The 115,080-nt window shown below is 69.1% G+C and carries 102 protein-coding genes and 1 pseudogene (2 of these 103 only partly in view); 35 read left to right on the top strand and 68 right to left on the bottom strand.

Annotation, left to right across the window (positions count from 1 at the left end):
• Positions 1-571, top strand: partial view of an MFS transporter gene (locus ACFYRH_RS31805; protein WP_387783050.1) — the 3' end only. The gene continues 878 nt to the left of window position 1, outside the view; the window shows 571 of its 1,449 coding nt (coding positions 879-1,449); the start codon falls outside the window, past its left edge; the stop codon is at positions 569-571.
• Here the strand turns inward: ACFYRH_RS31805 and ACFYRH_RS31800 are convergent.
• From ACFYRH_RS31800 to ACFYRH_RS31790, 3 genes are all read right to left on the bottom strand, one after another.
• Positions 534-1,313 carry a pentapeptide repeat-containing protein gene (locus tag ACFYRH_RS31800; RefSeq protein ID WP_387783048.1) on the bottom strand — a complete coding sequence of 260 codons (780 nt, stop codon included), beginning with the start codon at positions 1,311-1,313 and terminating at the stop codon, positions 534-536. The genes ACFYRH_RS31805 and ACFYRH_RS31800 overlap by 38 nt on opposite strands.
• Positions 1,297-2,418 (bottom strand): peptide chain release factor 2, encoded by a 1,122-nt coding sequence (gene prfB, locus ACFYRH_RS31795; RefSeq protein ID WP_387783046.1) that lies wholly within the window; start codon positions 2,416-2,418, stop codon positions 1,297-1,299. The genes ACFYRH_RS31800 and prfB overlap by 17 nt, the downstream gene beginning before the upstream one ends.
• Positions 2,419-2,600: 182 nt before the next feature.
• Complete coding sequence (locus ACFYRH_RS31790) at positions 2,601-3,209, bottom strand: TetR/AcrR family transcriptional regulator (RefSeq protein ID WP_387783044.1); 609 nt, start codon at positions 3,207-3,209, stop codon at positions 2,601-2,603.
• 69 nt (positions 3,210-3,278) lie between these two features.
• Here ACFYRH_RS31790 and ACFYRH_RS31785 point away from each other — a divergent pair, with 69 nt between their 5' ends.
• Together ACFYRH_RS31785 and ACFYRH_RS31780 are read left to right on the top strand one after the other, a co-directional pair.
• On the top strand, positions 3,279-4,079 hold the full coding sequence (locus ACFYRH_RS31785; RefSeq protein WP_387783042.1) for an SDR family oxidoreductase: 801 nt from the start codon (positions 3,279-3,281) through the stop codon (positions 4,077-4,079).
• 575 nt (positions 4,080-4,654) lie between these two features.
• Entirely contained in the window at positions 4,655-4,831 is a 177-nt protein-coding gene (locus ACFYRH_RS31780) for a hypothetical protein (RefSeq protein ID WP_387783040.1), read from the top strand.
• Positions 4,832-4,954: 123 nt separating this feature from the next.
• Here ACFYRH_RS31780 and ACFYRH_RS31775 read toward each other — a convergent pair whose 3' ends face one another.
• From ACFYRH_RS31775 to ACFYRH_RS31730, 10 genes are all read right to left on the bottom strand, one after another.
• A complete protein-coding gene (locus ACFYRH_RS31775) occupies positions 4,955-5,398 on the bottom strand; it encodes a pilus assembly protein TadG-related protein (protein ID WP_387783038.1) in 444 nt (147 codons plus the stop codon).
• The gene (locus ACFYRH_RS31770; protein ID WP_387783036.1) at positions 5,395-5,844 is read right to left on the bottom strand and encodes a hypothetical protein; all 450 of its coding nucleotides are present in this window, start codon (positions 5,842-5,844) and stop codon (positions 5,395-5,397) included. The genes ACFYRH_RS31775 and ACFYRH_RS31770 overlap by 4 nt, the downstream gene beginning before the upstream one ends.
• A complete protein-coding gene (locus ACFYRH_RS31765; RefSeq protein ID WP_387783034.1) occupies positions 5,841-6,227 on the bottom strand; it encodes a TadE/TadG family type IV pilus assembly protein in 387 nt (128 codons plus the stop codon). The genes ACFYRH_RS31770 and ACFYRH_RS31765 overlap by 4 nt, the downstream gene beginning before the upstream one ends.
• Positions 6,228-6,425, bottom strand: coding sequence for a hypothetical protein (locus tag ACFYRH_RS31760; RefSeq protein WP_387783032.1), 198 nt, complete (start codon positions 6,423-6,425; stop codon positions 6,228-6,230).
• Between the two features lie 14 nt (positions 6,426-6,439).
• Positions 6,440-7,378: a type II secretion system F family protein gene (locus ACFYRH_RS31755; RefSeq protein WP_387783030.1), complete on the bottom strand. Its 939-nt coding sequence runs from the start codon at positions 7,376-7,378 to the stop codon at positions 6,440-6,442.
• Positions 7,375-8,235 (bottom strand): type II secretion system F family protein, encoded by an 861-nt coding sequence (locus tag ACFYRH_RS31750; protein WP_387783028.1) that lies wholly within the window; start codon positions 8,233-8,235, stop codon positions 7,375-7,377. Before ACFYRH_RS31750 ends, ACFYRH_RS31755 begins: the two co-directional genes overlap by 4 nt.
• Positions 8,235-9,512, bottom strand: a complete 1,278-nt coding sequence (locus ACFYRH_RS31745) for a CpaF family protein (protein ID WP_387783026.1) — start codon at positions 9,510-9,512, stop codon at positions 8,235-8,237. Before ACFYRH_RS31745 ends, ACFYRH_RS31750 begins: the two co-directional genes overlap by 1 nt.
• Positions 9,513-9,738: 226 nt before the next feature.
• Positions 9,739-10,482, bottom strand: coding sequence for a GntR family transcriptional regulator (locus ACFYRH_RS31740; RefSeq protein ID WP_387783024.1), 744 nt, complete (start codon positions 10,480-10,482; stop codon positions 9,739-9,741).
• 66 nt (positions 10,483-10,548) lie between these two features.
• Positions 10,549-11,583, bottom strand: coding sequence for a Gfo/Idh/MocA family oxidoreductase (locus ACFYRH_RS31735; RefSeq protein WP_387783022.1), 1,035 nt, complete (start codon positions 11,581-11,583; stop codon positions 10,549-10,551).
• A 65-nt stretch (positions 11,584-11,648) separates the two neighbouring features.
• The gene (locus ACFYRH_RS31730; protein ID WP_387783020.1) at positions 11,649-12,362 is read right to left on the bottom strand and encodes a helix-turn-helix transcriptional regulator; all 714 of its coding nucleotides are present in this window, start codon (positions 12,360-12,362) and stop codon (positions 11,649-11,651) included.
• Positions 12,363-12,434: 72 nt separating this feature from the next.
• Between ACFYRH_RS31730 and ACFYRH_RS31725 the strand changes: the two genes are divergently transcribed.
• The 3 genes from ACFYRH_RS31725 to ACFYRH_RS31715 all read left to right on the top strand — a co-directional run bounded on the left by ACFYRH_RS31725 (position 12,435) and on the right by ACFYRH_RS31715 (position 16,348).
• The gene (locus ACFYRH_RS31725) at positions 12,435-13,946 is read left to right on the top strand and encodes an FAD-dependent oxidoreductase (protein WP_387783018.1); all 1,512 of its coding nucleotides are present in this window, start codon (positions 12,435-12,437) and stop codon (positions 13,944-13,946) included.
• A gap of 68 nt (positions 13,947-14,014) precedes the next feature.
• Positions 14,015-15,163, top strand: coding sequence for a phytanoyl-CoA dioxygenase family protein (locus ACFYRH_RS31720; RefSeq protein ID WP_387783016.1), 1,149 nt, complete (start codon positions 14,015-14,017; stop codon positions 15,161-15,163).
• Between the two features lie 183 nt (positions 15,164-15,346).
• Positions 15,347-16,348 (top strand): Gfo/Idh/MocA family protein, encoded by a 1,002-nt coding sequence (locus ACFYRH_RS31715; protein WP_387783014.1) that lies wholly within the window; start codon positions 15,347-15,349, stop codon positions 16,346-16,348.
• Here ACFYRH_RS31715 and ACFYRH_RS31710 read toward each other — a convergent pair.
• The gene (locus ACFYRH_RS31710; RefSeq protein WP_387783012.1) at positions 16,303-17,046 is read right to left on the bottom strand and encodes a hypothetical protein; all 744 of its coding nucleotides are present in this window, start codon (positions 17,044-17,046) and stop codon (positions 16,303-16,305) included. The two genes, ACFYRH_RS31715 and ACFYRH_RS31710, sit on opposite strands and share 46 nt — an antisense overlap.
• Positions 17,047-17,122: 76 nt before the next feature.
• Here ACFYRH_RS31710 and ACFYRH_RS31705 point away from each other — a divergent pair, with 76 nt between their 5' ends.
• Complete coding sequence (locus tag ACFYRH_RS31705; RefSeq protein ID WP_387783010.1) at positions 17,123-18,001, top strand: LysR family transcriptional regulator; 879 nt, start codon at positions 17,123-17,125, stop codon at positions 17,999-18,001.
• Here ACFYRH_RS31705 and ACFYRH_RS31700 read toward each other — a convergent pair.
• From ACFYRH_RS31700 to ACFYRH_RS31640, 13 genes are all read right to left on the bottom strand, one after another.
• Positions 17,987-19,135: a hypothetical protein gene (locus ACFYRH_RS31700; protein WP_387783008.1), complete on the bottom strand. Its 1,149-nt coding sequence runs from the start codon at positions 19,133-19,135 to the stop codon at positions 17,987-17,989. The genes ACFYRH_RS31705 and ACFYRH_RS31700 overlap by 15 nt on opposite strands.
• A 157-nt stretch (positions 19,136-19,292) precedes the next feature.
• Entirely contained in the window at positions 19,293-20,792 is a 1,500-nt protein-coding gene (locus ACFYRH_RS31695) for a CoA-acylating methylmalonate-semialdehyde dehydrogenase (protein WP_387783006.1), read from the bottom strand.
• Positions 20,793-20,853: 61 nt separating this feature from the next.
• On the bottom strand, positions 20,854-21,879 hold the full coding sequence (locus ACFYRH_RS31690) for a Gfo/Idh/MocA family protein (protein WP_387783004.1): 1,026 nt from the start codon (positions 21,877-21,879) through the stop codon (positions 20,854-20,856).
• The gene (locus ACFYRH_RS31685) at positions 21,876-22,736 is read right to left on the bottom strand and encodes an ATP-binding cassette domain-containing protein (protein WP_387783002.1); all 861 of its coding nucleotides are present in this window, start codon (positions 22,734-22,736) and stop codon (positions 21,876-21,878) included. Before ACFYRH_RS31685 ends, ACFYRH_RS31690 begins: the two co-directional genes overlap by 4 nt.
• Complete coding sequence (locus tag ACFYRH_RS31680) at positions 22,733-23,779, bottom strand: ABC transporter permease (protein WP_387783000.1); 1,047 nt, start codon at positions 23,777-23,779, stop codon at positions 22,733-22,735. The genes ACFYRH_RS31685 and ACFYRH_RS31680 overlap by 4 nt, the downstream gene beginning before the upstream one ends.
• Before the next feature lie 9 nt (positions 23,780-23,788).
• The gene (locus ACFYRH_RS31675) at positions 23,789-24,784 is read right to left on the bottom strand and encodes a sugar ABC transporter substrate-binding protein (RefSeq protein WP_387782998.1); all 996 of its coding nucleotides are present in this window, start codon (positions 24,782-24,784) and stop codon (positions 23,789-23,791) included.
• Positions 24,785-24,862: 78 nt separating this feature from the next.
• Positions 24,863-25,756 (bottom strand): TIM barrel protein, encoded by an 894-nt coding sequence (locus ACFYRH_RS31670; RefSeq protein WP_387782996.1) that lies wholly within the window; start codon positions 25,754-25,756, stop codon positions 24,863-24,865.
• Positions 25,756-27,669, bottom strand: a complete 1,914-nt coding sequence (gene iolD, locus ACFYRH_RS31665; protein WP_387782994.1) for a 3D-(3,5/4)-trihydroxycyclohexane-1,2-dione acylhydrolase (decyclizing) — start codon at positions 27,667-27,669, stop codon at positions 25,756-25,758. Before iolD ends, ACFYRH_RS31670 begins: the two co-directional genes overlap by 1 nt.
• Positions 27,666-28,577, bottom strand: a complete 912-nt coding sequence (iolB, locus tag ACFYRH_RS31660) for a 5-deoxy-glucuronate isomerase (RefSeq protein ID WP_387782992.1) — start codon at positions 28,575-28,577, stop codon at positions 27,666-27,668. Before iolB ends, iolD begins: the two co-directional genes overlap by 4 nt.
• Positions 28,574-29,452, bottom strand: coding sequence for a deoxyribose-phosphate aldolase (locus ACFYRH_RS31655; RefSeq protein WP_387783954.1), 879 nt, complete (start codon positions 29,450-29,452; stop codon positions 28,574-28,576). Before ACFYRH_RS31655 ends, iolB begins: the two co-directional genes overlap by 4 nt.
• 971 nt (positions 29,453-30,423) lie before the next feature.
• A complete protein-coding gene (gene iolC / locus ACFYRH_RS31650) occupies positions 30,424-31,380 on the bottom strand; it encodes a 5-dehydro-2-deoxygluconokinase (RefSeq protein ID WP_387782990.1) in 957 nt (318 codons plus the stop codon).
• Positions 31,380-32,261: a sugar phosphate isomerase/epimerase family protein gene (locus ACFYRH_RS31645; RefSeq protein WP_387782988.1), complete on the bottom strand. Its 882-nt coding sequence runs from the start codon at positions 32,259-32,261 to the stop codon at positions 31,380-31,382. The genes iolC and ACFYRH_RS31645 overlap by 1 nt, the downstream gene beginning before the upstream one ends.
• A gap of 46 nt (positions 32,262-32,307) precedes the next feature.
• Entirely contained in the window at positions 32,308-33,306 is a 999-nt protein-coding gene (locus tag ACFYRH_RS31640) for a Gfo/Idh/MocA family oxidoreductase (RefSeq protein WP_387782986.1), read from the bottom strand.
• Between the two features lie 126 nt (positions 33,307-33,432).
• Here ACFYRH_RS31640 and ACFYRH_RS31635 point away from each other — a divergent pair, with 126 nt between their 5' ends.
• Positions 33,433-34,170, top strand: coding sequence for a GntR family transcriptional regulator (locus tag ACFYRH_RS31635; protein WP_387782984.1), 738 nt, complete (start codon positions 33,433-33,435; stop codon positions 34,168-34,170).
• Between the two features lie 15 nt (positions 34,171-34,185).
• Here the strand turns inward: ACFYRH_RS31635 and ACFYRH_RS31630 are convergent, their stop codons facing one another.
• The 5 genes from ACFYRH_RS31630 to ACFYRH_RS31610 form a co-directional block, all read right to left on the bottom strand.
• Positions 34,186-39,048, bottom strand: coding sequence for an NAD-glutamate dehydrogenase (locus tag ACFYRH_RS31630; protein WP_387782982.1), 4,863 nt, complete (start codon positions 39,046-39,048; stop codon positions 34,186-34,188).
• Positions 39,049-39,163: 115 nt separating this feature from the next.
• Positions 39,164-39,361 carry a ferredoxin gene (locus ACFYRH_RS31625; RefSeq protein ID WP_387782980.1) on the bottom strand — a complete coding sequence of 66 codons (198 nt, stop codon included), beginning with the start codon at positions 39,359-39,361 and terminating at the stop codon, positions 39,164-39,166.
• Entirely contained in the window at positions 39,358-40,467 is a 1,110-nt protein-coding gene (locus ACFYRH_RS31620) for an NADH-ubiquinone oxidoreductase-F iron-sulfur binding region domain-containing protein (protein WP_387782978.1), read from the bottom strand. Before ACFYRH_RS31620 ends, ACFYRH_RS31625 begins: the two co-directional genes overlap by 4 nt.
• A gap of 86 nt (positions 40,468-40,553) precedes the next feature.
• On the bottom strand, positions 40,554-41,105 hold the full coding sequence (locus tag ACFYRH_RS31615) for a hypothetical protein (RefSeq protein ID WP_387782976.1): 552 nt from the start codon (positions 41,103-41,105) through the stop codon (positions 40,554-40,556).
• On the bottom strand, positions 41,105-42,013 hold the full coding sequence (locus tag ACFYRH_RS31610) for an FAD:protein FMN transferase (RefSeq protein WP_387782974.1): 909 nt from the start codon (positions 42,011-42,013) through the stop codon (positions 41,105-41,107). Before ACFYRH_RS31610 ends, ACFYRH_RS31615 begins: the two co-directional genes overlap by 1 nt.
• 33 nt (positions 42,014-42,046) lie before the next feature.
• Between ACFYRH_RS31610 and ACFYRH_RS31605 the strand changes: the two genes are divergently transcribed.
• The gene (locus ACFYRH_RS31605; protein ID WP_387782972.1) at positions 42,047-42,304 is read left to right on the top strand and encodes a hypothetical protein; all 258 of its coding nucleotides are present in this window, start codon (positions 42,047-42,049) and stop codon (positions 42,302-42,304) included.
• Positions 42,305-42,422: 118 nt separating this feature from the next.
• On the opposite strand, the gene ACFYRH_RS31600 is transcribed toward ACFYRH_RS31605, so the two are convergent.
• From ACFYRH_RS31600 to ACFYRH_RS31585, 4 genes are all read right to left on the bottom strand, one after another.
• Positions 42,423-42,914, bottom strand: a complete 492-nt coding sequence (locus tag ACFYRH_RS31600) for a MarR family winged helix-turn-helix transcriptional regulator (protein ID WP_387782970.1) — start codon at positions 42,912-42,914, stop codon at positions 42,423-42,425.
• Between the two features lie 198 nt (positions 42,915-43,112).
• Positions 43,113-43,412, bottom strand: a complete 300-nt coding sequence (locus ACFYRH_RS31595) for a hypothetical protein (RefSeq protein WP_387782968.1) — start codon at positions 43,410-43,412, stop codon at positions 43,113-43,115.
• Between the two features lie 342 nt (positions 43,413-43,754).
• Positions 43,755-44,096 (bottom strand): immunity 8 family protein, encoded by a 342-nt coding sequence (locus ACFYRH_RS31590; RefSeq protein WP_387782966.1) that lies wholly within the window; start codon positions 44,094-44,096, stop codon positions 43,755-43,757.
• 8 nt (positions 44,097-44,104) lie between these two features.
• Positions 44,105-44,452 (bottom strand): hypothetical protein, encoded by a 348-nt coding sequence (locus ACFYRH_RS31585; protein ID WP_387782964.1) that lies wholly within the window; start codon positions 44,450-44,452, stop codon positions 44,105-44,107.
• Between the two features lie 539 nt (positions 44,453-44,991).
• On the opposite strand from ACFYRH_RS31585, the pseudogene ACFYRH_RS31580 reads away from it, so the two are divergent.
• A pseudogene (locus tag ACFYRH_RS31580) lies at positions 44,992-45,507 on the top strand (DUF308 domain-containing protein); the annotation flags it as partial.
• A gap of 24 nt (positions 45,508-45,531) precedes the next feature.
• A complete protein-coding gene (locus ACFYRH_RS31575; protein ID WP_387783952.1) occupies positions 45,532-46,776 on the top strand; it encodes a lipase family protein in 1,245 nt (414 codons plus the stop codon).
• Positions 46,777-46,789: 13 nt separating this feature from the next.
• Here ACFYRH_RS31575 and ACFYRH_RS31570 read toward each other — a convergent pair whose 3' ends face one another.
• The gene (locus tag ACFYRH_RS31570) at positions 46,790-47,737 is read right to left on the bottom strand and encodes a hypothetical protein (RefSeq protein ID WP_387782962.1); all 948 of its coding nucleotides are present in this window, start codon (positions 47,735-47,737) and stop codon (positions 46,790-46,792) included.
• Complete coding sequence (locus ACFYRH_RS31565) at positions 47,734-52,458, bottom strand: hypothetical protein (RefSeq protein WP_387782960.1); 4,725 nt, start codon at positions 52,456-52,458, stop codon at positions 47,734-47,736. The genes ACFYRH_RS31570 and ACFYRH_RS31565 overlap by 4 nt, the downstream gene beginning before the upstream one ends.
• A gap of 177 nt (positions 52,459-52,635) precedes the next feature.
• On the opposite strand from ACFYRH_RS31565, the gene ACFYRH_RS31560 reads away from it, so the two are divergent.
• From ACFYRH_RS31560 to ACFYRH_RS31535, 6 genes are all read left to right on the top strand, one after another.
• Complete coding sequence (locus tag ACFYRH_RS31560; RefSeq protein WP_387782958.1) at positions 52,636-54,981, top strand: LuxR C-terminal-related transcriptional regulator; 2,346 nt, start codon at positions 52,636-52,638, stop codon at positions 54,979-54,981.
• Between the two features lie 121 nt (positions 54,982-55,102).
• Positions 55,103-56,542 carry a cytochrome ubiquinol oxidase subunit I gene (locus tag ACFYRH_RS31555; protein WP_387782956.1) on the top strand — a complete coding sequence of 480 codons (1,440 nt, stop codon included), beginning with the start codon at positions 55,103-55,105 and terminating at the stop codon, positions 56,540-56,542.
• Positions 56,539-57,582: a cytochrome d ubiquinol oxidase subunit II gene (locus ACFYRH_RS31550; RefSeq protein WP_387782954.1), complete on the top strand. Its 1,044-nt coding sequence runs from the start codon at positions 56,539-56,541 to the stop codon at positions 57,580-57,582. Before ACFYRH_RS31555 ends, ACFYRH_RS31550 begins: the two co-directional genes overlap by 4 nt.
• A 94-nt stretch (positions 57,583-57,676) precedes the next feature.
• Entirely contained in the window at positions 57,677-59,536 is a 1,860-nt protein-coding gene (locus tag ACFYRH_RS31545) for a glycoside hydrolase family 15 protein (RefSeq protein ID WP_387782952.1), read from the top strand.
• Entirely contained in the window at positions 59,533-60,876 is a 1,344-nt protein-coding gene (locus ACFYRH_RS31540; protein ID WP_387782950.1) for an NAD(P)/FAD-dependent oxidoreductase, read from the top strand. The genes ACFYRH_RS31545 and ACFYRH_RS31540 overlap by 4 nt, the downstream gene beginning before the upstream one ends.
• A 10-nt stretch (positions 60,877-60,886) precedes the next feature.
• Complete coding sequence (locus ACFYRH_RS31535; protein ID WP_387782948.1) at positions 60,887-62,440, top strand: GMC family oxidoreductase; 1,554 nt, start codon at positions 60,887-60,889, stop codon at positions 62,438-62,440.
• Between the two features lie 13 nt (positions 62,441-62,453).
• On the opposite strand, the gene ACFYRH_RS31530 is transcribed toward ACFYRH_RS31535, so the two are convergent.
• The 4 genes from ACFYRH_RS31530 to ACFYRH_RS31515 form a co-directional block, all read right to left on the bottom strand.
• Positions 62,454-64,580 carry a LuxR C-terminal-related transcriptional regulator gene (locus ACFYRH_RS31530; RefSeq protein WP_387782946.1) on the bottom strand — a complete coding sequence of 709 codons (2,127 nt, stop codon included), beginning with the start codon at positions 64,578-64,580 and terminating at the stop codon, positions 62,454-62,456.
• 197 nt (positions 64,581-64,777) lie between these two features.
• A complete protein-coding gene (zwf, locus tag ACFYRH_RS31525) occupies positions 64,778-66,181 on the bottom strand; it encodes a glucose-6-phosphate dehydrogenase (RefSeq protein WP_387782944.1) in 1,404 nt (467 codons plus the stop codon).
• 18 nt (positions 66,182-66,199) lie between these two features.
• Complete coding sequence (locus ACFYRH_RS31520) at positions 66,200-66,496, bottom strand: hypothetical protein (RefSeq protein ID WP_387782942.1); 297 nt, start codon at positions 66,494-66,496, stop codon at positions 66,200-66,202.
• Between the two features lie 180 nt (positions 66,497-66,676).
• The gene (locus ACFYRH_RS31515; protein ID WP_387782940.1) at positions 66,677-67,219 is read right to left on the bottom strand and encodes a hypothetical protein; all 543 of its coding nucleotides are present in this window, start codon (positions 67,217-67,219) and stop codon (positions 66,677-66,679) included.
• 143 nt (positions 67,220-67,362) lie between these two features.
• On the opposite strand from ACFYRH_RS31515, the gene ACFYRH_RS31510 reads away from it, so the two are divergent.
• Entirely contained in the window at positions 67,363-68,907 is a 1,545-nt protein-coding gene (locus ACFYRH_RS31510) for a serine hydrolase domain-containing protein (protein WP_387782938.1), read from the top strand.
• Positions 68,908-68,939: 32 nt separating this feature from the next.
• Here ACFYRH_RS31510 and ACFYRH_RS31505 read toward each other — a convergent pair whose 3' ends face one another.
• On the bottom strand, positions 68,940-69,644 hold the full coding sequence (locus ACFYRH_RS31505; RefSeq protein WP_387782936.1) for an SDR family NAD(P)-dependent oxidoreductase: 705 nt from the start codon (positions 69,642-69,644) through the stop codon (positions 68,940-68,942).
• 79 nt (positions 69,645-69,723) lie between these two features.
• Here ACFYRH_RS31505 and ACFYRH_RS31500 point away from each other — a divergent pair, with 79 nt between their 5' ends.
• A complete protein-coding gene (locus tag ACFYRH_RS31500) occupies positions 69,724-70,083 on the top strand; it encodes a winged helix-turn-helix transcriptional regulator (RefSeq protein ID WP_387782934.1) in 360 nt (119 codons plus the stop codon).
• On the opposite strand, the gene ACFYRH_RS31495 is transcribed toward ACFYRH_RS31500, so the two are convergent.
• The 4 genes from ACFYRH_RS31495 to ACFYRH_RS31480 all read right to left on the bottom strand — a co-directional run bounded on the left by ACFYRH_RS31495 (position 70,080) and on the right by ACFYRH_RS31480 (position 73,637).
• Positions 70,080-71,069 carry a B12-binding domain-containing protein gene (locus tag ACFYRH_RS31495; RefSeq protein ID WP_387782932.1) on the bottom strand — a complete coding sequence of 330 codons (990 nt, stop codon included), beginning with the start codon at positions 71,067-71,069 and terminating at the stop codon, positions 70,080-70,082. The two genes, ACFYRH_RS31500 and ACFYRH_RS31495, sit on opposite strands and share 4 nt — an antisense overlap.
• A complete protein-coding gene (locus ACFYRH_RS31490) occupies positions 71,066-72,385 on the bottom strand; it encodes a PP2C family protein-serine/threonine phosphatase (protein WP_387782930.1) in 1,320 nt (439 codons plus the stop codon). Before ACFYRH_RS31490 ends, ACFYRH_RS31495 begins: the two co-directional genes overlap by 4 nt.
• The gene (locus ACFYRH_RS31485; protein ID WP_387782928.1) at positions 72,382-72,777 is read right to left on the bottom strand and encodes an STAS domain-containing protein; all 396 of its coding nucleotides are present in this window, start codon (positions 72,775-72,777) and stop codon (positions 72,382-72,384) included. The genes ACFYRH_RS31490 and ACFYRH_RS31485 overlap by 4 nt, the downstream gene beginning before the upstream one ends.
• 173 nt (positions 72,778-72,950) lie before the next feature.
• Positions 72,951-73,637 (bottom strand): GAF and ANTAR domain-containing protein, encoded by a 687-nt coding sequence (locus tag ACFYRH_RS31480; protein ID WP_387782926.1) that lies wholly within the window; start codon positions 73,635-73,637, stop codon positions 72,951-72,953.
• Between the two features lie 195 nt (positions 73,638-73,832).
• Between ACFYRH_RS31480 and ACFYRH_RS31475 the strand changes: the two genes are divergently transcribed.
• Positions 73,833-74,519 (top strand): GAF and ANTAR domain-containing protein, encoded by a 687-nt coding sequence (locus ACFYRH_RS31475; protein WP_387782924.1) that lies wholly within the window; start codon positions 73,833-73,835, stop codon positions 74,517-74,519.
• 6 nt (positions 74,520-74,525) lie between these two features.
• On the opposite strand, the gene ACFYRH_RS31470 is transcribed toward ACFYRH_RS31475, so the two are convergent.
• From ACFYRH_RS31470 to ACFYRH_RS31460, 3 genes are read right to left on the bottom strand one after another with little or no spacing between them, the layout of a single operon-like run.
• Positions 74,526-75,491 carry a family 43 glycosylhydrolase gene (locus tag ACFYRH_RS31470; RefSeq protein ID WP_387782922.1) on the bottom strand — a complete coding sequence of 322 codons (966 nt, stop codon included), beginning with the start codon at positions 75,489-75,491 and terminating at the stop codon, positions 74,526-74,528.
• 55 nt (positions 75,492-75,546) lie between these two features.
• A complete protein-coding gene (locus tag ACFYRH_RS31465) occupies positions 75,547-76,932 on the bottom strand; it encodes a GH32 C-terminal domain-containing protein (RefSeq protein ID WP_387782920.1) in 1,386 nt (461 codons plus the stop codon).
• Positions 76,929-77,990, bottom strand: a complete 1,062-nt coding sequence (locus tag ACFYRH_RS31460; RefSeq protein ID WP_387782918.1) for a LacI family DNA-binding transcriptional regulator — start codon at positions 77,988-77,990, stop codon at positions 76,929-76,931. Before ACFYRH_RS31460 ends, ACFYRH_RS31465 begins: the two co-directional genes overlap by 4 nt.
• Positions 77,991-78,140: 150 nt before the next feature.
• On the opposite strand from ACFYRH_RS31460, the gene ACFYRH_RS31455 reads away from it, so the two are divergent.
• The 4 genes from ACFYRH_RS31455 to ACFYRH_RS31440 are packed head-to-tail and all read left to right on the top strand — an operon-like array spanning position 78,141 to position 82,625.
• Positions 78,141-79,547, top strand: coding sequence for an ABC transporter substrate-binding protein (locus ACFYRH_RS31455; protein WP_387782916.1), 1,407 nt, complete (start codon positions 78,141-78,143; stop codon positions 79,545-79,547).
• Positions 79,547-80,479: a carbohydrate ABC transporter permease gene (locus tag ACFYRH_RS31450; RefSeq protein WP_387782914.1), complete on the top strand. Its 933-nt coding sequence runs from the start codon at positions 79,547-79,549 to the stop codon at positions 80,477-80,479. The genes ACFYRH_RS31455 and ACFYRH_RS31450 overlap by 1 nt, the downstream gene beginning before the upstream one ends.
• The gene (locus tag ACFYRH_RS31445) at positions 80,476-81,300 is read left to right on the top strand and encodes a carbohydrate ABC transporter permease (RefSeq protein WP_387782912.1); all 825 of its coding nucleotides are present in this window, start codon (positions 80,476-80,478) and stop codon (positions 81,298-81,300) included. Before ACFYRH_RS31450 ends, ACFYRH_RS31445 begins: the two co-directional genes overlap by 4 nt.
• Positions 81,297-82,625, top strand: coding sequence for a glycoside hydrolase family 32 protein (locus ACFYRH_RS31440; protein ID WP_387782910.1), 1,329 nt, complete (start codon positions 81,297-81,299; stop codon positions 82,623-82,625). Before ACFYRH_RS31445 ends, ACFYRH_RS31440 begins: the two co-directional genes overlap by 4 nt.
• 97 nt (positions 82,626-82,722) lie before the next feature.
• Here ACFYRH_RS31440 and ACFYRH_RS31435 read toward each other — a convergent pair whose 3' ends face one another.
• A complete protein-coding gene (locus tag ACFYRH_RS31435; RefSeq protein ID WP_387782908.1) occupies positions 82,723-83,679 on the bottom strand; it encodes a hypothetical protein in 957 nt (318 codons plus the stop codon).
• Positions 83,680-83,934: 255 nt separating this feature from the next.
• Between ACFYRH_RS31435 and ACFYRH_RS31430 the strand changes: the two genes are divergently transcribed.
• Positions 83,935-84,522 (top strand): dihydrofolate reductase family protein, encoded by a 588-nt coding sequence (locus ACFYRH_RS31430; RefSeq protein ID WP_387782906.1) that lies wholly within the window; start codon positions 83,935-83,937, stop codon positions 84,520-84,522.
• A 50-nt stretch (positions 84,523-84,572) separates the two neighbouring features.
• Here ACFYRH_RS31430 and ACFYRH_RS31425 read toward each other — a convergent pair whose 3' ends face one another.
• The 4 genes from ACFYRH_RS31425 to ACFYRH_RS31410 form a co-directional block, all read right to left on the bottom strand.
• Positions 84,573-90,383 (bottom strand): hypothetical protein, encoded by a 5,811-nt coding sequence (locus tag ACFYRH_RS31425; protein ID WP_387782904.1) that lies wholly within the window; start codon positions 90,381-90,383, stop codon positions 84,573-84,575.
• 1,294 nt (positions 90,384-91,677) lie between these two features.
• Positions 91,678-91,878 (bottom strand): CoA-transferase, encoded by a 201-nt coding sequence (locus ACFYRH_RS31420; RefSeq protein ID WP_387782902.1) that lies wholly within the window; start codon positions 91,876-91,878, stop codon positions 91,678-91,680.
• Between the two features lie 20 nt (positions 91,879-91,898).
• A complete protein-coding gene (locus tag ACFYRH_RS31415) occupies positions 91,899-92,669 on the bottom strand; it encodes a CoA transferase subunit A (protein WP_387782900.1) in 771 nt (256 codons plus the stop codon).
• A complete protein-coding gene (locus tag ACFYRH_RS31410) occupies positions 92,666-92,944 on the bottom strand; it encodes a hypothetical protein (protein WP_387782898.1) in 279 nt (92 codons plus the stop codon). The genes ACFYRH_RS31415 and ACFYRH_RS31410 overlap by 4 nt, the downstream gene beginning before the upstream one ends.
• Before the next feature lie 454 nt (positions 92,945-93,398).
• Between ACFYRH_RS31410 and ACFYRH_RS31405 the strand changes: the two genes are divergently transcribed.
• Both ACFYRH_RS31405 and catC read left to right on the top strand, forming a co-directional pair.
• Positions 93,399-94,280, top strand: coding sequence for a LysR substrate-binding domain-containing protein (locus ACFYRH_RS31405; protein ID WP_387782896.1), 882 nt, complete (start codon positions 93,399-93,401; stop codon positions 94,278-94,280).
• Positions 94,281-94,402: 122 nt separating this feature from the next.
• Positions 94,403-94,678: a muconolactone Delta-isomerase gene (catC, locus tag ACFYRH_RS31400; RefSeq protein WP_387782894.1), complete on the top strand. Its 276-nt coding sequence runs from the start codon at positions 94,403-94,405 to the stop codon at positions 94,676-94,678.
• Here the strand turns inward: catC and ACFYRH_RS31395 are convergent.
• The 4 genes from ACFYRH_RS31395 to ACFYRH_RS31380 all read right to left on the bottom strand — a co-directional run bounded on the left by ACFYRH_RS31395 (position 94,644) and on the right by ACFYRH_RS31380 (position 98,854).
• Positions 94,644-95,969, bottom strand: coding sequence for a sensor histidine kinase (locus tag ACFYRH_RS31395; RefSeq protein ID WP_387782892.1), 1,326 nt, complete (start codon positions 95,967-95,969; stop codon positions 94,644-94,646). The two genes, catC and ACFYRH_RS31395, sit on opposite strands and share 35 nt — an antisense overlap.
• A 2-nt stretch (positions 95,970-95,971) precedes the next feature.
• Positions 95,972-96,658, bottom strand: coding sequence for a response regulator transcription factor (locus ACFYRH_RS31390; protein ID WP_387782890.1), 687 nt, complete (start codon positions 96,656-96,658; stop codon positions 95,972-95,974).
• Between the two features lie 276 nt (positions 96,659-96,934).
• The gene (locus ACFYRH_RS31385; RefSeq protein ID WP_387782888.1) at positions 96,935-97,546 is read right to left on the bottom strand and encodes a hypothetical protein; all 612 of its coding nucleotides are present in this window, start codon (positions 97,544-97,546) and stop codon (positions 96,935-96,937) included.
• 486 nt (positions 97,547-98,032) lie between these two features.
• A complete protein-coding gene (locus ACFYRH_RS31380) occupies positions 98,033-98,854 on the bottom strand; it encodes a tryptophan 2,3-dioxygenase (RefSeq protein WP_387782886.1) in 822 nt (273 codons plus the stop codon).
• Positions 98,855-98,937: 83 nt separating this feature from the next.
• Between ACFYRH_RS31380 and ACFYRH_RS31375 the strand changes: the two genes are divergently transcribed.
• The 5 genes from ACFYRH_RS31375 (at position 98,938) to ACFYRH_RS31355 (ending at position 103,284) form a co-directional block, all read left to right on the top strand.
• A complete protein-coding gene (locus tag ACFYRH_RS31375; RefSeq protein ID WP_387782884.1) occupies positions 98,938-99,453 on the top strand; it encodes a hypothetical protein in 516 nt (171 codons plus the stop codon).
• Positions 99,454-99,528: 75 nt separating this feature from the next.
• On the top strand, positions 99,529-101,007 hold the full coding sequence (locus ACFYRH_RS31370) for a glycoside hydrolase family 76 protein (protein WP_387782882.1): 1,479 nt from the start codon (positions 99,529-99,531) through the stop codon (positions 101,005-101,007).
• An 18-nt stretch (positions 101,008-101,025) separates the two neighbouring features.
• Positions 101,026-102,450, top strand: coding sequence for a hypothetical protein (locus tag ACFYRH_RS31365; protein ID WP_387782880.1), 1,425 nt, complete (start codon positions 101,026-101,028; stop codon positions 102,448-102,450).
• Positions 102,451-102,499: 49 nt separating this feature from the next.
• On the top strand, positions 102,500-102,991 hold the full coding sequence (locus ACFYRH_RS31360) for a DUF2505 domain-containing protein (RefSeq protein WP_387782878.1): 492 nt from the start codon (positions 102,500-102,502) through the stop codon (positions 102,989-102,991).
• A 77-nt stretch (positions 102,992-103,068) separates the two neighbouring features.
• Complete coding sequence (locus ACFYRH_RS31355) at positions 103,069-103,284, top strand: hypothetical protein (protein ID WP_387782876.1); 216 nt, start codon at positions 103,069-103,071, stop codon at positions 103,282-103,284.
• 202 nt (positions 103,285-103,486) lie between these two features.
• Here the strand turns inward: ACFYRH_RS31355 and pruA are convergent, their stop codons facing one another.
• The 5 genes from pruA to ACFYRH_RS31330 form a co-directional block, all read right to left on the bottom strand.
• A complete protein-coding gene (gene pruA, locus ACFYRH_RS31350; RefSeq protein ID WP_387782874.1) occupies positions 103,487-105,115 on the bottom strand; it encodes an L-glutamate gamma-semialdehyde dehydrogenase in 1,629 nt (542 codons plus the stop codon).
• Between the two features lie 154 nt (positions 105,116-105,269).
• Positions 105,270-105,740, bottom strand: coding sequence for a VOC family protein (locus tag ACFYRH_RS31345; RefSeq protein ID WP_387782872.1), 471 nt, complete (start codon positions 105,738-105,740; stop codon positions 105,270-105,272).
• 21 nt (positions 105,741-105,761) lie between these two features.
• Positions 105,762-106,700, bottom strand: a complete 939-nt coding sequence (locus ACFYRH_RS31340) for a Ku protein (protein WP_387782870.1) — start codon at positions 106,698-106,700, stop codon at positions 105,762-105,764.
• Between the two features lie 5 nt (positions 106,701-106,705).
• Positions 106,706-107,254 (bottom strand): DUF6912 family protein, encoded by a 549-nt coding sequence (locus ACFYRH_RS31335; protein ID WP_387782868.1) that lies wholly within the window; start codon positions 107,252-107,254, stop codon positions 106,706-106,708.
• Entirely contained in the window at positions 107,251-108,732 is a 1,482-nt protein-coding gene (locus ACFYRH_RS31330; RefSeq protein WP_387782866.1) for a wax ester/triacylglycerol synthase family O-acyltransferase, read from the bottom strand. Before ACFYRH_RS31330 ends, ACFYRH_RS31335 begins: the two co-directional genes overlap by 4 nt.
• A 332-nt stretch (positions 108,733-109,064) precedes the next feature.
• On the opposite strand from ACFYRH_RS31330, the gene ACFYRH_RS31325 reads away from it, so the two are divergent.
• From ACFYRH_RS31325 to ACFYRH_RS31315, 3 genes are all read left to right on the top strand, one after another.
• Positions 109,065-109,553 (top strand): cupredoxin domain-containing protein, encoded by a 489-nt coding sequence (locus ACFYRH_RS31325; protein ID WP_387782864.1) that lies wholly within the window; start codon positions 109,065-109,067, stop codon positions 109,551-109,553.
• Positions 109,554-109,674: 121 nt separating this feature from the next.
• Positions 109,675-111,003, top strand: coding sequence for a hypothetical protein (locus tag ACFYRH_RS31320; protein ID WP_387782862.1), 1,329 nt, complete (start codon positions 109,675-109,677; stop codon positions 111,001-111,003).
• Complete coding sequence (locus ACFYRH_RS31315; protein ID WP_387782860.1) at positions 111,003-111,746, top strand: nucleotidyltransferase domain-containing protein; 744 nt, start codon at positions 111,003-111,005, stop codon at positions 111,744-111,746. The genes ACFYRH_RS31320 and ACFYRH_RS31315 overlap by 1 nt, the downstream gene beginning before the upstream one ends.
• Here ACFYRH_RS31315 and ACFYRH_RS31310 read toward each other — a convergent pair.
• The 4 genes from ACFYRH_RS31310 to ACFYRH_RS31295 form a co-directional block, all read right to left on the bottom strand.
• The gene (locus ACFYRH_RS31310; RefSeq protein ID WP_387782858.1) at positions 111,706-112,938 is read right to left on the bottom strand and encodes a glycosyltransferase 87 family protein; all 1,233 of its coding nucleotides are present in this window, start codon (positions 112,936-112,938) and stop codon (positions 111,706-111,708) included. The genes ACFYRH_RS31315 and ACFYRH_RS31310 overlap by 41 nt on opposite strands.
• A gap of 2 nt (positions 112,939-112,940) precedes the next feature.
• The gene (locus ACFYRH_RS31305) at positions 112,941-113,612 is read right to left on the bottom strand and encodes an HAD family hydrolase (protein WP_387782856.1); all 672 of its coding nucleotides are present in this window, start codon (positions 113,610-113,612) and stop codon (positions 112,941-112,943) included.
• 88 nt (positions 113,613-113,700) lie between these two features.
• Positions 113,701-114,495: a DUF4097 domain-containing protein gene (locus ACFYRH_RS31300; RefSeq protein ID WP_387782854.1), complete on the bottom strand. Its 795-nt coding sequence runs from the start codon at positions 114,493-114,495 to the stop codon at positions 113,701-113,703.
• 122 nt (positions 114,496-114,617) lie between these two features.
• Positions 114,618-115,080: the 3' end of a CpaE family protein gene (locus tag ACFYRH_RS31295; RefSeq protein WP_387782852.1), read on the bottom strand. It continues 812 nt past the right edge of the window; the window shows 463 of its 1,275 coding nt (coding positions 813-1,275); its start codon lies off the right edge, out of view — the gene reads right to left on this strand; it ends in the stop codon at positions 114,618-114,620.

Below are 115,080 nucleotides of genomic sequence, written 5' to 3'. Positions count from 1 at the left end.
GGCGGTCGCGTTCTTCACCACCTTCGGCGGCTTCATGTTCGTCTTCGCGCTCGCGACGCAGGGCGAGGCCCACATGTCCCCACTGGAAGGCGGTCTGAGCCTGCTCCCGATGGCCGTGGGCTTCCTGATCACCTCGATCTACGGCCCCCGGTTGCAGATCCGGTACGGCGCCGGCCTGATCGTGCGCGGCTGGATCATCCAGGCCGTCGGGTACGCCGCGCTGGCCGCCGTGGGTCTGACGATCTGGCCGGATGTAGACCCGTGGCGGCTGGCAATTCCGATGCTGATCGCGGGCTTCGGGTCCGGGCTGGTGATGGTGCCGCTGATCGGCGTCGTACTCAGCCAGGTACCGCCGGCGCAGGCCGGACTGGGTAGCGGGATCCTGCTGACCAGCCAACAGACCTGTCTCGCTCTAGGCGCGGCCACGGTCGGCACGGCGTACCTGTCGCTGGTCGGTACCAGCTGGGGTCACGGCAAGGCCATGGCAGTTGTCGCTCTCGCGATCACCGCGATCTCATTGCTGATGACGCCGGTCACGCACCAGCTGCGGACCAGTGGGCGGGGCGCGTGACCGCCTTCGGGAGTCTGGTGGCGTGATCGCCGCGCGCGGCGTTGACCTGAGCCTGGGTGAGGAACAGTGCACCCGTCAGGTCGGCGCCGCGCAGATCGGCGTCCCGTAGGTCGGCGCCGATCAGGTCCGCCTGGCGGAGGTCGGCCTGGCGGAGGTCGGCACCGATGAGGTACGCGCCGCGGAGATTCGCCTTGGCCAGGTCAGCGCCGCGCAGACGCGCCCCGATCAGGTCGGCGCCGCGGCGTTCCTTCTTCTTGGGTTGCTTGCCGCGGACGTGCCGGCTGGTCGCGAGCAGCAGTTCGTTGACGACCGCCCGCTCGGCCATCACGTCGACGGTGGCGAGGTCCGGCGTACGGCTGACTGCCTCGACGCGGTCGATCGCGGGCTGAACGTCCTCGTTGAGTTCAAGGGCTTCCGTCAGGTACCAGAGCAGTTCGTGGAGCTGGCGGAGGATCGGGAGGGCGGCGAACATCTCCCGGCCGTCCTGCTCCCGCCAACTGGCACCCGCGCGCCGCGAGATCTCCTGGCCGGCGCCGAAACAGTCGTAGACCGTGCAGCCCGGGAAACCCTTGGCGCGCAGCTTGGTGTGGATCGTGCAGCGGAAGTCGTCGTCGAGGTTCGGGCAGGCTTCGCCGGCGGACTTGTCGATCGCGAAGTCCGCCGACCTGCTGAAGGTCAGCGCGACGCAGCACAGGCCGAAGCAGTGAGCGCAGTCGGCCTTCAGGTCAGTTCTGCTCGGCAACCGTCTGGCCGGTGCGGCGCCAGCGGATGCCGGCCTCGATGAACTCGTCGATCTCACCGTCGAACACACCCGACGTGTTCCCGGACTCGTACTGCGTCCGCAGGTCCTTCACCATCTGGTACGGGTGCAGCACGTAGGAGCGCATCTGGTCGCCCCAGGAACCGGCGACGTCACCGCGCAGCGCGTCCAGCTGGGCCCGCTCCTCGGCCTTCTTCAGCGCGAGCAGCTTGGCCTTCAGGATGACCATCGCGCTCGCCTTGTTCTGCAGCTGGGACTTCTCGTTCTGGCAGGAGACCACGGTCCCGGTCGGGATGTGCGTGATCCGGACCGCGGAGTCGGTGGTGTTGACGCTCTGCCCACCCGGACCGGACGACCGGTACACGTCGATCCGCAGCTCTTCTTCCGGTACGTCGATCTCGTCGGTCTGCTCGAGCACCGGGACCACCTCGACCGCGGCGAACGACGTCTGCCGGCGGCCCTGGTTGTCGAAGGGCGAGATCCGGACCAGCCGGTGCGTGCCCGACTCGACACTCAGCGTGCCGTACGCGTACGGCGCCTTGACCGCGAACGTGGTCGACTTGATCCCGGCCTCTTCGGCGTACGACGTGTCGTAGACCTCGGTCGGGTAGCCGTGCCGTTCGGCGTACCGCAGGTACATCCGCTGCAGCATCTCGGCGAAGTCCGCGGCGTCGACACCGCCCGCGCCGGAACGGATCGTCACCAGCGCCTCGCGCTCGTCGTACTCACCCGACAGCAGGGTGCGGACCTCGAGGGACTGGATCGCCTTGGCGACCGAACCCAGCTCCTTCTCCGCCTCGGCCAGGCTGTCCGCGTCGTTCTCCTCGCGGCCCAGCTCGACCAGCACGCCGAGGTCGTCGAGCCGGCTGCGCAGGTTCGTCACCCGCTCCACGTCGGCCTGCAGACTGGACAGCCGCGACGTCACCTTCTGCGCGTTCGCCTGGTCGTCCCAGAGATCGGGCGCAGCGACCTGCTCGCCGAGCTCGGCGATCTCCTTGCGCAGCGCAGGGAGATCCAGCACTTTCTCGATCGAGGTCATCGTCGCGTCGAGCTGTTTCAGCTCCGCGTCAAAATCCAGTCCAGCCACAACTAAGCAGCTTAGCTTAGAGGGTGGCTGGGGGTCCTGCGCCGTAGCGAGCAGGTGCTCGGCGGAGTGCCTCGGCGAGCTGGAGCGAAGGGGTCGATGTGGTTTCATCGTTCCCTTCGCTCCAGCTCGTCGAGGTGCCCGCCGAGTGCCGCGCAGTAGGCGCAGGACCCCCAGCCACCCTCTTAAAGTCCACGACGAAGAACGGCGAAGACTTGGGTGATCGCCTGCTCGAGCTCGGTTTGGGCTTGGGCGAGCTCGTCGGGCGTCGCGTCGTCGGGCAGAACGGTCATCAGGCGTTCCTCGAGCACCTTCTGCGCGGCGGCGTACAGGGCGGCGGTCAGGCGGTTGCGGAGATGGTCCGGCGAGCGCTCGTCCAGGGCCTCGGTGAGCGAGGTCTCCAGCTCGTCGGCCGTCAGGCGACGCCGCGCGAGCAGCGCCGGGCTGCCTTCGATCGTGCGCACGAACTGCTTCCACGTCGCCAGATGACCGACCTCGAGCCGCTCCCGCGTCACCGCCAGGTACTGCGCTTCCAGCACATCCACCGGATCCGCACCCGGCGGTGCCTCCCGGATCGCCCGCGCCGGCCCTCGCCACCAGCCCGACTCGTCGAAGAACAGATCCTCCTTCGCCGGGAAGTGGTTGAACACCGTCTGTACGGCGACATCGGCCGCCCGGGCCACCTCGGCGACGGTCACCGCGTCGAAGCCGCGCTCGAGGAACAGGTTCGTGGCCACGTCCGAGATGGCCTGCCGCGTCTGCTGCTTCTTGCGCTCCCGCCGCCCGATCTCCATTGCCACACCGTAGAGCATCTGCTTTACTGATTCCATTCTTGTAGTCACTACATTTTTGGAGCACATCCAATGACGATTCTCGTCTCCGGCGGCCGCGGCGCGATCGCCCGCGCCGTCGCCGCCGGCCTGACCGCGGCCGGCCAGGACGTCCGCGTCGCCAGCCGCGAACCCTCCGCACTCCGCACCGCCGTCGTCTACGACCCGGCCGACCCGGCGCCGGCGCTCGACGGCGTCACCCAGGTCTTCCTGTACTCCGACGCACGGTCCGCACCCGCCTTCGTCGCCGCGGCCGAGGCAGCCGGGGTCAAGCAGGTCGTGCTGTTGTCGTCGCTGTCATCGCTCGGTGGTCCCGAAGACCCGCACGCGAAAGCCGAGCAGGTGATCGCGAACGCGTCGTACGCGACGACTCGGCTGCAGCCCGGGGCGTTCATGAGCAACGCGAAGTACCGGGCGCATCAGGTCCGCGCGACGGGTCAGATCCGGCTGCCGTACCTCGACGCCGAGGAGGCGCCGATCCACGAGCTCGACATCGCCGACGCGGCACTCCGGGTCCTCCTCGACGGCCCGGGCAACGGGCACGACGGTCGCGGCTATCCGTTGACCGGCCCGGAGTCGATGACGCGTCGGCGCCAGATCGAGCAGATCACCGAGGTCACCGGCGTACCGATCGAAGCCGTCGACCTCACCCCGGACGAGGCCCGCGCCGAGATGGGCCTGCGCGACGAAGGCCAACGCGAGACCCTCCTCGCCTACTGGGCTTCCCGTGTCGGCACCCCGGCCCCGATCGAGCCCGGCGTGGAACTCCTCACCGGCCACACCGGCCGCCCCTTCACCACCTGGCTGACCGACAACCCCACCCTCTTCACGTAACCCCCCGGTCCCGCGCCAGCCCGCCCCGACCCTCACCGAGGCTCGCCGAGGGTCGCCGCGGCTCGCCGCCCCACGCCGGTCCCCGCTACCAACCGGGACCCTGAACACCTACCGGTTACTGAGCACCAGCAATAACCCGTGCCCAGTCACCAGTGCCTGTGCCCAGACCCCACGACCACCCCCGTGAACGGCAGTCCCTCCACGGAGCGATCCCCACAAACCACCCCACCGTCAGAGCACCCAACTGACGGAGCACCCACCCCGCGACACACCCGCCGCACGAGCACCCACCCCGCGACACACCCACCGCACGAGCACCCACCCCGCGACACACCCACCGCACGAGCACCCGCCCGCCGGCGCACCGGCAGGAGGAGTACCTGCAGGCGGCACCGGCTCTTGGCGGCTCGGCGCACCGCGCCGACTTCGGAGCCCGAACACACCTCCTGGTCGGTGAGCACAAGCAATAACCTCTCCACACCCACCACGACCTGTTCCCAGTCCCGGCGCATGTTCGCGCGCCCGGTGCCCCGGGCGGGTGCCGGTGTGCTGAGCGGGTTCCGAGCGTGCCGAGCGTGGCCCAGGGTGCTGGTGGCGGTGCGGTGGCGGCGATGCAGGTGTTCGGCTCAACTGCCGCGGTCCAGCACGGAGGTACGGCGGAGAGTCCAGCGCGCAGGTACGGCGCACGGGTCCAGCGCGTCGGCGCCGCGTGGGAGCAGCGCGTGGGGGCGCCGCGTGAAGGCGCCGCGTGAAGGCGCCGCGTGAAGGCGCCGCGTGAAGGCGGCGCGTGAAGGCGGCGCGGGGGTCTGGGTGGGTACGGCGGGATGTCGCGGGGGTGGTGCGTTGCGTCGGCGGTGCCGTGGTTGGGGGTCGGGTCAGCGGATGGGGACGATGGCGGCTGATTCGGACTGTACGTCGGCCGTGGTGGGGAAGCCGGGGGGTGAGAACGGGAGGTCGGCGATGGAGGTGAGGTGGACGGTGACCGTGGTGCCTTCGACGTCGACCGACCAGTCGAGCGCGTCGAATCTGTTGCTTGCGGCAACTTGGTTCAGGTAGTCCGCGGTGAGTTGCCGCGCCTGCTCGGGATCGATCGCGGCGTTACCTCCCGAGCCGGGCTGCGCGTAGACGGCGGCGAGACCGTTGGCGGCCGCGAGGACCGCGCCGTCAGCGGTGGCGTCCAGGTCGCGACGGACCAGGAACGCCTTGGAGATGTCGGTGACCACCACGACCATCAGCAGGATCACCACCATGAACCCGATGATCAGCACGGTCATCTGCCCGTCCTCACCACGCCGACGTCCCCAGCGTGACTCGCTCATCCGTTGCCCTTGGCCTGGCGGTAGTCGCCGTAGGCCTCGGTGTGGGAGGCGCTGATGTTGATCGCGGGCGGCTCGCCGCCGAGAGCGTCGGGGATCAGCGGCAGCCGCACCTTCGTGTCGAGAGTGACGGTCACGGTCGAGCCGGGCTGCAGGCAGGCCGGGTCGCAGCTGATGGTGAGTTCGTCGGTGCTGAGGTCCATCCCCTGGTCCTGCATCGCCAGCTTCGCGGCCTCGAACGCGCGCGCCCGGGCCTGGTCCTCGGACATCCCGTCCGGCACGATGACAAAGGCTCGCCCGGCCGCGCGGGTCGCCGCGGTCGCGCCGTACGACGCCCGCTGGACGTCGAAGACGCCGAGCATCATGTAGACCAGCGGGACCATCAGCAGGATCGCCAGCCAGGAGAACTCCACGACGGCGCTACCGCGCTCGTCCCGGCGGCGCTTCACTCGCCGGTCTCCTTCACGGCATGCCCCTCGACGGAGAACGAGATCCCCGGACCCCACAGCCCGAGCGGCGGCATGTGGGCGTGTACGGCGACCTCGACGCCGGGCTGCCCGTCGATGTCGGTCTCCGACGACGACACCGAGTCGATCAACTGGTCGGTGACCACGCCGCGCAGCAACTCCCGGGTGCGTGCCTCGCCGTCGGCCGGTGCCCGGTTCAGCACGGCCGCGTAGTGCGCTCCCTCGGAGGCGGCGGCGGTCAGGGTGTTGCGCACGTACAGGAGCAGGCCGACCTGGAGGATGCCGAGGAACAGCGGCACCAGGATCGTCGAGACCAGGACGAAGTCGACAACGGCCGATCCCCGCTCGTCACGGGCTCGCGGCATCTACTTGTTGGAGACCGACGACAGCGCGCTCTTCAGCATGTCGACCAGCTGATCCTTGGCGAGCGTCCAGATCGCGACGACCAGGCCGGCCGTCATCACGGTGATCAGCACCCAGCCGGGGACGTCGCCGCGCTCGGTCCGTGCCGGACGTGGCTTCAGCAGCAACGTCAGGTACAACCTCGTCAGGTACAGGGACATGACCTCTCCTCAGTTCATCCGGCGATCAGCCGGATTCCGACAGCGCCGGGGTAGAAGGCGAACGCGATGGTCACCGGCAGGACCAGGAAGATCACCGGGACCATCATGGCGACCTCGCGACGCGCCCCGGACTCGATCAGTTCGCGGCGCCCCGCTTCGCGGATGTCGCCGGCCTGCGCCCGCAGGACGTCGGCCAGTGGCGTACCGCGTTCCAGCGCCACCGCCAGCCCGTCCGCGAAGCGCGAGAGCGCCAGCAATCCGGTGCGGTCCGCGAGCGCGTCGAGCGCGCGGACCAGCGTTTCTCCCGCCCTGGTCTCCGCCAGGACTCGTTTGAGTTCGTCCGCCAGCTCACCGCGGCAGGCGCGCGTGACCCGGTCCAGCGCGGACGCTGGGCCTTCACCTGCCGCGACCGACAGCGCCAGCAACTCCGCCACGGTCGGCAGTTCCGCGAGCAGCCGGCGTTCACGACGGCGTACCTGCGAGGTCAGATAGGTGTCGCGGCCGAGGACTCCGAGAACGCCGAGCACACCGCAGAACACGAGCAACCCGACCGGGTTGCCGAGGCCGAAGGCGACCGAGACGATCGAGATCACCAGACCGCCACCGAACGCGAGCGTGCCCCACAGCAGCTGCTCGATCCGGAACTCCTCGACCGTCCGGTCCATGCCCGCGCGCTGCAGCCGGCGGCGGATCGTGTTCGCCCCGCCGAGGATCCGCTCCAGCCGTTGCGCGGCCGAGCGCAGCGACGGCCCGAACAGCCGCAGGATCGCGTAGAACGGCGACCGCGAGTCCACCACGCCGACGAACACGTCCGGTGCGCCGAGATCCCGCAGGTACGGCGAGATGCGCTCGTCGACCGTCGGTTTCCGCAGGAACGGCAACCGCAGTACGACGATCAGCAGGCCGGCCCCGAGCAGCGCGCCGAGGAAACCACCGACCAGGAACGGGTTCATCGCAGCACCCGCTCCGGCTCGGGGAGCCGGCCGATCCGCAGCATCAACCGGTACGCGATCACGCAGAGGATCGCGCCGGCGCCGATGATCACCGCGCCCATCGGCGAGTTGTACCGCTGGATCACGTCGCCCTGGAAGGACAGCAACGCCAGCACCAGCCACGGCGCCGCGACCGCGACCCGGGCACCGTTGACCGACCAGGACTGCCGGGACTCGAGCTCGGATCTGGTCCGCGCGTCGTCGCGCAGGAACGTCGACAGCGAGCGCAGCAGCCGGCCGAGGTCTCCACCACCGACCTCGCGCGCGATCCGCAGCGCCTCGACCACGCGGTCGCCGACCGGGTCGGCCAGCCGCGCCTTCAACCGGTCCAGCGACTCGGCGAACCGGCCGGTCGACGCGTAGTCGGCACCGAACCGGCGGAACGGCTCCCGCAACGGCAACGGCCCACGTTCACCGACCTGGGCCAAGGCCTCGGACAACGACAGCCCTGCACGGACCGCCGACGCGACGTTGTCCACCACGTCCGGCCAGAGCTCACGGAACTCGGCCAGCCGCCGCCGAGCCCGCGCCCGCACCAGCGCGATCGGCATCCAGCCCGCCATCAGCCCGAAGACCAGTCCGACCGGCAGCGCCTGTGACACCAGGAACATCAGCAGGAAGCCGGCCACGCCGGTGAGCACGCAGGCTCCGATGAACGCGCCGGGCGTCAGGCCCTCGATACCCGCGCCCGCGAGCAGTTCACGACTCTTCCCGCGCAGCCATCCGTCGGAGTCCGTCGTGGCCTCGGACGGCGCCACGAACGTCGCGATGATCAGCAGCACGCCGATCCCGAAGAACATCCCGATCAGCAGACCCATCAGCCGTTCCCCCGCGGCAACTCGGTGAGCAGCCCGGCCACGTTGTACCCGGCCTGCTGGAACCGCTCCGGATGCGGCAGGTGCCCCTCGGCGCGGCGAAGGTACCCGTCGTAGGTCCCGAACAGTGTCTCGGTCTCGATCGCCTGCTCCTCGACCCGCCCGGTGACCGCCACGACCTCGCGGACCCGCCGGTGCCCGTCGGCGGCGATCCCGAGGTGTACGACGATGTCGACGCAGCCGGCCACGGTCGGCAGCACGAACCGGGAGCCGATGTTCTCACCGGCCAGCAGCGGCAGCGTGCACATCTTGGTCAGCGCCTCGCGGGCCGAGTTGGCGTGGATCGTGCACATGCCGGGGAGGCCGCTGTTGAGCGCCAGCAGCAGGTCGAGGCACTCCTCGCCGCGCACCTCGCCGACGATCACCCGGGACGGCCGCATCCGCAGCGATTCCTTGACCAGGTCGCGCAGCCGCACCTCACCGGTGCCCTCCAGACCGGCCTGGCGGGTCTGCATCGACACCCAGTCGGGGATCGGCAGCTTGATCTCGAAGACCTCTTCGCAGCTGATCACCCGCTCGCTGCCGGGGATCGAACCGGCCAGCGCGTTCAGCATCGTGGTCTTGCCGGCCTGCGTGCCGCCGGAGACCAGGACATTGAGGCCGACGGCAACGGATGCCTCCAGCACCGCGGCCGCGTGCGGCGTCAGGGACCCGAGCTGAACCAGGTCACTGAGCCGGGTCGCGCGGACGGTGAACTTGCGGATGTTGATCGCCGCGTACCGCTGCGTGATGCCGCCGAGCACGATGTGCACGCGGCTGCCGTCCGGCAGCCGGGCGTCGGTGAACGGCTGCGAGACGTCGATCCGGCGGCCGGTGGTCTTCAGCATCCGCTCGACCAGGTCGGCTACCTCCTCCTCGGTCAGCACCGTGGTGGTCAGCTCGTGCCGGCCCTCGCGGGCGATGAACACCCGGCTCGGCTCGTTGATCCAGATCTCCTCGACGGAAGGGTCGTCGAGGTAGCGCTGCAGCGGACCGAAACCGGCCACCCGGTCGTGCACCTCGCGGCTGACCGCTTCCAGGTCACCGATCGGCGGTACGACGCCGGTCAGGCTGCGCTCGTCGTACTCCCGGACGACGACCGCGACGATCGCGTTCACGGCGGCGGGATCGCGGAGCGGGTCGATACCTTCGCGGCGGACGACGTCACGGACCTGGGCATCGATCAGCTCGATGGCACCGTCCCAACCCGAGCGGTGCGCGTCGAGTCTGTCCGCTGTCATCGATCTCCCCGTGTGTGTCCCGTCTGGCGACCCTGCGGTCACCATGCGCGACCATCCTTTCAACTCCTGCGCACCCGACGCCACTCGTGGTGGCTGCCCTGTGGACAACCGTGACAAGCCGATGGCTCACTCACCGTATCCGTCGGTTCACGAGGCGGTCCAGAAAATTGCAGGTTGTTGCAATTCCGCAAGTAACCCGAGCTGGTTGCCCGGGGCACCCAGGACGCTAGCGGTGGACCAGGGTGTGTTCGAACGAGTAGCGGCTGGCGCGGTAGAGGTGAGAGCCGTACTCGACGGGCTGGCCGTGGTCGTCGTACGTGATGCGGGTGATCGCGAGGAGTGGTGAGCCCGGCTCCTCCGCCAGCAGGCGGGCGTGGTCCGGGCTGGCCGGGATGGCGGAGATGGTCTGGTGTGCCACCTTCAGCCGGACGCCCTCGGCCCGGAGCAGCTCGTAGAGTCCGCGCTCGGCCAGTGTCGTCGGGTCGGTCTCCAGGATCTCGGGTGGCAGCCAGTTACGCATCAGGGCGAGCGGCTCACCGTCCGCACGCCGGAGCCGCTCCAGACGCAGTACCCGGTCACCCTGTTCGCACTGCAGCGCGGAGGCTACCTCTGCGCCGGCGGGCGAGACACCGAAGCGCAGTACGTCGGTCTGCGGCTTCCGGTGCGCCGCGGTCAGGTCGTCGTACAGACTGGTCAGTTCGAGCGAGCGGCGTACCTGGCCGGAGTTGCCGACCACCTGGGTGCCCACGCCGCGCTTGCGGACCAGCAGGCCCTGGTCGACGAGTCGCGCGATCGCCTGGCGGACGGTCGGCCGGCTCAGCCCGTACGCCTCGGCCAGGTCGACCTCGTTGCTCAGCCGGGACCCGACCGGCAGTTCGCCGCCCTGGATGGCCGCCTCCAGCTGCTGCGCCAGCTGCACGTGCAACGGCGTACGGCTGTTCCGATCAACCTGGACCTGGACGGTGCTCATGGGCACATCCTGAGGGCTGGACCGGCTTCCGTCGACCCACCAACCGGATTTGATCACAGGTACGCCTTATCGGACGTCCTCGACCCGCACTGGCCGGTGCTCCTCGTACGACGCCATTGCGGCCAGCGCGACCTGCAGTGCCTTCCGCGCATCCTGACCAGTCACCGGCGGTACGCCGTTCGTTCGGACGACGTCGACGAAGTCGGTGAGCTCCTGCACGTAGGCGTCGTGGAACATCTCCTCGTCACTCCGCAGCGTCTGCTGGTGCAACCCGTTCGCGGTGTAGTGCACCAGCGCACTGCTCGCCAGCTGTCCGGCCTCGACCATCCCTTCGCTGCCGAACACCTCACCGCGCACGTCGTACCCGTAGTACGACGAGAAGTTCGCCTCCGCTGTCGCGATCGCACCGTTGTCGAAGGTGATCACCACGACCGCGGTGTCGAGCAGACCGCGCTCCTTGTAGTCCGGTGCGACCAGAGCGTCCGCAGTCGTGTAGACCTCGACCGGACGGGCACCCGGGTTCAGCCAGAGCAGCGTGTCGAAGTCGTGGATCAACGTCTCCCGGAAGATCGTCCACTGCGGAATCCGATCGGCGTAGCGCAAGCCCCAAGGCCCGCCGGGGTCACGCGTGATCGACCGCACCAGTCGCGGCGTACCGATCCCACCGTCCTGGATCACCTGCTGCGCCGCGGCAAAGTCCCTGGCGAACCGCCGGTTGAAGCCGACCTGGAATGGGACGCCGGCGCGCTCGGTGGCATCGATCGCCCGGTCCATCTCCGCCAATGTCAGCGACGCCGGCTTCTCGCACCAGACCGCTTTGCCCGCCTCCGCCGCCCGCACGATCAGTTCCGAGTGCGCGATCGCGAGCGACGTGATCAGCACGCCGTCGATCCCGGGATCCTTCAGCAGCTCGTCGACGTCCGGCGTCGCCGCGCCGTACCGGGCCGCAAGCCGGACGGCCGCCTCGGGCCGGGTGTCGGCGACCGCCGCCAGCTCGGCGCCCGGCACGTGCCGGGCGAGGTTCCCGGCATGCATCGTGCCGATCCGGCCGGCCCCGATCAGTCCCAGCCGCACCACCGGCAGCCCATGGTCAGTGCGCATCGACAAACCCCTTCGACAGTAGGAACACCATGCCCGAGCTCATGGTCCGAGCGACTACTCACGACCTAGACCCGACTGGTACGCCGGTACTCCGACGGCGACTGGCCGGTCTGGCTACTGAACACCCTGCTCAAATAGAACGCGCTGCGGTAGCCCGTCTGCTCCGCGATCACCCGCAAGGTGCTGTCAGTCTCGGTCAGCAACTCACGCGCTTTGTGCAACCTCAGATCGCGAAGATAAGCGACCGGAGTGACACCATGGACGGCTCGGAAGCGGCGGGACAGCTGCGACGGGCTGATACCGAGCTCAGCGGCCACCTGCCCCAGTGACAGACCTGGCGACGTGCAGTGCTCGTCGAGGTACGTCGTCGCGCTCTGGACCAACCGATCTCGCGGGGACCGAGTGCGGGCGCGGAGCAGCATCAGAACGAGGTCCGTCACGACATGGGTCGCGATCGGCGCGGTGGCGGTCTCGAGCAGCGCGAGGTTGCCACGCAGCCGATCGCGGTCGGGAAGCCGGGTACCGCCGGTTGGTGGCGCCAGCTCCGTGGTGAAGCGGGCGTGGAAGAACGAGGTCCCGGTGCGCATCCGGCGGTGCAGAGTGCCCGCGGGTGGACAGACGACGATGTCGCCGAACCTGGCGGTGCCGTGCCGCTCACCGACCCGGTAGTCGAAGGCGCCGCTGATCGGAAGCAGGAGACACCAGGTGTCATAGGTGTCGTACGCGAGGGCGAACTGGAGCCGGTGCGGCGCGACTAAGTAGCCGTCCAACTCGAGCATGGCAAAAAAGTATATGTCGACACTGACAACCGCTATGTCCTGAGGCATGACACACCCAGCAGAGTGCATGCCATGGTCGATGTCTGTGTGTACGGCGGAACCGCGGCGGGCTGTGTCGCGGCGGTGACCGCACAGCAAGAAGGCGCCTCGGTGGTCCTCGTGGAGCCGAGTCGGTGGCTCGGCGGAATGCTGAGCGCGGGGATCAAGCCGGCGCAGGACTGCCCGCTCCCGGCGGCTACCGGTGGTCTGACACGCGACGCGGTCTTCGGCTTCGCCCAGCAGCCACACAACGCGTTCTACGAGTGGGTGACCGCAGCCGGCGTCGAGGTGATCTTCGAACGCCGGGTGCGTTCGGTGCAGCGCACCGGCAACCACATCACGTCGCTGCAACTCGAGACCTCACCACCAGACCAATGGGGCGTACCGCTGCCGGCCGCCGCCGCCGTCCTCGCCCAGGAGATCCAAGCGAAGGTCTTCATCGACGCGTCGTACGAAGGCGACCTGATGGCGCACGCCGGCGTCCCTTACCGCACCGGACGCGAATCGCAGGCAGCCTTCGGAGAAGACGTCGCGGGCGTGCAGCCGGTCACGAACTGGACCCCGATCGATCCGTACGTCGTCCCAGGCGACAGCACCAGCGGACTGCTGCCGCACGTCGAGGAGGATCACGGACTGGCGCTCGGTGCGGCCGATGACTACACGCAGGCCTACAACTACCGCTTCTACGTGACCACCGACCCAGACCGCCGCGCCGAGCTCACCCCGCCTGACAACTACTCCCCTGCCGACTACGAGCTGGTACGCCGCTACATCGCCCACCTCGGCGCCCAAGACCTGACCGGCATCTTCCCCGGTTGGCTCAACTCCGGCGAGTACAACTACCAGCGGGCCTCTCTGGTCACCAACGCTCCACTCGGCCTGAGCCGCGCGTACCAGGACGGCAACTGGGACGATCGCTCGCGCATCTGGCGTCAGCACCTCGACTACCTCCGCGGGCTCCACCACTTCCTGTCCACCCACCCGGACGTACCAGCGGACTTCCGCGCGGAGACGGCGGCGTACGGACTCGACAAGAGCGTGTTCCCGGACACCGATGGCTGGCCGCCGCAGCTTTACATCCGGGTGTGCCGACGACTGGCCGGGCAGTACACGATCACCCATGCAGACGTGATCAACCGGACCGAACCGTCGGACAGCGTCGGTCTGGCCCTCTTCGGCGTCGACGTCTATCCGGTACGTCGAATCGCCCGCCGCAACGCATCAGGTCAGCCGGGCGTCGCCACCGAAGGAGACATGTTCATCGGCGGCCATCTGGGCACCGGCCGGCCCTATCCGGTCCCGTACCGAGCCATCACCCCGCTGCAGAGCGACTGCGGAAACCTCCTCGTCCCGGTCTGCCTCTCCGCCACCCACATCGGGTACGCCGCGACGCGGATGGAGCCGGTCTTCTGCGTACTCGCGGAGTCGGCCGCAGTGGCCGCGGTGCAGTCGCTGCGCGCGCAGAACGACGTACAGGAGGTGGACGTCGACAAGCTGCAGGACCGGCTGGTCGACCGTGGGCAGGTGCTCAGCTGGGCAGGTTGAACAGGTGCAGGTTGCTCAGGTCTCAGCAGGACTCCAATCTGGAACTGTCCACCGAGAGGAGCCATCCCATGTGGCTGAACCCCGCCGACGTCCGGCTCGACGACCTGCTGACCGTCCTCAAGGACCGGACCGAGCCCACCGACTACCCGACCGCCACCACGATCGAGCAGCAGGTCCCGGTGTACGACGCAGCCCGGGCGCGCACCGCCGTACCCCGGGACCTGCAGGCCGAGTTCGTCCGGGCCTTCGCCGACGGTCCCGGGATCCTGGTCCTGAAAGGTGCCTTTAGCAACGACGTGGTCGACGCCGCGACCGCCGCCTTCCAGCGGATGATCGCGGAGCAGCACCGCTCCGGTGTCGCGGCCGGCGACCACTTCGCGAGACCGGGCGCGAACGACCGGGTCTGGAACGCCCTCGAGAAACTCGCGGTCGACGCGCCCGAGGTGTTCGTGGCGTACTACGCGAACGATCTGCTCGCGCTCGTGTCCGCGGCCTGGCTCGGACCGGCGTACCAGGTCACCTCGCAGGTGAACGTGGTGAATCCCGGCGGCGAGGGGCAGACGGCGCACCGGGACTACCACCTGGGGTTCCAGTCGGACGAGGTGGCGGCGCAGTACCCCGAGCATGTGCATCGGCTGTCGCCCGTGCTGACGCTGCAGGGGGCGGTCGCTCACTGCGACATGCCGGTGGAGTCCGGGCCGACGCTGTACCTGCCGCACTCGCAGAAGTACAGCCTGGGCTACCTCGCCTATCGCCGGCCGGAGTTCCAGGCGTATTTCGTCGAGAACCACGTGCAACTGCCGCTCGAGAAGGGCGACGCGGTGTTCTTCAACCCGGCGCTGTTCCACGCCGCCGGGAGCAACCGCTCGGCCGGCATCCTGCGGATGGCGAACCTGCTGCAGGTCTCCTCGGCGTTCGGCCGTGCGATGGAGAGCATCGACCGGGCGCGGATGATCGAAGCCGTCTATCCCGTACTCCGCGACCTCGCCGATCCGGCCGCCGTCGAGAACGTGATCGCGGCGACGGCCGAGGGGTACGCGTTCCCGACCAACCTGGACCGCGACCAGCCGATCGACGGTCTCGCACCGCGGACCCAGGCGGACCTCGTGCGGCTCGCGGTCACCGGGCAATGGGGTCCGGACCAGTTGCACCAGGCCCTCATCAGGCACGGCGAGCGACGACGGACCCACGACGATGGCGACGCTGGGGACGCGTGAACGTTCGGTGAACGGCGTCCGGATCACGGGCAGCCGCTGTCGGGCCTGTGGGGTCGTCAGGCAGGATGGCGCGTTCGCCGTCGGAACGGGCAGCTACCCTTACCGGCGGAAACACGCCCCTTGGACGAACCGCCGCACCGGATCCACCCAGGATCCGCACGGCCGACCCTCGAAGGAGAAGGCATGGAACCGCTGCGGATCGGTGTCCTCGGTGCCGCCCGGATCTCCGGACGCGCGATCGTGGAACCGGCCAGGCTGACCGGCGCCCGGCTGGTCGCCGTCGCCGCCCGGGACACCGGACGGGCCGAGGCCTTCGCCGCCGAGCACGGGGTCGAACGGGTCCATGCGTCGTACCAGGACCTGATCGACGATCCCGAGATCGAAGCCGTCTACAACCCGCTGGCCAACGGCCTGCACGCACCGTGGAACCTGCGGGCACTTGCCGCCGGCAAGCATGTGCTGACCGAGAAGCCGTCGGCCAGCAACGCCACCGAGGCCGCCGCGGTGCGGGACGCCGTGCACGCGTCCGGCCTGGTCTTCATGGAGGCGTTCCACTACGCGTACCACCCGGTGATGCGCCGGCTGCAGGAGCTGGTCGCGAAGGGTGAGCTCGGCGACCTCCAGCACGTCGAGGCGACGATGGTGATGCCACCGCCGCCGGACGAGGACCCGCGCTGGTCGCTGCCGCTCGCCGGGGGCGCCGTGATGGACGTCGGTTGTTACGCCCTGCACGCGCAGCGGATGTTCGGGCAGTACGCCGGTGGCGCTCCGAAGCTGATCGGTGCGCGGGCCGGCGAGCGCAAGCGGATGCCGGGCGTGGACGAGTGGCTGAACGCCGACCTCGAGTTCCCGTGCGGCGCGACCGGCGCGGTGCGGACCAGTATGGCCGCCGAGAACGTCGAGTTCAGCCTGAAGGTGGTGGGCAGCCGCGGCGAGGCGTTCGCACCGTTCTACGTGCTGCCGCAGAACGACGACCAGGTGACCGTCACGACCAAGGAGGACACCTGGGTCGAGCACCTCGGCACGCGGACGTCGTACACGTATCAGCTGGAGGCGTTCGCCGGCGCGATCCGCAACGGCTCGCCGGTGCTGACCGACGTCGACGACGCGCTGGCCACGATGGAACTCATCGACGCCTGCTACGTCGCCGCCGGCCTGACCCCGCGCCCGGTCTCGACGATCTGACCCTGCCGACCGGCGGCCGCGTGCGCGAACGCCTGCACGAACGGGTGCGGACGCGCGCCGTCGCCGGCCAACTCGGGCTGGAACAGCGTGGCCAGGAAGAACGGGTGCTCGGGGAGCTCCGCGATGCGGGGGTCGCCCGCGTCGTCGTACCCGCTGAACACCATGCCATGATCGCGCAGCAGGTCCAGCCGGCTGCTGTCCAGGCCGTAGGAGCAGTGGTACCGCTCCATCGAGCGTTCACTGCCGAGCAGCGCGGCCGCAAGGGTGCCGGGCGTCACCTGGATCGCGCCTTCGTGCCCGTCGAGTGAGCACTGCAGCGGCACGATCAGCAGGTCGTCCGCATCCGGCGTCGTCTCGCCGTGCTGTACGTCGCCCGCGCCGCAGACGTCACGGGCGAACTCGAGCATCGCGTGCTGGAACCCCGCACACGTGCCGAGGAACGGGATGCCGCGCTCGCGGGCGATCCGGATTGCCGTGATCGCGCCGGCCTCGCTGCGGTACGGGCTGCCGGGCAGCAACCAGATCCCGTCGAAGCCGTCGAGTGCGTCGTCGACGTCCGCGGTCGGGACCCAGTAGACGTCGAGTTCGAGCTGGTCACGTTCTTCGAGCCGGGCCAGCAGACCGGGGATCCGCGCGTGCGAGCGAACGTGCGGCGAGCGGTCACCGACCAGGGCGAGGCGTCCGGAGTAGGCGTTCATGGGTCAATCCTCGGCCGGAGGTCCGCATCAGCGCCAACGATGATCTCTGCATCCTGGATCAGAGATACTGATGCCCGTGGAACCGCACCTGTTGAGGACGTTCGTCACCGTCGCCGACTGCGGATCGTTCTCCGCGGCGGCCGAGCAGCTCGGCTACACCCAGTCCGCCGTCTCGCAGCACATCGCCGCCCTGGAGAGCGACCTCGGTACGCCGCTCCTCCACCGGCGCCCCGTGGCGCCGACAGCGTCGGGCGAGCGCCTGCTCGAACACGCCGGCCCGATCCTGCTCCGCCTCGAGGCGGCCCGCGCCGATGTCCGTCGTACCGTCGCCGGGCCACCGAGCGTGCTCGCCCTGGCCGCCGCACCGCTGGCGGCGGACCGCCTGGCGACCGCACTGGTCGCGGTACGTCGATCGCACCCGGGCACCGAGGTCTCGTTGACAGTGTGTGGTCGTGAGCAGGTGGTCGAGGCGGTGGCGACCGGCGAGTTCGCGCTCGGGCTGGTCGACGGGATCGCGGCGCCGAGCGATCCGCTGCGGCTCTCGGACGCCGTCCGGCTGCGGACGAGCCCGATCGCGCACGACGACCTGGTAGTGGCCCTCCCCAACGATCATCCGCTCGCGCACCGCCGCGGTCTGTCCCTCGACGACCTCACGGACGCGCGATGGATCGACGCGCCCGATGCCGCCGTACCGCTCGCTTCGCTGCGAGCCGCGACCAGGGCGGGAGGTCTCCGTCCAGCGCTCACTTGCAGCGGTACGGATGTCCACACTTTGCTCGCGCTGGTCGCGGCAGGGCACGGCCTCGCGGTGTTGCCGCAGTCGATCGGTGCTCCGGGCGTCACCGGCGTTCCGCTGACTGCGCCGCGGCTGGTGCATCGGATCGAGCTCCTGCACGGTCTCCTGTCCGAGCCGGCAGCCGCGGCGTTGGCCGCCGTACTGTCAGATCGCGAGTAGGTCCTCCAGGGCCTGCCGGGTCAGCGGCCGGTCGAGTACGCCGACGGCTTCGCGCTCGGCGAAGTCAGCGTGGTCGGGATCCTCGGGGTCGACGGCTTCGCAGATCGAGTTGTACGTCCAGTTCAGCCAGCCCGTCACTCCGACGCCGAACGAGGAGAGGTCCAGCTTGGGCCACTCGCGCTGCTCGGCGTACCCCTCGCGGAATGCCGCCATCGCCTTCGGGTTGATCGACGGACGCAGTACCCACTGTGTCAGGCCGGAGCCCAGTTCGAGCTCGGGCGTCAGCGCGCCGGCGAAGTCCCACTCCATCACGACCAGCTCGCCGTCGCGGCTCTGCCGGACGTGGGTCGAGATCAGGTTGCGGTTGCACAGGCTCAACCGGCCGGGCACGTCGGGCTCGATCGTGTGCAGGTCGAGGAAGGTCGGCAGGAGCGCGTCCAGCCGTTCAGCCCACGGCTTGCCGGCGGCGCGCGCACGATCACGCAACCGGTACCAGTCGGCCTCGGTATGCCGCTGCGTGAGATACCAGTGCATCGGTTCGTCGCTCGGGAGCTCCAACGCGTGCAGCATCCCGTACGTCGCTCCTGCGCGCCGGGCCACCGCGATGGACACCGGAAGCGCCGGCTCAGGTCCCACCTCGAGCCACTCGTGGACGCGCCAGTTCGCGCCCTGGACCGACTCGATGAACCGTCCGCCTGGGCTCCGCACACCGACCGGTGCCCGCACGCCGGCGGCGACCGCTGCGTCGCGGAGGCTGGCGCCGAGTTCTGCCTGGTCGTTGGTGATCCAGTCGAACACCGTGACCGCCAGCCAGCGGCCGCGGTCGGTCTTCAGGTCCCAGCACCGGCCCATCGCGGTGAACTTCACGGCCTTCGGCGGGGCGACCGCGGCACCGAGACCGAACGCCGCGGCCAGCGCCTCCGCGAGTCCGTCGGGTGCGGCCGGCGGGACGGCGGCCCGGCGCTCGACCTCGGCCTTCAACGCCGGCCAGTCCCGCAATCCGTACTCACCGGCCAACGCCCGCTGCGCCTCCGCCAGCGAGGCCTCCGGCCTGGTCTCCCGCAGTACGGCCAGCAGGTCCTTGGCTTCCTTGCGCAGGAACTCGATCGTCGGCCGATCCGGCAGCAGCTTCATGACGCGTCCTCTCCGGCCCGGACTCGCACGGGCAGGCAGAGAGTGAAACGTGAGGTGGCTTCCAGCCTTCCGGCGAGTCTCGACGCGTCCTCACGACGCCCTCAGAAGTTACCTCAGGAGGCAGCCCGGACGGAAGCGGCGCGCCTCCCAGGATGCGTCAGTCGTGGGTGGGGAAGCCGAGGTTGATGCCGCCGTGCGACGGGTCCAGCCAGCGGGACGTGACGACCTTGCCGCGGGTGAAGAAGTGCACCCCTTCGGTGCCATGGGCGTGCGTGTCACCGAACAGCGAGTTCTTCCAGCCGCCGAACGAGTAGTACGCCATCGGGACCGGAATCGGCACGTTGATGCCGACCATCCCGACCTCGACCTCGTTCTGGAACCGCCGCGCCGCGCCGCCGTCGTTGGTGAAGATCGCCGTACCGTTGCCGTACGGGTTGGAGTTCACCAGGTCGAGCGCCGCGTCGTACGACGCCGTTCGGAGGACGGACAGCACCGGGCCGAAGATCTCGTCGGTGTAGATCGACATCTCCGGCGTCACCTTGTCGAACAACGTCGGGCCGAGCCAGAACCCGTCCTCGCCGCCGTCGAAGTCGCCTTCCCGTCCGTCGACGACCAGGTCCGCGCCTTCCTCGACGCCCGCGGCGACGTACCCGGCGACCTTGTCGCGGTGCTGGCCGGTGACAAGCGGACCCATGTCGCAGCCGCGGGTCCCGTCGCCGGTCCGCAGTTTGCCCATCCGCTCCTTGATCTTGGCGATCAGTTCGTCCGCGATCGGCTCGACCGCGACCAGGGCGGAGATCGCCATACAGCGCTCACCGGCCGAGCCGAAGCCGGCGTTCACCGCGGCGTCGGCGGCCAGGTCCAGGTCCGCGTCCGGCAGCACGATCATGTGGTTCTTCGCGCCGCCGAGGGCCTGCACCCGCTTGCCGTTCCTGGTGCCGTTCTCGTAGACATAGCGAGCGATCGGTGTCGACCCGACGAACGAGACCGACTTGATGTCGGGGTGCTCGAGCAGCCGGTCGACCGCCTCCTTGTCGCCGTGCACGACGTTCACCACGCCGTCCGGCAGGCCGGCCTCCTTCCACAGCTCGGCCATCGCGTTCGCCGCCGACGGGTCCTTCTCGGACGGCTTGATCACCACGCTGTTGCCACAGGCAACGGCGATCGGGACGAACCACATCGGCACCATGGCCGGGAAGTTGAACGGCGAGATCACCGCGCAGACGCCGAGCGGCTGGCGGATCGAGTACACGTCGACCTTGGTCGAGACGCCCTCGCTGTAGCCGCCCTTGAGCAGCTGCGGGATGCCGCAGGCGAACTCGATCACCTCGAGCCCGCGGGTCACCTCGCCGAGCGCGTCGGACAGCACCTTGCCGTGTTCGGCGGTGATGATCGCCGCGATCCGTTCCTTGTCCCGGTTCACCAGCTCGCGGTACGCGAACAGCACCTGGGCACGCTTGGTCAGCGACGTCTGCGCCCAGCTCCGGGACGCCTCGTGGGCGACCTTGACCACCTCGTCGACGGTGGCCGCCGAGGCGAGGTCGAGCTCGCCGGTGACCGCCCCCGTCGCCGGGTTGTAGACGTTGCTGGTCCGCTCGGCCACGCCGGTCCACGGGCTGCCACCGACGAGGTGGGTGATGCGCTTGATCTCAGTCACGTTGCTTCCTCACTGCACGGGTCGGAACACACTGCTTGCATCCGGGCTGTCATCAGCACTGTCATCCGAGGACGGTGCCGCGGTCGGCGATCACCACCTCGGCAGGGCGACCGGTCTGCAGGGACTCGAGGCCGGCTTCACAGACGGCCGCGGCAGCGTAGCCGTCCCACGCACTCGGCCCGTCGATCTCACCGCGCACGGTGGCGTCGACCCAGCGCTGCACCTCGATGTCGTAGGCCTGTTCGAAACGCACCCTGAAGTCGGCCGGCATCGCGCCGCCCCACTGGCCACCGGCCCTGGTCAGTACGCCGGAGCCGAGACCGATCGTCGCGCTGCCGCGCTCGGCCACCGCTTCACAGCGGACCTCGTACCCGACCTGGAAGTTCACGAAAACCTCGACGTCGGCCATCGCACCGTTCGCCAGCTCGAACACCGCCAGCTGCGGATCGAGGACGCCGTCGCCGACCAGGCTCGTCGGTTTCGGGGTGTGCACGGTGATCCGGGTGATCTCCGCGCCGAAGAGCCACCGCGCGACGTCGACCTCGTGCACCATGGAGTCGCGAACGATCATCTCGCTGCGGAACGCCGGCGCGACCGACTTGTTGCGGTGCACGTTGTGAAGCAGCAACGGCCGCCCGAGCTCACCGGAGTCGAGCAGCTCCTTGAGAGCCGCGTACTCCGGATCGAACCGGCGCATGAACCCGACCTGGATCAGCTGCCGTCCGCCCTTGTGCTCGGCCTCGACGACCTCCAGCGCGGACGCCGCGTCCATCGTCAACGGCTTCTCGCACAGCACCGGCTTCCCCTGCTCCAGGCAGGCGAACAGCTGCTCGGCGTGGGCGAACCCCGGTGAGGCCAGAATCACCGCGTCGACGTCGTCGGCGGCGATCAGGTCCAACGGGTCGTCGACCACCCGGATGCCGGGCGACTCCACCGGGGCCAGCCTCGCGGCCAGTGCCTCGGCCCGTCCACGGTCGGCATCACAGACCGCGACCAGCCGCGCGCCCGCCGTCCTGCGTACGACGCGCTCGGCATGGTCGGCGCCCATGACACCGACGCCGACCACCCCGACCCGCAGATCGGTCATGGCTGTTCCTCCCGCTCGTCTCCGGTGTTCACGACCTTCTCGGGATTGATGTCCCGCAGCTCGTGGCTCAGCGCCTCCAGCTCGGACCCGCCGGCCATCTCGGTGGTCAGCTGCTCGAGCGTGATCTCCGACCGGTGCGTGTCCAGGGCGACACGGCCGAGCTTCAGTACGACGAAGTGGTTGCCGACCAGGTACGCGTGGTGCGGGTTGTGGGTGATGAAGACGACGCCGATGCCGGCGTCGCGCGCCTTCACGACGTACTTCAGCACCACACCGGACTGGTTCACCCCGAGTGCGGCCGTCGGCTCGTCGAGGATCAGCACCTTGGCGCCGAAGTGGATCGCCCGCGCGATCGCCACGCACTGCCGCTGACCGCCCGACAGCTTCCCGACCGGCTGCTCGAGGTCGGGGATCGAGATCCCCATCTTGGTCAGCTCGTCCTGCGCGATCCGCTTCATCTTCGCCGCGTCGAGCTGCCGGAACGGGCCCTTGGTGATCTCGTTGCCCAGGAAGAAGTTGCGCCACACCGACATCAGCGGTGCCAGCGCGAGGTCCTGGTAGACAGTCGCGATCCCGCTGTCCAGCGACTCGCGCGGCGAGGAGAAGTGCCGGTCCTCGCCGTTCACCGACATCCGGCCGGAGGTGTAGTCGTGCAGCCCGGCGATGATCTTGATCAACGTCGACTTGCCGGCACCGTTGTCGCCCAGCACGCAGGTGATCTCGCCCTGCCGGACCGACAGCGACACCCCGCGCAGCGCGTGGATGTTGCCGTAGCTCTTGCCGACGGCGTCGAGCAGCACGATCGGCGCGTTGGGACCGGCCGCCGCTTCGTCCGCGAACGACTTCGAGATGGTCATCGCGCCTCCGCCCGCTTCTTCACGACCAGGTTGACGATGGTTGCGAGCAGCAACATCGCCCCCAGGAAGGCCTTGAACCAGTCCGGGTTCCAGCCGGCGTACACGACGCCCAGCTGGACCATCCCGAAGATCAGCGCGCCCACCGCGGCGCCCACCACCGAGCCGTAGCCGCCGGTGAGCAGGCAGCCGCCGACGACCGCCGCGATGATGTACAGGAACTCCTTGCCGACGCCCTCGCCGGACTGCACCACGCCGTTCTGCACGAACAGCAACTGCATGCCGGTGAACCACGCGAAGAACCCGACCGTCATGAACAACCCGATCTTCACCTTCTTGACCGGTACGCCGACCGCACGCGCGGCCGCCGCGTCGCCGCCGACCGCGAAGATCCAGTTGCCGATCTGCGTCTTCTGCAGGACCCAGGCCGCGATCGCGACGAAGACGATCCACCAGACCACGATGATCTTGACGGTCACGCCACCGATCTTGAACTCCGAGGCGAAGATCGCCTTGGCCGCGTTGAAACCGTCCATGTCACTGATCGAGTTCGAGGCGACCGCGCCGGAGGCCAACCGGGTGACCGCGATGTTCAGGCCCTGCAGGATGAAGAACGTTCCCAGCGTCACCAGGAAGCTGGGCAGGCCGGTGCGCATCAGCAACCAGCCGTTGAACAGCCCGATCGCCAGCGAGAGCGCGAGGGCGACCACGACGCCGACCCAGACGTTCAGGCTGAACTGGTAGGAGAAGAGGCCCGCGGTCAGGCCGGAGGTCGTCACCGCGACCCCGGCCGACAGGTCGAACTCGCCGCCGATCATCAGCAGCGACACCGGCACCGCCATCACTCCGATCAGCGCGGCCTGGTACAGGATCGTGCCGGTGTTGTTGATGTCGCGGAACGGTGGTGCGGTGATCAGGAAGAACACCAGGATGACCGCGGCGCCGACGAGCGACCCGATCTCCGGCCGGCTCAGCAGCCGGGCCCCCAGCGACCGGGCCGAGACGCGATCGTCGGCCGAGGCGGGTGAAGTGATGGTCGATGCCATGGCGCTACCTCAGCGGGTCCCGTTCTCGGCGAACTTCAGCACCGTCGCGATGTTCGACTTGTCGATGAACGCCGGTCCGGTCAGGGTCGCCTCGCCACCGCCGATCGTGTTGCCGTTGGTCTTGTAGAGCCAGATCGAGTCGATCGCCAGGTAGCCCTGAAGGTACGGCTGCTGGTCGACGGCGAACTGCACGGTGCCGTCCTGGACCGCCTTCGCCATCTCCTTGCTCATGTCGAAGCTGCCGACCTTCGCCGCGGAACCGGCGTCCTTGACCGCCTGCACCGCGGTGAGCGCGATGCCCGCGTTCAGCGCGACGACGTAGTCCGCGGTCTTGTCCTGCTGGAGCTTCGACGTCAGCGTGGCCTGGGTTCCCGGCTGGTCGGTGCCGTTGACGTTGACGTTCTCGACGTTGCCGAACTTGTCCTTGATGCCCTGGCAGCGCGCCTCGAGGCTGACGTTGCCCTGCTCGTGGATGACACAGAGGACCTTCTTCGCCCCGAGCTGCTTGAGCTTCTCACCGGTCGCCTGACCGGCGATCCGCTCGTCCTGACCGAAGTACCCGATCGCTCCGGTCGTCTTCCACTGGTCGAGGCCACCGTTCAGAACGGAGACCGGGATGCCGGCCGCCACCGCCTTCTTGACGTTCGGGATCACCGCGTCGGGCTTGTTGAGTGTCACCGCGATCCCGTCGACCTTGGAGTCGATCGCGGTCTGCACGAGGTTGGCCTGTGCGGCTCCGTCCGGGTCGGCGGAGTACTGCAGCTCGATGTTGTCCTTCTTCGCGGCCGCCTCGGCGCCGCGGCGGACGATGTCCCAGAAGGTGTCCCCCGGACCCGAGTGCGTGATCATCGCGACCTTCATCCGCGGAGTGTCGGCGACGTTGCCCGCGCTGTCGCCGGAACTCTGCTCCTTCTGCTTGCCGCCGGAGGAGCTGCATGCGGCCAGCGCCGCGGCGAGTGCGACCGCCGCGACCCCGGCGATCGCCTTCTTCTGCCACCGAATCATGACTTGCCACCTTTCGGGTGAACCGCGGTCACTCCGCGGCATTGCATGGGACCAGAGAGTGTCACACTCCCGTGGCCGTCATCTCGATTCGCCACCCCCATGGGATCGCAGATACGCCAACGTCCGCTGTGCGATCGGCAGCGGGACGTCGGGCGCGCACGGATACATGTCCTGCTCGACGATCGCGAACACGTCCACATCCAGCGCCGCGAGCGCCGCCAGCACCGGTGGAAGCTCTGGTACGCCGTGCGGCGGCTCGCACATGACACCCCGGCGCACCGCCTCGTCGATGCTCAGCCCCTCGGCCTCCACCTGGGACACGATCGCCGGATCGACCTGCTTGAGATGGACGTAGCCGATGCGCTCGGGGTACTTCCGGATCAGCTCCAGGTTGTCGCCGCCGCAATAGCTGATGTGGCCGGTGTCGAGACACAGGTTCACCGCGGCGCTGTCGGTCTCCTCGAGGAAGCGCTCGACCGTGTCCTGCGTGTCCACATGACCGTCGGCGTGCGGGTGGTACTGCGTCCGCAGGCCGAACTCCGACAGCAGCCGCCGGCCCAGCTCGGTCACTGCCGCACCATGCCTCGCCTGGGCGTCGTGGTCCAGGCGCTCCTCGAGGATCTCGCCGTTGTCACCGCGCCACATGGACGGCATCACGACAAGATGCTCGGCGCCCATCGCCGCCGTCAGCTCGGCGGTCCGGGCGACGTCGCGCCAGGTCTGCTCCCAGCCGTCGGTCCGGTGCAGTTGCTCGAAGGTCGTACCGGCCGTCATCGTCAGACCACGCTGGTCCAGCTCGTCCTTGAGCCGGACCGGATCGGTCGGCAGGTAGCCGTACGGGCCGAGCTCGATCCGGGTGTACCCGGCCGCGGCCGCCTCGTCGAGGAACCGCGACCACGGCGTCTGCAGCGGGTCGTCGGCGAACCAGACTCCCCACGAGTCGGGCGCCGTACCGATGCTGACCTGGCCCATCAGCTGTCCCCCTCGGCGGGAGCCAGGTACGGACGCTGGGTCTTCTTGCTCTCCTCGTACGCCGCCGAGGCGGCGCGTGTGGACTGCAGCTCGGACACCTCACTGACCGGGACGTCCCACCAGGACTCGCTGTCCGGCCCACCGATCAGCGGGTCGGTGCTGACGTGGATCGCGATCGGGCCGTCGGCCGCCTTCGCCGTCCGGATCGCCTTCTCCAGCTCGGGCCGGCTGTGCACGTCGATGACCTCGAGCCCGAAGCTGCGCATGTTGGCGGCCAGGTCGATCGGCAACTGCTCCCCGTCCAGCCGTCCGTCGCCGGTCCGCCTGCGGTACGCCGTACCGAACCGTTGGGAGCCGAGGGACTCCGAGAGTGCGCCGATCGACGCGAAGCCGTGGTTCTGCACCAGCACCACGATGATCTTGATGTTCTCCTGAACGGCCGTGGCCAGCTCACTCGACATCATCAGGTACGACCCGTCGCCGACGAGGACGAACACGTCGCGGTCCGGCGCGGCGAGGCGGACCCCGAGACCGCCGGCGATCTCGTATCCCATGCAGGAGTAGCCATACTCGACGTGGTATCCCTTCGGGTCGCGCGTGCGCCACAGTTTGTGGAGCTCACCCGGCATCGAGCCGGCCGCGCAGACAACCACATCAGAAGGCTCCGACAATTCGTTGACGGCACCGATCACCTCGCCCTGGGTCAGCAGGCCTTCGGCGAGCTTGTCCGTCACCTCCGCGGGCGGGTTGAAAGTTGCGTCCACAGTTCCGTTCCAGTTCCTTGCGAGTTCCTGTGCTCGCGACGTGTACTGGTCCCCGACAGACCAACTGCCGAGTGCGGATCCCAACGAAACAAGGGCTTCCCGTGCGTCGGCGACGATCGGGAGGCCGGCATGTTTACCACCGTCGAAACGCGCCACGTTGAGGTTGAGGAACCGCACCCGCGGGTCCTGGAAGGCAGTCCGCGAGGCGGTCGTGAAGTCGCTGTAGCGGGTGCCGATCCCGATCACGACGTCGGCCGCGCGAGCCAGCTCGTTGGCCGCTGTGGTCCCGGTCGAGCCGACGGCACCGACCGATCGTGGGTGATCGAAGCGCAACGATCCCTTACCTGCTTGGGTTTCCGCCACCGGAATGCCCGTGCGTTCGGCGAACTCGCGGAGCGCATCCTCCGCGCCGGAGTAGTGCACACCGCCACCGGCGACGATCAACGGGCGCTCCGCGGACCGTAGGAGCTCGGCTGCCCGTTCGACGACCGATGCCTCGGGCAACGGTCGGGAGACGTGCCAGGTGCGCTCGGCGAACAGCTCGTCCGGCCAGTCGTAGGACTCGGCCTGGACGTCCTGCGGCAGCGCCAGGGTCACCGCACCGGTCTCGACCGGGTCGGTCAGAACGCGCATCGCGTTCATCAGGGCCGAAGGCAACTGCTCCGGCCGCCAGATGCGGTCGAAGTACTTCGACACCGGGCGGAACGCGTCGTTGACCGAGATGTCACCGGCGCCGAAGCTCTCCAGCTCCTGCAACACCGGTGTCGCGACGCGCGTCGCGAACACATCAGAAGGGAGGATCAACACCGGCAGCCGGTTGACGGTTGCGAGGGCTGCCCCGGTCACCATGTTGGTCGAGCCCGGGCCGACGCTTGCCGTGCAGGCGTAGGTCTGGAGCCGGTCACGAGTGCGGGCGAAAGCCGCCGCGGTGTGCACCATGGCCTGCTCGTTGCGGGACAGGATGTACGGCAGCGCCTTCGGGTCCTCGAGTTCGGACTGCAGCAACGCCTGGCCGACGCCGGCCACGTTGCCGTGCCCGAAGATGCCCAGGCAGCCGGCGATCAACCGTTGCCGGTCCCCGTCCCGCTCCGAGTACTGGACGCTCAGGAATCGCACCAGGGCCTGCGCGACCGTGAGACGCACCGTCATGACTCATCTCCTCCGAAAGGTTCAGCATGTCCGAGTGGCAGACGGGGATCGATGTGCTCGCTGTCCCACAACTGCCGGACCCACGCGTGCTGTGGGTCGTCCGTGATCAGCCACTGCCGCTCGGTCCCGGGGCCGGCCATCACGTTCAGGTAGTACATGTCGTAGCCGGGCGGCGCCATCGCCGGCCCGTGCCAGCCGTGCGGGACGAGCACCAGGTCGCCGCTGCGAACCTCCGCCAGGACGTCGATCGGGCGGTTGTCGGTGCCGTACACACGCTGGTAGCCGATCGGGTCGTTGCCCTTGACACTTTCCGGGGCGTCGTCGGACAGCTGCAGCTCGAAGTAGTAGATCTCCTCGAGCTCGCTCTCCTTCCCCGGCTTGTGCTCGTCATGCTTGTGCGGCGGGTACGACGACCAGTTGCCGGCCGGCGTGATCACCTCGCAGGCGATGATCGAGTCCGCGTCGAGAACTCCCGGCGTACCGAAGTTGCGGACCTGGCGGGACGCGACACCGGCGCCCCGCAGCTCGGTCTCCACCTCGTCGACCGCGATCCGCCGGAACGGGAAGTCGCTGGCGACCTTGGCGTTCGGGAACGCGATCCGGGCACCGCCGTGACTGATCACCGCGAACGTCGTACCGCGCGGGACGTAGGCGAGGTCGGTGGCGCCGGCGAAGACGTCCGCACGGCCGCCGAGCGGGACGCTCTGCCCGTCGACGATCACCTCGGCCGAGCCGCTGAGCGGGAGGACGAGGTACTCGCAGTCGCCGGTGTCGATCTCGACCGACTGCCCGGGGAGCAGCGTGCGGATCGCCAGGCCGGTGTGATGCCAGTCGGCCTCGCCGGGGCGCACCATCAGCTCGAATCCGTCGTGCGCGGTAGTCCCCGCGGGCCGGAACCACTCGGTCATGCGGCACCTCCGTGGACGAGTGTCGCGGCATGGTCGACAGCGGCGGCCACGTCACCGTCGGGCGGGAAGAGCAACGCGCGGCCGACCACCAGCCCACGCACCGACGGGAGGCTGAGCGCCTTGCCCCAGGACGCGTACGTCGCTTCCGGGGCGACTGTCGGGTCACCGCCGAGCAGGAGGGTCGGGAGGGTCGTCGCCTCCATCACACGCTCCAGTTCGTCGACGACCGGGAGCTTCAGCCAGGTGTACGCGCTGGTCGCACCGAGGGCGGAGGCGATGTGGATCGACTTGATCACCGAGTCCGGGTCGAGCAGGTTCGTCACCCGGCCGTCCTCGGCGCGGGTCGACCAGAACGGTTCGACCATCGCCATCAGCTTGTGCTCGGCGAGACCGGTGACGGCGGCGGCGCTGGATTCCAGGGTCGCGACCGTGCCGGGGTCGCCGAGGTCGATGCGGGTCAGCATCTTGCCGCCGTCGAGGCGGCGGGCGGCGATCTCGTCGGCGGTGCGGTACGCGGTGAAGCGGTCGTCGACCTCGAAGGTCGCGCCTTGGAGACCGCCGCGGTTCATCGAGCCGATGACGACCTTGCCCTCGAGCGCGCCGAGCAGCAGGAGGTCTTCCAGGATGTCCGGGGTCGCGAGCACGCCGTCGACGCCGGGTCGTTCGAGGGCTGTCATCAGGCGGCCGATCAGCGCCGGTCGGCTGGCCATCGCCATCCGGTCGCCGCGGACGCCGAGCGCACCACGGGCCGGGTGGTCGGCCGCGACGATCAACAACCGCCCGTCGTCACCGACCAGCGAACGGGTACGCCGCCGCTGCCAGGCCTCCGCCAACCGCTCAGGATGCCGGACCCGAATCTCAGTCAGCTCAGCCAGCCGCTCCCCATACTCCTGCCACGCCGAACCTCCCAACCGCCCACCACCCGGTTCCTCAGCCACCTCCCACCGAAGCTGCCCCGCCGCCAGCCCACCAGGCTGCTCAACGGGCTGCTCAACGGGTTGGCCAGTCGGCGGATCAACAGCCTGCTCATCCGCTTGCCCGACCGGCGCGTCCACCACCTGCTCGGCAACCTGCTCGCCCACCTGTGTTGGCTGATCCGCCCAATGCCCAGGAAGAGAGGTGGATGATTGCTCGCCCCCCTGCCCCTCCAACCAATCCGCCGCCGGAGCAGCCGACTGCTCCACCCGCTCCCGCTCCGAATGAGCCTCCGCCGGGACTGCCGGCTGCTCGCCGTGCTGCCCGTCCGACTGAGCCACGGCCGGAGCGACCTTCTGCTCAGCCCGCTGCCCCTCCGGCTGAGCCGTCGACGGGGCGGCTGGGGGCTCGGGCCACCGGCCCTCCGGCTGCGGCGTGGGTGGGTGCTCGGGGCGTCGCTCGGTCGGCGGACCGGCCGGGGCGGCGGGTGGTTGGTCGGGTGGGAGTTGGAGGTTTGCGATGACTGTGGTTTGGCCGTCGGGTGCTGGCTGGGGTACGGCGGCCTCGACTGTTACGTCCTCGTCGTCAGGTGGTGCCGAGGGGCGGATGTGGGATGGGCCGCTCGGGGTCTTCGGGATCCGGTGGCCCTCGGCCGGGGTCCGCTGTGCGACGACTGTCAGGTCGTCGGCGTTCGAGCGTGCCGCGACCGTCGGTTCGCTCGCGTCCGGGCGGCGCGTGGCGACGGTCGGGTCGTTCGCGTCCGGGCGGCGCGTGGCGACGGTGGGGTCGTTCGCGTCCGGGCGGCGGGTGACGACGGTCGGGTCGTTCGGGCCCGGGGTGAAGACGGTGGCTTCGTCGTCGGGGGTGGTTGCGGGCCGCTGGATCGGGATCGGGCGCGCGTCTTCGCGGTACGGCTCCTGGTCAGGTCTGTTCATGCTTGGTCACCCATGTGGGAGAGGACTTCGGTGGTCGTGGGCATGGCGGTGGAACACTCCAGGCGGGAGGCGACGATCGCGCCGGCGACGTTCGCGAACCGGATGGCCTTCTCCAGCGGCCACCCGGACAGCAACCCGTGGCACAACGCCCCGCCGAAACCGTCGCCGGCACCCAGCCCGTTGACGACCTCGACCGGGTACGGCGGGACCTCGACCCGCTCGTCCCGGGTCCGCGCCAGCGTGCCGCGCGGACCCTGTTTGACGACGGCGAGCTCCAGCCCGCGGTCCAGCAGCGCCTGCGCCGCCTTGTCCGGGTCGGTCTCGCCGACCGCCACCTCACACTCCTCACGGTTGCCGACAGCAACCGTGCAGTACTCCAGCGCCCGGCTGACCTGCTCGTGCGCCTCGCTCGGATCGGCCCAGAACATCGGCCGGTAGTCCAGGTCCAGGACCGTGATCGCCGCCCCTGACCGACCCCGCCGTCCCCGGGCTTCCCAGGCCGCGAAGTGCGCCGACCGCGACGGTTCCGCGGACAACCCGGTGACCGTCGACCAGTAGATCCGCGCGTCCCGGATCGCCTCCAGGTCGAGCTCCCCGGGATTGATCACCAGATCCGGCGCCTTCGGGAACCGGTAGAAGTACAGCGGGAAGTTGTCCGGCGGGAAGATCTCGCAGAACGTGATCGGCGTCGGCAGCCCGTCCACCGGCGTCACGAACCGGTCGTCGACACCGAGCTCACCGAGCGTCCGGTGGATGAACGTCCCGAACGGGTCGTTCCCGGTCCGGCTGATCACCGCCGACTTCCGCCCGTGCCGCGCCGCCGCGACCGCGACGTTCGTCGCGCTACCGCCGAGGAACTTCCCGAACGACTCCACGTCCTCCAGGTGCGTCCCGGCCTGCAGCGGGTACAGGTCGACCCCGATCCGCCCGATCGTCAGTACGTCGTCCACCATCAGACCCGGCCCGCAATCTCCCGCAGGTGCGCGATACTCGCCCGGACATCGACCACCGGCCCTTCGCCGGTCGGCCGCTGCGGCAGGATCGTGTCCTGCTCGAGCACGTACCAACCGTCGTACCCGGCTTCTTCGAGGGTCGCGACGATCAGCGTGATGTCGATGTCACCGGCGCCCAGCGGCCGGTACATCCCTTGCCGTACGGCGTCCGTGTAGCTGACCTCACCCGCTTGGACGCGCGCGGCCCACGCGGCGTCCACGTCCTTCAGGTGCGTGTGCCGGACCCGGCCGGTGTGCTTGACCACGAGCGCGACCGGGTCGACGCCGCCGATCAGCAGGTGCCCGGTGTCGACGGTGAGGCCGATCGACGAGCCGTTCAGGATGTGCTCGACGTCCTCGGCGTTCTCCACCATCGTGCCGACGTGCGGGTGGATCGTCGCCAGCACGCCTCGCGCGGCGGCGAGCTCGGCGAGCTTGTCCAGGTTCGCGAGCAGCGTGCTCCAGCCCGTCTCGTCGAGCACGGGACGGTCGTCGTACCCGTCCTGGCCGGTGGCCGCGGCGAGGACCAGCGTGGTGGCGCCGGCCGCGACGAAGCCGTCGAGCGCCGTCGTGACCTCGGGCGCCGGGTCGTACGCCGGGTCGTGCAGGACGACCGGGACGAACCCGCCGACCGCCCGCAGGCCCACGTCCGCGAGGGTCTTCGCCTTCTCGGCGGGGTCCTCGGGGAGGAAACCGTCCGGACCGAACTCGGTCGCGGCCAGGCCGGCGTCCCGCATCTCGGCCAGCACCGTTTCGGGGTCGAACTGCCAGCCCCACCCCGGAACCTCGCACACGCCCCAGGAGATCGGGGCGCCGGCGATACGGTCCACCAGCTCGGTCATCGGCAGTTCTCCTCTGTTCTGGGTTCGGATGGTCTGGGTTCGGACATCAGGCGATCTCTTCCAGCGTGACAACTCGGCCCTCGCGGCGCGAGAGTTCGCACGCATCTGCCGTCCGGAACGCCTGGTAGGCGTCGCGGACGGTGCACGGCACCTCACGGTTGCCTGCCACAACTTCGGTGAACGCGGCCAGCTCGGCGACGTACGCCGGGCGGAACCGGTCCATGAACGTCGCATGCGGCGGACCGCCCGGGAAGGTCACGCCCTCCTCGGCGGACCGCAACGCGGTGTGCTCGTCGAGCCCGACCGCGACCGATCCGAGACTGCCGAGTACCTCCATCCGCACGTCGTGCCCGGCCGCGTTGTACCGGGTGCCGCTGACCGAGACGAAGGTGCCGTCGTCGAGCGTCAGCAGGGCGGCTGCCGCGTCCACGTCGCCGTACTCGCCGAAGAATGCCTCGCCGCGGTTCGCGCCGGTGGCGAACACGCTGACCACCTCGCGGCCGGTGACGAACCGGATGATGTCGAAATCGTGCACCGTGCAGTCCCGGAAGAACCCGCCGCTGGTCGGGATGTACTCGGCCGGCGGCGGGAACGCGTCGTTGGTGTTCGCCCGGATGTGATGGATGAACCCGAGCTCGCCGGACCGGACCTGCGCCGCGGCCGTCTGGTACCCGCGGTCGAAGCGGCGCTGGAAGCCGATGTGCACCGGTACGCCGGAGTTCTCCACCAGCTCGACGACGCGCTTGGTCTCGGCCAGGTCGATCGCCACCGGCTTCTCGCAGAACGTCGGGATGCCGGCCGCGAGTGCGGCCTCGATCAGCGCGGCGTGCGCCGACGTGGCAGCGGCGATCACGAACCCGTCCGGCCGGCCCGCCAGCAGCGTGTCGACGTCGGCCGCGAACTCCAGGCCGAGATCCTTCGCGACCAGTTCCGCGCGGCCCGGGTCCGCGTCGGCGACGACCACCTGTTCCACCGCCGGCAAACCCTTGAGCGTGGCGGCGTGGAACGCCCCGATCCGCCCGGCCCCGACCAACCCGATCCGCATTCCGGTCACCCTTCTGCTCGTTGCGTAGCGTCGTCAGCTTTCCGGGCGGGCGGCAGGGGTGTCAATATTTTGTTAACACATTTTCACGTCGAGACATACATACCTGCACCATGTAACATCCCGGCCATGGTTGCCCTTCCGGTCAGTATCGATCGGACCAGCCCGGTGCCGCTCTATCACCAACTGGCCGAGCAATTGACGTCTGCCATCACCGACGGCTCACTGCGCCCGGGCGACCCGTTCGAGAACGAGATCGCCATGTCGGACCGGCTCGGCCTGTCCCGGCCGACGGTCCGGCGGGCGATCTCCGAGCTGGTCAACCAGGGCCTGCTGGTCCGCCGGCGCGGCATCGGCACCACCGTCGCGAACCAGATGGTGCACCGCAAGGCCGAGCTGACCAGCCTCTACGAGGACCTCGCCCGCGAGGGCCGGGCGCCACGTACGGAGGTCCTGTCGCTGGACTGCGAGGCCCACGACGACCGTGCCGCCACGGTGCTCGAACTGCCGGCCGGCACCCCGCTGGTCTCGATCGTCCGGCTCCGGTACGCCGACGACGTACCGCTCGCGATCATGCGCAACTGGCTGCCTCCGGCCCTCAACGACCTGACCCTCGAGCAACTCACCACGAACGGCCTGTACTCCGTCCTGCGCGCCCGCGGGATCCGCCCGACGGTCGCCCGCCAGCGCATCGGCGCCCGCAACGCGACCGCCGAGGAACGCCGTACCCTGCACATGTCCAAGGCCGAACCGCTGGTCACGATGACCCGCTCCGCCTACGCCGCCGACGGCTCCCCGGTCGAATACGGCAACCACTGCTACCGCGCCGACCAGTACTCCGTCGACGTCGTAGTGTCGGAACGCTGAAGTGCCAGCCGCAACCTAAGCCTGGTTGGCGATCAGCGTCCTGACCAGGCGGAGGCCGACCGAGAGGTGGGCGAGCTCTGGGCCTTCGGTCTCGACGATCTCGTCCAGCATGGTGGCCGCGCGGGCCAGGGCCGTGGCGTTGCGGTCCTGCCAGGCGATGACCCGGTCCTCGGGCTCGGCCGAGGCGTCGGTGCTCGCCAGGACCTGACGGGTCAGGCGGGCGTGTACGGCGTGCAGGTCGTCGCGCAGCGCGGCGCGGGCCATCGTCTGCCAGCGGTCCGTCCGCGGCAGGCCGATGATCCGCTCCAGGAAACGGCCCAGCTGCAGCCGCTCGCCGAGCGCGAAGTGCACCTTGGCGACCTCGAGGATGTCGATGTCGTCGCGAGACGCGGTCTCCACGATCCCGAGCCCCGCGTACGCCGGCGGCAGCACCGCGATCCGGGTGGCGAAGTCGTCCCCGACTCCCCGCTGCACCAGGGCCTCGCGACGCTGTTCGAACAGCGCCAGCTCGCGACCCCGCAGTACCTCGGGAAGCGCCGTCGTGAGCTTGGCGATGCCAGGCCCGAAGAACTCGATCAGCTCCTCGATGTCGACCGGTGGCCGCCGGTTGCTGACCAGCCAGCGGGTCGCGCGCTCCACCAGCGTCCGGGTCTCCAGCCGCATGTGCGACTGCGTGTCGGCGTGGACGATGTTGTCCAGCTCGGCGTTGCGCGACAGCAGCTCCGGCTGCGCGAAGATCCGGGACGCCGCGAGGTTCGCCCGGACGACATCCTCGACCGTCCCGCCGGTCTCCAGCGAGAGCCGGTGGTACGCCGTGATGCCGGACGTGTTGACGAATTCGTTGACGACCTGCGTGGTGATGATCTCCCGGCGCAGCTGGTGGCTCTGCACCTGGTCGGGGAACCGCTCCTGGATCGCCTTCGGGAAGTAGCTGGCCAGTTTGTGGGCGAGGAAGGCGTCGTCGGGCAGCGACGTCTTCAGCAGCTCGGCCTCCAGCACGATCTTCGTGTACGCGATCAGCACCGAGAGCTCCGGCGAGGTCAGCCCGCGCCCCTCGGCCTTGCGCCGCTTGAACTCGCTGACACTCGGCAGGAACTCCAGCTCGCGATCGAGCAGGCCCTGCTTCTCGAGGCGCCGCACCCAGTCCTGGTGGACGTGCAGCAGCGCCGGCGCCTGCGCGGTCGCGTTCGCCAGCGCGATGTTCTGCCGGTAGTTGCTCTTCAGCACCAGGGTGCCGACCTCGTCGGTCATCGACGCGATGATGTCGTTGCGCTGCTTCTCGGTCAGGTCGCCGTCCGCGACCACCGTGTCCAGCAGGATCTTGATGTTCACCTCGTGGTCGGAGGTGTCCACGCCGGCCACGTTGTCGATGAAGTCGGTGTTGATCCGGCCGCCGGCCGCGGCGTACTCGATCCGGCCGAGCTGGGTGAATCCGAGGTTGCCGCCCTCACCGACCGCGCGGGCGCGCAATTCGGCGCCGTTGATCCGGATCGGGTCGTTGGCCTTGTCGCCGACGTCCGCGTTCGACTCGGCGGCCGACTTCACGTAGGTGCCGATGCCGCCGTTCCAGAACAGGTCGACCGGTGCCTTCAGGATCGCGTTCATCAGCTCGGCAGGCGTCAGCGTCGGCGCGCCGCTCTCGATACCGAGCGCCGTCCGCACCTCGGCGGAGATCGGGATCGCCTTGTCGGTCCGCGGGAACACACCGCCGCCGGCGGAGATCAGCGACGCGTCGTAGTCCGCCCAGGACGACCGCGGCAGCTCGAACAGCCGCCGCCGCTCGGCGAACGACCTGGCCGCGTCCGGCGCCGGGTCCAGGAAGATGTGCCGGTGGTCGAACGCGGCGACCAGCCGGATGTGCTCGGACAGCAGCATCCCGTTGCCGAACACGTCGCCGGACATGTCACCGACGCCGACGACGGTGAAGTCCTCGCGCTGGCAGTCGTGGCCCATCTCGCGGAAGTGCCGCTTGACCGACTCCCAGGCGCCGCGGGCGGTGATCCCCATCGCCTTGTGGTCGTACCCGACCGAGCCGCCGGACGCGAACGCGTCCCCGAGCCAGAAGCCGTACTCCTTCGCGACACCGTTCGCGATGTCCGAGAACGTCGCCGTACCCTTGTCCGCGGCAACGACCAGATAGGCGTCGTCACCGTCGTACCGGACCACGTCCCGCGGCGGAACGAGGTCACCGGCAACGATGTTGTCGGTGATGTCCAGCAGCCCCGAGATGAACGTCTTGTACGACGCGATGCCCTCGGCCAGCCACGCGTCCCGGTCCACCGACGGATCGGGCAGCTGCTTGGCGTAGAACCCGCCCTTGGCGCCGACCGGCACGATCACCGAGTTCTTCACCATCTGCGCCTTCACCAGGCCGAGCACCTCGGTCCGGAAGTCCTCGCGGCGGTCCGACCAGCGCAGCCCACCGCGGGCGACCGCGCCGAACCGCAGATGCACACCTTCGACCCGTGGCGAGTACACGAAGATCTCGTACGCCGGCCGTGGCTGCGGCAGCTCCGGGATCGCCTTCGGCTCCAGCTTCAGCGAGATGTACGACCGCGGCTGCCCGTCGGGGCCCGGCTGGAAGTAGTTGGTCCGCAGCGTCGCCTTCATCACGGTCAGGTACGACCGCAGGATCCGGTCCTCGTCCAGGCTCCGCACCGTGTCCAGCGCGGCCAGGATCTCCTTCTCCAACTGGTCCGTGCGCATCACGCGCTCCGGGTCGTCCGCTGGGCCGCGCGCCGGGTCGAAGCAGTTCTCGAACAGCTGGACCAGGAGGCCGGCGACGTCGACGTGGTTCAGGAACGTGTTCTCGATGTAGGACTGGCTGAACGGCGTGCCGCCCTGGCGGATGTAGCGCTGGTACGCGCGCAGGATCGAGACCTGCCGCCAGCTGAGGCTGCCGCGGAGCACCAGTGCGTTCAGGTTGTCGGACTCCGCCCGTCCGTCCCAGACCGCCCGGAACGTGTCGGAGAACAGGGTGCGCAGCTCCTCGCGCTCCTCGGCGTCCTCCGGTGCCTTCAGGCCGAAGTCGTAGATGTAGGCCATCGTGCCGTCGTCGCAGCGGATCTCGTACGGGCGTTCGTCGATCACCTCGACGCCCATCGCGGTGAGGTGCGGCAGTACCTGCGAGAGCGACAGCGCCGATCCGGTCCGGAAGACCTTGAACCGGCGCTCGCCTTCCCACTCCTCCTCGATCGGGCTGTAGAGCGACATCGCCAGTCCGTTGTCGGCCGGCAGCCCCTCGAGCACGTGCACGTCGTTGACCGCGACGCGCGCGTCGAAGTCCTCCTTGTACGCCTCCGGGAACGCCTGCGCGTACCGGCGGGACAGCTTGGCCACCGCGCCGTCCCCGCCCTGCGCGTGCAGAGCGGCGTTGAAGTCGTCCTCCCAGGCCCGGGTCGCCTCGATGACCTGCTGTTCGAGCAGGTCGGCGTCGTACTCCCCGACCGTCTCACCCTGCTTCATCCGGACCACGAAATGCACCCGAGCCAGCACCGACTCGGTGACGTAGGCGGCGTACGTGACCGACTCGGCGCCGATGGCGTCCTTCAGGATCTGCTGCATCTTCAACCGGACCGCGGTGGTGTAACGGTCGCGCGGCAGGTAGACCAGGCAGGACAGATACCGGTTGTAGACGTCACGGCGTACGAACAGCTTGACGGCGCGCCGCTCCTGGAGGTGCAGCACCGACTGCACGATCGGCAGCAGGTCCTCCACCGGCGCCTGCAGCAGCTCGTCGCGCGGGTACGTCTCCAGTACGTCGAGCAAGCCCTTGCCACTGTGGCTGTTCGGGTCGAAGCCGGTCTGACGGAACAGCTCCAGCGCCTTGCGCCGCAGTACCGGCACCTGCATGACGCTCTCGGTGTACGCCGTCGACGAGAGCAGCCCGATGAAGCGGCACTCCCGGACCGGGTTGCCGTCCGCGTCGAACTGCTTGATCCCGACATAGTCGAGGTACGTCGACCTGTGCACCGTGGACCGGGAGTTCGCCTTGGTCAGGATCAGCAGCTTCCGCTCCTGGGCCTTGGCGCTCACCTCCGGCGGCAGCTTGCCCGAACCCGGCTTCGGGTCCGGCCGGAGGATGCCCAGCCCGGTCCCGGGCCGGCCGCGCAGGATGCCCTGCGCACCCTCCATGGTGAAGTCGTACTCGCGGTAGCCGAGGAAGGTGAAGTGCTCGTCGGCGAGCCACTCCAGCAGCTCCCGGGCCTCCTCCACCTCGCTGTCGGGGACCGGGAGGTCGGCGGCGTCCAGGCCGGCCGCGATGCTGACCGCCTTCTCGTGCATCTTCGGCCAGTCCTCGACCGCCTCGCGGACGTCGTTCAGCACCTTCTGCAGGTCCTGCTCGAGGGCGCGGTGCTCGGCGACGTCCGCGATCCGCTCGATCTCCAGGTGCATCCAGCTCTCACGCACCAGGTCGTGCCCGTCCGCGGTGGCGCTGTCGTCGAGCACCTCCTGCAGCGTGCCGGCCATGTCCCGGCGGACGACGAACTGCGGGTGGATGAGGAGCTGGAGCTCGAGGTTGCGGTCGGTGATCGCCATCGACGCGCTGTCGACCAGGAACGGCATGTCGTCGATCACGATCTCGACCACCGTCCGGCCGCTCGCGGACCAGCCGTGCTCCTCCAGCGTCGGGGTGAAGACGTGTACCTTCGCGGTCCCCTGCGGGCGGGACATCGCGGACCGGTAGTGGTGCCGCGCGGCACCCAGGCAGTCGTTCGGCTGACGCTCGGCGACGTCCTCGGCGGCGACATGCCGGTAGTACTGCTCCAGGAACGTCCGCAGCTTGCCCGGGTCGACCAATTTGTCGTGCCCATGAGTTCCCGCGGCCACCGCTTTCGCGAGCACATCTGCCTTCTGGACGTCCAGCTTGCTCTGCATTCCCCACCGTCTCCACACGTGACGTCGGCGTCGCTCGCGCCGGACCGCACGACATTGTGCGGTCACTCAGAGATTAGTCCACCACTGTCACTGGTGTGGTGTCGGGACGGAGCTGTCAGCGTTTGGTGAGGCGGAGTGCAAGTGCCGGGCAGGCGAGGACCGCGCGACGCGCGTCCGGGAGCTCACCGGTGGTGATTTCGCGGCCACGCAGAACCGGGAATCCCCACTCGTCCAGAACGACGTCGTCGGGCAGCAGGCCGGCACACAGCCCGTGCCTGTCGCACCGGGTCCAGTCGATCTCCAGCTTGCTCATCGCGTACCTCCCAGCACACCCAGCACCGGCCGGCCGCATCCCTGACCGCTCAGATGCCGGTGGATGTCGTCGTCCAGCACCTCGAGTGCGGACATCAGGAACCTCGCGGTTCCGTCGGGGTGGGCGCAGGCTCCGCGCCCGGGAACCAGTCCGAGGTGCCGCCGGGCGTCGTGCCAGCCCTGCGGGTCACCGACGGTGAGTCTGGCGAAGTCGTCGACCAACGCTGCGAGACCGAACACACACGGCCCGCACTGCCCGGCCGACTGGCTTGCCAGCCACTGGGCGACCTGGGTGACCTCACCGAGCGGGCAGGTCCGCGATCCGAGCGCTACGACGATTCCGGCGGACGCCTCCGGGCGCTGCAGCGTCAGACCGTCGGTCTCCGACAGCCAGCGGCCGTGGTAGCCGCCGAGTAGGACGGGCCCGGCTTCCGCACCGGCGTACTGCAGGACTGTGTCGAGTGGCACACCGGTGGGCGTCTCGATCACGCCAGGTCGCCGTACGGCGCCGTCGATCGTCAGGAGCTGTGTACCCGGCTCGCTGATCAGACCGGTGCTGCTGAAGCCACGGGACCCCAGACGCGCGAGTACGGCGAGCTGCGCGAAGGTCTCCACGTTGGACAGGAAGGTCGGCCGCTGGTGGTAGCCCTTGCGCGTCGGCAGCACTCTGCGGCCGGGTGGTACCGCAGTACCGCCCTGCAACCCGCTGAGCACTGCGCGGGCTTCACCCGCGACGAAACGGCCCGGAGTGTTTCGTACTTCGATCGCGACGCGGTCGTCACGCTCCACGAGGGCTTCGCGCACCGATGTGGCCGCGGCTGGGTCGTGTACGGCGATCAGTACGTGCGGCGCGCGCAGTGCGCGGGCGAGATCGACTGCGGCGTCCAGGATGAGATGGGGCGACCGGGTGAGGAGAAGGCGGTCCTTGCGGCTGAGTGGCTCGCTCTCTGAACCGTTGACCACCACTGCCTCGACACCACGCGCTGGGAGGTCCTGCAACTTCAGTGCAACCGGGAAGGCGGCACCACCGCGGCCCCTGAGTCCTACGGCTTCGGCGAGCTTCGTGTAGTCGTCGCGGGTCAGCTTCGGTTGGCTGCCGTGAGTCAACAGATGACGCTGGAGGTCCAGCCGCCCTTGATCAAGCCCAGCCAACACTCTGGCCTCACCGATGACTCTTGTCTCTTCCACCGTGATCATTGGGTTCTCCAGCCGCGGGTGAGTTTGGGGGTTGCGTTGAGCCGGTAAGCAGCCGCAGTGGCAACGGCAGTCAGACACCCGAGCGTGATCGCGACCATCCACGGGGTACCGCGATCGGTGCCGGCCAGCAGCGCGTGCCCGATGGACAGGAGCCATCCGACCGACGCGGCGATGTGCAGCTTGCGCCAGTACTTCGTGAACCTCGCGGAGACCGCCAGCCGGCCGCGCGACGCTCCGACGAGGGACGCCAGCACCAGGCTGTAGAGAGCGAGCACACCGACGACCATCGCGAACGGCCGGTAGCCGGACGCGAACGGCCACACCAGAACGAGCGGACTGATGCTCACGTAGCTGTCGGCGATGACTGCGATGATGTGGGTCGCCAGCAGAACCAGTCCGGTCACGGCGGCCGAGCGGTGCACGTACTGCAGCCCGAACCGAGTCGCCGGCCGCCGGATGCTCGGCATCACGATCCCGAGGACGGCCGACAGCGTGAACATGACCATCGTGACCACGCCGGCCGCGCGAGCGAGGTACCAGATCGTCATCAGGCCGCCCTGCTCGCTGCGGGCCAGCCCGACAACTCGGTAACCTCGCCGTCCGTGCCGATCAGGCGGGCGGGGTGGCCGGCCAACTTGAGCCGACCGAGCGAGGCCTCCCCGGTGGCGACCAGCGCAGTACTGAAGGTGTTCGCCCGTACGGCGGTCGGCGCCCAGACGGAGGCCGTCCGGTACGGGCCTGCGGCGGGCTGACCGGTGCGCGGATCGATCACGTGGTGGCCGTAGCCCGTCGGGGTCTGCCAGCGCCGTACCGTGCGGGTCGACGTGGTGAGGCCGCCGTGCGCCAGGGTGACGAGGACACCGGGATCACCGGCCCGCTCGGCGACCGTGATCACCCACGGCTCCTTCGGTGCGCCCGCCGCGCGGAGGTCACCGCCGATCTCGACCAGGACAGCGCAGCCGTACCGCTTGGCGAGCATGTTCGCGGCGCGGTCCGCGGTCCACGCCTTCGCGGTCGCACCGAGATCGAGCGCGCAGTCCTCGGGTACGCCGAGCAGCGCGAGCTTGCGGTTGAGGCGGACCTCCTGCCAGCCCGCGACCGGTTTCGGATCGAGCGGGGCCTGCGGGAAGCGTCGCCGTACCGTCTCGATGTCCGCGTCGTACCCCGCGGCGACCACCGCCGGGCCGACGGTCGGGTCGACGGCGCCGCCGCTCATCTGGGCCGCGACCAGACTGACGTCGACGAGATCGACGAGCAGCCTCGACACCGGTACGAGGGCACCGGCGCGGGTGTTCACGACCGACAGCTCGGAGTCGGGGCGGAAGCGGCTGGCGGCCTTGTCGACCCGGTCCATCAGCACCTTGAGCTCACCGCACGCCGCCCCGAGTACGGCTGGGTCGTCGACGGTCAGGCGGACCGTGCAGCTCCACGCGGTCCACGTCCGCGAGACGCTCATGACCCGTTGCTCCCGCCCTGTGAGGTGGAGCCGGTGCTCGCCGATCCGAGACCGCTGCCATTGTCGCTGGAGCTGGAACCGGAACTCGAGTTGCGGTTACTGTCGTCGCCGGAGCTGTTCGAGGTGGCCGTCGTACCGGTGCTGCCGCCCGAGTGCTTGGCCGAGACGACCGCGACCGAGATCCCGGTCGCGCCGACGCCGAGCACGGCTGTGGCGATCGCGGCCGCGGAGGCCCGGTGCAGCCAGCGCCTGGGGGTGGAGTGGGAATCATCTGTGGTGACCATGCCGTAAGCCTCGTTCGAGGCCCGTCAGCCGCACTCCAAGAGAAGATCAAGCCACCGTCAAGTTCTGCTGAGAGGTTCGTGAGAGCGGTCCTCAGGCCGCTCCCCTGCTCAGGCTCCACCCCTGCTCACGCCGTGCCGCGGACCTCCGGCGGGCAGTCCGTCGCGCAGTGCTTGCCGATCGTCGCGACGATCTCGTCGGACACCTCGCCGAGCACCCCGAGCCGCTCCGGCCCGAACACGTCCACGAAGAACTCCCGGACCCGGGCCGCGTGCGCCGGCGCGCACTCCTTGATCGCGGCCAGTCCCTCCTCGGTGATCACGATCTCCGGGTAGCGCGCGTCGCAGGCCTCCTTGCGGATCAGCCCGCGCTTCTCCATCCGGGTCAGGTGGTGCGAGAGCCGGCTCTTCTCCCACTGCGTGGACCGGCCGAGCTCGAACGCGCGCATCCGGCCGGACTCCGACTCGGACAGGTTGACCAGGATCTCGAAGTCCGACCCGGACAGGCCGAACTCCCGCTGCAGATGCCGCTCCAGGTGCGTCTCCAGCGTCCGTTTCATCAGCAGGTAGCTCCGCCACGCCTGCTGCTCACCCTCATCGAGCCACGGTCCTTTGCTCACGCCACCCATCGTACCCGCCGGGGTTGACACATCAACTCAAGCTTCCGAGGAGTTTTCTGCGTAGCTATCGCGCCGGCCGGCCCCCCAACACACAGTGACCCTCGGCGGTCATCTCGAAGCACCTGAGTACTTCACCGATGGTCCAATGCGCCGGATTCCTCGCCGCACGCTCAATCGCTCCAGGCAACCCATGTCCGATTATCTTACGACCGTCAATCCGACCGCTCGCATTAGTTCAGCAAGCCACACCAGGCCATACGACGTGACGCTGGCCGGATCCGAAGCGATTGCATCGATTCGCTCCAAACATTCACTCAACTGCCCGATAGTGAGATCCGACGGCTCATGAATGACGTCGTACAACTGCTCCGTAGGAATCGCCCAGTAGTAATCCTTATCGACCGATACCACTTCACCTTCCAACTCCCGAGCATGCGCGAGCAATACTTGCGCAACCGATTCCAACACAGCGATCGGAATTTGTATCTGATCGTTCACGGCCCTCCGGTGATCTTGTTGATTTGATCTTGGAACGTGCGAATCTCCTGCTCAAGGTGGCGAATCCGGCCGTTGATGATATTTTGCCGAATCTCCTCGGACGGAGCTCACGCCAGCAAGCCTTGATTGTCGAATGCGTCCGGATTCGTTCGATATGCATCCAGTTTCTCTGTGTGCGCGTCAATTTGCTTCTGAAGGGAGCGAACCGAACCTCGCCCTCCAGTCCTTCGAGACCTGGCTCAACAACCACCGCGACGCCCTCAACGCCTAAACGAAACCAGCCATCACCCGGTGGGCCTGAGACCCTCACCCCAGGCCACCACGCCAGCCAATTGCCGGCGTTCACGGCTGATAGTCCTCGAACTCCCAATAACCGATCCGCGCGAGCTTCCCAGCCACGCCACGCCACGTCGGAGCCTCAACCTCCTCGAACCGACGGCGAAGGAACGCCACCACCCGGGGCAGATCCATCTCTTCAACAATCAAGTGATGCCGCCCTACCTGCGGACCCTTCTCACGAATGACCCGCTGAAGCCACGCAGGCGTGCAAACAAGCACGTCGAACGACTCTTCACCGGCACCATCCGCAGGCCCGACAATCAACCGAATCCAGACCGCATCATCCCGAGGATCAGCGGAGACATAAGTCTCCACATCAACATCCGAGCTGTACGCGGACCGCACCGACGCTCTCAGGACAGATCCTCTACGCCGACGCCTATCTGTTTCACGAGTACCAAGGGATAGAGCTCCGTTTCAACGATGTCGCGCACTGAAGCCACGATGTTGTCAATGCCAGGCTCACGAAGAATCACCAGGCCGGGAGTAGCGAAATACCGACCTGCGGCACTCTCGCCGGACACTATTTCAACGGCCCATCGCACCTGCAACTGATCGACCGTAAGAAACGTCGCCCCCCAGGTCCCTTTCCCGAAGACCGTGACCCAGCCGTCCGTGTCACAGACGTCCTCGGGCCGCTCCTCGTCTTCGACGACGAGGGTGAATTCAAAAGCGGGCTCACGGATTGTAAGCATCGTCACCGACTTCCTAACTGGCTCACCGTTCGAAGGCTTGGCAACTCAACGGACGCCCCAGGTTAGAACATGTGCCCGACGAACGACCGCGGTGATTCCGTGAGTCAATGACAGAGGCGTGCGGGCGAGGCAGATCAACTACTACGACGATCGAGGCGACGTCACAAGCCGGCGTACGTGACACGAAGGAGTGGAAGTTTGTTTGATATCCAAGGAGGCGCCTATGGAGCCACTGATTGAAGCCGCGCAGCAAAAGCCCATCGGCGCCCTTGTCGACCCCGTCGACGAAGGCAACCAATGTGGCGAAATTCGTCGACTGGCGGCCGGATGGGCCCGTGGTTCCATCGTAGACCCTTGGTTCGATAGGAGTTGGCGTCCCAGCCGTAGTCGGTGGTCGTTGTTCCCTTCGCCCAGGCTCGAACCCTCGGCTGCGTATTGGCAGCCTCGCGAGAGGGCGGCGTACATGCTGAACGACCCATCGAGTTTGAACAATTTCGGCGGGTTCCCCTCAGATGACGTGGCGGTGGCGGTGAAGGTGTGGGGTGATGCGGGTGGGGGGTCGGTACGGTGAGGGGATGGGAGCTGCCGGGGCGTCGGGGTGGGGTTGGGCTCGGTGGGTGCGGTTGGTGGTTGGGGGGCTGTTGGTGGGGCTTGGGGGCTTGTTGGTGTTCAAGCCGTTTGCTTCGCTTGCGGTGCTGATCGTGGTTCTTGTTGCTTCGTTGGTTGTGGCTGGGGTTGGCGAGCTGTTGCGCCGGCATGCGGGTGTGTGGGGGTGGGTGCCTGGTACGGCGTACCTCGGGGCTGCGGTGGTGGTGCTGGTGTGGCCGGGGGCAACGATCGGTGTTGTTGCGGTGGCGGTTGCGGTGGCGTTGCTGGTTGGAGGCGTGGCTGAGCTGGTTGCCGGCCGGCGCGTGCGGGGTGCGGCTCGGGTCAATGCGGTGGTTGGCGGGGCGGCCTCGGTGCTGTTTGGTTTGCTGGCGCTTGCGTGGCCGGATGTCACCGTGTTGGTGATCGCCGTTGTGTTTGGTGCGCGTGTGCTGATCGCCGGAGTTCGGCAATTGGTTGCCTTCGTCAAGGGTGACGACGTGCCTCTCGTACGGCGCCGCTCGGCGACCGCCCGTCCCGCAGGCGGCCGGTTGACCGGTACGGTGCTCGGCGCTCTCGTGGCGGTGGTACTTGTTGCGACCAGCCTCGTTTTGCAGAGCAGCGTTCCCAGACCTGACGCGTTCTACGACGCACCTGATTCCGTCCCGGCCCAGCCAGGCCAGTTGCTGCGCAGCGAGCCGTACACGAATGCGGGCGTCCTCGCCGGCGCCAAGGCCTGGCGCATCCTCTACACCACGACACGTGACGAGGGGCAGCCCGCATTGGCCAGCGGACTGGTCATCGCACCTGCCAACGCCACAGGAAAGAGCGCGAGCGCGACGCCGAGCAAGGTGATCGCCTGGGCGCACGGCACCACCGGGTTCGCGACCGGCTGCGCTCCGTCGATCCTGCCGGCGGGGCTGTCGTCCGGCGCGATGATGATCCAGGACAAGGTCGTCGCCGAGGGCTGGACCATGGTGGCCACCGACTACGTCGGACTCGGCACCGATGGGCCGCACTCGTACCTGATCGGCCAGGGCGAAGGCCGCTCCGTCCTCGACGCCATCCGCGCCGCCCACCAGCTCCAGGACGTCGAGCTCGCCGCCGACACCGTCATCTGGGGCCACTCCCAAGGCGGACACGCCGCGCTGTGGGCCGGCATTCTCGCGCCCCGCTACGCCCCCGAACTCACCATCGACGGCGTCGCCGCGCTCGCGCCCGCAAGCAACCTGCCGGGCCTGATCACCAACCTCGGCAAGGTCACCGGCGGCGCGCTGTTCGCCAGCTTCGTCGTGGCCGCGTACGCCGCTACCTACCCAGACGTCACCACCAACGACTACATCCGGCCCGGTGCTCGCATTCTCACTCGCGAGATGGGTGACCGGTGCCTGTCCGGCAAGAGCTCCCTGGTGTCCTTGCTGACGACACTGTCGCTGGACAAGCCCATCTGGTCCGGGAATCCCGGTACGGGCGCCTTCGGGCAACGCCTGCGCGACAACGTCCCGTCCGGCCCGATCAAGGCTCCGGTCTTCATCGGCCAAGGCGCCGCCGACACCCTCATCCTCCCGGCAACCCAGGCCGAGTACGTCGACGCACGCTGCGCCGCTGGGTACCCCGTCGACTACCGCACCTACGAGGGCCGTGACCACGTGCCGCTCGTCGAACCGGACTCCCCCGCCGTCCGCGACCTGCTCACCTGGACCACCGATCGCTTCGGCAACAAGCCCACCAAGAACACCTGCTGAGTACGACGTCGGCTCAGGTCGGCTCGAGGTGGCGGAGGGTGGATTCGAGGTTGAGGGAGAGCCAAGCCGACAGCTGTGGGTGGGTCGGGTGTTCCCAGAGACCGTAGGGGCCGCGGAGGGATTCGAGGTGGGTTGCCAGGGTTTCCACCAGGGGATCTTGGGTGTTGAAGCCGCAGCTGGAGGCCAGCTCCAGCAGGAAGGCTGGGTCGGTGGTCGCGTAGAAGGTGACTTGGCCCATCGCCGGTTCCAAGCCGAGTAGGCGGGAGATCTCCCAGCCGACAGTCGACGTGTCCCGGGATTCGCGGGCCAGCAGGTGCGAGACGCCGGTTCGGGCGGCCTCGGAGTGGCAGCGGTCGGGATGTAGCGCAAGACAGGCCGCGGCGCCGGTTGTTGCCGAGCGGCAACCGAGACCCTGGGGCAGCCGGCGGTACGCCTTCTCCGGTGGTGCGGGGTGACCGGCCAGGCCGAGGTCGGCCTTTGGACCGGAAGGCCAGGATCCGTCGACGAGCCGGACCGCCAGGAGCCACTCATAGGCCCGCTCGGCGCGCGGGTCCGTGGCGAAGCCGGCAGCGGCGATCCCCCGCAGCGGTACGACGGTTTGCATCGTCACGAAACGCGGACCGTCGCTCGATCCGGGGTCTGAACCGGCGCGGAGGCTCGGCGGTGGTGACCAGGAGCCGTTGGGTTGCTGGAGGCTGAAGAGGTGCTCGACGGCGGTCGCAGCGGCAGGGCCGCGATAGCCGAGGTGGGCCAGTCGGCAGAGTAAGTAGGCGGCGGTCGAAGGCTGATCCGCGGCCGCCGCCAACTCCGCGGTCAGCCCCTCGATCTCAGTACTGCGATCGATCTCAGCACGCCACGCGACAACCTCGGCGTCGTTGTCGTCAGCCCCCTCCAACTCACGGGCGACACGCCATCGCAGCGAAGGCGACGGGTCGCCGAGCAACAAAGGACCAATGCTCATGACAGCACCTCGGCAAGATGCGGCGCGGTACGGGTGCCCGCCTCAGCAAGAGCCTCGGGCGAGCCCTCGAAGACGATCCGGCCACCGTCCGGTCCCGCGCCCGGGCCGAGCTCGATGAGCCAATCGCAACAAGCAAGGAAGACGGGATCGTGCTCGACGACCAGCACGCTGTTGCCATCAGCGACAAGCGTGTCCAGAGCGTTCACGAGTACTGCGACGTCGGTGGCCTGGAGACCGACGGTTGGTTCATCCAACAAATACAAGGAGCCTGCCTTCGCCGGGCGCGCGAACTCCTTGGTGAGTTTCAGCCGCTGCGCCTCGCCGCCCGACAGGCTCCAGCCCGGTTGGCGAAGGACGAGGTACCCGAGCCCGAGAGCCACGGCGGCACCACCGACCCGCCGTACGGCGTCGATGTCACCCCATTCGTCGACCAGTTCGGCGATGGTAAGGGACTCGATGTCGGGCAGAGTGCGGCCCCGGTGGAGCAGGCCGGCGATCTCGCGGCGATAGCCGGTTCCGCCACAGGCCTCGCAGGTTTGCGACACTGACGGCAGGAACGACATGTCCTGCTTCCACATCCCTTTGCCCTTGCAGGCATCACAGCCATAGGTCAGGTCCTTGACGGTGATCCCCTGTTCCCCGGCGAACTCCTTGCGCACGGCACCGATCAGCCCGAGGTACATCCCAGGTGAGGTGACCTCCGCGCGGGACTGGTCGGCGACGACAACCCGTTCCGGCGCACCGGCGATACCGTCGTGGTCGCCCGGCCGGACGCGGATCACGCCGCGGCCGGGAATGTTCGTCTTCGGCCGGGTCAGACCGAGCGCGAGGGTGTCGACGACGAGCGACGACTTGCCCGACCCGGACACCCCGCAGACGCCGACCAGCACACCGAGCGGGACCTGCACGTCGACCCCATCGAGGTTGTTCTCCCGAGCTCCGGTGATCTGCATCCACCCGGCCGGCTCCCGGCGACGATCGCGATGCGGCTCCGGAACCCGACGGTCCAGAACCGCTCGGGTCACCGACTGCGGGTGGTCGAGCGCGATCACGCGACCGCCCGCTCGTCCCGGCCCCGGGCCGATCTCGATCACGTCGTCGGCCGCGCGAATGACGATCGGGTCGTGCTCGACGGCGATGACGGTGTTCCCGGCGGACCGCAGCTCGGTCAGCGTCCGCGCCAACGCCGTCACCTCCGAGGGATGCAGGCCCCTCGACGGTTCGTCGAGCAGGACCGTCATGCCGACCAGTCCGCCGCCGACCACCGACGCCAGCTTGATCCGTTGCGCCTCGCCCGCCGACAACGTCCACGTCGACCGGTTCAGCTGGAGGTACCCCAGCCCGACGGCACGGAGGAACGCGAGCCGCTGCAGCGCGGAGGTCCGCGCGTCCGCCGCCTGTGGGTCATCCGGCACACCCATCGAGTCCAGGACCGCCTCCACCTCGGCGAGCGGACTCGCGAACAGCTCGTCCCGCGCCCGTCCGCCGACGCGGATCGACAGGTACGCCGGACGCAACCGCCGGCCACCACACTCGCGACAGGGAAACCCGATCGAGACCTTGCCGCCGACGTCGTTCCGGGCCCAACTGTTCAACCCGGTCCACGACGCGTCGCCGTACAGGACGGCTGTCCGGGCCTCGTCGCTCAACTCGGCCCAGGGCGTCTGGTCGAGGTCGAACCGGTACCGCTCGGCCAGCGACCGCATCGGCGCCTCCATGCCACCGGTCGCGCGGAACCACGACAAGCTCCCGGCGAAGACACCGGCGGGAATCGGCACGTCCGGGTACACGATCAACGTGGCGAACTCGAACTCCCGCTCGACCCCGAGTCCCAGACACTGTGGACAGTTCGACACCGGGGATCCCACCAGTTGGCGCGGCTCGATCGGCACCGCGCTGGTTCCGCAGTCGCCGCACAGCCACGTCCGGTCGGGCTTCGGGGACGTCCGGCGTACGGCGTCGCGCCCGCAACCAAGACAGGTCCGAACACCGGCCCTGGCGAGGATCACGGCCAGCAGCCGGTCGAGATCGCTGGACCGGCCAACGGTCACCCGGTCGGCGTCCCACACGTAGAAGCCCGGCCCCTGCCCGTTGAAGGACAAGCCCGACGGGTCGATGCCGATCGTCGGGCCGAGGCCGGTCACCGAGTCGACCGGTGCCTCCGGTCCCTCCCGCACGGACTGCCGCTCGTACACCGACAGGCACTCGAGAAGCCGCCTGGTCGCCTCGGACTCGAGTACGTCGTGGACCAACGACGACTTGCCGGACCCCGAGACCCCGGTGACGACGGTGAACCGGCCCTTCGCGAAGTCGACGTCGACCCCCTGCAGATTGTGCGCACGAGCACCACGGACGCGTACGGCGGCGCTCGATCGCCGATCCGTGCGCGGCGCGGCGCGCGGACGCACCCGCGGCTGCTCCTCGGGCTCGGCCGGTCCGCAATGCTGCAGCCGTCCGCCGTCGGGACCGCCCGCCGGCCCGAGATCGATGCGCCAGTCGGCGGCGGCGATCACGTCCGGCTGGTGCTCGACGACGACCACCGTGCAGCCGCTGTCCGTCAGCCGATCGAGCACCGCTAGCAACCGATCGAGATCGCCAGGATGCAGACCGGTCGTCGGTTCGTCGAGGAGCAGCAACTCACCGGCCTTGGCCTTGGCCACCTCGCGGGCGAGCCGGACGCGTTGGGCCTCCCCACCGGACAGGCTCGGCGACGCTTGCCCGAGCGTCAGGTAACCGAGCCCGACCTCCTGCAAAGGCTGCAGGATGCGAGTCACCGCCGGGTGCTCGACGAAGACCGCGACGGCCTCGTCGACGCTCAGCTCCAAGACGTCGGCGATCGACCGCCCTGCCCAGGTCGCTTCAAGGACTTCCGGCCGGTAGCGCCGGCCGTCACAGGCCTCGCACGGAACCCAGATCGGCGCGACGTAACTCGTCGAGACCTGACTCAGGTTGATCGCGATCGCTCCCATCCCCTCGCAGTCCGGGCAGGCGCCTTCGGCCCGGTTGAAGGTGAAGTCCGAGGCGGAGCGGCCGGTCTCGGCCGCGAACACGTCGCGGATCCGGTCCAGCACCTTCGTGTACGTCGCCGGGTTCGAGCGCGGGTTGTTACCCAGCGGCGCCTGATCCACGGCCCGCGCCCGGATCACCGGAGCGTCGAAGGCCGCGCACCCGACCGGACCACGCTCGCGCAAGGACGCCAGCAGTACCTCGCGGCTCAGAGTGGTCTTGCCGACCCCGGACGGACCGGTGATCACCGTCAGCGCTCCGAGCGGGATCTCGCAGTCGACCGCACGCAGATTGCGCAGGCTCGCCCCCGTGATCCGGATCCGGTCCTTGGCGATCGGGCGCCGGGACCGTTGCTGCCGAACGCTGCCGGAGAAGCTGCGGCCCGACGCCGTGTCCGCGCGCCACAGGTCAGCGGGCGGGCCTTGAAACACCAGCCGTCCGCCGGCGTCGCCCCCGCCGGGACCGATCTCCACGACATCGTCGGCCATCGCGACGGCCAACGGATCGTGTTCGACCATCAGGACCGGGCCGGGCAGCGCGACGACGGCGTCGAGCAGTCGGCGCAGATCGCTGTGGTGCAAGCCGATAGTCGGTTCGTCGAGGACGTGCAGCAGGTCTTCGAGGCGACCCGACAGCACCACCGCGAGCCGGGTTCGTTGCGCTTCACCGCGCGACAACGTCGGCATCGAGCGGTCGAGGGCGACGTACCCGAGGCCGAGCTGTTCCAGCGGGCGCAGGCGTCGGAGCAGCTCGTCCTGGACGCGTCGGGCGCGCGGGCCGGTCGGGAGCTGCTCGACGAATTCGAGCGCCTCGGTCACCGATCGACCCATCAGCTCCTGGAACGTGACGCCGCCGATGCGATGCGACGAGGTGTCGTTGTCGCCGCGGAAGGCCGAGGGCGCGAGGGGCCGGACCCAGGAGCCGCATCGCGGGCAGATCGGCGCGCGCAGAACCGGCGTACCGCCGAGCAGGACTTCGGGTCGGCCGAGCGCGTCGGCCTGCTCCAGCGTGGCCCGTACTTCGGCCGCCGACTGGTCGGAGCGGAGCGTCGCGACTCGGACGACGACCTCGTGGGGCAGCGCCGGGTCGAGGCGCGGGACCCGGCTCCTCGGGGTCGCGGCCCATCGGCGACCGTCGACGGAGACCTGCGCGAACTGTCCACGGATGCCCGCGAGCAACCGGGCGTTACTGCCAGTCAGCCCTCGGACGATCGCGACCTCGACGTCGAGCTCGTCCTGCTGAGCGAGCAGGTCCAACGCGGTGGCCAGGCGTTCCTCGGCCGACAGTGCCCGGATCGGTACGTCGCAGCGCGGGCACTCCACCTCGGCGAACCGGGAGTACAGGATCCGCAGGAACGGATGCAGCCCGACCGATGTTGCCAGCGTCGAGGCCGGGTTCCGGTTCAGGACGTTCTGCGCGACCGCCACCGCCGGCCCCAGGCCGTCGATCCGCCGGACCTGCGCGGCGGGTACCCGCGCCGAGTTGCCGCCGAGCGCCAGCGACTCGACGAACCGGCGGTGCGCCTCGGCGTGCACCACGTCGAACGCCAGCGACGACTTGCCCGACCCCGACACACCGACGACGGCGGTCAGCCCCGGCCCGAACGACACGTCGACATCGCGCAGGTTGTGTTCGGCCGCGCCGTGGACGTCGAGGAACCGCCTGCTCGCGCGCCGCGGACCACGACCGGTCGCATCCGCGCCCCGGCGATCCATCCCGCCATCCTCGCAGCTGCGTGGCTCAGCACGCCGAGCTCCGCGAACAGGCCGGACCGGTTTCACCCCATCGGGGCGATGCGGGGCCCCGCGCACGAATCCAGAGTCGAAGCAAGGGGAGGTCTGTCTCGTCTGTGCGGTGGCGGACGGGCAGACGTGGCAGCGGTCGGGGGAACTATGACGGTGCACGTACGGGCGCCTGTACCAGCCTTTCACGTCGTCGACCGGACGCGATTGCTCGATCGCCTGTCGGAGGCCGTGCGCGACGCCCCGTTGACACTCGTCAGCGCACCGGCGGGCTCCGGCAAGACCGTGCTCACCGCGGCGTGGGCACGAAACTACGGACAGACGCCGGTGGCCTGGCTCTCGTCCTCCGGCGGCGAGGACACGTTCCTGACAGACGTGCAGCGCGCACTGACCGACGCCGGCGCCCGTACGGCGGACTCCGCGGCCGCGAACCTGGATCAACTGTCCGACGAACTGCTTCGGCTCGACCAGCCGGTCGTACTCGTTGTCGACGCGGCCGAGCGCGTGCAGCGTCGTACCGTCTTCGATCAGCTGGATCGTTTGCTCGACAGCAGCGGCGACCACTTGCGCGTGCTGATGACAACGCGGGTGGATCCGCCGATGCCACTGCACCGGTACCGGCTGGAAGGGACGGTGGCGGAGATCCGGCACGACGACCTCGCCTTCACGGGTGCGGAGGTCGCCGCGTTGCTCGGTGCTCACGACGTCACCGAGCCGGAGACTGCAGCGCAGGTCGTTCTCGATCGCACGGAGGGCTGGGCGGCCGGAGTACGGCTGGCTGCGCTGGCGATGCGTTCCGGTGCGCAGGCCGGCGCGCTGAATGGGTTCGCGACCGACTACCTGGTCGCAGAGGTATTCGGTGAACTCGACGAGACCGATCGGGATTTCCTCCTGCGCATCAGTCCGGTGGACGAGTTCACTCCGGACCTCGCGGCCTCGTTGTCCGATCGCTCTGACGCCAGCGCGGTACTGCAGCGGATGACCGCCGGCAACACCTTCGTCCAGCCGGTGCGCGGCCGTGCCAACTGGTATCGGATCCATCCGCTGTTCCGAGAATTTCTCCGCGCCCAGGTCATCCGGACGCTGCCGGTCGACGACCTTCATCGACGAGCAGCCGATTGGTACGCCGACCACGGCCACCTGCTCCCGGCTGTCCGCCATGCCGCTGCGGCGGGTGATTGGGAACGCGCGGCCGGCGTCGTCATCCGTTGTCTGGCGATCGCTGACCTGTTGCTGCCGACCGCGACCGGCACAGCCCTCACGGAACAGCTGACCGCCATGCCGGCTCTCGACCGAACGGATGTGCGCCTGGTCCGCGCCGCGCTGGCGTTGAACGACAACGACGTCGACACGGCCGCAAGCTGCCTCGAACGCTGCGAGATGTCTTTGCCGGCGGCAGTCCTGACCGCTGTCCTGCACGACAAGTCCGGCTCGGTCGACGAAACACTGCGAGCGGCTCACAACGCCCAAGACTTCCTCCCCGCGAGCGGCTCCGATCTCCTGGTGGCCTTGGTGCTTGCTGCGGAGGGTACGGCGTACCTGCGCCGAGGTGACCTGGACAGCGCGTGCGCGGTGCTCGGTGACGCAGTCCGGCTCGCGGCGTACGAATGTGAGGATCTGCGGCTGCGCTGTGTCGCGACACTCGCCCTCGCCGAAGCGTGTCGCGGTCATCTGTCCCGCGGCGAGGGTCTGGCCGAGATGGCCGAGCGGATCGCCTCTGATTCGCATCGGCTCGCGGCGGCCCATCTGGCGCGCGCGTGGGTCGCGCTGGAGCGACAGGACCTGCACCGCGCGCAACACAGTCTCACCCGCGCGCGCAACCTGAGAGAGACCCAGGACGACGTACTGATGGGCTCGGTGTCGACGTTGCTGCGTGCACGGCTGATGCGGGATCGCGGTGACACCGCGGGTGCCCGCTCAGCGCTGCGGACCCCGGAGCCACGCGCCGGTTGGCTGCGCGAGTACGTCGACGCCGAAGCCGCCGGTGTCGGGCTCGACCTGCGCGACCGGGGCGAGGCGGACCAGGTGGATCGGCAGACGGTGACCACAGCACAGCGCGTGCAGGAGCTGCTCGACCACGCGCACAGCCAGTGGCTCGACGGTGACGTTCGCGGCGGCCGCGCCGAGATCGCGAAGGCGTTGTCACTTGCGCGCGGCGAGCGGATCCGGCGGCCGTTCACCCACTTGCCGGCGCGGATCCGGGCGGTCATCCGCAACGACCTCTCGCTGCGATCTCTCGCTCTCTGGCTGCGTCCGGACCAGACCACGCCGACGTCCTGGGCGCGGGACCCGTCTCCGATCGTCGAGGAGCTGTCCGAGCGCGAACTCGAGGTCCTCCGCCGGCTCTCGACGCTCCGCAGTACCGACGAGATCGCTGCCGAGCTGTTCATCTCGGTGAACACCGTGAAGACGCATGTCCGCAAGATCCTCCGCAAGCTGTCGGTGTCCAGCCGGAACGAGGCGGTCCGCCGCGCCTGGGACCTGCATCTGATCTGACGAATCATTCCCACCGGATGATCACGCGCGGGTTCGGCGCCGAAAGACTCGAAGGGCGCCGAGCCGGGGACCGGCCCCGGGCGCGCCTGGGAGGCCAGTGAGAGGCCGGTGGGAGGCCAGGATGATCGCGAGCGGCACTGTCACTGCCCTGGTGGCCGAGGCGGTGAACCCGGTCCCGTGGGCGCGGGCCCAGATGGCGTTCACGCTCGCGTTCCACATCGTCCTGGTGCCGCTCGGTGTCTCCTGGGCGTTCATGACCCTGATCGCCAACTACCGGGCGATCAAGCACGACGACCACGACGCACTGGTGCTCGCGCAGCGGTGGTCGAAGTACATGGCCGTCACGTTCGCCGTCGGCGCGGTGACCGGGACGGTGCTGAGCTTCGAGTTCGGTCTGCTCTGGCCGCGGTTCATGGGCGTGTACGGCGACGCGTTCGGGATCCCGTTCGCGTTCGAGGGGCTGTTCTTCTTCACCGAGGCGATCTTCGTCGCGATCTACCTGTTCGGCTGGCGCCGGCTGAAACCGTGGACGCACTTCTGGACCGGCGTACCGATCGTGGTCGCCGGTGTCTTCGGCGCGATCTCGGTGGTCGCCGCGAACGCCTGGATGAACGCACCGGGCGGCTTCACGATGAACGCGAACGGCGAGATCACCAAGGTCGAACCGCTCGAGGTGATCTTCAACAAGGCGATGCCGCTGCAGGCCGCGCACATGGTGATCGCGGCGTACCTCGTCGGCGGGTTCCTGGTGGCGTCGGTGTACGCGACCGGGATGCTCCGCGGGCGGCACGACCGGTACCACCGGATCGCGTTCACGATCGCGTTCACGGTCGCCGCCGTGATGACCCCGATCCAGATGGGCGTCGGCGACACGCTGGCCCGGTGGGTGTACGACAACCAGCCGGAGAAGTTCGCCGCGATCGAACTCGTGCCGACCACGAAGTCCGACGTACCGGAGACACTGCTGGGCAAGCTCAACGCGGACGGCACGATCTCCGGCGGCATCCCGATCCCTGGGCTCGCGTCCTGGCTGTCCGATCCGTCGACCGGTAAGTCGACGGTCGTCCAGGGCCTGAACTCCGAGGCGCTCGCCGACCGCCCGACGATCCGGGAGACGAACACCGTCCACCTCGCCTGGGACATCATGGTCGGGCTCGCGTCGGCGCTGTTCCTGCTGTCGGTCTGGTACGGCCTGACCTGGCTCTTCCGGCGCCACCTGCCCAAGAGCCGGGCGTTCCTCTGGCTCGCCGCGTGCGCCGGTGTGCTGGCGGTGATCACGATGGAAGCCGGCTGGGTGGTCACCGAGGTCGGCCGGCAGCCGTGGATCGTCTACAACCAGATGAGGGTGGAGGAAGCGGCCACCGCGAACACCGGGGTCTGGATCACCTTCATCTGCGTCTTCGCGCTGTACACCGCCCTCGGCGTGACGACGATCCTGGTACTGCGGGGCATGAGCAAACGCTTCCGCCGCTCGGGCGGGTTCATCGAGGGCGACGCGCCGTACGGCCCCGCCGACGAGGGGGCGGCGAAGCCGGAACCGGTCAAGGAAGCTGCGCCATGAGTACGGTGGTCGCGATCGTCCTGATGCTCGCGCTGGCGGCGTACGCCGTGTTCGGCGGGGCGGACTTCGGCGCCGGGTTCTGGGACCTGATCGCGGGCGGGCCGGAGCGGGGAGCGGAACCGCGGAACGTGATCGAGCGGTCGATCGGGCCGGTGTGGGAGGCGAACCATGTCTGGCTGATCTTCGTCTTCGTCGTCACCTGGACCGCGTTCCCGCCGGCGTACGAGTCGATCGTGCTGACGATGTTCGTCCCGCTGACGCTGGCCGCGCTCGGGATCGTCTTCCGCGGGGCGAGTTTCGCGTTCCGCAAGGCCGTGGTGACGTTGCGGTTCCGGCGGATCTTCGGTGCGGCGTTCGCGTTGTCGTCGGTGCTCGTGCCGTTCTGCATGGGGGCGATCGCGGGCGGGATCGCGTCGGGACACGTACCGTCGGGCGGCAAGGCCGGTGACCCGGTCGACAGTTGGCTGAACCCGACGTCCGTCGTGACCGGGGTGCTGGCGGTCGCGGTGGCGGCGTACCTGGCCGCGGTGTACCTGGTCTGGGACGCTCGGCACTTCCGCGAGTTCGCGATGGGTGAGTACTTCCGCCGGCGCGCGGTAGTGAGTGCGGTCGTCGCCGGAGTCGTCGCGATCGTCGACCTGTTCGTCCTGAATTCCAAGGCCTCGCACGTCTTCGACGGCCTGATGTCGAGAGCGCTTCCGACCGCGATCCTCAGCGTCCTCTGCGGAGCCGGCGCGCTGGTCCTGCTGATGCGGTACGCCGCCCGTGGCGCGCGCGTCCTCGCCATCCTGGCGGTGGCGCTGATCATCGTCAGCTGGGGTATCGCGCAATGGCCGTATCTCCTGCCGGTGAGCCTGAAGATCAAGGAGGCCGCGGCCCCCACCGCCACGTTGGTGGCGCTGGTGGTGGCCGTCGGGCTGGCCGTGCTGATCGTCGTACCCGGCTTCGTTCTGCTCTACGTCCTCGACCAGCGCGCGATGCTTCCGGAAGAGGGCACCGAGGACGTCGGCGACCGCCCGCTCGACGCGTCGGCCGGCTGAGCAGCGCCCCAATCATCACTGGCGGATGATCCGCCGCTCGCGGCACCCGGCCGATCGTGGGTGGAGGCCACGACTGAAACAAGGAGCCCTCGCCATGACCTCGACGTCACCGTTCCCGCCGATCGCCGACTACGCGTTCCTGTCGAACTGCCACACCGGTGCCCTGGTCGCCCCGGACGGCTCGGTCGACTGGCTCTGCCTGCCCGCGTTCGACGCGCCGAGCGTCTTCGGCAACCTGCTGGACCGCGGCGCCGGATCGTTCCGGTTCGGTCCGTACGGCATCAACCAGCCGACTGCCCGGGTGTATGTGCCGGGCACGAACGTGATGACGACGACCTGGCACACCCCGTCCGGCTGGCTGCTCGTCCATGACGCGCTGACGATGGGTCCGTCCCACGGCCCGGACACCGTCACCCCGCACACCCGCCCACCGGCCGACGACGATGCCGACCACATGCTGGTCCGGACCGTCGAATGCCTGGACGGCTCCGCCGAGATCGAACTCGTCTGCGAGCCGGCCTTCGACTACGGCCGGGTCCCGGCCGAGTGGACGGTGGTCGGTGACGATCTGCACGCCGCGGACGCGACCGGAGCCGGGCAGACGTTCCGATTGAGCACCGGCATGCTGATCGGGATCGAGGGCAGCTCGGCGCGTGCCCGGCACGTCATCACCAAGGGACAGAAGGCGTACTGCGCGCTCTCCTGGGCCGAGGGCCTCGCGTCACCGGCCGGCCTGGACGACGCCGTGGCGCGGATCGAGGCGACCATCCGGTTCTGGCGCAACTGGCTGGCCCGGGCCCGGATCCCCGACCACCGGTTCCGGCATCCGGTGGAACGCTCGGCACTGACCATCAAGGGTCTGACCTACATGCCGACCGGAGCGACGATCGCGGCGGCCACCACGTCGTTGCCGGAGACACCGGGTGGCGCCCGCAACTGGGACTACCGCTACACCTGGATCCGGGACACCACGTTCACCCTGCAGGCGCTGCACTACCTGAACCTGGACTGGGAGGCCAACGAGTTCATGCAGTTCGTTGCCGATCTGGAGCCGAACTCGGACGGCGCGCTGCAGATCATGTACGGCATCGACGGCCGCCGGGACCTGGCCGAGTCCACCCGGGACGACCTGACGGGGTACGAGGGCGCGAGTCCGGTCCGGATCGGCAACGGTGCCTACAACCAGCGGCAGAACGACGTGTTCGGCGCCGTACTCGACTCGATCCTGTTGCACACGATCCGGAGCAAGCGGCTGCCGCGCCGGTTGTGGCCGCTGGTCGAGTCGCAGGCCCAGTGCGCGATCGCGGCCTGGCACGACCCCGACCAGGGCATCTGGGAGGCCCGCGGCGCGCCCCAGCACTACGTCTCCTCGAAGCTGATGGGTTGGGTGGCCCTGGACCGCGCGGCCAGACTGGCCCGGATCCGCAACGAGGAAGACCTCGCCGAGCTCTGGGCGAAGACGGCCGAGGAGATCCGTGAGGACATCCTCGAGCACGGCGTGAGCGATCGCGGCGTCCTGCGGCAGCATTACGACACCGACGCGCTGGACGCCTCGACGCTGCTCGCCCCGCTGTTCGGCTTCCTGCCGGCCAGTGACGAACGGATGCGGGCGACCGTCGAGGCGATCGACAAGGAACTCACCGAGAACGGGTTCGTCCTGCGCTACAGGACCGACGAGACCGACGACGGCATGTCCGGCAAGGAAGGCACGTTCCTGATCTGCTCGTTCTGGCTGGTCTCGGCGCTCGCGATGATCGGCGAGGTCGACCGGGCCCGGAGCCAACTGGAGCGGTTGCTGCGGATCCAGTCGCCACTCGGCCTGTACGCCGAGGAGTACGAGGTGGACCGCGCGCGGCACCTGGGCAACTTCCCGCAGGCGTTCTCGCACCTGGCCCTGATCGGAGCGGCCGGCCGGATCATCCTCAACGATCTCCGGGAGGAGTTGTCGCTGTGACCGAGCAGAAGGACCAGGGCCCGCACGTCGTCGTCCTCGGCGGTGGGCTGGCCGGGGTTGCGTGCGCGCACACCCTCGGCGACGAAGGGGTCCGGGTCACGTTGGTCGACCGTAACGACTACCACCAGTTCCAGCCGTTGCTGTACCAGGTGGCGACGTCACAACTGCCGGCCGAGGACATCGCCCGCCCGCACAAGGCCATCTTCCGCGAGCACCCGACGGTCGAGGTCCGCACCGCCGACGTGGCGGAGATCGACGTGGACAACCTCGCCGTGACGCTGACCGGCGGCGAACGGATCAGCGGTACCCACCTGGTGATCGCGGCCGGGGCGCGACCACAGTTCTTCGGCGTACCGGGCGCGGCCGAGCACGCGTTCCCCCTGTACTCCGTCGTCGACGCGGAGCGGCTGCGGCTGCACATCCAGGACATGGTGCAGGCCGGCGCCAGGTCCGAGGACGACGACGGTGCACTGGATGTCGTCGTGGTCGGTGGCGGTCCGACCGGTGTCGAGATCACCGGAGCGATCACCGAGTTGATGGCGGCCCTCGTCGCCACCGAGAAGATTCCCAAGGCCGGCCGGATCACGCTGGTCGACCGCGGGAAGGCGGTACTGGCCCCGTTCTCCAAGAAGTCCCACAAGTACGCGCACAAACGGCTCGTCGAACAGGGAGCCGATCCGCGTCTCGGGACCGGCGTGACCGCCGTGCACTCCGACCGGGTCGAGTTCGACGACGGTACGTCGATCCGGACCCGGACCGTCATCTGGGGCGGTGGCGAGTCGGCGGCGGCGGTGGTCAAGACCGCGAAGGATCTGCCCACGGGACGTGGCGGGCGGATCGACGTACAGCCCGATCTCACCGTGGAGGGGCATCCGCACGTCTACGCGATCGGCGACGTCGCGAACATCCCGGCGAAGGACGGCCGGACGTACCCGCAGCTCGGCTCGGTCGCCCAGCAGTCGGGGGCGTGGGCAGCCGGGAACATCCTGCGCGAACTGCACGGGGACAAGGCCAAACCGTTCCACTACAAGGACAAGGGCATCATGGCGATGATCGGCCGGAACGCGGCCGTCGCCGAGGTCGGCAAGCGCCGGCATCAGATGGAGGGCCCGCTCGCCTTCGCCGCCTGGCTCGGCGTGCACGCGATGCTGCTGAGCGGCGCGCACAGCAAGACCGACGCGTTCATGTCCTGGGCCTGGGACTACTTCGACCGCGACCACGCCGCCACCGTCGAGTGGTCCGAAACACCGCAGCGGATCGCCTGGGGCGACGACTCCGCCGACGTCCCACACATCCACGTCGACCGAGGCGACTCGACCCCGTCGGCCGGCGGCAAGTAGGAGGACAGCCATGGCCGAGCAGTACGACGTCGTCATCATCGGATCGGGAGCCGGCGGCGGAACCCTCGCGCACCGGCTCGCCCCGTCGGGGAAGCGGGTGCTGATCCTGGAGCGCGGTGACTGGCTCCCCCGCGAGGCGGAGAACTGGGATGCCGAGGCGGTGTTCGTCGACAACCGCTACATCTCGAAGGACCAGTGGTTCGACGGGCACGGGAAGCCGTTCCAGCCGCAGGTGCACTACTTCGTTGGTGGCGCCACCAAGTTCTACGGCGCCGCCCTCTACCGGCTGCGGGAACGTGACTTCGGCGAGCTCAAGCACCACGGCGGTATCTCGCCGGCCTGGCCGATCCCGTACGACGTGATGGAGCCGTACTACACCCAGGCGGAGCAGCTGTACCAGGTGCACGGGTCGCGCGGTGAGGATCCGACCGACCCGCCCGCGTCCGCGCCGTACCCGTATCCACCGGTCTCGCACGAGCCGCGGATCCAGCAGCTGTTCGACGACATGGCCGCGGTTGGGCTGCATCCGTTCCACGCGCCGTGCGGCGTGATGCTGGACGAGAGCCGGCCCGCGTTCAGCAAGTGCATCCGGTGTGCGACGTGCGACGGGTTCCCGTGCCTGGTGCACGCGAAGTCCGACGCCGACGTCGTCGCGGTGCGGCCCGCGATCCAGCACGACAACGTGACACTGCTGCGCAATGCCGTCGTACGCCGTCTCGAGACCGACGCGACCGGCCGGACCGTGACCGCGGTCGTCGCCGAGGTGGACGGTGCGGAGCAACGGTTCGGTGGCGACATCGTCGTACTGTCGGCGGGGGCGGCGAACTCGGCGAAGATCCTGCTCGCGAGTGCGAACGACAGACATCCGCACGGGCTCGCGAACGGTTCGGACCAGGTCGGGCGCAACTATGTGTTCCACAACAGCCGGGCGTTCCTGGCGGTGTCGACCGAGAAGAACGACACCCGCTTCCAGAAGACGCTCGCGATGAACGACTACTACTTCGGCGACGCCGACTTCGACTACCCGATGGGCAACCTGCAGATGGTCGGCAAGTCGTCGGCGCCGATGTACCGCGGCGAGAAGCCGGTGGAGACGTTGGTCGCGCCAACCTTCGCGCTACACGACGTCGCCGAGCACGCCGTCGATTTCTGGCTGTCGGCCGAGGACCTGCCCGATCCGGACAACCGGGTGACGCTGGATGCGGACGGCAACGTCGTACTGAGCTACACCCCGAACAACACCGAGCCGATGGAACAGCTGTACAAGCGGGTGAAGAAGAACCTGAGCAAGCTGGGCATGCACCCGCACCACCTGATCCCCCGCGACATCTACATGAAGAACGACATCCCGGTCGCGGGCTGCGCACACCAGGCCGGCACCGTCCGGTTCGGGCACGACCCGGCGACGTCGGTCCTCGACTCCGACTGCAAGGCGCACGAGGTCGACAACTTGTACGTCGTCGACACCAGCTTCTTCCCGAGTATCGGTGCGGTGAACCCGGCACTGACCGCGATCGCGAACGCACTACGGGTCGGCGACCATCTGGTGCAGCGCCTCGGTTAGGGTCCTGAGGACACTAGCGGGACATGCCTGTCTCGGCCATCAGGTCGACCGCTTCCCGGCGCGAGGAGACGCCGAGCTTGCGGTAGACGGACTTCGCCTGTGACTTCACGGTGTGCGGCGAGACGTACAGCCGCTCGGCGATCTCCGGGAAGGTCAGGTGCGTCGGCAGCATCCGGACCAGCCGCAGCTCCGCGGTCGTCAGCGAGGAGAAGCCCGCCGCGGCAGCCACAGTGATCTGGTCGACGCGGGTCCGCAGCTGCCCGATCGCCGCCGGCAGGGTCCCGAGGTCGGGCCGGCGGCGCAGGATGTTCTGGGCCTGTTCGAGAACGGCGCGTGCACCGGCCGGGTCGACGAGGGCCATGTATGTCTGGGCGAGCTCGAGCAGCGTTTGCACCGACACGATCGGGAGCGCATAGGTCAGCAGGGGACGGAGTTCAGCGGCCCGGCGGACGAACTGGCGGGCCTCGCGCATCTCTCCGCGACGGGCGGCCGAATGCGCCGCGGCGGCGTACACGAGCGCGCTTGTCCAGTACGCCTCGTAGTGGCCGGTGGCGACGAGCTCCAGCGCGCGTTTGAGCAGCGCATCGGCAGCCGCGGGCTCGCCGCGTTCGGTCGCGAGCAGGGCCTGCTCGGCCAGGATCAGCGCGGCCAAGGGAGTGACCCCGAAGCCGGTCGCGACGTCGTACGCGTGGGTGAAGTCGATGTCCGCGCGCTCAAGGTCTCCGGAGACGAACCAGGACAGCGCCTGCGAATGCAGCATCGTCGCGCGGAACGGGCTGGCCGGGCTGAGCCCGTCGAGTGCCAGGATGCTGTCCGCCCGCATCGCCTCGGGGCCCTCCCTGCCGAGGTTCGCGCGCATGTACGCCAGCGTCGCGGCGACCGTGCTGCCGTCCGACAGTGTGCCGCTGACCGGCAGGCTCTCCGCGACGGCGACCCAGCGCTCGGCCTCCCGCGACCGGCCGAGCAGGGCGAAGATCAACGCCCCGTGCGCGGCGATCGCGGCGTAGTGCGGCACCCGCGGGCGGTGGTCGAGCAACTCCATCCAGCCACGCACGGTGTCGACGCGGCCGCCGGCCCAGACCGGTTGCATGAGTTCGAGGACCAGCCGGGCGACCCGTTCGGTGTCGCCTGCCGCGTCGGCGTGGTCGATGGCGGCCTCGGGCATCCCGTTCGCTTCGAACCAGTCGGCGGCGCGGATGTGCAACTCGGCCCCGAGATCCGGATCGCCGCGGCGCAGCTCGGCCTGCAGCAGCTCGCGGAGCAGATGGTGATACCGGTACCACTCACCGTGCCGGTCGAGTGGCACCACGAGCAGGTTGTGACGCTCGAGGTCCGCGAGCATCCGGGCCGAGTGCTTCCCACCGAGTACGGCGTCACACAACGGGCCGCTCATCCGGTCGAGAACCGACGTACGGATCAGGAAGTCCACCTGGTCAGGGGACAGCCGCGCCAGGACCTCGGACCGCAGGTATTCGTCGACCAGGCGGTCGTCGCCGGCGAAGCTGAAGCCGGTCGTCGGTGCACCGGACTGGATCGCCAGCGCAGCCAGATACAGACCGGCGGGCCAGCCCTCGGTACGGCGTACCAGCTCCGCGACCTCGGCCGGCGACACCTCAGCACCCGCGAGGCGCAGCAGCGCGGCAGTCTCGACATCGTTCATCGCCAGGTCACCGACGCCGACCTCGACGAGCCGGCGACCGATCCGCAGCCGGGACAGCGGGAGCGGCGCCGGATCCCGCGACGCGACGGCGAGCCGCCAGCCTGGCGGTACCCGGAACGCGAACTCGGCGATCGACGCCGCACACTCCGGACTGCTGATCTCCTCGACATGATCCAGTACGACGACCAGCGGCGACCGCAACCCCGAGATCGACTCGGCCAACCGGGGTACGGCGTCGACGCCGCCGCCCGACGCGGCGAGCAGGGCCCGCGAGCCGTCGCCGACCGGTTCGATCTGGTCGAGCGCGTCGAGGATGCCGGTCCACAGGGCGACCGGGTCGTTGTCGGAGCGCTCGCACGACACCCACGCCACCCGGGGCCCGAACCGCGCGATCCACTGTGCCGTCCACTGCGCGAGCACAGTCGTCTTGCCGTAGCCGGGTGGCGCCACGACGGCGACCACCGGCTCCGGTGATTTCATCAAGCGATCGACAAGCTCGGTCCGCGGAACCAGTCGCTCACGCGCACCCGAGATTCCGGACCCCACGCTGTGGCCCCCAGGGGTCACGGTCGGTGCGACGGGAACGGAGGTGCCACCCGAACCAGCGTCCGGCCCCTGCACACGGCCGAGGATACGCCCGCTCGTTGAACGCGCGGCGAACTCCACTCAGCCCGGCGTCAGCTCGAGATCCACGGCAGCTGCCAGCCACCGAACCCGTCCGGTACCCGGTCTGCGGCCGTCGGGCCCCAGGTTCGGGGTTTGTAGGTGTGGATCGGTGTCGGCGCGTCGATCAGCGGCTGCATCACCCGCCACGTCTCCTCGACCGCGTCCTGACGGGTGAACCGGGTGCTCTGCCCGGTCATCGCCGCATGCAGCAGCACCTCGTACGGCGTCGGCGCCTCGCCACCCTCCTGACTGAACTCCATGTCGAGGTTGATCGGCGCGGCCCGGACCGAGTCGGCACGATGCGCGTCCACCTGGATCCGTACGCCGGTGGACGGGTCGAGCCGGATCACGATCTGGTTCGACTCGGCCAGATGCCCGGGTGGCGCGAATCCCAGCCGGGGCGAGCGTTTGAACACCAGGCGCAGTTCGGTCTGGGTCTCCGGCAGCCGTTTGCCGGTGCGGATGAAGAACGGGACGCCGGCCCAGCGCCAGTTCTCGATGTCGAGCCGGTACGCGGCGTACGTCTCGGTGGTCGAGTTCTTCGCGACGCCGTCGATGTCGAGGTAGCCGTCGTACTGGCCGCGGACGTAGTGCTTGGGGTCGGCTTCCTCGACGGCCCGGAAGAGCGCGGTGGTCGCGTCCTTCAGGGTGCCCGGATCGCCGCGCGACGGCGGTTCCATCGCGGCGGCAGCGACCACCTGCATCAGGTGGTTGACGCACACGTCGCGGAGCGCGCCGACCGGGTCGTAGAAGTGGCCGCGGTCCTCGACCCCGAAGCTCTCCGCCATCGTGATCTGGACACACTCCAGGTAGTTGCGGCTCCACAGCGGTTCGAGGACGGCGTTCGCGAACCGTAGGTAGAGGATCTCCTCGAGTCCCATCTTCCCGAGGTAATGGTCGATCCGGTACAGCTGCGACTCGTCGATGTACTGGTGCAGCTCGTCGGCGAGTGCCCGCGCGGACTGCTGGTCGTGGCCGAACGGCTTCTCGACCACGACCCGCGCCCCGGTGGTGAGCCCGGCCTCGGACAGGCCCTGCACCACCCGGCCGAACAGGAACGGCGGGATCTCCAGGTAGAACACCGGCGTCTCGGCACCCTTGATCACCTCGCCGACCCGTTCGTACACCGTGGTGTCACCGAAGTCACCGCTGACGTAGGACAGCCGGGCCGCGAACCGGTCGAAGACCGCCTGGTCGATCTTGACGCCGGTGCCCTCGATCGACGTCCGGGCGCGCTCGATCAGCTGGTCGAGCGTCCAGTCCTGCGCCGCCACCCCGACGATCGGGCAGTCCAGCAGACCCCGCGCCTCCAGCCGGTAGAGCGAGCGGAACGTCATCACCTTGGCGAGATCGCCGGTGATCCCGAAGATCACCAGGACGTCCGCGGTCCTTGGCTCCGTTGCCGTGTGCGTCATGCGTACCTCGCCTCGGGATCAGACCGGCCGCGGCTGCCGGCCGGGAATCTGGTTGCGCTGGGTCGCGCTCGCTCCCCAGTGCACGATGTCGAGCAGTGCGGCCAGCCCGATCCAGAACCAATCGAAGCCGTGCAGTCCACCCGCTTGCCAAAGCAGCAGGTAGATCAGGGTCGTGAAGGGCAGGAAGATGATGCCCAGCAACGGCCAGATCCAGGAGCTGAACGCCGCGTCGACCCGTTCCGGCCGCGCGATCCACACGATGAGTACGCCGAGCCGCGGGAAGAACCCGGCCAGCAACGCCAGCAGGCAACCCATCCGCCCGCTCCCCCCTGCCGATCAGTTGGTCACATGGTCTGTTGGCCTATTGGCCGGTCGGTTTGGTCACCGACGGCGGCGGTCGACGCGCCGCGCCGTACGGCGGGACGTCCGTCGCGCCACCCTGCGAGAGCCGAACATGGTCACCTCCAACGTCGTGTCGCTCCGGCGGTCGCGGCGTCACTTCGCCGCGGCGGCCTTCTCCATCTCCTGCATCTCCTTGGCCTCTTCGGCCTCCAGCAGTCCGATGCTGACCAGATCGATCGGGCTGATGAACCCGTCGGCCAGCCGGAACCCGCCGGCCCGCGCGACCGCGTCGCGCAACGGGACCGCCCAGTGATGTTCGAGCAGCACCAACGCGGCGGCCGAGTCGTTCGGGATGTCCTCGAGCACGTCCCAGGCCTCTTCGTCGTCGAACACCTCGAAGCCGTCGGCGGCCGCCTCGGCGCCGGCCTCGGCCCCCTTCTCGATACCTTCCTCGCCCTCGATCCCGAGGCCGATCAGCGCGCCGATCTTGGTGCCCATCTCGACGGCCTCGTCGAGCGTGAGGTTGCTGAGATGCGCGACCTCCATCTCACCCTCGGCGTCCTTGTGGACGGCCAGCGCGTCGATCACCCGGATGGCGTCGGTCTCGCGCAGCCGTTCGAGCTCCTCGATGATCTCCCCGTGGAAATTTGGATGGTTGAACCCGAGCACCACCAACTGCACCGGTCCGATCGCCATGCGATTCCCCTCCCTACCAGTCCCGCCCCAGTTCGTAACAGGCGACGGCACTCACCCGCCGCGCCCCCATCCTCATCACCACCCGAACCCACCAGCATCATCCGGGGCGGGTGATTGACCCGGTCCGGTAGTAGAACGGGGTCATGTCGGCCGCGAGCAAGGCACGCGACGAGCTTCGGCGACGGATGCCCGCGTTGCTCGCCGGACAACCGGTCCCGGGCATCGCGGTCGGAGTCTGTGACGCGACCTCCGTGCTGTGGTCGGCCGGGTTCGGGACCACTCGGGAGGGCGGGGACGAGGCGGTCGGCGCCGACACGATGTTCGGGGTGCAGTCGTGCTCGAAGATGTACACCGCGACCGCGGTACTGATCGCGGTTCAGCAAGGTCTGGTCGAGCTGGACGTCCCGATCACGCGATATCTGCCGGAGTTCCGGGTGAACAGCGCGTTCGAGGATCATCCGGAGCGGTTCATCACTCTGCGGCACCTACTGAGTCACACTGCCGGCTTCACGCATGAAGCACCGGTCGGGTCGAACTACCTGGTCGGCCGGGAATCGTTCGCGGCGCACTGCGAGAGCATCTCCTCGACCTGGCTCCGCTTCCCCGTCGGGCACCACTTCGAGTACTCGAACCTCGGTATCGACCTGGCCGGCTACGTTCTGCAGCGCCGCAGCGGTCTGCCCTTCCACGAGTTCGTCCGCCGGACAGTTCTCGCGCCGCTCGGGATGACGCGGACGACGTTCGACCCGCGCGTGATCGCGCGCGCCACGAACCGGGCACTCGGTCACGCAGCCGGCACCACCCGCGTGCCGCTCCGGGTCCCGATGGTCGCGGCCGGCGGCCTCTACACGACCGTCAACGATGCCTGCCGCTACATCCAGTTCCACCTCACCGGAGGTGCGTCGCTGCTCGATCCCGCACTCCTCGCGGAGATGTACGAGGTGCCGGGAGCTCCTCAGCGCGAGCAGGGATACGGCCTCGGCCTCGGACTGGCCCGCGCCACCGACCTTCCGGTCCGCGGTCATGGCGGCGGCGGTTTCGGGTTCCTGTCCGACATCCACTGGTCGCCCGAGGAACAGCTCGGTGTCGTCGTACTGACCAACTCGACGAACCACTCGCTGCAGGGACAGCTGTCCAACGACATCTTCCAGGACCTCGTGCCTCGGCGTCCGCGACGTCGAGGACCCTCCGCGCAACCCGTCGCGGTCTCTGCAGCGGCGTTGGCCGGTGAATACACAGGCCGCGGTCACGACCCGATGACACTCACCGGCGACGGCACGCTGATCCGCAACGGGACCCGGCATCAGGTCGAGTTCGTCGGGCCGCTCGAGTTCCGGGTCGAGAACGAGCTGTTCCGGTTCCGCGACCTCGACGGCGCGGGACGTCCGGCGTACCTCGAATCCAGCGCCGACGGCTTCGTCCGCTACCGCAACGAGGTGCCCCCACCGGATCCGGCCGAGCCGGACGGACCGTGGAACCGGGACTACGCGATCCACGCCTCCGGCGTCCGGGACGGGACCGCCCGGCTCCGCAAGGAGAACGGCGTCCTGCTCTTCGACCACTGGGGTGGTGGGACGCTCCGCCTCCACGAACACGTTCCAGGCATCTACGTCGCGGCCAACGGCGAAACACTCGACCTGACCCGAACCCCGCCCACCTACGCCAACGTCGGACTCCACCCGCTGTAACTCGATGCCCCCAGCAACATCTGCTCCCGGTGTCAGGCGGTTTTGTGGCGGGCGCCGCCTTCGAGGTGGATGGTTTCGCCGGAGATGAAGCCGGCGCGGACGAGCCACAGCACGGCGTCGACGACGTCGTCGATCTCGCCGTGCCGTCCGACGAGCGACCCGGCCGCGCTCTTGCGCAGTACTGCGTCCTTCCCGTCACCCAGCCGGTCCCAGGCGCCTGAGTCGATGACGCCGGGTGAGATCGCGTTGACCCGCACCGGGGCGAGATCCGCCGCGAGGTGGCGTGCGGCGTACTCGACCGCTCCGTTGGTCACACCCTTGACCAGCGAACCCGGCCCGGGGCGCCAGCCGACGACACCTGAGAACAACAGCATCGACCCGGTCGGCCGCAGGAGCGGACCGAAGTGCTTGGCGAGCAGCATCGGCCCGATCACCTTCGCCGTGAACGCGGCCACCAGCTTGTCATGATCCAGCTCGGTCGTTCGTACGTCGTGCGGGGCCGACCCGGTAGTCACGAGATGGTCGATCCCGTCACGTAACTGCTCGGCCGCGGCCGCGATCGTCGTCTCGTCCTGCAGGTCCAGGTGGACGGCGCTCGCGCCGACTTCGTCCGCGAGTGCCTGGGTGCGGGCCAGATCACGGGCTCCGACCACCACGTCGTACCCCTCCTTCACCGCACGGCGCACCACCGCCGCACCCAGCGCCCGCGCGCCGCCGACCACCAGCATCCGTTCCATCACGGTCACTCCCTCTCGTAGGATCGGGCTCAACGGTATGGATTTGATACCGGTATCTTCAACGGAACTGGGAGCACCGATGGGCAAGGCCTACAACGTGATGGCAGCGACCTGTCCGAGCCGCACTGTGCTGCACCGGATCGGCGCCCGCTGGACGGTGTTCGTCGTGAACGCGCTCGACGACGGCCCGCGGCGGTTCACCGAGTTGAAGGCGCACATCCAGGGCATCACGCCGAAGGTGCTGACCGAGACCCTGCGGACGCTGGAGCTCGACGGACTGATCAGCCGGCACGAGTACGCCGAGAATCCGCCGCGCGTCGAGTACGACCTGACGCCGCTCGGCCGCTCGCTCCTCGGCCCGCTGCGCGCGGTACGGCTCTGGGCCGAGGAGCACGTCCCCGACATCGAAGCGGCCCGCGCCCGAGCGCTCTCGAGCTAGGGCCAGGACGTATCCAGGAGGTTGGTCGCGAGCGGGTAGTCGCGGAGAGTGCGGGTCAGTTCGATGCGGAGGTCGTCCAGCAACGAAGGTGACTGGGCGCGGAACTCCAGCAGTGCGGACACCCACCAGACGGTCTGCGAGATCGGGCGCGGGTCGGCGGTGAGCAACGCCGCCCAGACGGCGTGCAGCAGCTGCTCGATGCTGTCCTTGACCAGATCGGGGTCGAGATCGCAGGCAATGCCCGGCCACCGCGACATCAGATCGGCGACGAGGCCGGAGTGCGCCAGCTCGAGCGCGGCCTGTTCGGCGACCTCGCCCGCGGGCAACGGCTCGGCCGCCGAGACCACGGCCGGCATCGCCCGCATGATCTCGATGGCATCGCTCGCGTCGGCCGCCCACGCGGTCGCTCCCAGACCGCGGGCGCGCAGGTCGTCCGGCCCGAAGGCAGGACCACCGACGAGTACCGGGATGCCCGCGGCCCTCGACGCCTCGATGAACCGCCGGGTGGTCGGCAGCGAACCGAGCACCGAGCAACTCACCGCCAACGCGTCCGGCCCGAGATCCTGCAGGTACTGGCTCAGCCGCAGCGCCGGCGTGGAGGCGCCGAGCAGCGTCGTGTTCCAGCCGTCCGAACGCAGCGCGCAGTCGATCATCATCGCGGGCAGCGCATGCCACTCACGTTCCGCGCACGCGACGACCACGCGGCCGCGGACGATCGGGCGCCGCCGTACCTCGCGAGCGATCGCCTCCGTCGCCGACATCGCCACCGCGGTCGCGGCGTGCTCCTCCGCCACCGACCACTCGCCGCGCTGCCACTTCTCGCCGACGACCCGCTGCGCGGCGCCGACGACCTCCGTGAGCAGCGAGACCGGATCCGTTCCGGCCGCGAGCGCCGCGTCCACCACTGCCAGGGCCGCCACGCTGTCAGTGCTCGCCACCGCGCTCTGGAACTCGGTCAACGCCGGGCCGAGATCGGCTACCGTCACGAGCTCACCCCTGTGAAGCCGACCGCACAGCCAAGGGACAGTACGGCGATGTCGTCGTGCGACCGTCCCGCGAGATGCTCGACCACGTCCTGCTCGAGCGCGGCACACACCACGTCCGGCCCCACCCCGGCGTACCGGCCGAGGAGTTCGCGCAAGCGGTCGTGTCCGTAGAACCCGGACTCGCCGCGGGCTTCCTCGACACCGTCGGTGAACAGTACGAGCTGATCGCCGGGTGCCAACCGGACGGTGGTGGTCGAGTACTCCTCGCCGGCGACGACTCCGAGCACCGCACCGTCCGCCTCGATCTCGTCGACCTCGCCACCGGACCGCACCAGCAGCGGCGCGGCGTGCCCGGCCACCGCGACGTCCACGGTCAACCCGTCCTCGCGGCCGGCCCGGATCCGCAGGCAGACCAGGGTGACGAACCGATCCGAGACGTCGTTGTGGAAGACCGAGCTCAGGGCTGACATCAGCGCACCCGGGTCGCGTTCGAAATGAGCGGCGGTGCGAATGCTCTGCCGAGCGCGGCCGGTCAGGACGGCCGCCTCGACTCCCTTACCGCAGACGTCGCCGAGCGCGATCAGCCAGTCACCGCCCGAGCCGAACACGTCGTAGAAGTCGCCGCCGATGTCGAGCTGCTCCGCCGCCGGCCGGTACCGCGCGCCCAGCGCCACCCCCGGGATCTCGGGCAGCGGCGGCGGCACCAGGCTGTCCTGCAACGCCTCGGCGATCTGCCCGCGCTGTTCGTACAGCCGCGCGGAATCGAGCGCGAGCGAGGCCCGGGCCGCGATCCGCTCGGCCGACGCGATGTCGTCCGGGCCGAACCCGCGCCCCTGCCCACGCACCAGGATCAACGCCCCGAGCGTCGCACCACGCGCGGTCAGCCCGGTCGCGAGTACGTCGGCAGGCCGCAGCGCCGATGCCTCGGCACGCAGCCCGGGGTGCGGAACCAGACTCGCCAAGCCGTCCTCGACGCCCGCGATCGCGACATGCAGCAGCTCGGTCAGACCGGTCGCGAGCACTCGCTCGAGCGCCTTGCCGGCGATCCGTCGCCGCGGCACGGTCACCATGCCGCCGAGGTCGTGACCGCCGAAGACCTGGATCCCGGTGCCGCGCGGGTTGATCAGCGCGACCACCGCCCAGTCCGCGACCTCGGGGGTGACACCGTCGAGCAGCCGCAGCACCGACCGCCGCAGGTTGAGCGAACCCGTCATCGCCAGACCGATCTCGTCCGCGAGCTCCCGGCGGACAACCGTCGTACCCGCGGTCCCGAGATCCACACGCTGCAGCTCGTCGATCCCCTCTGCCTCGGTCACGACCCCGCCTCGAATCCCGGTACGACGGCTTGGACCGGCGTACCGGCGATGCTCCGGACCGCCTCGTCGACCGTCTCGTACAGCGCGAAGACCTTGTGCAGCTTGGTGATCTTGAAGATCCGGTGCACCCGTGGCCCCGGCGCGGCGATCAACAGCGCCCCGCCCTGCGCCGTGGAGTCCTTGTGGGCCCCGACCAGCACCCCGAGTCCGCTGGAGTCCATGAACTCGATCCCGGCGAGGTCGAGCACGATCGGACGTGGCCCGATCCGGGCCCGCAGCTCCTCGGTGAGCGCCGGTGCGCTCTCCAGGTCCAGGTCGCCCACCACCTGGACGAGCACGTACGCACCGGCATCGGCGGTCCGGATGACGAGTTCGGCACCTTCGTCGATCATGACGCAGCATCTCCTTGCCGGGACGCCGCTCGATCAGAGCGCAGGCGTCCAGGCGGCTCAGCGCACGCAGACGTGCGGAACCTATTCACGGCTGCTGGCTAAACCGATCGACCTCGGTTACAACTATCACCACCACGGCCCCCGGGCAAGCCGCCGGACCGCGCGGCAGCCACTCAGCCTGAGGCGAGCAGGTCCTGATCGTCGATCACGCGGACCGCGATGTCCCGCAGTTTGACCCGGTGTTCCAGCGAGACCTTGCTGAGTACGTCGTACGCCTCGCGGCTGTCGATCCCGTAGCGCTCCATCAGGATCCCGAGACTCGAACTCACCACCCGGTGCGTCTCGATCGACGCCTGCAGACGGTGCTGGTACCAGAGCGTCTCCATGGCCAGCGCCACGTGCGTGGCGAACCGCTGGAGATCCGTCGCGTCCGCGGGCGATCCGGTCCAGTACAGCGACAACACACCGACGGCTCGGCCGCGCCCCGGCACGAGCGGAACGTGGGCCAGCTCACGGACGCCGGCCTCGGTCAGACCCGGGGCGAGGGCGCGAATGTCACGGATACCGACCGACGCGTCGACGGAGAGCGACTCGCCGGCGTCCAGTGTGCGGTGCCACGCGCTCGCGGGCTCCGCTGCCTCGGCACGGACGAAGCCGGCCGCCGTACCCACGACGTCGAGCAGGGCCGCGCCGCGGCTCAGGGTCGCAACTCCGACCAGCGGGCAGGCGAAGATTTCGGCGGCCAGATCGGCCGTCACCACCAGTAACTCGGCCATTTCCCGCGCCGAGTGCAGCCGCAGGGCCACGTCGCCGAAGGTGGCTGCCGTCGGGCGCACCAGCCGCTCGCCATCCGATCGCATGGGACTCCTGTCCGGGACATGGCCCCGTCGATACCAAGGCCCGTTGGTGAATCTCGGCGAGACTATAGGCGATCGCTCCGACGTTCTGGAGTCCTCGGACCTGCCGCCGTACCTGCTGCTGGGCCACAGGACGCCGACATCGCACAATGAGTGCAGTGGTCGGCGTCGCCGACCTGTTCGAGGTGAGGTTGGACAATGGAACTGCCAGAGTTGGCCGGCTTGATGACCACGGTCGCCGACACGTTGCGTACGCCGGTCACGGTCGAGGAATCGCTCGAGCTGATCACCACCAGCGCGGCCGGAACGATCCCCGGAATCACCGGCGCGAGCATCTCGGTGACCGAGAAGGACAACACCATCAAGACCCTCGCCGCCACCGACCCGCTGGTGTCCGAAGCCGACGAACTGCAGCACGAGCTCGGCGAAGGCCCGTGCATCGCGGCAGCACTCAGCGAGCCGATCGTGCAGGTCGACGACATGGCCACCGACCAGCGCTGGCCGCTCTACGGTCCGAAGGCCGCCGCGCTCGGGCTGCACTCACAGCTGGCGTTCCAGTTCCGCGCCGAGCCGAACGTGCGCGGCGCGCTCAACCTGTACGCCGACGAACCGAAGGTGTTCGACGCCGACGCCCGCTACCTCGCCGGGATGTTCGCCGACTGGGCCGCGGTACTGCTGGGCTGGGGCCGGCAGGAGACCACGATGTCGCGGGCGCTGGAGAGCCGGACCACGATCGGCACCGCGATCGGGATTCTGATGGAGCGCTACCAGCTCGACCAGAACCGCGCGTTCACGTTCCTGGCCCGGACCTCGCAGACCGGCAACGTCAAGCTCCGCGATGTGGCAGCCGGCGTCGTCGCCGACGCGGCGAGTAAGGCCCGGTAGGGAAGCTCAAGCCAGGTACGGGCGTCCCGCGCCGTCCCACTTGATCGTGCCGGTGTAGGCCTGACGGGTGTTCGAGTCCTTCACACCGTTGTGGTTGGCATCGACATAGGCGTGGAACGCGACGCGGGTCGTCGTACCGACGGTGATGACTGTGGCTCCGCCGGGACCGCAGAGCTTGGTGGAGGCGGTGCTCATCAGCGTCTTGACGCGGGTGAAACGCCCGCCCCAGAAGGTGCTCGCGGACCAGACGTCGGTGTTGTAGCTGCAGTTGACGTAGTCGCCACGGGACGTGAACAGCCACACCTTGCCGCCGTGCGCGATCACCGACGGACCCTCGATCTTCGACGAGCTGACGATCTTCGCGATGCTGCTGCCGACCACGCGGGTGCCGGTCTGGGTGTCCATCTGAACCGCGCGGATCTGGAAGCCGGACGCGTTGCGGTAGTCGCTCTTGTAGATCAAGTACCGCTTGCCGTCCTTGGCCCGGTACGCCGCCGGGTCGATCGCCTCGTACCCGCGGGAGACCCACGGCGAGCAGACGACCGGCTTCGAACCGCCGACGAAACCGCTCGCGGGGTGCCGGGAGGTCGCCACACCGATGCAGTGCACGTGTCGCGAGGAGGACTGCCCGGTGAAGTACATGACGTACAACGTCCCGTGGCTGTCCTTGCTCTGAAAGACTTCCGGGGCCCAGAGCAACGGCGACCCGTGGTCGACCCAGGCCGGGATCGACGTCATCGAGTTGTGGATCGCGGACCAGCCGCTGCCACTCGTCGATCGTGCACCGAAGCCGGCGCCGGTGCGATAGAGGTAGTAGCTGCTGCCGAAGTGCGCGAAGCCGGGATCGGCGAAGCTCTGCGTACCGACCCGACGCACGCTGCTCGGTCCGGCCGCGTCCGCAGGGAGCACACTCCCCGCGACCAGCCCGAGAGCACCGACCACAGCACCGAGAACCTGAGCCGAACGACGCACGCTGACCTCCACGGATCCGACCGAGCGCTGCACTGTAACCCCGCCAAAGGGCCACCTAGCGGGTCGCCACCGTGAAGTCGACGACCTCGAACCCGCCATCCGTCGCGAACAGACCCAGGTGCCCCGCCCCTTCCGCACGGAAGCTCAGCGCGACGCGGTCGTCGACCACGACCTGGGCAGTCGCGCCGTCCAGCAACACCTGCACGGTGTGCCGGCCACGCGGCAGCGGGCAGGCTCGCTCGAGCTCCACGACCTGCGGTACGTCGCCACGCACCTGCCACTGCGCCGGCCCGGTACGACCACGCGGCCAGCGATCGAGCACGATCCGGTCCCGCTGCGGTTCGAGCCGGACGATGGTGGCTTCCTCCCCGTCCGCACTCGCCTGCAGCAGCACTCCGAACGACTGCGTACCCGCATCCACGTCAACCGTCAGCGAGATCAGGCAGTGCTCGGGAATCGTGTCCCCGACCCACGCGGCGTACCGATCGATCGCGCCCCGCCCGGGCTCACCCGGGAGCTTCACGACCTCGACCTCGGAGTACGCCGCGACAACCTCCGGTGGGAACCCGAACGCCAGCGTCCCGTCGTCCTCCTGATGCGCTTCGAGTACGGCGAGATCTCCCGCCCATTGCCACGCATCCCCTTGTTTCGTGGGGATCCAGCCGATGAAGAAGCGCCGCCCGTCATGCTCGACCGACTTCGCCGCGTAGAACGCGCGCCCGTCAACCGTGTCGCGTCCCGGCGCGAGCCACGGCCCGTCCGGACCACGGGCGATCCGGTACCGCGTCTGGAACGCATCGGTGAACTCGGAGTACACCAGGTACCACCAATCGCCCCACTGGAAGACGTCCGGGCACTCCTGCGTGACGTACCGGTGCGGCTCCCACAACGGCTCCGCGAGCGTCCACTGCTCCAGATCGGTCGAGGTGAGCCGTGCGACGACGCCACACCGGCGATCCGGCCGATCGGCGTACCGGGCGGCCAACACCAGCTGCCACGGCTGATCGGGTGCCGTCCGATAGACGAAGGGATCACGCCAGTCCTGAGGGATGAACCCGTCCGGCGCGCCGAAGGTCAGTTCCGGTTGCTTGGTCCACCGGGTCGGATCGCCGGCACTCGTCGCGTGGCACACCAGTTGGAGACCGCGCCGCGGGTTGTGTCCGGTGTAGAACAGATGCAGCTGCGAGCCGTCGTACACCACGCTGCCGGTGTAGCAGTCGAAATCGTCCGCGTCGCGATCCCCACCAGGCAGGACGATGCCATGGTCGGTGTAGTGCACGAAGTCGGTCGTCGACACCAACGCCCACGGCATGCCACTCTCGCCCGCCGCCGGATCGTCCGGTCGCAGGTCGAGCAAGTAGAACAACCAGATCCGCCCGTCATGACTGAACGGAATGACGTCACCGACGAAGCCACGCTCGGGCCGCCAATGGATGCTCACGAGCGGCGCCGCGGCCGCGAGGTACGGCGAGGCGGGTCCCCGACCGAGTCGCGTTCGATCAACTGGCAGTCGACGACGACGCGTTCGGGTGCGTCGTCGGGTCCGGCCAGCACCAACTCGCCGGCCCGGCGCCCCAGCATCAAGTGCGGTAACGCGGCCGTGGTCAGCCGCGGCCGCACCTGGTCCGCGACGTCCGGCTGATCATCGAAGCCGACAATGCTGACGTCCTTCGGGCAGTCGAGACCCAGGTCGTGCAGCGCGAGCAGCGCACCGATCGCCATCCGGTCGTTCCCACAGACCAACGCGGTCGATCCGTGCTCGGCGACCGCTTCGGTCGCGAGGTCGTAGCCCGATCCGATCTGATACGTCCCGTACCGGTGCAGCAGGTCGGTCGGCCGCAGACCCGCGGCCCGGGCGGCGTCGGCGAAACCGCGCCGCCGTTCCTTGCAGGCGTAATCGTTGCGAGGCCCGCCGAGGAACGCGACCGCGCGGTGTCCCCGATCGAACACCGCCGCGGCCGCCGCGCGGCCACCGGCGTACTCGTCGGCCAGCAGGACCGTGTCGGCCTTGCCCGTCTCCGGCCAGCAGTTGACGAAGATCGTCCGGATCCCGTCCAGCCGCGGGCTCTGGTGCAACGGCTTCGGTGACGGCGAGGCGTACAGGATCGCGCCGACACCCTGCGCGAGCAGGCTCGCGACCGCGGCGTCGCCCTCCTCCGGGTCGTCGGTGGTGTCGACCACCATGCAGACGTAGTCGGCCGGCTGCACGACCTGCTGGATCCCGAGCACGATCAGACCGGCGTACGGCTGGGAGACGATCCCGTTGGTGACGACGCCGATCGTGAACGACCGGTTCGAGCGCAGTTGCTGGGCGGCCCGGTTCGGCACGAAGTTCAGCTCGGCGGCGGCTTCGAGCACCCGGCGCCGGGTCTCGGCCGCGACCGCGACGTCGCGACGGTCGTTCAGCACGAACGACACGGTCGGCTGGGACACGCCCGCGCGCCGCGCGACATCGGTCATCGTGACCCGCTTCGGCCGGTCCGCCGGTTGCTTCGCCATGGGTTCCCCTTCACGGTGGGCGACCGCAGTATTCAACCAGAGCGGACACCAATACGTATTGCGCCCCACCGTACACCGCTGCTACGGTCCCGGGTCAATACGTATTGGGCGGCATGCCGGGCCGTCCGGACTCCTCAAGGAGGCACAGCTATGACAGGCATCCAACTCCCCGGTGGCCCGCTCGCCCGCCGTACCCTGCTGAAGGCGGGTGCCGGAGGCCTCGGGCTGACCGCGCTGGCCGATCTGGCCGCCTGCAGCAACGACAGCGGCGGCGGCTCCTCGAAGTCGCTCAAGATGCTGTACTTCGGTGAACAGGCGCAGGCCACCCAGCTGCAGAACCGGCTGCAACCCCAGATCAGCAAGCTGGACCCCGCGATCACCTTCCAGATCTCCGCGATCAACGGCACCGACTGGAACGACTTCCTCGCCAAGGTGCTCACCCAGATCGCCGCCGGGACCCCGCCGGACATCATCAGCGTCGCCACCGAGGGCCTGCAGCTGATGGCGTCCAAGGAACTCGCGGTCCCGCTCGACGACTACGTCACCAAGGACCTGGCCGCGCTGAAGGAGTACTTCGCCGACATCCACCCCGCGCTGGTCGAGTCGATGATGTACCAGGGGCACCTGTGGGAACTGCCGGACAGCTTCAACGCGGGGAACATGTTCTACAGCACGGGCCTGTTCCAGCGCGCGGGTGTCGTACCGCCGAGCGAGAGCTGGACGCTCGAGGACTTCGAGGCGGCCGCGACCAAGATCGCCAAGTTCAAGGGCATCAACGCCTTCGGCTGGGTGGTCCGGCTCTGGGGCAGCTGGACCTCGTTCATGTACGCGAACAACGCCAACCTCCTCGAGGAAGGCAAGTACGACGGCGGCGACTGGCTGTGGAACAAGGCGTACGCCGGTGACGCGGCGGCCGCCGGTCGCAAGGGCGGCTGGAAGTGGGGCGCGCCGACGGCCAACTCCGACGCGGTGGTCGAGTCGCTGAACTACCTGATCGAGCTGACCAGGAAAGGTCTGTCGCCGTCGCCCGACGTCGGCGGTGGTGGCACGCTGCAGGGTCTGTTCGCGTCCAACCGGATCGGGATGTCGATCGGCGGCGGGTTCTGGGCCGGTGGCCTGACCAATGCCGGGATGAAGAACGGCAGCTTCGACGTGACGATGTTCCCGAAGTGGAAGAGCCAGCGGCACCTGTTCGGCGCCGGTGGGTACGCGATCTTCAAGTCGTCGAAGAAGAAGGACCTGGCCTGGGAGGTCCTCAAGCTGCTCGTCAAACCGGACACGTTCGACCTGGTCTTCCCCGGCAACGTGACCACGCCCGGCCGCAAGTCCCTGGTGACGGCCGAGCGATACGCCAAGACCGGCCCGAAGCACTGGTCGGTCTTCTACGACACGCTGACCAAGCATCCGGAGACGGCGCCGATCCCGGCTCCGCCGTACTACAACGCACTCGCCACCGCGCTGAACCAGCGCACCACCGAGGCGATCTCGTCCGGGAACGCGAAGGCGGCGCTCGACGGGTTGCAGTCCGACCTCGAGAAGGCCGCGGGGGCGAGCTGATGTCCGCGGTCACGGCGGCGGCCCGCGAGACCGTGGTGAAGCGGCGCAGCCATCCGATCGCGCATCGCGAGGCGCCGTTCGGCTTCGCGATGATCGGGTTGTCGGTGCTGTTCGTCGCGGTCTTCACCGCGATCCCGATCGTCGCCTCGCTCGGGCTGTCGTTCTTCTCCTGGGACGTGATCTCGAGTCCGCGGTACGTCGGTCTGGAGAACTACCAGCGGCTGTTCAACGACGGTCCGGTGCTGAAGTCGTTCGGCGTGACGCTCGGGATGGCGCTGGCCATCGTCGTACTCCAGCTGACCATCGGGCTCGCGCTCGCCGTGCTGGTCAACCAGCGCAGGCTGGTCTGGGTACGGACGGTATTCCGGACGGCGTTCTACCTTCCCTTGCTCGCTTCGACGGCGGCCGTGTCGATCTTCATGGGCTACCTGTTCGACTACAAGTTCGGCGTCGTCAACTACTACCTCGGCCTGCTCGGCATCCCGAACGTCCCGTGGCTGACCAGCGGTTTCGGCGCGGCCACGACGATCGTGCTGATCGCGGTCTGGCAGCAGGTCGGGTTCACGTTCGTACTCTTCGTCGCCTCGCTGATGTCGGTTCCCGAGGATGTCCTGGAGGCGGCGCAGATCGACGGGGCCGGGACGGTGCGGACGTTGCTGCGGATCAAGATCCCGTTGATCAGTCCGACGATCCTGTTCGCCGCGGTCGTTGCCCTGATCAACGCGATGCAGCTGTTCGACCAGCCGTACATCATGACCAAGGGCGGCCCCGGATCGGCGACCACCACGGTGACGATCTCGATGTACCAGAAGGGTTTCCAGAACCTGCAGTTCGGCTACGGCTCGGCCATCGCGATCGTCCTGCTGGCGGCGATCCTGGCGATCACCGGGCTGCAGTTCCTCGCGGCACGAAAGCTGGTGTTCTACCAATGAGTCTCGCCCGCATCGGCCGGATCACCGGTCTCCTGGTCCTGGTCATCGCCGCGATGGTTGCCCTCGGCCCGCTGCTCTGGACCGTCACCACGTCGTTGCGGACTCCCGCCGACGCGTTCAGCAACCCACCGCAGTGGTTCCCGCTGCACCCGGACTTCTCGAACTACGCCGCGGTGTTCGACCGGATCCCGATCGGCCGGTTCTTCGTCAACAGCGTGGTCGTCACTGGGCTGATCGTGGTCGGCCAGACGATCACCTGCACACTGTCCGGCTACGCGTTCGCGATGGTCAGCTTCCCCGGCCGGTCGGTAATCTTCGGGATCTTCCTGGCCACCATGATGGTGCCGCTGCAGACGATCATCATCCCGGTGTTCGTGATCGTCCGGTACCTCGGGCTCTCGGACAGCCCGCTGTCGCTCGTGGTCTCGGCGCTCGGCAGCGCGTTCGGGACGTTCCTGATGCGGCAGTACTTCCTGCAGATGCCCAAGGAACTCGGCGAAGCGGCACGGATCGACGGCGCCGGCCACTTCCAGACCTTCCTGCTGATCTACGCCAAGATGGCCGGTCCGGCGATCGCCACGCTCGCGATCCTGAACTTCTCCGGCTTCTGGGCGGAGTTCTACCGGCCGCTGATCTTCCTGCAGACCCAGGACAACTTCACGCTTCCGCTGGGGCTGGTCGGGCTGCAGGGCAACCTCGGCACCGGTTCGATCTCGGTGGTGCTGGCCGGCGTCGTGCTGGCGATCCTGCCGAGCGTCGTGCTGTTCGTCGTCGCCCAGAGGTACTTCATCGCAGGCATCACGGCAGGAGCATCACGGTGACCCAGACCCAGTCCGACCCGCGAACGATCGGTGCCGTCGCGCATCTCCGCCCGGCGTACCACGTCCGCCCGCCGCGCGGGTACCTGAACGACCCGAACGGGCCGATCGAGGTGGGCCAGGACGTCCATCTGTACTTCCAGTTCCGCCCGGCGCTGGATCTGGAGGTGCCGGTCGAGTGGGCGCACGCGAGCTCACCCGACTACGTGCGATGGAACCTGCACCGGCCGGCGATGGCACCGCAGCCGGGCGGACCGGACACGGACGGCTGCTGGTCGGGCAACACCGTGCTGGACGGTGACCGGGTCCGCGCGTTCTACTCCGGCCGCGTCGAGGGGCGCCCGTACCAGTCCGTCCTGACAGCAGCGTCGGACGACGGTGGGGCGTCCTTCGGGCCGGCGCGTCAGGTCGTCCCCGATCCGGCCGGGGCAGTCATGTTCCGCGATCCCTTCGTGTGGAAGGAGAACGGCACCTGGTGGATGGCCGTCGGTGCCGGGTACGTCGACCGCGGCGCGAGCATCGCGCTGTACCGCTCGACGGACCTGTCGCTGTGGACGGCGGTCGACCCGCTCGCCGAGCTCCCCCGTAGCCGCGTGGGTGGCGAGGACACCGGCGCGGCATGGGAGTGTCCGCAGGTGCTGACCCTCGACGGGCGCCGGATCGCGGTCGTGGCGTCGTGGTCGCCTGAGGGCGGTCCGGCGGAGGTGCTGTCGTTCGATGTCGACGTACCGGTGGTGCCGCGGCGGGTCGATCACGGGTCGAACTTCTACGCGGCGTCCGCCTTGCGCGACAGTCGATTCGGACCGCTCTTGTTCGGCTGGCTGACCGAGGGACGGGACCGGCCGGGGTGGGACGACTGGGCTGGGGTCATCTCGCTGCCGCGGGTCGTCTGGCTCGGCGCGGACTCGTCGCTTCGCAGCGCTCCGGTGCCGACCGTCGACACGCTCCGGGTCGGTGCGGCTGTCGGTGCGGATGGGGTGTCGACGGGTGCGCAGTGCGAGATCGCCGTACCGCACGGGGCTGGGCAGGTCGTCCTGCACTTCGGCGAGCGAGAGCGTCTGGAGATCACGCTGGACGCCGACACCCTGACGATCGACCGCACCGAAGCCAGTCTGAGTCGCCACGCGCACGATGGACGAATGCAGGTCGCGGACGCCTTCGATCCGGCGTCCGGGCGGCCAGCGGCCCGGGTCCTCGTCGACGGATCGGTGGTCGAGGTGTTCACCAGCGCGGGGCGCGTACTCAGTACCCGTGTCTACCCGACCACTCCTCCCCCGTGGCGCGTCGAGGCCCCAGCGAACGCGCAGTACTGGGGCCTCGCCCGCTGAGGACTACAGGCGAGTGGTGGCAGCGGGTCCGCGCCAACGCAGAACAGCCGGGGACATCGCGCGTGGCGATGTCCCCGGCTGCGGGGTCCTGCGGGTGTTACTCGCCGACCAGCTGGTCGTAGTGCGTGGTGATCGAGACCTCGTTGACACCGTCGAAGACGGCCGGGATCTTGCCGTACGCCGTCATCGCGGTGGCCGTGCCGTTCGCCTTGCTCATCGCGTACTGGTAACCGGACTTGGTGTCGTTGTCGACCGCCACGAGCAGCGTGCCGCCACGGGTGCCACAGCCCTGCGCCACCAGCGACTCGTACTGCGCGAAGCCGGTGGAGCGGATCAGCTTCAGCACCGGCTTGGCGCCGGCCGCGATCGGGATGTGCACGGTGTAGAGCGCACCCGAGGTCGTGGTCATCAGCAGCGTGTCGTACGTCGCGGTCTCGCTGATCACCGTCATCGCCTTGAAGCCACCGAAACCGGGCAGCGGGCCGAGCGCCTTGAAGCCGGCGCCGACGATCGCGTAGCGGTACAGGCTGCCGTTGGTGTTCAGGCCGTACAGGTACGCGTGCCGCGGCTGCGCGACGCTGTAGTTGGACGTGGCGATCGACTTGAAGCTGCCCCAGCCCGACCCGACCCGCTTGAAGGTCGGCACCGGCGGCTTGGTCTCGTCGTTCGACAGGTACGTCGTGTGCCGGTACAGGCTCGTGCCCTGCAGCAGCAGGCCGTAGTAGAAGAACTGCGTGCCGGACGCGTTCACGGCGCCGTACCAGGTCGCGTCCGCGCGGGTACCGACGTACTTGAACGGTTCCCAGCTGGTCGCGCGCGGCGGCTTGGCGGCCGTCACGTCGATCTCCTGCATCGTCCCCGCCGCGGTCGGCACGCCGACCCAGTTGATGCACGGACCGCCGGCGAACGTCTTCACAGAGCTCGGGTGGGCGGCCTTCTTGGACAGGTACGGCTTCGGGTCGGCCTGACCGGTGGCGGCGGCCGGAACCGAAGCGACGGTGGCGGCCAGCAGGCCCGCCCCGGCGAACGCAAGCGCGAAGCGCTGCAATTTCATAGGAGTTCCCCCTCCTTTGTGTCCCGAGCAGCTCGAGATCGCGCCGACTATAGCCGAGGGTTTCACCGGACGCGACAGTCTTGCAGCTTCCTGCAATCGCCTGCGGCAAGCCATCCGTGCGGAGTTCTGCCCTTTCGGGCAAGCACTCGACAGCCCGCGGCAGATCCCGGGCCCGATGTCATCAGATCTGGTGACGACCGGGGCGGGTCACGACGGCCAGAGTTGAGGCACCTCAACGAAACAAGGAGCCCAGGAATGAGCCGCACGGTAGTAGGCAACATCTCACTGTCCCTCGACGGCCGCGTGAACGGCCCGGGTGGCGACTACGACATGGGCTGGATCGCGCCGCACGCGGTCACGCCCGGCGCCCTGGCGCACATGAGCCTGGTGACCGAGCCCGCCACCACGGCGCTGCTCGGCCGGAAGAACTACCAGGGCTTCGGCGGCTACTGGCCGACCGTCGCCGACGACGAGACCGCGCCGGCCGAGAGCCGGGCCTTCTCCCGCTGGTTGAACCAGGTGGAGAAAGTGGTCTTCTCGACCACCCTCGACGAGGCGGCGTGGGAGAACAGCCGGCTGGCCACCGCGGACCCGGTCGCGACGGTCAAGGAGCTGCGGGAGCAGGAAGGCGGCGACATCGTCGTACTGGCCAGCGCGAGTGTCATCCGCGCGCTCCTGGCCGCCGGCGAGCTCGACCGTCTGTCTGTCACGCTCTGCCCGGAATTGGTAGCCGGTGGAGTCTCATTGTTCGACGAGACCACCGCTGCGTCGTCGTGGACCCTCACCGACTCCACGGTGACCGAGAGCGGCGCTCTTTGCCTGCTGTACGACCGCAAGGCCTGAACACGGCCCGACGCCCTCCAGTCCGTCAACTGGAGGGCGTCGGAGTTCATTCAGGACCGCGTACGGCGGGAGCGCGTCGCGGCGATCACCGCGATGCCAGCCGTGATCAAAGCCAGCGCAGCGAGCAGCAGACCCGCGCCGACCGAGCTACCGCTGTCGCCGAGTTCACCGCCAGGCTTCTCTGGCGTGGTCGGCGGTGGCGTCGGCCGACCCGGCTGCGGCGGCGTGACCTTCACCGTGACCGAGCTCTTGTTGTCGTTCGGGTCCGGATCTGGTGTGGTCGACTCCACCGTCGCAGCGTTCGTCACCGAGGTTCCGCCGTACGTCGTGTCGACCACGACGTCCAGTGCGACCCGTGCCGTCGTACCCGGGTTGATCCGGCCGACCGCACAGGTGACGTTCTGGCCGTCGGCTGTGCAGTTCCCCGGTGTGCTGGTGAGCCGGAGTCCGTTCGCGAGTACGTCGGTCACCACCACGCCGGCCGCCGACGACGGGCCATCGTTGTGTACGGCGATCGCGTACCGCAGCGTGTGTCCGGCGACAACCGTCTCCGCCGAGGCGGTCTTGCTGACGCTCAGATTCGCGAACTGCTTGGTGCGGCCACTGACCTTCGCCTCGTTGTTCGGGACCACCGGGTCCGAGGTGGAGGAGCCGACGCGGGCGGTGTTCTCCAGCGTCCCGCTGTACCCGGGCACCACGGTCGCGTGGATCGTGGTCTTGATGGTGGCGCCTTCGGCGAGTACCGGCGTACCGCACTGGACCGTGCCGGCCTCCGGGGCGTCTGGTGCACCCGGTGCGAGCGGCGGCAGGATGATGCAGGAGCCGCCGGTCGCGGTGACGTTGGTCAGGCCGCGGGGCAGCTCGTCGGTGATCTCCACCAGGCGGGCGTCGGACGGGCCGTTGTTCTTCACCGTCAGCGTGTACGTCACCGACTGACCGGACACCGGTTCGGCCGGCGACATCGTCTTGGTGATCGCCAGGTCCGCCAGCACGGTCACCGGCGACTCGACCGTGCCCGTGTTGTTCTCAGGGTCAGGATCGGCCGTCGGCGACGTGGCGGTCGCGGTGTTGGTCAGGCTCGCCCCGTCGTACCCCGAGGCGAGGCGCACGCGCAGCGCGACGACCTGCTGCCCGATCGGCAGGTCACCCAGCGCGCAGCGCACCGCCCGGCCCTCGACCGTGCAGCCCGCCGGCGCGGAGCTGATGGTCAGCCCAGCGGGCACCGTGTCGGCCAGGACCACCGCACGCGCGGTCGACGGACCCGCGTTGGTCACGACGATGTTGTAGTCGAACGTGCTGCCCGGTGTGACGCCGGCCGGGTCTGAGGTCTTCGTGACGCTCAGGTCCGCCTGCGTCTCGACCGGAGTCGTCACCGTGGAACTGTTGTTGCTCTCGTCCGGATCGGGCACCGGCGAGGTCGCCGTCGCGGTGTTCGCCAGCGACTTCCCTTGGTACGCCGTATCGAGCGCCGCCGTGATCACCACGGTCGCCGTCTCACCCGCGGCGATCGTGCCGAGCGCACAGCTGATGTCCTGGCCGGCTGTCGTGCAGGCGCCCTGCGTCGGGTCGGCCGTGGTCAGCGTCAGTCCGGTCGGCAGACTGTCAGCGGCCGTGACCGCCGTGGCATCGGACGGACCGTGGTTGACCACCGTCAACCGATAAGTGACACCGCCACCGGCGACGACCGTCGCTTCGTCGCTGGTCTTGATCACCTCGACGTCCGCGACCCGCTGCACCTCGCTGGTCACCGAATCCTCGTTGTTCGAGGGATCCGGATCCGTCGTCGTGCTGGTCACCGTGGTGCTGTTCGTGACCGCCGCGGTCTGCCCAGCGGCGACCGCCACCCGGATCACGACCACCGCGTTGCCACCGGCCGCGACCGTCCCCAACGCGCACGTCACGGTCGGCCCCGGCGTCGTGCAGGTGCCGTCCGCACTGGTTGCCTGCAGCACCGACAGCCCGGCCGGTACGGCGTCCGACACGGACACTGCCTCCGCCGTCGACGGACCGTCGTTGTGCACCGTCAGCGTGTAGACCGCCTCGCCACCGGCGATCAGCGAGGCCGGCGCCACCGTCTTCACGATCGACAGGTCGGCGGCCGTGGTCACCGTGGTCTCGGCCGAGTCGCTGTTGTTCCGGTCGTTCGGGTCCGGCGTCTGTGAGCTGATCGTCGCGTTGTTCACCAGCGTTCCGGCGGGCTGGTCCGGCGACACTGTCACAACTACCGTGACGGTCGCGTCGTCACCCGGCGCCATCCGGCCGACCGGGCAACTGACGACCGGCTCGGACAGTGCGGGGTTCTGGGTGCAAGCGCCACCAGGCCCGGTTCCGCGAACGAACGCCGTACCCGATGGCAGGGTGTCGGTGATCACCGCACCGACCGCGTCCGAAGGTCCGGTGTTGTGGACCGCGAGGGTGTAGGTCAGTTGGTTGCCTGCGACAACGGTCGCGGGCGCGGTCTTGGTGACGGACAGGTCAGCCTCGGCTCGCACGCTCGGCGTGGTGGTCGAGGTGTTGTCGGAGGTCGTCGGATCCGTCGGAGTCTCCGAGTCGGCTGTCGCGGTGTTGCCCAGCTCTCCTGGCTCGGTGGAGGCGGCGACCGTCCCGGTCACCGTGACCACGAAGCTGTCGCCGGCCGCGAGAGTCGCCGCCCGGCAGCGCACCTGGCCACCTGCGGTCGTACAGGTCGCGCCGCCGGTCGCACTCGCCGACACCCCGGTCACCGCATCCGGTACGTCGTCCACCGCCGTGACGCCCTGCGCGTCCGACGGTCCGGTGTTCCGGACCGTCAGCCGGTAAGTGATCGCCTTACCCGCGATCACCGGGTCCGGTGCGGCGGTCTTCGTGATCGTGATGTTGGCCTGCGCAGCGGTCGTCAGCGTGTACGTGGCCGAGTTGTTCTCGTCGACGGGGTCAGGCGTCGGCGACGCGACGGTCGCCGTGTTGGCGAGATCGTTCGGTGGCGCACCTGACGGAACGTTTGCCACCACAGTCACGGTGACGACGTCACCCGGCGCCACCGTGCCGAGTGAACAGCTGACGGTGCCGCCGGCCGCGGTGCAACTGCCGCTCGAGGTCGTTGACGAGACGTACTCCAGCGGCGCCGGCACCGGATCGGTCACCTTCACCGACTGCGCCGCGGACGGGCCGTTGTTCGTCACGGTCAGCGTGTAGGTCAGCGGCGCGCCGGCATGCACGGGGACCGGCTGAGCGGTCTTGGTGATCGCCAGATCGGCGCTCGCCGTGACCTTGTCCGTGGTCCGTCCGGTGTTGTTCGAGTCGTCCGGGTCAGGCGTCGTACTGCCGGCGGTCGCGGCGTTCGTGAGCTCGCCGACCGCCTTCGGCGACACGGTCCCGGTCACCGTGACCGTCGCGGTCGATCCGGCCGTCAGGTCACCCAACGCACACGCGACCTGCCCGGAGCTCACCGCGCACGACCCTGCCGAGGTGTCCGCGGTGATCCCGGTGACGGCCGCCGGCACGTCGTCCTTCAGCTGCACGGCCTTCGCATCCGAAGGACCCGCGTTCCGCACCTTGATCTGATAGGTGATCGGCTCTCCGGCGACGACAGGCTTCGTCAGCGTGGTCTTGGTGACCACCACATCGGCCTTGGCCGCGCCGGGAGTCACCGTCACGGTGCCCGTGTTGTTCGAGTCCTCCGGGTCGGGGGTGTCGCTGTTCACCTTCGCCGTGTTCTTCAGCGCGCCGCCGGTAAAACCGGAGTCCAGTGTCGCCGCGATCCGCACCGTCACGCTCGCCCCGGCCGCGAGGCGTGCCAGCGTGCAGCTGACGTGCTGGCCGGCCGTCGCGCAGTTCGCATCCGACTGGACGCCGGTGATCGCGAACGCCGTCGGGACCGTGTCGGCGACCCGCACCTGCTCGGCGTCCGACGGTCCGTCGTTCCGGATGGTCAGCGTGAACACGACGGACTCACCCGGTGCGGGACTCGCCGGCTCCACGGACTTGACCAGCGCGAGGTCCGCCGTACGGGTCACGTCGGTGGTGACCGAGGACGTGTTGTTGTCCGGGTTCGGATCGGAGGTCGAGGTGGTCACCGTGGCGACGTTGGTCAGGCTCGTGGCGGTACTCGCGGAGGAAACCTTGACCACGACGGTGATCGTGGCGCTCGCCCCGGAGGCGATGGTCCCGAGCTCGCAGGTGGTCGACGCACACGTGCCCTGCGTAGGCGTCGCGGACACGAGCTGGACGCCGCCGGGCAACGTGTCCGTGACCGTCACATCGCGCGCGGGACTCGGGCCGTTGTTGCGGGCAACCAACGTGTAGGTGAGGTTGCCGCCGGCCGCGACCGGGTCGGGCTTCGCGGTCTTGGTGATCGACACGTCGGCCTCGGCCGCGACCGGAGTGTGCACCTCGTCGGTCCGGTACGTGTACTGCTTGTTCAGCGTCTCGGCCGTGTAGTCGAGCAGACCCGTGTTGTCCAGTGTGGTCCCGGCCGCGGCCTTGTCGACGGTCACGCGGAACCGCACCGTACTGCTCTGGTCCTTCGTCAACCGGCCGCCCGTCGTGGCGTTCGCACCGGTGCCGACCCGGAACCGGACCAGCCGCGAGCTTCCGTCGTACTCCGCCTGGTCGTCACCGGATCGATCGGTCTTGGCACCGGAACCTGCGCCGGAGACCACGCCGAGCGAGCCCGGGACGTACGTCGTGTTCGCGGGCAGCGGATCGCGCACCGTCGCACCGAGCGCGTCGTCGTCACCGGTGTTGCTGTAGCTCAGCGTGTATTCGAGGGTGTCCCCAACTTTCGCCGGCTCGTTGCCGGACAGGTTCCGGACCGTCTTCGTGCCGAGGATGGTCGGCGCGTACAGGTCGATCTGGGTGGTCAGCGCGGCCGGGTAGTACACGTCACCGGTGCTGGCGAAGGTCAGGTCGGCACTGGTCGAGTTGTTCGGCAGGATGCCGGCGGCGTCCACCACCTTGGCATCCATGCCCAGGTTGTTCACGGCGGCCGGGGACCGGTCGGTGAGGTTCGTACCGCCGTCGGTGATGCGGCTGCCGTAGAAGTTCGCGGACGGGTTCTGGGTGTCGGCGAGCCGGGTGCCGTTGACCGCGAAATAGTCGCCGGTGATGCCGGCGTCCCCTTCGTACGTGACGCTGCCGAACCGGGCGTTCACCGCACCGCTCGGCGGCGCCAGGAAGCCGGAGATGTTCGTCCGCACCGGCTCGCCGCTACTCACCTTCGCGTACCCGTTGAAGACGCTCAGATCGCGCAACGGCTCGTCGGCCTGCTGATAGGCGATCACCAGGCTCCACCCGGCGTACCGGTCGGCCCCCGTCCCGGTCGCCACGTCGGCGCCCCAGTACTGACCGTTGCCCCCGGCCCGCACCAGGTCGGTGACATCCAGGTACGACGAGTAGTCGTTCTTCGACCCGGTGTTCAGCAGGTCGGTCCGGCTGGCGGTGACAGTCTGGTACTTCGTCTCGCCGGGCACGCGCAGGCGCATCGTCGTACCGTCGTCGGTGCTGGCCGTGCCGCCCTTGCCGGCGCCGCGGGCGGCACCCCAGAACAGGCCGGCGTACAGCACCTGCGCGCCGGAGGGCAGACTGACGCCCGCGCTCGATGACGACCTGGTGGACGGGTCGGAGTCCGTGTCCAGGAGCTCCATCGTCCAGTCGTTGTTGTTCGCCGACGAGCTCCCACCGGCCAGCGACGCGCGACAGGCCGCAGACGTCCGATCGCAGGTCAGCAGGCTGTTGCCGGTAATCCGGATCGCGCCGTTCGTCTGCGCGCCGAACACCTTGCCGAACTCCCGGACGGTGTCCGCCCTGGCCGTTGCCGGCAGCACCAACCCGGAGGTGAGAACGAGCAGCAGAGCGAGCAGCATCCGCACCCGAGCGGCCATCTGAAGTCCCCGTTTCTGTCAGCAGTCGCCCGCCAGACCTACCACACAACAGACCTCAGAGTAACCATCTCACTACCGTATGTGGCAACATCTCGTTGCCAGCTCCCCCTATCTCCCCCCACCGGCCACCCACCCCCCGCCCGCGCCGCGGCCCCAGACCAGCACACCCAACCCCCGCCACCTGCCGCCTCCCGCCCCCACCCCGAGCCCCCGAGCACCGGCCGCAGTCGCTCGCCGAGTCGTGAGGATCGGTTGCCGATTCTGAGCCGCACTCCACGACTCGGCGGACGTGGTACCAACCAATCGGCACGACTCGGGGACAACCGGCCCCCACCACCCCACCCCCAGCACCTCACCCCACCCGAGCACCCGTGTACCCGTGTACCCGTGTACCGGCCGCAGTCGCTCGCCGAGTCGTGAGCATCGGTTGCCGATTCTCAGCCGCACCCCACGACTCGGCGGACGCGGTACCAACCAATCGGCACGACTCGGGGACAACCGGCCCCCACCACCCCAACCCCAGCACCTCACCCCACCCGAGCACCCGAGCACCCGAGCACCCGAGCACCCGAGCACCCGTGTACCGGAGTACCGGCCGCAGCCGCTCGCCGAGTCGTGAGCATCGGTTGCCGATTCTGAGCCGCACTCCACGACTCGGCGGACGCGGCACCAACCAATCGGCACGACTCGGGGACAACCGGCCCCCACCACCCCAACCCCAGCATCTCACCCCACCCGAGCACCCGTGTACCGGAGTACCGGCCGCAATCGCTCGCCGAGTCGTGAGCATCGGTTGCCGATTCTGAGCCGCACCCCACGACTCGGCGGAGGTGGCACCAACCAATCGGCACGACTCGGGGTGGGAGCGGGCCGCTTGACACGACTCACCGTTGACGCGTGGCGGAGACAGGCGCGCCGGAGACGAGCGCGGCGCGGGGTGAACGCGTTCCGGGTGACGGACGTGTCGCGGGGCCGGCAGGTGCCGGGGGCGAACGCGGCGCGGGAGCGGGCACGTCGCGAGGGCGCGAACGCGACGCGGGAGCGGGCACGTCGCGAGGGCGCGAACGCGGCGCGGGGGCGGGCGCGTTGCGGGGGCGGGCGCGTTGCGGGGCGGGCGCGTTGCGGGGCGGGCGCGTTGCGGGGCGGGCGCGTTGCGGGGCGGGCGCGTTGCGGCGGGCGCGTTGCGGGGCGGGCGTGTTGCCGGGGGCGGATGTGGTCCGGGCTCGTGGGGAATGCGGGTGGTGTGGGGGTCAGGTGATAGGGGCTTGGGTGGCTTGTAGGAGTTCGGGGCGGGTTACGCTGGAGGCCAGTTCGACCAAGGCGAAGGGTCGACCTCGTCGTCGTAGGGGAACGGCCCGACGCCCAGGACACCGTTTTCCGCCTGCACCGTGACCGACGACCCGGCCCGCAGGTAGTTCGGGACCAGCAACGGCAGACCGATGCCGAGGTTCACGTATTCGCCGTGGTTCAGCTCGGTGGCCGCCTGCGCGGCCATCTGGTCACGTCCAAGGCATGTCACGTCTCCCGCGGCCGGGTCGTGCGCTTCTCGATACTCTTCCGCGCCGCCTGCTCGGCGGTCAGCGGTACGACGCGCTGCACGAACACGCCCGGCAGATGGATCGCGTCCGGCGCGAGCTCGCCGGTCTCCACGACCCGCTCGGCCTCGACGATCGTCAGCCGCCCGGCCATCGCCGCGACCGGGTTGAAGTTCCGCGCCGCCGCATGGAAGACGCAGTTCCCGGCCCGATCGGCGACCGCGGCCCGGACCAGTGCCACGTCGGTGACGATCGCCTCCTCCAGCACCATCTCGCGGCCCTGGATCGTCCGTACCTCCTTGGCCGGTGACGCGACCGCGACCGTCCCGTCCGGCGCGTACCGCCACGGCAGGCCGCCTTCGGAGACCAACGTGCCGACCCCGGTCGGCGTGAAGAACGCACCGATACCGGCCCCGCCCGCGCGCAGCCGCTCAGCCAGCGTGCCCTGCGGGGTCAGCTCGACCGTCAGCTCCCCCGCCAGGTACTGACGAGCGAATTCCTTGTTCTCCCCGACGTACGACGCGATCACCCGGCTGATCCGGCCGCGTTCGAGGAGCAGCCCGAGACCGGCGCCGTCGACACCGCAGTTGTTCGAGACGACTGTCAGATCACCGGCACCCTGCTCGAGCAACGCCTCGATCAGGAACCACGGAATCCCCGCCAGCCCGAACCCACCGACCGCGAGACTGGTCCCGTCCGGCAGGTCGGCGACCGCCTCGGCCGGAGTCGCGACCACCTTGTCCACACTCATGCGCCGTCCTCCTGGAGGTGGGCGATGACGGCCGTCGTCACCACGTCCGGTCGTTCCGCGGCGGGTGGGGTCGCGACCTCCGGGACGACGAGAAGTTTGCCGTCAGCAACCGACGTGGCGATCCGCTCCAACTGCCACGGCGGGGTGGCCGGGTCGTCGACGCTGGCGATCGCGAGGGTCGGTGCGGTGATCAGCGGCAGGTCGTCGACGAGGTCCATCGCGGCGATCACCTCGCAACAGGCGACGTATGCGGCGCGTGGGTTCGCGGCGACCATTCCCTCGGACTCCTTGCGGACCCGCGGGTTGCGAAGCCGACGACCTGGAAATGCCGCTCCCACTCGGCGCGATTGGCGTCCCACATCTCCCACCTTGACCCGAGCGAGTTCGCCAGTACGACGGGTGGCGCGCCGGGGCGGCCGCTGACAGTGTGGGCGACTCTCATCGGACGGCCTCGAGGATCGCCTCGATGCCCTGACCGCCGCCGATGCAGAGCGTCTCCAGCGCGTACCGGCCGTTGCGCCGGCGCAATTCGCTGTACCAGCTCGGTGAGCACGGCGGTGGCGGGGTCGGCCGCGGACAGAGCGGAGAGCGCGCCGCCGAAGCGACCCGCCGGAGTACGGATCGGTTCACAGATCACGACGTCGCTCATGGCTTCGACGGTAGGCCGCCGGGACCGATATGGAGAAATACACATTTACGCTTGATCGAGACTCTGCCAATATCAATCGGGTGGAGCTACGCCATCTGCGGTACTTCGTCGCAGTCGCCGAGGAACGACATTTCGGCCGCGCGGCGGCCCGTCTGCACATGGCCCAGCCGCCGCTGTCCCAGCAGATCCGTCAGCTCGAGAGCGAGCTCGGCCTGCAACTCCTCCGCCGTACGACGCGACGCGTCGAGCTGACGCCCGCGGGCGAGGCGTACCTGGTCCGCGCCCGGCAGATCATCGCCGCGGTGACGTCGGCCGCGGGCGAGGCACAGCGGGTCGCCGCGGGTCTGCAGGGCCGGTTGGTGATCGGGTGCGTCGGCTCGGCGACGTACAGCCTGCTGCCGCAACTGGTGCGGACGTTGCGTGACGAACTACCGAGCGTCGAGGTGGCGGTCCACGGCGAGATGCTCGCGCCGGACCAGGTACGGGCGCTGGGGGACGGGCGGATCGATCTCGGCCTGCTGCGACCACCCGTCGAGGACGAGTCACTGCACGTCGAGGTACTGCGGGCCGACCAGCTGATCGTGGCGATGCCGGACGGGCATCGGCTGGCCGGGCGGCGCCGGGTGCGGCTGGCCGATTTGGCCGACGAGGACTTCGTGATCCACGCCGGCGGCGGGCGATCGGTGATGCACGACACGGTGCTCGCGCGCTGCCGGGAGGCGGGATTCGAGCCGCGTGTCCGGCACGAGGTGGCGGAGACGTCGACGCTGGTGACGTTCGTCGCGGCGGGGCTCGGAATTGCCGTCGTACCGGCACCGGTGGCGGAGCTGATGGTGCCCGGCGTCGCCTACCGCACGCTCGGCGGGCAGGCTGCGGTGGAGTTGGCTGTGGCGACGCGCGTGGACGACAAGGCGCCGCACCTGCAGCGGGCGCTGGCCGTCCTGACCGGACTGGTTCAGTAGAACCCGTCGCGGCCCTGGGCATCGTGCCGGCGGATCCCGCCAAGCAACCGGAGGTACGTCGCCACTCCCGACGGACCGGCTGCGACCATCGTCGTAGCCGGTCCACCCCTTAGGAGTTCCCGATGCTCTTCCACGTCCACATGCAGGTCAGCCTCCCCGCCGACATGGATCCCGCCGTCCGGGCTGACCTCGTCGCCCGCGAACGCTCACGGGCCATCAAGCTCCAGGAGTCCGGGGTGTGGCCGCAGCTGTGGCGGATCGTGGGCGAGTACGCGAACATCAGCATCTTCGACGTCGAGTCGAACGACGAACTGCACGACCTGCTGTCGAGCCTGCCGATGTTCCCGTACATGAAGCTCCAGGTCACCCCGTTGGCGAAGCACCCGTCGAAGATCTGAGGGTCAGCTCGACCTCGTTGCGGCGCAGGGTGAGGTGACCGCCGGCGGCCTCGGCGCACCGGCGGGCGATGTCCAGCCCCAGGCCGGTCGAACCACGGTCACTGCGCCCGCGCTCGCCCGCACCGAGCGGGATCCCGGGACCTTCGTCGGCGACCACGATCCGGACGCCGGAATCCGTCGGCGTCACCGTGATACGCGCCGGAGTCCCGTCCGGGGTGTGCGCGACGACGTTCTCGACCAGTGCGTCGAGTGCCGCGCCGAGGTCCTCGGCCGACGACCGGACCGGCGCCGCGGACCTCGGCAGGTCGAGCGTCAGTTCCCGGCCCTGATCCTCGAACAGCGGCGCCCAGAAGGCCGCTCGCTGCCGCGTCACGTCGACCGCGTCGCAGTGCGGCACACGGCCCTCGCGCTGCGGCCGCCGCGCCGCGCTGATCACCGCGGTGAGCGTCCGCTCGAGAGCAGTGACCTGGGTGTTGAGTTCCTCGGCGCTCTCGCGATCCGGCAGCGCCTCGACCTGCAGCCGGAGCGCGGTCAACGGCGTGCGCAACCGGTGCGACAGGTCCGCGACCGCCTCGCGCTCGACCGCGATCACCTCGTCGATCCGGTCGGCGAGCCCGTTCAGCGCGGCGCCGACCTTCGCCACCTCGGTCGGGCCGGTGGTCGGCGCGCGGGCTTCCATGTCGCCCTGGGCCAGCCGCTCCGCCGTACTCGCGGTCTCTTCCAATGGGCGCGCCATCCGTCGTGACACCAGCTCGGCGCCGACGATGCTGAGCAGGAGGACGAGCAGGCTTCCGCCGACGAGGATCAGGACCCGCGGCACGAGTCCGTCGTACAGCTCGTCGTTCGTCAGGTACAGGCAGACGGACGCGGGGCCTTGCGGCGTACCGACGCCGACGTCGACCGCGAGACCGTCGTCGAGGCCGCGGTAGTCCGCGTCGCCGACCTTCGGCGGGCCCTTCCGGCCGTCGTCATCACCGTCGCCGTACCCGGCCGGCACGTCCTTCGGCGTCGGCACCCCGCCCGGCGGTGGGCTCCCGAGGATCGTCCCGTCGGCCATCCGCACCGAGATCTGCCCCGGCCCGTCCGGCAACCCGTCGAGGTACGCCGTGATGTCGTCGGCCGTGTGGTCCCGGTCGCCGACGTAGTACGCCACCGCCTCGGCCCGGTACCGCGCCTTGTCCTTCGACTCGTTGGCGGTCGTGGTCCGCAGCAACAACACCAGCGGTACGGCGAACGCCAGCACCACCAGCGTGGTCATGCCGACCGAGAGGAACAGGATCCGGCGGCGCATACTCAGCTGTCCGCCTCGGCGAGCTTGATCCCGACACCACGGACACTGTGCAGGAAACGCGGTTCCGCCGCCGTTTCCCCGAGTTTCCGCCGCAACCACGACAGGTGGACGTCGACCGTCCGGTCACCACCGCCCCACGGCAGACCCCAGACCTCCGCGAGCAACTCCCGCTTCGTCACCACGGCCCCCGGCCGCCGCGACAACGCGAGCAGCAGGTCGAACTCCTTCCGGGTCAGATCCACCGCCGCCCCGTCGACCGTCACCTCGCGGCTGCGCGGGTCGATCCGCAGCCCACCGATCTCCACGGTCGACTCCGCCTGCGGATCCTGCCCGAGCCTCCGCAGTACGGCCCGAATCCGCGCATCCATCTGCGCCGCACTGAACGGTTTGATCACGTAGTCGTCCGCGCCGGCATCCAGCAGCCGTACGACGCTGGCGTCGTCGTCCCGGGCCGTCGCCACGATCACCGGGACGTCACTGACGGCACGCACCATGGCGAGCACGTCCCGCCCGTCGAGATCCGGCAGGCCGAGATCGAGCAGCAGCACCTCGGGCTTCTCGCGCGCCACGGCGGCGACCCCGTCGGCACCGGCCGCGACCGCGGAAACGACATGCCCGGCCGCCGTCAGCGACTTTCCCAACGACGCCCGAATCGCGTCATCGTCCTCGACCAGCAACACCCGAGCCATGCCCCGAGCGTATCCGCCATCCCCTCAAGCCCAGCTCAAGCCGCGGTTAAGCTCACGCCCGCCTCCGCCCCGCGGCGCGGGTCGCGCGGTCCGCGGCGCCGCTCCCGGGGGTCCGCGGCGCCGGTCGGGTAACTTTTGGCCGCCAGATGGCACTTTCTTTCCCTAAAGCTGCGACTCTCCGAGGCGCCGGCTCACGGGAGTGAGTTCCGTGGGGTGGAGGTGCGGGTTCCGCGGCAGGGCTCCGGGCACTGGCGCCGGATGCGGATTCCTGGCGGCTCAGGGTGGGGGTGGTTTGAGACCGGAGGTTCGGAGTTCGAGGGTGGCGAGCTCGGTGATGACGGTGCGGTCGCCTTCGCGCCAGGCGGCGACCGGGTCGTCGGAGATCCGCGCGAGTTTGTGCATCGGCTGGTTCGCCATCGCCCGCAGCGCGAACAGATCCAGGTCCGCCGCATTGTCGATGAACTTCTGCGCCGCGGACGCCCGCCGCGAGAACCGGATCCGCCGCGGCAACCAGATCAGCAACGCGAACAGCACCGGTAACCCGATCGTCAGCCCGGCGAGCAGGTACGCGAGCTGCTCGACCGCATGCGCCTGATCCCGCCCCGCCTGCGCCAGCTTCCCCGCCGCCCCCGCGGCCCCGTCGATCGGCGCCCGCAGTTGGTCCCCCACCGCCGGTACCTTTCCGATCGGCTCCGACATCCGCCGCAGATCCCCGGCCAGCCCGTCCCCCGCCTCAGCCGCCTTCCGCCCCGGCGTCCCCAACGCATCCGTGATCCGGAACACGAGCAGCCCGAGCTCGACACACAGCCAGACCCACCCGACCAACACCAGATCGCCCACCACCTGCCCAACCCGCTGCACCCCCACATCGGAGTAGAGCTTCACCACACCGCCCTTCCTGACCCCGGCTCTCGTCGGCCGCGACACTAGCGCGGCCACCACCACACCAACAGCCCCACGCGCCGCCCCGAAGACATGTACCCGTCCACCGAGCCCACCACGCCCCAAGCCACACTCACCAACAAGTGCGGCCACTCAGGCCGGTACGCCGGCTCACGACGAGACGCCGCACGGAAAGCACCCAGCGCGCCGAGCTGATACACACGCAGGTCCGCACCGCGAGCTGCAAACACGCTCGACCAGCACACCAGCGAGGCCCTCGGCACCGGAGCGCGGCAGCCTCCTCGCGCCACCAGCCCACCAGTCCCGCCGCGACGGACACCGACCAGCACGCCCGCGCCGACGACAGCCCACACTCCGGCGACGGCCGGAAAACCCACACCTGGGCGGCCAGGAGCACGCGGAGCAGGACCATCCGAGAAGCGCGGCGACGACGCAGCGCGCGGGATAGACAGTTCGCGGGAAGGACAGCAGTTACAGGTTGGTGCGGAGGTTCCAGAGGAGGGGGTAGTAGCGGAGGTCGAGGCGGCTGCGGAGGTAGTTGGCGCCGGAGGAGCCGCCGGTGCCGGGTTTGGTGCCGATCATACGTTCGACCATGACGACGTGGCGGGCGCGCCAGGCGGCGGCGAGTTCGTCGTGCTGGACGAGGGCTTCGGCGAGTTCCCAGATGGCGGCGTACTGCGAGCGGTCGCCGGCGATCTTGCGGAGGGCGGCGCGGAGGTTGTCCTCGGTGGTGGTGTCGAAACCGGCGGCCCGGAGTACTTCGAGATACGCGTCCCACAAGGTCGGTTCTTCGAGGCGCAGGCGCAACCGTTCCTGTTCCGCCTCGGTCAGCCCGCGGAACCGGCGTACGAACGACGGGTCCTTCGCCCCGGACAGGAACTCGATCTCGCGGTACTGCACCGACTGGAACCCGGACGCCGGCGACAACCGGTGCCGGAACTCCCCGAAGTCCTGCGGTGTCATCGTCTCCAGTACGTCCACCTGCTGGATCAGCACCCGCTCGACGGTGTGCACCCGCCGCAGCAGATGGTCGGCCAGCCAGAGCTCGCCGGACAGCATCGCGTCTCGGGACGCCGTCAGCTCGTGCAGGATCTGCTTGAACCACAGCTCGTACACCTGGTGGATGGTGATGAACAGCAGCTCGTCGTGCGCGGGCGGCTCGGACTCGAGGCGCTGCTGGTCGAGCAGCTCGGTCAGCCGCAGATAGCTCCCGTAGGTCAGCCGCCCACCGTCCTCACCGAAATGGACGTCGACCCCACCCCACTGCCCCGCCACCCCGTCACCAGCACTCATGACACGGAGACTAACCGACCAGTCCGTGACTGGTCAGTGATTCATTCGTTGACCTAGGCGTAGAGGCCAAGTCGAGGAGTTGCATGTCCGCCACGGTCGAGACACCGATCGTCCCGGGACCGGTTCAGGGTCCCACCAGGGAAGAGCCGTTGATCGAGGCGTTGCTGCTCGACGACTACCGGTCACTGGTCCACCTCGCCTATCTGATCCTCCCGCCTGCGATCAGCCGGGCGAGGCGGGTGGCGGCGGCGCATGCGGTGGTCCACCGGGCGCTCCCGCCGGGGCTCGAACTGCCGGGTGAGCTCGAGCTGCCGTCGAGTCTCGTCGTCGCGTGGGACCTGCGCGTCCCCGCGACCCGGCACCGGGAGTTCCTGCGGCGCCGCGTCATCCAGGAGGCGACCCGCGAGGCGGACCGCCGGCCGGTACTGGCGCGGCTCGGGAGCGTGCTCGCCCCCGCCGACGGTCTCGGCTTCGACCCGTGCGCGACTCGGCCCGACCGCACCGCCTTGCGGCGCCGCCGCGCCCGCGGCCGCCGGGTGACGATCGCCACCACGATCCTGCTGACCACCGTCGTACTCGCGGCCTTGCTGCTGTCCTGACTTCTTGACGGGGTGCAGTCCGGCCCTTACCTTCAGTGACACCGCATTCTTCCTACCGCCCCAGGGAGATCCGTGATGCCAGTTGGAATCGTTTCCAGCACCGTTGTTTCCGCCCTCGCCCTGCTGATCGCACCGCTCGGCGCGCCCCCACCGGCGCCGGCCTCCGAGACCCCACCGGTGAACATGTCCACTCAGGCAACGATCTGCAACAAGTACTGCGACGCCCGCGACCCCGCCCTGGCACCCAAGGACCGGACGCCGGTCTCCACCACTCTGTTCGGCCGCACGATCACCCTGCACATCGATGACGACGATGCGATGGGCTGGGCCTCGATCGCGAGCGGCAGCCCCGGCGACGAGGTCTGGCTGGACCGTTCGATGGACGGCGGCCGCACCTGGGCCTCCGGCAGCCGCCTCGGCAACACCGCGATCCCGGCCGGGCAGACCGGATGGCGCACGCTGATGTACAACGCCGACGACTGGAACAACCTCGGCGTCGGTGCCCTCCGCGCCTGCGGCAAGGCCGGCGACCGCGCCGACATCGCCTGTACGCCGTGGGCTCGGCCCACCTGGAACGCCTGGGACCGCCGCACCGCGGCCGCGACAGCGCTGATGCAGAACTACAACCTCAGCACCGGCTTGTTCGACACCACCGGCTGGTGGAACTCCGCCAACGCCCTGAACGCGCTGATCGACAACATCCGGGTCAGCGGCATGCACAGCTACGAGTATGCGATCGCCCGCACGTACGACCTCAACCTGAACCAGTTCGAGGGTCAGTTCCGCAACGACTACATCGACGACACCGGGTGGTGGGGTCTCGCGTGGGTCGCGGCGTACGACCTGACCGGTGATGCGAGGTACCTGCAGACCGCGCGGGTGGACGCCGACCACATGGCGGCGTACTGGGACAGCACCTGTGGCGGCGGCGTGTGGTGGAGCGAGGCGAAGACGTACAAGAACGCGATCACGAACTCGCTCTACATTCAGCTCAGCGCACAGCTGCACACCCGGATCTCCGGCGACAGCACGTACCTGCAGCGCGCGCAGGCCGGCTGGAACTGGTTCCAGCACAGCGGCATGATCAACGGCTCGAACCTGGTCAACGACGGCCTCGACACGGCCACCTGCAAGAACAACGGCCAGACGGTGTGGACGTACAACCAAGGTGTGCTCATCGGTGCGCTCACCGAGTTGTCGAAGGCAACGAACAACTCGGCGTACCTGACCACCGCGCGCCAGCTCGCCGATGCGGGTACGACGGCCGCCTCGTTGCACACCTCTGACGGCATCCTCCGCGAACCGTGCGAGAACGGTGACTGCGGCGGCGACGGCCCGTCCTTCAAGGGCGCGTACTCGCGGGGCCTTGGGAAACTCAATGCAGCGCTTTCCGACCACCCGTACACGGCGTACCTGCAAGGTCAGGCCGATCGTGCGTTCAGCGCGGACCGTACGCCGATGGACCAGTACGGACTGCGCTGGTACGGACCGGTCGACAAACTTGACGCCGCGCGTCAGCAGTCCGCGCTCGACCTGCTCAACGCGGCCCCCTGACGGCGGTACGTTCGCGGTGTGACGACGATCTTCGAGCGCGCCGACTGCACCCTGACGCTGCGGATCGGCGACCGGATCGAGTACACGGTCGACGGCGGCGGTCGCCAGATCGTCATCGGTACGCCGCTCGAAGGTCTCGCCACGCTGACCGCCTCCCTCGGCCAGTCCGCCACGCTCACCGAAGCCAGCCGGGCCGCCGCCGTACGCGACGGGTTCGACCAGTACAACCCCGGGAGCATCGCCTCGGAGGTCCGCCGCTGGTGTCATCAGGCGGGCCTGTCGTCGACGTGGCAGGTCGACGGACGCCGTACCCACCGCGAACACATCCTCGCGGCAATCCCGCAGCCCGGCACCGACCGCAGAGTCACGCTCTCCGTGGCGTTCTGGACCGCGGGCGACGGCGACGAGTTCTCGTTCACCGAGCAGTACCGCAGGCCGACCGAGATCCTCGGCTACAGCTTCGGAATCGGTCTCCGGTACGACCTCCTGCCACGCCTCACGTCGTACCTCGAAGGAGATCGCGGAACGACGGGCGACCCGGAGGAACGCCTCGTCGCGGTCCTCGGCGAACTGGTTGCCCAAGGCACCATCAATCCGCTGGCCGGCCAGGGCAAGCTGCGCGAGCTGTTCGAGTCCTGGTGCCACGAGGCCGGTATCGACACCCGTCATCGCCACCGCGGGACCGACCGCCGCGAGACGCTGGTCACGGTCGGCACTCGGCCGGACCAGATCGCCACGGTCTCGTTCTCGATCAGTTCGTCTAGCCGGGAGGCCGGTATCCAGGAGGCGTACGGCACCGCGGACGAGAGCTGGCGGGACGCGCTCTACCAGTTGCGGTTCGGGCCTGACGAGCTCCCCAAACTCCATGCCTGGTTGACGAATCGGGTCGGTCCGATGGACGAACGGCTCGGCCCGGACGACGCAGTGGTGGCCGCCTTGCGAGTGCTCGCCGAACGTGGCGAGCTGACACCGCGGCGCCCGATGGAGGTTCGCGACCGGGTCGCGGGCTGGCTGACCGAGGCCGGTATGGCGTTCCGCAGCTACGGGTCGGCGTGGCGCGAGACACTGCTGCGCGTGCACCGGCAGCCGAACGACTGCATCTTCACGTTGTCGCTGACGATCGATCCCGCGGACCGCGACAAGGGCATCACGTTCACCGAGTTCTACGACTACGGACCGAGCGGCGACGATCCCGGCCGCGAGTACGGGTACAGCGTGCATGCGCCGTACGACGCCCTGGACACCTTGGCGAACGCCTACGCGCCCGGTACCCAAGGGCCCGCGCAGGATCGGCTCGTGAACGCTTTCAAGGATCTGGTCGCGACTGGGGAGCTCGGCGACCAGAGAGTGCTGAAGGCCAACCAGGAGACGGTACTCCGAGGATTCGAAGCCGCCGGAGTCACGGCGACTCCGGACGTGTGGGTGTGGCTCAACTCCGACTGACACCCGCACGCTGACGACCGTGACCGACGAGTAATGCCATGATGGCCGCATGGAGCTGAAGCTGTCGGCGTCGTACGACGCCACCCCTGAGGAAGTGTTCGCGATCGTCACCGACACCACGTTCCGCGAGCAGGCCTGCGAGCGGACCAAGGCGCTGTCGTACGACGTCCAGGTGAGCACGTCCGGCGCCGACACGGTGGTCCGCGTCCGGCGCGAGATGCCGGCCACCGACATCCCGGACATGGCCCGGAAGTTCGTCGGCGAGACGCTCACCGTCGTCCAGACCGAGACCTGGCACGCGGCCGCCGCGGACGGTTCGCGGACCGCGGACGTGGCCGGCGAGATCAGCAACACCCCGGTCACGCTGAAGGGCACCGCGAGCATCACCCCGAACGGCGCTCAGACCGTCCAGGCGATCGACCTCGACGTCAAGGTCGCCGTACCGCTGATCGGGAAGAAGATGGAGCCCTTCGTCGTCGACGCCATCCGCGCCGGCCTGGTGAAGGAGCACGACCTCGGCCGCGAGTGGAGCGCGAAGTAACCCGTGTCGCTGCGCTGACCTGATCACCTCCGGTGGCAACCTGAAAACAAGAGTCGCACCGGAGGTGACCTGTCGTCATGCGAAGTTCCCTGCGAAAGACCCGCGACCGCACCGTCCCCATCGCGGCCCCCGACACCGACCAGTACTGCGCCTTCTGCGCCACGGTCATGCCGTTCGAACGCCTCGACCCCACGGACTACCAGGTCGACGAGCCCAGCGAATGGATCTGCACCACCTGCGGCTCCGCCCTCCTGGTGGACCCACCAACCCAGGAAGTCACCCGAACCGCCTGACCCGAACCGCCTGACCCGCCCGCCTGACCCGACCGCCCGCCTGACCCGCCCGTCCGCCGCGGCGGCAGGTATCCGGGCCGCCGAACAGGTCCCGAACGGTTCCCGTGTCCGGGGACAGGAACCCGGGCCTGTCCACAGGAAATAACAGGTCCCCACCCACCAGTTCCTGTGCAAGGGCCCAACACTCGACGTGTCGGCGGGCTCAGCCCTGGTGGGGGTAGCGGTAGTCGGTCGGCGGGGTGAAGGTTTCCTTCATCGACCGTGGGGAGGCCCAGCGGATCAGGTTCCACATCGAGCCGGCCTTGTCGTTCGTGCCGGAGGCGCGGGCGCCGCCGAAGGGCTGCTGGCCGACGACGGCGCCGGTCGGCTTGTCGTTGACGTAGAAGTTGCCGGCCGCGAAGCGCAGGTACTCGGCAGCCTCGGCGATCGCGTGCCGGTCCTGGGCGATGACGGCGCCGGTCAGACCGTACGGCGCGGAGTGCTCCATACCCTTCATCACGCTCGCGTAGTCCGCGTCGTCGTACACGTGCACGCCGAGGATCGGGCCGAAGTACTCCGTGGTGAAGATCTCGTCGGTCGGGTCGTCGGAGACCAGCAGGGTCGGACGAACGAAGTACCCCTCGCTGTCGTCGTAGGTGCCACCGGCAACGACATCGATCGAGGATGTCGCCTGCGCCCGGTCCAGCGCGGCCTTGTGCTTGGCGAACGCGCGGTCGTCGATCACGGCGCCGATGAAGTTCGACAGGTCGGTGACGTCACCCATGGTCAGCGATTCGGTCTCGGCGACGAGGTCGTCCTTGATCAGGTTCCACACCGAGCGCGGCACGTAGGAACGCGACGCCGCCGAGCACTTCTGCCCCTGGTACTCGAACGCGCCCCGCACCATCGCGGTCTTCAGCACCGCCGGGTCCGCCGACGGGTGCGCGAGAATGAAGTCCTTGCCGCCGGTCTCGCCGACCAGCCGCGGGTACGTCTTGTACGCCGCGATGTTCGTTCCGACCGTCCCCCACAGCGACTGGAACGTCTTCGTCGAGCCGGTGAAGTGGATCCCCGCGAGGTCGGGATGCGTCAGCGCGGCCTTGCTCACCTCGATGCCGTCACCGGTGACCAGGTTGATCACGCCGGCCGGCAGGCCCGCGGCCTCGAACAGCCGCATCGTCCAGTGCGCGGCGAACTGCTGCGTCGGCGACGGCTTCCAGACCACGGTGTTGCCCATCAGCGCGGGCGCGGTCGGCAGGTTGCCGGCGATCGCGGTGAAGTTGAACGGGGTGATCGCGTAGACGAAGCCCTCGAGCGGCCGGTAGTCGACCCGGTTCCACACGCCCACCGACGAGATCGGCTGGTCGCTGACGATCTGCCGCGCGAACGCGACGTTGAACCGCAGGAAGTCGATCAGCTCACATGCCGCGTCGATCTCGGCCTGCTGGACGGTCTTGGACTGGCCGAGCATGGTCGCCGCGTTCAGCGTGTCCCGCCACGGGCCGGAGAGCAGGTCGGCGGCCTTCAGGAAGATCGCGGCGCGGTCGTCGAAGGACAGCGCACGCCAGGACGGCGCCGCCGCCAGCGCCGCGTCGACGGCGGCCTTGCCGTCCGCCTCGGTCGCGTTACCGAGGGTGCCGAGCACGTGCGCGTGCTTGTGCGGCTGCACGACCTCGATCCGCGCGCCGCCGCCGAGCTTCTGCTCGCCGCCGATCGTGCAGGTCAGGTCGATCGCACCCGCCGAGCCGAACTCCTTGAGCTTCCCTTCCAGGCTCGCGCGCTCGGCCGAGCCAGGCGCGTACCCCTTGACGGGTTCGTTGGCAGGCGTCGGGACCGCGGTGACGGCATCCATTCTGGGAAGCTCCTCTGCTGACTGGCCGGGAGGCCGGTGTAGGTGGGCGGCCTGCCCATCGGTGACACAAGCATGGTGCCATGACTGACCACCGGAAACGAACCTGACCACCGACCTGACCAGATCTGCAACTGGTCCGGTCACCAGCAGTGACTCAGCGGCGCCAGGGCATGTGTTGCAGCGCCCAGGTATTGCCGTCCGGGTCCTGGAACCAGGCGTAGAACACCCCGCCCAGATCCTCGGTCGGGCTGACCTCGACACCGCGCCCGATCAGCTCCTGGCGGGCCGCCTCGATGTCCTTCACGACCAGGTGCAGGCCGCGCTGGGAACCGGGCGGCATCGCCAACTGGTCCAGCCCAGTGGTCAGGCTGATCGAGCAGAACGACCCCGGCGGAGTCAGCTGGATGATCCGCACGCCTTCGGCCGGCGTCACGTCGACGTCGAGGTGGAAGCCGCACTGCTCGGTGTAGAACTGCTTGGCCCGCTCGATGTCGGACACCGGGATCGGGATCAGCTCCAGCAGGTACGCCCCCGGCTTCACCACGACCGCGCTCGGATCGTCCGGGATCTCGGAGAGGTCCTTCGGGATCTCGGTCGTCGTCGGCTGTACTGGCAGATCGGTCATAACGGTTTCCCCCACACCAGGTCAAGCCGACTTCTTGGTGGCCTTCTTCGCGGTCTTCTTCGCCGGAGCCTTGGCCGTCGTCTTCTTGGCGGCGGCTTTCTTCGCCGGCGCCTTCTTCGCGGCGGCCTTCTTGGCCGGAGCCTTCTTCGCCGGCTCCGCGTCGCCGGAGCCTCCACCCGCCCGCCGGGCCTTCGCGGCTTCCACAGAGGCCCGCAGCGCGGCCACCAGGTCGACGACCTCGGCGCCCTCGGTCTCTTCCTCTTCGGACTCCGGCAGCGGCACGCCTTCTGCCTTCGCCTCGACGACCTTCTCCAGCGCCTCGCGGTACTCGTCGTGATACTGGTCCGGGTCGAACTCGCCGCGCAGCGTGTCGATGTACGACGACGCCATCGCCTTCTCCTGGGACCGGATCTCGACGTCCTCAGGCGGCGCGGCGAACGACTTGTCCCGGATCTCGTCCGGCCAGAGCATCACCTGCAGCACCAGCACGTCGTCCACGGTCCGGAGCAGGCCGAGGCTCTCCCGGGACCGCAACGCGACCTTGACCAGCGCGTACAGCTCGGAGCCCTCGAGCGCGTCCCGGAGCAGCACGTACGGCTTCGCGCCCGGGCCACCGTCGGCGGCCAGGTAGTAGGACTTGCCGAGGTAGAGCGGGTCGACCTGGTCCGCCGGCACGAACTCGAGCACGTCGATGACCTTCTTGCTGGACAGCGGCAGGTCCGCGAAGTCGTCGGAGTCCAGCACCACCATCCGGCCGTCGGGCATCTCGTAGCCCTTGCCGATGTCGGAGTACGGCACCTCTTCGCCGTCGATCGAACAGATCCGCTTGTACCGGATCCGACCACCGTCGGCGACGTGCACCTGGCGGAACGAGATGTCCTTCTCCTCGGTCGCGGAGAACACCTTGATCGGGATCGTCACCATCCCGAACGAGATGGCCCCCTTCCAGATCGCCTGCATCGCCATCAGCTCCCGTCAGATTGATCCATGACCGATCCGTTGCGGCCCCGCGGCCCCTCCGCCGCGAGCAGGTCTGGAATCTCCTGTGTCGCATACCACATCAGGTCTTCACCCTCGCACGAATCCAGGGCGAACACCGCGTCGTCGTCACCGTTCTGAGCGGCCTCCCAGAGGTCCGCGGCCTTCCCGACCACCGGCACCGCGTCGGCCGAGTCCAGGTGCACCGACGCCACCAGCCGCCACGGGACCACCACGTGCAGCTCGAGCCGGGCGTCACCGAGCTCCACCGACCCGTCGACCGGCGGTACGGCGCTCACCTCGGCCGCGATCACCACACGGCGCCGGGCGGTCCCCGGGTCGTCTGCCAGCAGCCCCACCGAGGCGCGGGCCGCCTGCGCCATCGCGGCGTACTCCAGCTCCTCGTCGTCGCCGTCGGCGAACCACTCCCGCAGAGCAGGCGTCACGGCGTACGCCGTCAGCGGGGCCGGCCCGACCTCCCCAGCGTTGCACGCCACGCTCAGCAACCGCAGCGTGGATGGGATGTAGACCCTCATGAACCCGCCTTCTTGTGCTGTGCGTTCTTCTGTGGGCCGCGGGGTTTCTTCCGGCCCCGGGAGGCCCGGTTCCGGCTGCCCTTGGTGGTGTCCAGCAACTCGTCCAGCGCATCGGTCACACATTGGGCGAAAACAGCGAGGTCCGGCATGGCGGTGCGGTCCGCGTTCAGACCGTAGTACACCTTCCCGTCGTACGACGTGACGCCGACGGAGAGCCCTTGCCCGGGCATCAGCGGGACGACCGGGTACGACGCCAGCATCGGGGCACCCTGGGCGTACAGCGGGAACTGCGGACCCGGCACGTTGGTGATCACGACGTCGTCGATCGGCCGGACCGTGGCGGTCGCGACCCGGGCGGCGAGGGCATGCAGCGTGGTCGGCGCGAACCCGGCGATACCGACCAGCGAGCGGGCGCTGACCGCGCGGCCGGTGTCCTTGTGCACCTTGGTCTGGTACGAGATCTGGTGCAGCCGCATGACCGGGGAGTTCTCGCCGATCGGCAGGTTCACCGCCGAGGCGATCACCCGGGAGCCGAGCGACGTCGGCTCCTCGTCCTCGTCGTCGCGGATGCTGACCGGGACCACCGCGCGCACGCTCCGGGTCGGCCCGACGCCCTCACCGCGGGTCATCATCCAGGCCCGGAGGGCACCCGCGACCACCGCGAGGATCACGTCGTTGACGGTGCCGCCGTGCATCGCCCTGACGGTCCGGTAGTCCTCCAGGTCGGTCTGTACGGTGGTGAACCGGCGCTGACCGGACGTCTTCACGTGCAGTGTGCTGTCCTGCGCGTGCCGTTGCGCGACCACCGAGCCGACCACGTCACCGAGCACCTCACGGACCGAGGTCGAGCCGGTCAGGCTCGCCATCTCGGCGCGGGCCAGCTCCAGGACCGCGGTCGGGTGCCGGGTGGCGTCGGTCAGCACGCCCGCGAGCAGCTCCAGCGCGGACGGCGGGTGCTCCGGCTGCCAGGTGTCGGTCGGCGTGTCCCGGGGGTGCGCGGTCGCGTCCAGCACGACCTGGCCGATGTCGACGGTGCTGTTGCCGTCGACAAGCGCCTGGTGGGACTTCGCGATGATCGCGAACCGGTCACCTTGCAGACCCTCGACGAGGTACATCTCCCACAACGGCCGGGCCCGGTCGAGCCTCCGGGACATGATCCGGGCGACCAGCTCGAGCAGCTGGGCGTGCGTCCCCGGGCGGGGCAGCGCGGAGCGCCGTACGTGGAAGGTGATGTCGAACTCTTCGTCGTCCACCCAGACCGGTCCGGCGAACCGGCCGGGAATCTGCTGGACGCGCTGCCGATAGCGCGGCACGAACGCGATCCGGTCGCGGATCAGCGCCACCAGGCTCTCGTAGTCGAACCCCTCGTCGCCGTGCACCGGCGGCTCGAAGATGTCGACGGTCCCGACATGCATCGGGGTGGCCGGCGACTCGGCCTTGAGAAAGGTGAGATCGAGCGACGTCAGCCGATCGGGCATTGCCACCACCTTCCTCTCCTCAGTTGCTGTCACCCTAGCGGCCACTTCCGACAGTGGGCTGCGACACTGACCGTGGAGGGCGTCTGGGATCCCTGCGCCGTCGCGAGCAGGTGCTCGGCGGAGTGCCTCACCGCGCTGGAGGGAAGGTCTCGATGTGGTTTCATCGTGGCCTTTCCTCCAGCGCGGTGAGGTGCCCGCCGAGTGCCGCGCAGTAGGCGCAGGGATCCCAGACGCCCTCCTCAGGGAACGATGAGCCATCTGTGTTCGTCAGGCAAGAGGGTGTGTCCCGCACCCTGAGAAGTTCACGTACCTCTGGAAAGGCTTCTGGACCGATGCGTTCGACGCTCACTCGCGGTGCCGCCACCGCTCTCCTGCCCACCCTCGGCATGCTGGTCCTGGCCGGTTGTGGTGGAGGCGACTCCGGCAGCGGAAGCAGCACCCCGTCCGCGAGTGCGCCGTCGTCGACCCCGACCTCGAGCCTGCCGACCAACACCCCGACCCCGGGGTCACCGAACACCAGCTCCCCCTCCAACACCACCGACCCGTCCGGTGAGCAGGCGGACGTGACCGTCGACGTCACCGTTGCCAACGGCAAGGTCAACCCGAGCGGCGCGACGATCAAGGTGAAGGCCGGCCAGACCGTGCTGGTCAAGGCGACCAGCGACGCCGACGAGGAGTTGCACATCCACGGCTACGACAAGGAGCTGGAGCTGACCCCGGGGAAGCCCGCCTCGGTGACCTTCACCGCGAACATGAAGGGCACCTTCGAGGTCGAGACCCACAAGAGCGGCAAACTGGTCGCCAAACTCGTCGTCTCGTGATTGCGGTGCTCAATTGCCGCGCCTCCGGCACGGCGTGGTCATGGGGCTTTGACTCCCGGCCTTCCCTCGTCGCTCCGGTCGCTGCGCTCCCTCCGCTCCTCAGTCCAGGCCGGGAGGCCCCATGACCGGACTACTGCTTCCACTCCATGGGATCGGGGGCCGCCAGGACCTGCCGGTGCCGTTCGGGCTGGCGGTCGGTGGTGCCGCGGTGGCGGTCGTGGTCTCGTTCGTGATCCTCGGGCTGGCGTGGCGCAGTCCGAAGTACCGCGGGAACGCCTCCGGGAAGCCGTTGCCCGCCGCAATCACCCGGACGGTCGACGCCGGCTGGTTCCGGTGGATCGTCCGGCTGGTCGGACTGGCGACGTTCCTCTACGCGATGGTGTCGCTGGCGTTCGGCGTCGACCGGCTGACGAACCCGATCTTCGGCTTCATCTACATCCTGGTCTGGGTCGGCCTGGTGCCGATCTCGATCCTGCTCGGCCCGGTCTGGCGGACGCTCAACCCGCTGCGCACCATCCACCTGCTGCTGTCCAAGCTGCTCCGGCAACCGCCGTCCAAGGGCCTGCTCGAGCTCCCGGCCTGGGTCGGGCTGTGGCCGGCCGCGCTCGGGATCTTCGCGTTCACCTGGCTGGAGCTGGTCGCGCCGGACCGCGCGACGATCCCGGTGCTGCAGGCGTGGATCGCGCTGTACGTCGTCATCACGCTGTTCGGCGCGATCCTGTTCGGTGACCGCTGGTTCGCGCAGGGCGACCCGTTCGAGGCGTACGCGACGCTGATGTCGCGGCTCTCACCGTGGGGCCGCCGGACCGACGGCGCGCTGGTCGTACGCCGCCCGCTGGAGAACCTCGACGGGATGAAGCCACAGCCCGGACTGGTCGGTCTGGTGTCCGCGCTGCTCGGCTCGACGGCGTACGACGGGTTCTCGAACTCGTCGGCGTGGATCGGCTGGGCGCAGAACCAGGACATCTCGATGACCTGGCTCGGGACGGCCGCACTGATCGTGTTCATCCTGTTCGTGCTGGTCACGTACTCCGGTGCCACGCTGCTCGCCGGCCGGCTCTCGGACAGCTCCCGTACGTCGCTCCCGCGGCTGTTCGCGCATTCCGTCGTACCGATCGCCTTCGGGTACGTCGTCGCGCACTACCTGACCCTCTTCATCCTCGAGGGGCAGCGCACGCTGATCTACCTGAGCGACCCGCTGAGCAACGGGGCGAACGTCTTCGGCACCGGTCTGCTCGCCGTGAACACCGGCATCACCAACCACAGCACGATGATCGCGGTGATCCAGGTGCTCGCGGTGGTCTGCGGTCACCTGCTCGGCGTCGTCTCGGCCCACGACCGTGCGGTCGCGCTGTTCCCGCGCGCCAAGGCGCTGGCCGGTCAGCTCCCGCTGCTCGTCGTCATGGTCGGCTACACCTGCGGCGGCCTGCTACTCCTCTTCTCCTCCTGATGTACACGCCCGCTCAGCGCTCGGCCCTCCGCGACGCACTCGTCGCGGCGGCCCGAGCGGACGAGCGGATCGCGGGTGCCGCGCTGACCGGCTCCGCCGCCGCGGGCGCCGAGGACGAGTGGTCGGACATCGATCTGGCGTTCGGGCTCGCCCCCGGCGCCGACCAGCAGACCGTGCTGGAGAGCTGGACGTCGCGGATGTACCAGAACCACGGCGCCGTGCACCACACCGACGTCTGGTCGCGCGGAACCGTCTATCGGGTGTTCCTGCTGGAGTCCACGCTGCAGGTGGACATCGCCTTCGCTCCGGCCGACGAGTTCGGCGCGCTCGGGCCTGCCTTCCACCTGCTGTTCGGCGAGACCGCTGAGCAGCCTGCTTGGAAGACACCGGCGCCCGTGGACCTGATCGGCATGGCGTGGTTGTACGCGTTGCATGCGCGGTCGAGCATCGCGCGCGGCAAGGTCTGGCAGGCCGAGTACATGATCAGCGGGATCCGCGACCACGTGCTGATGCTGATGTGCCTGCGGTACGGCGTGCCGCACTCGCAGGGTCGCGGGTTGCACCTGTTGCCGCCGAGCGCCACCTCGGCCGTGGAGGCGACGCTGGTGCGGTCGCTCGAAGACGCCGAATTGCACCGGGCGTTTCGCGCGGGTGTCGACGTACTGCTGGCCGAGGTCGAGCGTGCGGACGCGGACCTGGCGATCAGGCTTGCGCGGCCGCTTCGGGGGCTGACGCCGGCTTAGGCAGACTACGGCTGGTGACGGCGAGCAGGATGAACGCGATCATGCCGACGATCAGATGCGAGTTGCCGGGGATCGACTGCCAGAACGACCACTCGAGCTCGCGGTCGTCGCGGTACGGGACCCACCAGATCGAACGCAGTACGAACAGGCCGTAGAACAGCACGCCGGTGACGACCGCCGGGTTCAGCCCCCAGACGCGGTTGACCCCGCGGATCAGGCTGACGCCGAGCGGGATGATCCACACCCAGTGGTGACTCCACGAGATCGGCGACGCGTACAGCACCGCCAGCGCCAGCACCGAGATCGCGGTGACGCGTTCGTCGGCCAGCCAGTACCGCCGGGCCAGCCAGAGCACGACCAGCCCGAACGCGGCCGAGAGCAGGAACCAGGTCGGCTGCACCCAGCTCGCGTCGTCACCGATCCGGTGCAGGAACCCGTTGAACGACTGGTTCCCGGTGTACGCGATGCCCCCGACCCGGTTGGCATCCAGGATCACGTCGGTCCAGTACCGCCACGACTGGTGCGGTACGACGGCGAACCCGACCGCCATCGTCGCCAGCAACCCGAGGACGGCGTTCCGCAGCGCCCGCCACTGCTTCGTCACCACGAGCAGCGCGAGGAACGGCAGCGGCGTCAGCTTCACGCCGATCGCGACACCGACCCAGAACCCCCGCAGCCGCGCGTCGTTCGGCCGGACCAGGTCCAGCAGGATCATTGCGGTCAGCAACAGGTTGATCTGGCCGAACTGGATGGTCTGCCAGACCGGTTCGAGCAGCAGTGACAGCAACGTGAGACCGATCAGCACCACGGTCTGCTTGCGCGGGCTGATGAACGACCAGAACGTCTTCGGCAGGCTGGTCCGCCAGAGCGCGGTGATCGACAGCACCGAGATCGTCGTCCAGGCCACCAGCGCGACACCCCACGGTACGGCGGCCAGCGGGACCATCGCGATCGCCGAGAACGGCGGGTACGTGAACGGGAGGTCGGAGCCGCCCGGCAGTTTCGCGTCGTACAGCGAGTCACCGTGCAGCAGCACCGAGCCGCCCATCCGGTAGACGCGCAGGTCGATCATGCCGCCGTACAGGTGGGCGCCCCAGGCGCCGAGTGCGACCAGGACCGCACAGCCCGCGATCGCGATCAGCACACGGCGCCGGCCGGCCGGCAGAACAGGGGAGGAGGGAGGGGTGGTCACGGTCACGTCAGGTCGGCTCCGAACAGGGTTTCCAGCGCTCGCCGGGTCTCGTCGTACTCGGTGTGCAGTATCGCGGTCATGCCGACCGCGCGGGCGCCGTCGACGTTCAGTTGCAGGTCGTCGACGAACACGCATTCCTCCGGCTTCAGGTCCAGCCGGCCGGCGGCGAGCAGGAAGATCTCCGGTTCGGGCTTGCGCAACCCGACCTCGCCGGAGATCACGATGTCGTCGAACATGCCGTCCCAGGTGTCCCGCGGGTACGTGTTGCCCCAGGAGTTCGACAGCAGGGCGGTGCGGATCCCGCGCTCGTTGACGCGCCGGACCAGCGCGGCCATCGCCGGCTGGTGCTCGAAGTGCGCGAACATCCGCTCGATCAGCCCCTCGGCGGGCACCGGCGACCCGTCCCGCCGTACCAGCATCGACGCGAGCTTGCGCTCGAAGTCCGGTACGGCGATCTGGCCGCGTTCGAGGGCGTGCACCGGGTTCAGCTCGGCCTCCGCGGTGGCGTCCTCGGGCGACTCCGACGGGAGCCAGGCGAGCACCGCCCGCAGGTAGGAGTCGAAGTCGAAATCGTCCACGTCGGCCCAGCGCCGCAGCGCCGGCTCCAGGCCGGAGGTGAGCACGCCGCCCCAGTCCACCAACAGACCTCGCGGCACCGCCCGCACCTCAACCATGGCGGCAAGACTACTCAGCCCGCGACCCCCGTGACGCTTCCGGCCCCGCCGCTCACTCCGCGTACACGGCCGCCGGGAATCGCCGGGATCAGTGGTTGTACTCGATGCTGACATCCCCGGACGACGTCTTCGCCTTGATCGTGCGGGTGGCGTTCGGGTCGATCTTCACGTTCGCCGACTCGTCACCGGAGGAGGTCGTGGTGTCGACCTTGTACGACTCGTCACCGGACGGGATCCGGATCTCGACATCCCCTGAGCTCGACTTTGCCTCCACCGACTGCGGCGCGACGGTGAAGTCGAGAGTCGAACCCCCCGAACTACTGGCCGTCGTGACCGAGGTCGCGGTCAGACCGTCCCCCGAGAGATTGCCCGAGCTCGAACGCAGCGAGAGCGGCCCACCGACATCGTGGACGTCGATGTCGCCCGAACTGGTCTTCAGGTCCGCCCCACCCGGGAGCCCGGTCACCGTCACGTCCCCGCTGCTGCTCTCGACCCGCAGGTGCACGCCCCGCGGCACGGTCAGCACATAGCTGGTCTTGCACCCGAACGACAGGAACCCGCAGCCTCCGCTCTTCAGCTCGAGCGTGCTGTCGCCGGCGTCGTAGCTCTCCTTCGGATCCGAACCGAACACGTTCCGGTCGAACTGCCGGTCGACCTTCAGCTCGGTGCCGTCCCCGGGCTGGATGTCGACCTTCGCCGCGCCGCCCTTGACCAGCAGCGAGTCGCCCTGCACCTGGTAGCTCTGCTGGCCGCTCTTGGTGCCCTCGGTCAGTCCGGTCAGCGCCCAGTACACGCCACCCAGGATGAGCGCGACCGAGATGGCGATCCCGTATCGCCGCTGCGTGCTCATCGTGCTGGACGGCCGCCCCTGGACATCGGACATGACGCTCCCTGAAGTACGGATCGAAGTACCTCAACCCTGGCACAGCGGGCCCCCGGTGTCGGCCGGGTAATCCCCCAGATCCCCCCTGACTGTCCCTCTGGCCGGGGCCGGGGTCGATCGGCTCAGGCGGGGACGGCGGCCAGCTCCTTGTGGATCGTGGTGGCGAGTTGCTGGAGGGCCTTGCGGAGCTTGCTGGACTTGGCCGCGTCGGACAAGCTCCGGCCGTGCGACATGGCGGCGTCGACCGCGCTCAGGTCGTACGGCAGGAAGGCGGAGGGCTCGATCCCGGCGTACTGCGTCAATGCGTCCGCTGCCGCCTCGTTCGGCGAACCGCCGAGAGCGCCGGAGCGGACCCGGTTCATCACGACCCGCACGTTGACCGACGGTACGACGGCGCGCACCTCGTGGATCGCCCGGATCAGGCGCGTCAGACCGACCGGATCCGCGGAACCGACGACGATCACCTCGTCGGCCTCTTCCAGCGTCGAGACGGTCGCGCCGTTGCGCCGCGGGGCCAGCGAGTCGAACGAGATCTCCTCGTCCGTCTCTATGCAGAAGCCGGCGTCCACCACCGTGACCGGCGCC

The organism is Kribbella sp. NPDC004875 (genome assembly GCF_042873375.1).
GTDB lineage: Bacteria > Actinomycetota > Actinomycetes > Propionibacteriales > Kribbellaceae > Kribbella.
Note: the sequence above shows the minus strand (reverse complement) of the source record. Positions and strands in the feature narration are given on the sequence as shown.

Coding starts and splice junctions, on each gene's coding strand:
- ACFYRH_RS31790 (WP_387783044.1), bottom strand. CDS start 3,209: ATGGAGATCGGGCGGCGGGAGCGCAAGAAGCAGCAGACGCGGCAGGCC.
- ACFYRH_RS31785 (WP_387783042.1), top strand. CDS start 3,279: ATGACGATTCTCGTCTCCGGCGGCCGCGGCGCGATCGCCCGCGCCGTC.
- ACFYRH_RS31775 (WP_387783038.1), bottom strand. CDS start 5,398: ATGAGCGAGTCACGCTGGGGACGTCGGCGTGGTGAGGACGGGCAGATG.
- ACFYRH_RS31765 (WP_387783034.1), bottom strand. CDS start 6,227: ATGCCGCGAGCCCGTGACGAGCGGGGATCGGCCGTTGTCGACTTCGTC.
- ACFYRH_RS31760 (WP_387783032.1), bottom strand. CDS start 6,425: ATGTCCCTGTACCTGACGAGGTTGTACCTGACGTTGCTGCTGAAGCCA.
- ACFYRH_RS31755 (WP_387783030.1), bottom strand. CDS start 7,378: ATGAACCCGTTCCTGGTCGGTGGTTTCCTCGGCGCGCTGCTCGGGGCC.
- ACFYRH_RS31750 (WP_387783028.1), bottom strand. CDS start 8,235: ATGGGTCTGCTGATCGGGATGTTCTTCGGGATCGGCGTGCTGCTGATC.
- ACFYRH_RS31745 (WP_387783026.1), bottom strand. CDS start 9,512: ATGACAGCGGACAGACTCGACGCGCACCGCTCGGGTTGGGACGGTGCC.
- ACFYRH_RS31740 (WP_387783024.1), bottom strand. CDS start 10,482: ATGAGCACCGTCCAGGTCCAGGTTGATCGGAACAGCCGTACGCCGTTG.
- ACFYRH_RS31735 (WP_387783022.1), bottom strand. CDS start 11,583: ATGCGCACTGACCATGGGCTGCCGGTGGTGCGGCTGGGACTGATCGGG.
- ACFYRH_RS31730 (WP_387783020.1), bottom strand. CDS start 12,362: ATGCTCGAGTTGGACGGCTACTTAGTCGCGCCGCACCGGCTCCAGTTC.
- ACFYRH_RS31725 (WP_387783018.1), top strand. CDS start 12,435: ATGGTCGATGTCTGTGTGTACGGCGGAACCGCGGCGGGCTGTGTCGCG.
- ACFYRH_RS31720 (WP_387783016.1), top strand. CDS start 14,015: ATGTGGCTGAACCCCGCCGACGTCCGGCTCGACGACCTGCTGACCGTC.
- ACFYRH_RS31715 (WP_387783014.1), top strand. CDS start 15,347: ATGGAACCGCTGCGGATCGGTGTCCTCGGTGCCGCCCGGATCTCCGGA.
- ACFYRH_RS31710 (WP_387783012.1), bottom strand. CDS start 17,046: ATGAACGCCTACTCCGGACGCCTCGCCCTGGTCGGTGACCGCTCGCCG.
- ACFYRH_RS31700 (WP_387783008.1), bottom strand. CDS start 19,135: ATGAAGCTGCTGCCGGATCGGCCGACGATCGAGTTCCTGCGCAAGGAA.
- ACFYRH_RS31690 (WP_387783004.1), bottom strand. CDS start 21,879: ATGACCGATCTGCGGGTCGGGGTGGTCGGCGTCGGTGTCATGGGCGCC.
- ACFYRH_RS31685 (WP_387783002.1), bottom strand. CDS start 22,736: ATGACCATCTCGAAGTCGTTCGCGGACGAAGCGGCGGCCGGTCCCAAC.
- ACFYRH_RS31680 (WP_387783000.1), bottom strand. CDS start 23,779: ATGGCATCGACCATCACTTCACCCGCCTCGGCCGACGATCGCGTCTCG.
- ACFYRH_RS31675 (WP_387782998.1), bottom strand. CDS start 24,784: ATGATTCGGTGGCAGAAGAAGGCGATCGCCGGGGTCGCGGCGGTCGCA.
- ACFYRH_RS31670 (WP_387782996.1), bottom strand. CDS start 25,756: ATGGGCCAGGTCAGCATCGGTACGGCGCCCGACTCGTGGGGAGTCTGG.
- iolD (WP_387782994.1), bottom strand. CDS start 27,669: ATGACGGTGCGTCTCACGGTCGCGCAGGCCCTGGTGCGATTCCTGAGC.
- iolB (WP_387782992.1), bottom strand. CDS start 28,577: ATGACCGAGTGGTTCCGGCCCGCGGGGACTACCGCGCACGACGGATTC.
- iolC (WP_387782990.1), bottom strand. CDS start 31,380: ATGGTGGACGACGTACTGACGATCGGGCGGATCGGGGTCGACCTGTAC.
- ACFYRH_RS31645 (WP_387782988.1), bottom strand. CDS start 32,261: ATGACCGAGCTGGTGGACCGTATCGCCGGCGCCCCGATCTCCTGGGGC.
- ACFYRH_RS31640 (WP_387782986.1), bottom strand. CDS start 33,306: ATGCGGATCGGGTTGGTCGGGGCCGGGCGGATCGGGGCGTTCCACGCC.
- ACFYRH_RS31635 (WP_387782984.1), top strand. CDS start 33,433: ATGGTTGCCCTTCCGGTCAGTATCGATCGGACCAGCCCGGTGCCGCTC.
- ACFYRH_RS31630 (WP_387782982.1), bottom strand. CDS start 39,048: ATGCAGAGCAAGCTGGACGTCCAGAAGGCAGATGTGCTCGCGAAAGCG.
- ACFYRH_RS31625 (WP_387782980.1), bottom strand. CDS start 39,361: ATGAGCAAGCTGGAGATCGACTGGACCCGGTGCGACAGGCACGGGCTG.
- ACFYRH_RS31615 (WP_387782976.1), bottom strand. CDS start 41,105: ATGACGATCTGGTACCTCGCTCGCGCGGCCGGCGTGGTCACGATGGTC.
- ACFYRH_RS31610 (WP_387782974.1), bottom strand. CDS start 42,013: ATGAGCGTCTCGCGGACGTGGACCGCGTGGAGCTGCACGGTCCGCCTG.
- ACFYRH_RS31570 (WP_387782962.1), bottom strand. CDS start 47,737: ATGAGCATTGGTCCTTTGTTGCTCGGCGACCCGTCGCCTTCGCTGCGA.
- ACFYRH_RS31565 (WP_387782960.1), bottom strand. CDS start 52,458: ATGGATCGCCGGGGCGCGGATGCGACCGGTCGTGGTCCGCGGCGCGCG.
- ACFYRH_RS31560 (WP_387782958.1), top strand. CDS start 52,636: ATGACGGTGCACGTACGGGCGCCTGTACCAGCCTTTCACGTCGTCGAC.
- ACFYRH_RS31555 (WP_387782956.1), top strand. CDS start 55,103: ATGATCGCGAGCGGCACTGTCACTGCCCTGGTGGCCGAGGCGGTGAAC.
- ACFYRH_RS31550 (WP_387782954.1), top strand. CDS start 56,539: ATGAGTACGGTGGTCGCGATCGTCCTGATGCTCGCGCTGGCGGCGTAC.
- ACFYRH_RS31545 (WP_387782952.1), top strand. CDS start 57,677: ATGACCTCGACGTCACCGTTCCCGCCGATCGCCGACTACGCGTTCCTG.
- ACFYRH_RS31535 (WP_387782948.1), top strand. CDS start 60,887: ATGGCCGAGCAGTACGACGTCGTCATCATCGGATCGGGAGCCGGCGGC.
- ACFYRH_RS31530 (WP_387782946.1), bottom strand. CDS start 64,580: ATGAAATCACCGGAGCCGGTGGTCGCCGTCGTGGCGCCACCCGGCTAC.
- zwf (WP_387782944.1), bottom strand. CDS start 66,181: ATGACGCACACGGCAACGGAGCCAAGGACCGCGGACGTCCTGGTGATC.
- ACFYRH_RS31520 (WP_387782942.1), bottom strand. CDS start 66,496: ATGGGTTGCCTGCTGGCGTTGCTGGCCGGGTTCTTCCCGCGGCTCGGC.
- ACFYRH_RS31515 (WP_387782940.1), bottom strand. CDS start 67,219: ATGGCGATCGGACCGGTGCAGTTGGTGGTGCTCGGGTTCAACCATCCA.
- ACFYRH_RS31510 (WP_387782938.1), top strand. CDS start 67,363: ATGTCGGCCGCGAGCAAGGCACGCGACGAGCTTCGGCGACGGATGCCC.
- ACFYRH_RS31505 (WP_387782936.1), bottom strand. CDS start 69,644: ATGGAACGGATGCTGGTGGTCGGCGGCGCGCGGGCGCTGGGTGCGGCG.
- ACFYRH_RS31500 (WP_387782934.1), top strand. CDS start 69,724: ATGGGCAAGGCCTACAACGTGATGGCAGCGACCTGTCCGAGCCGCACT.
- ACFYRH_RS31485 (WP_387782928.1), bottom strand. CDS start 72,777: ATGATCGACGAAGGTGCCGAACTCGTCATCCGGACCGCCGATGCCGGT.
- ACFYRH_RS31480 (WP_387782926.1), bottom strand. CDS start 73,637: ATGCGATCGGATGGCGAGCGGCTGGTGCGCCCGACGGCAGCCACCTTC.
- ACFYRH_RS31475 (WP_387782924.1), top strand. CDS start 73,833: ATGGAACTGCCAGAGTTGGCCGGCTTGATGACCACGGTCGCCGACACG.
- ACFYRH_RS31460 (WP_387782918.1), bottom strand. CDS start 77,990: ATGGCGAAGCAACCGGCGGACCGGCCGAAGCGGGTCACGATGACCGAT.
- ACFYRH_RS31455 (WP_387782916.1), top strand. CDS start 78,141: ATGACAGGCATCCAACTCCCCGGTGGCCCGCTCGCCCGCCGTACCCTG.
- ACFYRH_RS31450 (WP_387782914.1), top strand. CDS start 79,547: ATGTCCGCGGTCACGGCGGCGGCCCGCGAGACCGTGGTGAAGCGGCGC.
- ACFYRH_RS31445 (WP_387782912.1), top strand. CDS start 80,476: ATGAGTCTCGCCCGCATCGGCCGGATCACCGGTCTCCTGGTCCTGGTC.
- ACFYRH_RS31435 (WP_387782908.1), bottom strand. CDS start 83,679: ATGAAATTGCAGCGCTTCGCGCTTGCGTTCGCCGGGGCGGGCCTGCTG.
- ACFYRH_RS31430 (WP_387782906.1), top strand. CDS start 83,935: ATGAGCCGCACGGTAGTAGGCAACATCTCACTGTCCCTCGACGGCCGC.
- ACFYRH_RS31425 (WP_387782904.1), bottom strand. CDS start 90,383: ATGGCCGCTCGGGTGCGGATGCTGCTCGCTCTGCTGCTCGTTCTCACC.
- ACFYRH_RS31420 (WP_387782902.1), bottom strand. CDS start 91,878: ATGGCCGCGCAGGCGGCCACCGAGCTGAACCACGGCGAATACGTGAAC.
- ACFYRH_RS31415 (WP_387782900.1), bottom strand. CDS start 92,669: ATGAGTGTGGACAAGGTGGTCGCGACTCCGGCCGAGGCGGTCGCCGAC.
- ACFYRH_RS31410 (WP_387782898.1), bottom strand. CDS start 92,944: ATGGTCGCCGCGAACCCACGCGCCGCATACGTCGCCTGTTGCGAGGTG.
- catC (WP_387782894.1), top strand. CDS start 94,403: ATGCTCTTCCACGTCCACATGCAGGTCAGCCTCCCCGCCGACATGGAT.
- ACFYRH_RS31395 (WP_387782892.1), bottom strand. CDS start 95,969: ATGCGCCGCCGGATCCTGTTCCTCTCGGTCGGCATGACCACGCTGGTG.
- ACFYRH_RS31390 (WP_387782890.1), bottom strand. CDS start 96,658: ATGGCTCGGGTGTTGCTGGTCGAGGACGATGACGCGATTCGGGCGTCG.
- ACFYRH_RS31380 (WP_387782886.1), bottom strand. CDS start 98,854: ATGAGTGCTGGTGACGGGGTGGCGGGGCAGTGGGGTGGGGTCGACGTC.
- ACFYRH_RS31375 (WP_387782884.1), top strand. CDS start 98,938: ATGTCCGCCACGGTCGAGACACCGATCGTCCCGGGACCGGTTCAGGGT.
- ACFYRH_RS31370 (WP_387782882.1), top strand. CDS start 99,529: ATGCCAGTTGGAATCGTTTCCAGCACCGTTGTTTCCGCCCTCGCCCTG.
- ACFYRH_RS31360 (WP_387782878.1), top strand. CDS start 102,500: ATGGAGCTGAAGCTGTCGGCGTCGTACGACGCCACCCCTGAGGAAGTG.
- ACFYRH_RS31355 (WP_387782876.1), top strand. CDS start 103,069: ATGCGAAGTTCCCTGCGAAAGACCCGCGACCGCACCGTCCCCATCGCG.
- pruA (WP_387782874.1), bottom strand. CDS start 105,115: ATGGATGCCGTCACCGCGGTCCCGACGCCTGCCAACGAACCCGTCAAG.
- ACFYRH_RS31345 (WP_387782872.1), bottom strand. CDS start 105,740: ATGACCGATCTGCCAGTACAGCCGACGACGACCGAGATCCCGAAGGAC.
- ACFYRH_RS31340 (WP_387782870.1), bottom strand. CDS start 106,700: ATGCAGGCGATCTGGAAGGGGGCCATCTCGTTCGGGATGGTGACGATC.
- ACFYRH_RS31335 (WP_387782868.1), bottom strand. CDS start 107,254: ATGAGGGTCTACATCCCATCCACGCTGCGGTTGCTGAGCGTGGCGTGC.
- ACFYRH_RS31330 (WP_387782866.1), bottom strand. CDS start 108,732: ATGCCCGATCGGCTGACGTCGCTCGATCTCACCTTTCTCAAGGCCGAG.
- ACFYRH_RS31325 (WP_387782864.1), top strand. CDS start 109,065: ATGCGTTCGACGCTCACTCGCGGTGCCGCCACCGCTCTCCTGCCCACC.
- ACFYRH_RS31320 (WP_387782862.1), top strand. CDS start 109,675: ATGACCGGACTACTGCTTCCACTCCATGGGATCGGGGGCCGCCAGGAC.
- ACFYRH_RS31315 (WP_387782860.1), top strand. CDS start 111,003: ATGTACACGCCCGCTCAGCGCTCGGCCCTCCGCGACGCACTCGTCGCG.
- ACFYRH_RS31305 (WP_387782856.1), bottom strand. CDS start 113,612: ATGGTTGAGGTGCGGGCGGTGCCGCGAGGTCTGTTGGTGGACTGGGGC.
- ACFYRH_RS31300 (WP_387782854.1), bottom strand. CDS start 114,495: ATGTCCGATGTCCAGGGGCGGCCGTCCAGCACGATGAGCACGCAGCGG.